Source organism: Streptomyces sp. NPDC079020, from assembly GCF_044542225.1.
In the GTDB taxonomy this organism is placed as follows: Bacteria; Actinomycetota; Actinomycetes; order Streptomycetales; family Streptomycetaceae; genus Streptomyces.
Genome location: NZ_JBITUB010000015.1, coordinates 1 through 115,343 on the forward strand (window position 1 = coordinate 1; position 115,343 = coordinate 115,343).

The following is a 115,343-nucleotide window of genomic DNA, read 5'->3' on the forward strand; positions in this document are numbered from 1 at the left end:
CACCACTGATCAGACGGCCGTCCACCTGGATTTCCGGTGGCCATCAGCCTGGACTCGGCTGGCCGCACACCTGGACTTTGCCACGGCCGCCGTCACACATTCTTCGACGAAGAGTCCGTATCCCAGGAAAGTGTGAGGAGTCTACTTTCCTCGGCGGTCGAAGTATGCCGGGAGTCGTTGCAGGGTGGTGGTATCCGGAGAGGCCTCGCTTCCGGTCCGTGGGATATCAGAGAAATTCATGTATCCGATCTCGATCTGATCGACAGGGGTGGAATGAGAGTCCCTGCGCTGGTGCAAGGGGGTACGGCCCATCAGCCTCAAGTCTTCCGTGCCAATCCCCATTCCCTCTGGGGCGCCATTCCGGCGGACACGGTTGGCAGGATGCGCGCTCAGGGGGGGGAAGTGATGACGAGGACGGGCAAACGCCGCGAGGTGGCGTAGCTGTCGTCGTGCGCCTGCCTGGGATCACGCGACATTCTTTAGCCGAGGGCGTCCACCCAACCGTCACCGTGCGGAGGAACGAAGAAGTACCCGCCGCCGATGGTCAGCAGGTACTTCGCCATGGATTCCCCTTCAAGTCGTTTCTGGGTTGCTTCGAACCCCTGGGCCAGGTCTCGCTGGAAACAGGAGAAGATGATTCCCGTGTCGCCGTCGCCCTGGTCGTAGCTGTAGCTGCGCCGCACGATCGGTGGTGAGTTGCGGCGGTCAGGAGCTGCGAGACGTACATGCGAATCAAGCGGCGTAAGCCTGCCCGTCGGATCGGCCGCGAAGTTCGGTTGCTCGTCGCCCGGTGTGCCGTCCAGCCATCCACCGTCGCGTCGACGCCCGATGATCCGCTCCTGTTCGCGCACCGAGTCCTTGTCCCACAGGTCGGTCGCGAACCGGATGATGCGCACAACCTGATAGCTGCCGCCGACAGCCCACAGAGGCTCGTTCTGATCGGCAGTGGTGAGAGCGCGGTCGAGGGATTCCCTCTCGGTGCCGGGATTGCCGAAGCCCTCGGTGAAGTGGAACGGGTTACGGGCCAGGCCTCTGCCGTCCTCGACCCGGTTGGCGGGGCGAGAGCCATCGATCTGCCACCGAATTGTCCAGTTCGGGGAGGCTGTGTTCCTGATGCGTTCGACGGTCTTCCGTATCGCCGTGGCCTTATTGCCCGCCACGTGCACGAGCATGTCTCCGTGCGACATGGCGGGATCGAGAAGGTCGCCCGCGAAGTGCGGCATCGCCCTGAGCTGGCGGGGAAGCGCATCCGCGGTCCCGAAAAGTGTCGCCCCAAGAGCGAACCCCACAGACGTACCCGGCTCGGTGGCCGCGTGAACCCGATTCACTGTTTCTCTCAGCCCACTACGAGGCCGTCCCATATCGAGTGCGATCAACGCCGCATATCGCTCCGGCAGGAGTCCATGCAATTGGACGGGGCCGGCAGTCAAGTCGTCAGAAGTATCCCCGGCCCCTGCGGCGCCCCTGCCCGCCAATCCGTAGGCAGCCGCACCTCCGCCTGCCAGAGCAACCGCCATGCCCGAAGCCATCAGGTTCCTACGCCGTACCACTCCGACCTCACTCACTCCGATGAGCCCGTTGTCTCATCATTTCTCACCCTGTCAACCGAGGCTCGCCCACAACAGTGTTTTTACGGACTTTCTCTTGGAGCACCAGTTGTTGTCGGCACCGTTCGGCAGGGCAGCTGGGATGACAAGAACCCGCTGAACGGCGCCAGTTCGTACTTCACCGTAGTGTCGCCGCAGTTCTCGGTGACCAAGCGCGGGAGAGAAGCCCGCCGGGCGATTGGGCACCCGCGTCACGAGTGCCTGCTGGAAGTCCTCACGGGCGCGGGGCGATGTGCGGGGGCTTGCGACACGCGGCAGCACGCACTTTCGCGGCGGGTGCGACCGTGCTGGAGGGGAACGCGCTCTCTCGCGCTGGGCGGAACCCGGCAAGCTTCGGACTGCACCCTGCCCTCACCACAGCGGCAGGTCGGGCGGGTGGTGGCGTGTGTGGGAAAGAGGGAGGGCCTTCGGATCACGGGCGGCAACATGCTGGAGCCGGCGGCGAGTTCTTCGGCCCGCCGGCCGCCGGACCACCGTCCAGTCGTCGGGTGTCGGGCCAGGTGGGCAGGTCCATTTGCGGCAGGGGCAGCTCCGGCCAGGGCGCATTCACCGAGAAGCGGCGGGAGGGCGAACGGCTGGTTCGCCGCACGGAGTCTGTCCGAGGAAGGGACGTCGCTGTGGAGAGACCCGTCACTGTGGTCCGGCCGGCGGCACGGTACCTCACTGGCAGCGACCTCGGCCTGAACGGCGCTCCACTCTGCGGATGTTGCAGGACTTCCTCATCCGGCCCTGGAACGGGGTGGCGTCCGGCTGGTTGCGCATCGGGGTGAGCAGCGACGAGACGATCACGGCCGGCCCGCCATCCTGCGCGCGCAGCCGCAGGTCCTTGGTCTCGCTACCGTGAGATCTGTGGGGCGTGTTGCGGGCCTGGGAGGCTTGTGGAGAGGGCTCGCTTTCCACGCAAGGCCCTGGAGAAGTCCCACAGCTACGGCCACACCCCTCCGAATCTGCATTTACGCAGGTCAGATAGGGTGTGGCGTAGTGGTCACTTGTGCATTCTCAGATGTCGCGGAAGATCTCGATCTGGGCGCCCACCGAGTTCAGCCGCTCGGCCAGCTCCTCGTAACCACGGTTGATGACATAGACGTTGCGCAGTACGGAGGTTCCCTCGGCAGCCATCATCGCCAGCAGCACCACCACCGCGGGCCGCAGCGCGGGCGGGCACATCATTTCGGCGGCGCGCCAGCGGGTCGGGCCTTCGACCAGGACCCGGTGCGGGTCGAGGAGTTGCAGTCGGCCGCCGAGCCGGTTGAGGTCGGTGAGGTAGATGGCCCGGTTGTCGTAGACCCAGTCGTGGATGAGGGTCTGGCCGTGCGCGGAGGCCGCGATGGCCGCGAAGAAGGGCACGTTGTCGATGTTGAGGCCGGGGAACGGCATCGGGTGGATCTTGTCGATCGGCGCCTCCAGTTTGGAGGGGCGCACGGTCAGGTCCACCAGTCGGGTCCGGCCGTTGTCCGCGGCGTACTCCGTCGTGCGGTCGCAGTCGACGCCCATTTCCTCCAGCACCGCGAGCTCGATCTCCAGGAACTCGATCGGAACCCGGCGAATCGTGAGCTCGGACTCCGTCACCACGGCGGCGGCCAGCAGGCTCATCGCCTCGACCGGGTCCTCGGAGGGGGAGTAGTCCACGTCGACGTCGATGTGCGGCACACCGTGCACGGTGAGCGTCGTCGTACCGACGCCGTCGACCCGTACGCCCAGAGCCTCCAGGAAGAAGCAGAGGTCCTGGACCATGTAGTTGGAGGACGCGTTGCGGATGACGGTCGTGCCGTCGTGCCGGGCGGCGGCCAGCAGGGCGTTCTCGGTGACCGTGTCGCCGCGTTCGGTCAGGACGATGGGCCGGTCGGGCGTGACCGAGTGGTCGATCTGCGCGTGGTAGAGCCCCTCGGTGGCGGCGATCTCCAGCCCGAACCGGCGCAACGCGATCATGTGCGGCTCGATGGTGCGCGTACCGAGGTCGCAGCCGCCCGCGTACGGCAGCTTGAACTGGTCCATACGGTGCAGCAGCGGGCCGAGGAACATGATGATGGAGCGGGTCCGGCGGGCGGCGTCGGCGTCGATCGCCTCCATGTCGAGCTGGGTGGGCGGGACGATCTCCAGGTCCATACCGTCGTTGATCCAACGGGTGCGGACGCCGATGGAGTTCAGCACCTCCAGCAGCCGGAAGACCTCCTCGATCCGGGCGACGCGGCGCAGGACGGTGCGGCCCTTGTTCAGCAGGGTCGCGCACAGCAGCGCGACGCACGCGTTCTTGCTGGTCTTCACGTCGATGGCGCCGGAGAGGCGACGGCCGCCGACCACCCGCAGGTGCATGGGACCGGCGTATCCGAGGGACACGATCTCGCTGTCGAGGGCTTCACCGATGCGGGCGATCATCTCAAGGCTGATGTTCTGGTTGCCGCGCTCGATGCGGTTGACGGCGCTCTGGCTGGTGGCGAGCGCCTCGGCCAGCTGTGTCTGTGTCCAGCCCCGGTGCTGACGGGCGTCACGGATGAGCTTGCCGATGCGTACGAGGTAATCGTCTGACATAGCGCCAGGCTATCTCAGATATGAGATGAAGATCGCGCGGGGGTGCGCGTTGGGGTGACGGCCGGGCGGGTGACGGCCGCTCACCCGCGTCGGCGGGCAGCCGTGCGCCCGCGTCCGGACGCGGTCCCCGCCCATCGTCCTGCCGCCGCCCCGGCCCGGCTCGTGGTGCGCGCCCGTTCGGGGTGCTCCGCGAACCCGGCGGCAGTCCGGCGGCAGTCCGACGGCAGTCCGGGGGCTGCCGGGCCGACCGCCGTCCGGGCCTGCCCGTACGGAGGGCTCCGCCCATGCCCGGAGAGGGCGGTTTGACCTTCAAGCTGCTTGAACGCCGACAATCGCGCTCATGGACGACATCGACGCGTTGATGAGCATCGGCGCCTTCGGGCGACGGGTGGGACTGGCGCCCAGCGCTCTGCGGTTCTACGACGACTGCGACGTACTGCGCCCCGCCCACGTGGACGTGGCGACGGGATACCGCTACTACGCCCCCGACCAGGTGGCCCGTGCGGTGCTGGCGCGGCGCCTGCGGGCTGCGGGCGTGCCGCTCGGCGAAGCCGCGGTGGTGCTCGACGGCACTGATGAGGAGGCCCGTGCCGTCCTTGAGGAGCACGCCGGGAAGGTACGGGAGACCGCGGCATCGGCACAGTCGGCGATCGCGGCGATCCTCCACGACCTGCCCGCCGGGACGCGGCGGGTGAAGGCGCGCGTCGGCGGGGCGGAACTGGCCGGCGCCGTACGGCAGGTCGCGCCGTCGGTGGGGTCAGGTGCCGCGCGGGAGGAGTTCCCGGCGCTCGGCTGTGTCCTGATCGAGCTCGGTGCCGAAGAGATACGTCTGGTGGCCACGGACCGCTACCGCCTGGCCGTTCGAGCCCTGCGGCCCGCTTTCATGAAAGGAGATGAGTGCCAAGTCCTCGTGGAAGTCGGGGAATTGAAAGACGTTGCAGCCTGGGCGGTACGCCTGCCGGAAGTGAGCGTCGAAGTGGACCGGAACGGTGCGTGGCTGCGTGGCGGGGGCGCTTCGCGGGCTCTGCCGACCGTCGACGAGACGTTTCCCGACTACCGGATGATCCTCGACGATCTGCCGGACGCCCGGCATCGGGTGATCACGGGCCGCGCAGCACTCGGCGCCGCACTCGACGCCGCCGGTGCGCCGGGCACCCCGGTCACCCTGCGCGCCGGCGAGCATCAACTCACGCTCACCGCAGGCGCATCGGCCGACACCGCACTCCCCGCGCTCTGCACGGGGCCGCCGCTGCGCATCGCCTTCGACGCGGAGCTGCTCCGTTCGGCGCTCGATGCCGCCGTGGGGCCCGACGTGCTGCTGGAGATCGTGTCGCCGGACCGGCCCGTGGTCGTCCGCTCCGCCGACCAGGGAAGCTTCACCACCCTGGTGATGCCGGTCCGCGACACCGCGGACGACGCGTAGCCCCGCCCGCCGGGGACGGCCCGCAGCGCCCCGCTCCTCGAACAGCCCCCGCTCCTCGAACAGCCCCCGCCCCGCGAACGGATGATGGATGAGAGTGACCGTGGACCCCGCCAATCCCGTCGTCAGCCTGTGTGCCCGGGGCATGCGGGCCGAGGCCGCGGGCCGTGACGCCGAGGCGCATGACCTCTTCCGGCTCGCGTGGGACACGGCCGCCGACGACTACGAGCGCTGCGTCGCCGCCCACTACGTCGCGCGGCACCAGCCGATGCCCCGGGAGACACTGCGCTGGAACCAGGAGTGCCTCGACCGCGCGGACCTGGTGGCCGACGACCGGGTCGAGGGCTTCCACTCCTCCCTTCACCTGAACATGGCCAAGGCGTACGGGGATCTCTGCGAACCCGGCGCGGCGCGCGAGCACTTCGAGCGGGCTGCCGTACACGTACGGGAGGCGCCCCCGGGGCCGTACGCGGACGCCATGCGGTTCGCGGTCGCCGAAGGGCTGCGCTCCGCGGGCGCCACCGGACCACGGCCCGCCGATGAACTCCTGACGTCCCTGTTCGCCGCGCTGTGCCGACGCGGTGATCTCAAGGCCCTGGGGCTCCTGCTGCCGGCGTATCTGGGGGATCTCGGTACGGACGACGACGGGATTCGGCTGGTCACGGCCCTGCACATGGTGCACGCCGGCCGCTGGCTGCCGGAGGACGAACAGCGCACTCTCAGCCGGGCGATCGGCTCGCTGACCGCTGCCCAGGACCAGGACCAGGACCCGGAACCGGACTCGGAGTCCGTCCCCGGGTCTGCCGGCCTGCACGCCAGGAACGGATCGTCAGGGTGAGGCGCAGGGCGAGCGTCACGGCACCGGCGGCCGCCGCGACGCACACGGCGACGAAGGTGTCGGGCACCCAGTTCATCAGCTGGTCGGGATCCATCAGGGCCGTTGCCCGGACCAGCGCGGCCACCGGGGCCGCGCCCGCCAGGCACCAGAGGGCGGTCGCTGCGGTGCGGCGGGTCCGGGCGTCGGCCGTGACCGGGCGGCGCAGGAGCCGGACCTGCCATCCGACCGCCAGAAGCAGGGTCACGGCGAGGGCGGTGGCGCCCCAGACGGCCGGGTAGTAGACACCGGCGGACGGGCTGCTCGTGGGAGTCTCACCGGTTCCCAGGATCCGGGCGGCGCCGAATCCGACCTCCATGAGCGCCTCGTCCTGGAGCAGGCCGTACAGGTTCTGCTCCAGCACGATGGCGGTGTTCAGCTTCGGCAGCAGGAACAGCATCGCCGCGTAGCCGGGCGTCGCGCCCGTGTGCCAGACGGCGTCGTCGAGCGGCGCGTCCAGGCCGCCGACCCGCCAGCCCAGCCCGTATCCGGTCCCGGCGCCGGTGGGCCGGAGCCTGCCCTCCTCGCGCATCAGCCGTACGGATTCGGGAGTGAGGACGCTCTTGCCCCCGGCGGTCCTGCCCGATCTGAGCTGGAACGAGGCAAAGGCGGCCAGGTCGTCGAGGTCTCCGCCCGTGTAGCCGTAGGCCGCGCCGTGGTCATCGACGCCGTCGACGGTCGCGGACGGCACTCCCCACAGGAGCCGGTGCCCCGGGGACAGGTTCCGCTTCCGGGCCGAGGCCCGGTCGGCGATGGCGCCGTCCATCCCCGCCGGGTCGAACACGCTCCGCCGGAGATGCTCGGCGAAGGGGAGCCCGGTGACGGACTCGACCAGGGAGGCGAGGACCAGATAGTTGGCGCTGGTGTAGGCGTACGTGGTCCCGGGCGGCCCGAGCGGGCGCACCCCGTCCAGTGCGCCGAGGCGTTCCGCCGGACGGGGGCAGTCGGCGGCGAGGCAGTCGGCGACCTCGAACGTGGCCGACTCGGGCAGTCCGCCGGTCTGGTCGAGGAGATGGCGGACCGTGACCCCGGACGCGTGCGCCGCGCCGCCGAACCGGAAGTCCGGCAGATGGTCCACGACCCGGTCGTCGAGACGGAGGCGCCCGTCCTGGACGAGGGTCATCACGCTGGTCGCCGTGATCGGTTTGGCGACCGACCCCCACAGGAACGGTGTCCCGGCCCGGACGCGCTCGCCCCGTCCGTCCCTGCCCCAGGACCGCTGATGGACCGGGCCGTCGGGACCGACCACGGCGTAGGAGATGCCGGGCGTGCGGGTGGCCCGCATCCGGTCGCGGACATAGGCGTCGATCGCGGCATAGCGGTCGGGCATGACATCGCCCGAGGCGGCAGTCTCGGCGCCGGAAGCGCCGGAAGTGCCGGAAGCGCCGGAGGCCTTAGGGGTGTAGGAGGCGGCAGGGGCCACCGGGGTGCAGAGAAAGAGACAGAGCAGGAGGACCACCGTGTTCGCGGCGGCACTCCGCAGGCGGTTGGGCATGGGGCTTCCTCACCGTTGTCGAAGGCGTCAGGACGGATAACCATATGGCGATACGGTTTTTACCGTACGCTGGTACGGTTATCAAGTGCCCAGGACCGCGGACCATGAAGAACGCCGACGCCAGATCGCCGTCGCCGTCTGTGAACTCATCTCTGAACACGGGCTCGACGCCGTGACGGTCGCCCGCACGGCGGCCACCGCCGGAATGTCGGTGGGGCTCGTGCAGCACTACTTCCGTACGAAGGACGAGATGCTGCTCCACGCGTTCAACGCGGTCACCGCGCGCATCAGGATCCGGGCCGACGAGCGGATCCGGGCCGGGATCGCGCACCGGCGGCCCATCTCCCGGGTTCTGGGCGAGGCGATGGCCGAGTGCATCCCCCTGGACGACGGGCGTCGCGCCGAGTTCCGGGTCACCAGGGCGTTCGCCGGCCGGGCCCTGGACGCGCCCGCCCTCGCCGACGTAGACATCGAGACCGCCCGGCGGCTGCGCGAGGACATCGCGCAGGCCGTTCGCAACGGCAAGGAGTGCGGCGAGGTCGAACCGGGTCTGGATCCCTGGCCCGCGGCCGTCCGGCTCACCGCCGTGACGGAAGGCCTCGCGATGCAGGTCTACCGGGATCCCGCCGGGGTCAACGGGGTGGCCGCGGGGGAGCTGGTGGCCTCGGTCATCGCCGACGAGCTCGCGGCGGTCTTCACCGGCGAGTGCGACCAGTACGCCGAGCGGTCCGGCGCCTGACCCGTACGCGGGGGCGTGGCGCGTCTGCGAGGGGAGCCGGCCCCGTACGCGGGAGGAGTCCGTTCCGGGGCTGCCTCGTACGCGGTGGAAGCGAAACGGGCCGGTCCGCCCGACGAATACCCCGAATGGGTGCGGGCGGTCGGGGGCTGTCCTGTCGTAGTGAAGGTTGAGCATTCCCGCTGAAGGTTGAGCGGCTGACGAACAGCGGGACCGAAATGCAGGGGCCCATTCCTGAGCCGAAGCGCGACAGCTGCCACCAACACAGGCGGCCTGTCACCAAGGCGGGCGGCCTGTCACCAGGACTTCCGGGCGGGGCCGCGCGGGGTCGGAAGCTGTGCCGGAACCCGTGACCTGTGACGTTCTGTGACAGCGGACGGGCCAGTAGAGCCGGTGTGGCTCACAGTGGTCACCTGGGGCTCATCAGTCTCTTGCTGGTGCAACAGTTTCTTGCTGGTGCAACCCATTTCGATGCCGGGCCGTCCAACTCCTTGACGGACGGCTGCCGATCACGCGGAGGGCGCATGGCGAAGAAGGACCGGACAACGGACGCGGCGAGGGACAAGGACCGCGAAAAGTGGATGGCTCGATTTCAGGTACGGCTGGCCATGCGGCCGGGCGTTGACCGGGCAGTGGTGCTCCAGGCGGTCAAGGAAGTCACGACGCACTGCGCGGATACGGGAGAGCACCCGCAGACCGCTTTCGGCGACCCGGACGCCTGTGCCGTGCAGGCCGCCGCGCGGCTGGTACCGGCGGACCGGGCGGCGCGCGCGAGGCGGCACGACGCCGCGGTGGACGCGCTCGGCTCCGTGCTGAAAAAGGCCCGGGACGTCGCCGGTCTGTGACCGGTCGACCCGACCTCCGTCACGGTCCGGCGCACGGGTTCCGGAACAGCTTCCATCCGTCGCGACTGCTGGGCGGCGCAGGCCGTCGGCGGCACGTCGGAGCCGATCGGGCCTTGAGCGCTGCTGATGACAGACGGCGTGCCGTCCCGGTGACAACCCTCGTACTTCCTTCGCCCGGTCGAAGCCGCAGGTCGGCCGACGCCGCCGGTGACACCTACCGTGCTTCGGCTCGATTCCAGGGCGATGTAGGCAGATCTCGGCATGTCCGCCGACGTCAATGGGATGACCGAGTACAGGCCGGGTGCTCGCCTGTGGGGCCCGGACGATGAGGACTCTGTGTGGAGGGTCGCCATCGGCCCGTTCCTGCTCAACCGCGGCAACGCCTACGAAACGAAGCAGTCAGGCGCGTGCCGCCGCCCCTCACCCTCCCCGCGCCAGTGCAGCCCGAACGGCTGGGAGGCGTTCCCCACCACGTCCGGGGCGAAGTCCAGCGGAATCGGACGGTCCCGCTCCGGCCACGACTCGTAGCCCCCATGGCCGCTGGTCGTCACGCGTAGTACCGGCCCGCGAAACTGCGGGCACCCTCGTTCCAGCGGAACCCGCGTACCGGCGCCACACCCTCCAACCGGACGCTCCACCCGGCACCCGGCACCCGACGCGACACGCCGCCACCGGCCGGCGGCGACGAAGTCCAGGTCGAAGGCGCTGAGTACGGATCGCCGTACGCGCGTAACGCTTCCCCGCCGTCTCCCCGGACAACCAGGCCTCAACGGCCGCTCAGCACTCGCTGGGAACACCGAGCCGCCACCGGCGTTCGCCGGGAACGCTCAACCTTCGCCGCGAGAGATCGGGGGCGCCCGGGCATGACCGGGAGGCGGCGATGTACTAGAGTTATCTCGACATCGAGATATCTGCCGAGGCGCACCGCAGCCGCCGCTCGGTAAGGGTTACCTAACTAAGCCTTACCTTAGCGGATGGTCGGGGCCGTAGGCGGCACCACGCGGCGCCGGCCGCCAATGAGGCGCGGCGCGGTAGTACGCGCACATTGAAGAAGGAGACTGTCGTGTCGGCGAACAGCTTCGACGCCCGCAGCACGCTGCGCGTGGGCGACGAGTCGTACGAGATCTTCAAGCTGGACAAGGTGGAGGGCTCCGCGCGCCTCCCTTACAGCCTGAAGGTGCTGCTGGAGAACCTGCTCCGCACCGAGGACGGCGCGAACATCACCGCCGACCACATCCGGGCGCTGGGCGGATGGGACTCGCAGGCCCAGCCCAGCCAGGAGATCCAGTTCACGCCGGCCCGCGTGATCATGCAGGACTTCACCGGCGTCCCCTGTGTCGTGGACCTCGCCACCATGCGTGAGGCCGTGAAGGAGCTCGGCGGCGACCCGGCGAAGATCAACCCGCTGGCCCCGGCCGAGCTGGTCATCGACCACTCCGTCATCGCCGACAAGTTCGGCACCAACGACGCGTTCGCCCAGAACGTCGAGCTGGAGTACGGCCGCAACAAGGAGCGCTACCAGTTCCTGCGCTGGGGCCAGACCGCCTTCGACGAGTTCAAGGTCGTCCCCCCGGGCACCGGCATCGTGCACCAGGTCAACATCGAGCACCTGGCCCGTACGGTCATGGTCCGTGGCGGCCAGGCGTACCCCGACACCCTCGTCGGCACCGACTCGCACACCACCATGGTCAACGGCCTCGGCGTGCTCGGCTGGGGCGTCGGCGGCATCGAGGCCGAGGCAGCGATGCTCGGCCAGCCGGTCTCCATGCTCATCCCGCGCGTCGTCGGCTTCAAGCTGACCGGTGAGCTGCCGGCGGGCACCACCGCCACCGACCTCGTGCTGACCATCACCGAGATGCTCCGCAAGCACGGCGTCGTCGGCAAGTTCGTCGAGTTCTACGGTGAGGGCGTCGCCGCCACCTCCCTCGCGAACCGCGCCACCATCGGCAACATGTCGCCGGAGTTCGGCTCCACCGCCGCGATCTTCCCGATCGACGACGAGACCCTGAAGTACCTGCGCCTGACCGGCCGCGACGAGCAGCAGGTCGCCCTCGTCGAGGCGTACGCCAAGGAGCAGGGCCTCTGGCTGGACCCGGCCGCCGAGCCCGACTTCTCCGAGAAGCTGGAGCTCGACCTCTCCACGGTCGTCCCCTCCATCGCCGGCCCGAAGCGCCCGCAGGACCGTATCGTCCTCGCCGACGCGAAGGCGCAGTTCGCGCAGGACGTGCGCAACTACGTCGCGGACGACGAGGAGTCGGGCAAGGAGTCCTTCCCGGCCTCCGACTCCCCGGCCGCCGCCAACGGTGTCCCGAGCCGTCCCACCACGGTCACGGCCCCCGACGGCTCGACGTACGAGATCGACCACGGCGCCGTCACCGTCGCCGCGATCACCTCCTGCACCAACACCTCGAACCCGTACGTCATGGTCGCCGCGGCGCTCGTGGCCAAGAAGGCTGTCGAGAAGGGCCTGTCCCGCAAGCCGTGGGTCAAGACCACGCTCGCCCCGGGCTCCAAGGTCGTCACCGACTACTTCGACAAGGCGGGCCTGACCCCGTACCTCGACAAGGTCGGCTTCAACCTCGTCGGCTACGGCTGCACCACCTGCATCGGCAACTCCGGCCCGCTGCCGGACGAGGTCTCCAAGGCCGTCAACGAGCACGACCTGGCCGTGACCTCGGTGCTCTCCGGCAACCGTAACTTCGAGGGCCGGATCAACCCCGACGTCAAGATGAACTACCTGGCGTCCCCGCCGCTGGTCGTCGCGTACGCCATCGCCGGTTCGATGAAGGTCGACATCACCAAGGACGCCCTGGGCACCGACCAGGACGGCAAGCCGGTCTACCTCGCGGACATCTGGCCCTCGGAGGCCGAGGTCAACGACGTCGTCGCCAACTCCATCGGCGAGGACATGTTCAACAAGTCCTACCAGGACGTCTTCGCGGGCGACGCCCAGTGGCAGGCGCTGTCGATCCCGACCGGCAACACCTTCGAGTGGGACTCCGAGTCCACCTACGTGCGCAAGCCCCCGTACTTCGAGGGCATGACGATGGAGACGACCCCGGTCGAGGACATCACCGGCGCCCGGGTGCTCGCCAAGCTGGGCGACTCGGTCACCACCGACCACATCTCCCCGGCCGGTGCGATCAAGGCCGACACCCCGGCCGGCAAGTACCTCACGGAGCACGGCATCGAGCGCCGTGACTTCAACTCCTACGGCTCGCGCCGCGGTAACCACGAGGTCATGATCCGCGGCACGTTCGCCAACATCCGTCTGCGCAACCAGATCGCGCCGGGCACGGAGGGCGGCTTCACCCGCGACTTCACCCAGGCCGACGGCCCCGTGTCGTTCATCTACGACGCCTCGCAGAACTACCAGGCCGCGGGCACCCCGCTCGTCATCCTGGCGGGCAAGGAGTACGGCTCCGGCTCGTCCCGCGACTGGGCGGCCAAGGGCACCGCGCTCCTCGGTGTCAAGGCCGTCATCGCCGAGTCCTACGAGCGCATCCACCGCTCGAACCTCATCGGCATGGGCGTCCTCCCGCTCCAGTTCCCCGAGGGCGCGACCGCCGAGTCGCTCGGCCTCACCGGCGAGGAGACCTTCTCCTTCACCGGCGTCACCGAGCTGAACGACGGCACCACGCCGCGCACGGTCAAGGTCACCACCGACACGGGTGTGGAGTTCGACGGTGTCGTCCGCATCGACACCCCCGGTGAGGCGGACTACTACCGCAACGGCGGCATCCTGCAGTACGTGCTCCGCAGCCTGATCCGCAAGTAGGCGGGCCCGCAGCATCAGGAGGGGCCGCATCCCGGTGACGGGGTGCGGCCCCTCCGCGTTGCGCGGCGGCGTGCGGCGTGCGGCGTGCGGCGTGCGCGTGCTGGGACGTTGTGTCTGTCCGCCCCGCGGTTCAGCCGTTCGACGGGGTCCGTTCGACCTCGGCGATACGGCACTTCGTACCGCGCGGCACCTCACCGAGGCCCTGCACCTTCGACTTGGCCGACTTACCGGGGGCCAGGCCGGTCACCGTGGTGACACCCTCGGAGACCTGGGTGCCGTCCTTGTCCACGAAATCGACGAACACGATGTAGTCCGCGGTGCTTCCGGACCCGTTGACGACCTTCACATCGGCCTCGGGCCACCCGATCACGGAATCCCTCGCGCACCGGGCGACCGAGATGTCGGCCCGCGGGGCCGTACCGGTCCCGGTCGGCTCCGCCAAGGGCTCCCCCTCCGCGGGTTCCTCCTCCGTCAGCGCCTCGGCGGACGGTGTCCCGCCCGGTGCGGGCGACGAGGAGGGCAGCCGCTTCAGCGACTCGGGGGCCGCTCGGTCCATCGCCGTGTAGACGAGTGCCGCCACGGCCGACATGGCCAGCAGCCCGCCGCTCAGCGACAGCGTGACGATCAGCCCGATGCGCTGCCTGCGCGGAGCCGGCGGAGGTGGCACGGACGAGGAGAAGGGCGACGGCGGCGGTGACAGCGACGGCGGTGGTGGAAAGCTGTCCGGCAAGAGGTCCCCCCACGGGAATCGATCAAGACATGTGTACGAGCCATACGGTACGTGGGTACGGACCATGACGGAGCGCCGGAAGGCGCGCACCCTCGGCGCGGAGAGCGGTAGGACCATGGGCGAGCTGATCCTGATCCGGCACGGCGAGACGGAGTGGTCCCGCTCCGGGCAGCACACGAGCTACACCGACATGCCGCTGACGGACATCGGTGAACGCCAGGCCCGCGCACTCTTCCCGCTCCTGGCCGGCCGGAACATCGCGCTCACCCTGGTCAGCCCGTCCGTACGGGCCCGCCGCACCGCCGAGCTGGCCGGGCTGGCCGCGCCCCGGGTCATCCCGGAGCTGCGCGAGTGGGACTACGGCGGCTACGAGGGCGTGACCACCGTGGAGATCCACCGCACCCGCCCCCTGTGGAACCTGTGGACCGACGGCGTCGACCCCGGCACCGACGAACACCCGGGGGAGAGTCCGCACGAGGTCGGCGCGCGGGCGGACCGGGTCCTCGCGGGGGTGCGGTCGGCCACCGAGCGGACCGGGGACGGGGACATCGTGCTCGTCGCGCACTCGCACTTCCTGCGGGTGCTCACCGCCCGCTATCTGGGGCTGACCCCGGCGGAGGGGCGGCTCTTCCAGCTGGCGACGGGCGCCCTCTCCCGGCTCGGTACGGAGCACGGGCAGCCGGTCGTCACCGCGCTGAACCTGGCACTTCCCGAAGGGCTGTCGGAGACCGGCGGCGGCGACGCCCGCTGAGCCGGACGGAGATGCCCACTGAGCCGGCCGGAGACGACGCGGCCGGCCCCTCGTGCGCGAGGCACCGGCCGCCACGCGTTCGGGCCGCCACGCGTCCGGGCCGCCACGCGTCCGGGCCGCCACGCGTCCGGGCCGCCACGCGTCCGGGCCGCCACGCGCCCGGGCCGTCACGCGCCCCGGCCGTCCTCCGTCCCGGCCGTCCATCCGGCCCGCGTGACGGCTCATGCCGTTTTGAGGCCGGTGAGATGGGCGAAGACGACCACGTTCGCCGAGTAGCCGCTCTTCTTGTCGAACCTTCCGCCGCACGTCAGCAGCCGCAGCTCCGGACGCGCGGTCGGGCCGTAGACCTTGTCGTCGGGGAAGTCTTCCTTCTTGTACGTCTTCACGTCGTCCACGGTGAAGACGGCAGTGCGGCGGTCGGCCCGCCGGACCTTGACGGTGTCCCCGCGGTGCAGCGCGTTCAGATTGAGGAAGATCGCGGGGCCGGTGCGGGTGTCCCGGTGGCCGACGATCAGGGCGGTTCCCGCCTCCCCGGGGGCCGGGCCGTCGCGGTACCACCCGACCTCCTTGGGCCTGCTCATGGGCGGAGCGTCCAGCCGGCCCTTCTTGTCCAGGCCCAGGCCGGTGACCGGGGCCTCGATCACGATGGCGGGGACGGCCAGTTCCACCGGCGCCGACGGCGGCAGCGGTGCGTGCGAGGCCGGGACGTCCTTCGCCGCCGGGACCGGTTCCCGCCGGACCGGGGCCCCGCCGCCGCCCACGGCGTCCGAGCCGTGGGCGGCGGCCGACGTGTCCTCGGACGAGCCGCTGCTCGCCCAGGCGACGCCGGCCACCAGGGAGAGCGTCACGCACACCGTCATGGTGAGACGGCATACGCGACTCGGGCCTCTTCGCTGCCGCTGTCGCCGGTGGGGGCCGTTACGCTGCGCCACTGGCGCGGCGGCGTGCCGACCTGCGGACCAGGATCAGCCCGGCCACTCCGGCCGCGCTCGCCGCCAGTGCCGTGCCCGTCCCGAAGCCGGATCCGCTCTCCGCGCTGACGGTCTCCATGGTCGGAACGCCACCGCCACCGGCGGGGACCGCGCCGGAGGGCCGGCTGCCCTTGTCCTCACCGGACCACGAGGAGCCCTCGCTGCCACTCTCGCTGCTCTGACCGTTCTGGCTGCCCTGACCACTCTGGCCGCTCTGGCTGCTCTGACCGCCCTGGCTGCTCTGGCCGTTCTGGCCGTTCTGACCACCCTGGCCGTTCTGGCCGTTCTGACCACCCTGGCCTTCCTGGCCGTTCTGGTTGCCCTGGCGTCCCTGGTTCCGGTCCTGGCGCTCGCAGTCGATGGTGAAGGTCTTCTGCTTCAGGCCGACCGGAACCACCCACTGGAGCTGGTACGTGCCGTCCGGCAGCAGGTACTCCTGGCTGATGGCCCTGCCCTGGGAGAGGGCGAGGGTGCCGACCAGGGTGTCCCCGGGGGGCACGGTCGGGGGCTGCGCGGTGATCGTGAACGGAACCGCCGGGAGAGTCTCGAAGTTGGCCGCGACCAGCTTGAACGCACAGACCGGGGCCCCGTCGCGGTTGTTGCCGCGCTGCTGGCCGGCCGATTGGACGCTCAGGTCGCCGCTGTCGCCCGGGGCCGCGTGTGCCGCGGGCGCTCCGGCCAGGGTGAGTCCGGCGACGGTGAGGGCCGCGGCCACCGCGGTACCGGTGCGGGTGCCGCGTGAGCGGACGGAAGCGGAGATGGGCATGGAAGCTCCTTCTAGCCGAGATGATTGTCGTACTGATCACCTGATCGCCCAAGAGATCCCACGAAATGCCCCAAAAGCTTATAAAGACACAAGCGAAATCACAGAAGTACCCTGACTAGCCGATACGCGGGATGGGTTGTCCGGATGACAGGCCCGCCTCCCGCGCCCACCGCAAGCGGCCCGTCCACCCGCGCCACCGCAGGCGGACGGGCCACCCGCCCACGCGGATGGCCCGTCCGTGTCCCGTCACCCGGTCGCGGCCGCGACCGGGTGACGGGGCCGGAAAGGGTGCCGGCCTCAGCCGAGCAGCTCCACCTCCGCCAGGGTCGCCGGGCGGTCGAGCACCAGCCGGTACTTGGCGTAGGCGCCCGGCCGGTCCACCGAGAACACCCGGGTCTGCTGGTCCCAGGCGAAGGTCTGCGCGGACCGCTTGTCGAGGTCCGTCCACGCCGTGCCGTCCGTGGACCCCTGCAGGACCCAGCCGCTCGGGGCTCCGTCCGCCCTGCCCGATGTCAGCGTGTACTGGAGAGCCTTTGTCGCCGTTCCCACCGGCAGGTCCACCGACCCGGCGGTCGCGGAGGTCGCCGAGGTGTTGTCGAAGAGGGCGCCCCCGCCCTTCAGCACATCACCGCGCGGCGACGGAACCTTGTCGTCCTCGGTGATGGACACCGGGGCCGCGTCCTTCCCCGTGCCCCAGGCGGACGGCCGGGAGCCCATGTCGAACTCCAGCGTGCCGCCCCTGGCCAGCAGATCGTGGGGGAGCGAAGTGGAGGTCCACTTCTTGCCGTTGACCTTCAAGCCTTGAACGTAGATGTTCTTCGAGCTGTTCTTCGGAGCGCTGACCACCAGCTTGCGGCCGTCCTCCAGGCGCACGGTCGTCCTCGTGAAGAGCGGCGAGCCGATCGCGTACTCACCACTGCCCATCACCAGCGGGTAGAAGCCGAGCGAGGAGAACAGGAACCAGGCCGACTGCTCGCCGTTGTCCTCGTCGCCGTGGTAGCCCTGCCCAATCTCGCTGCCCGTGTAGAGGCGGCCGAGGACCTCGCGCACCTTCTCCTGCGTTTTGTACGGCTGCGAGGCCGCGTTGTACATGTACGTGGCGTGGTGGGCGACCTGGTTGCTGTGGCCGTACTGGCCCATCCGCACATCACGCGCCTCCGTCATCTCGTGGATGACGCCCCCGTACGAGCCGACGAACTCCGGTCCCGCGGTCTCGGGCGTGGAGAAGTAGGTGTCCAGCTTCTTGCCCAGACCGGCCCGCCCGCCGTACAGGTTCGCCAGGCCCCGGCTGTCCTGCGGGGCGGTGAAGGCGTAGCCCCAGCCGTTGGTCTCCGTGTAGTCGTAGCCCCAGACGCGCGGGTCGTACTGGCCGGAGGGGAGGCGCCAGTCGCCCTTGGCGTCCCTGCCCTGGAAGAAACCGGCCTTGTCGTCGAAGAGCTTGACGTAGTTGCGGGCGCGGTTGAGGAAGTACGCGGACTCCTCCTTGTACCGCTCCTTCTTCGTCTTCCGGTAGAGCACCTGGCCCATCCGCGCGATGCCGTAGTCGTTGAGGTAGCCCTCCAGCGACCAGGACAGGCCCTCGTGCGTGGTGGTGTCGGCGTACCCGGTGAAGACCGAGGTCAGCATGCCCTTGCGGCCGACGCCGGAGGACGGCGGGGCCACCGTGGCGTTCTTGACCGCCGCGTCGTAGGCCGCCTCCGCGTCGAACTCCACGCCCTTGACGTACGCGTCGGCGAACGCCACGTCCGAACTGGTGCCGGTCATCAGGTCCGCGTAACCGGGCGAGGACCAGCGGGAGATCCAGCCGCCGTCCTTGTACTGCTGGACGAAACCGTCCACCATCTCGCCCGCCTTCTTCGGAGTGAGGAAGGAGTAGGCGGGCCATGTCGTGCGGTAGGTGTCCCAGAAGCCGTTGTTGACGTACACCTTGCCGTCGACGATCTTCGCGCCGGTGTGTGCCGGGGTGTCGGTGCCGGTCTTCGGGGAGAAGGGGCTGGCGTATCTGCTCTTCCCGTCGACCTGCTCGAAGCCCGAATTCGGGTACAGGTACAGCCGGTACAGGCTGGAGTAGAGCGTCGTCAGCTGGTCGGCGTTCGCGCCCTCGACCTCCACCTTGCCCAGGATGCCGTCCCACGCCTTCTGCGCCCGGCGCTCGACGCGGTCGAAGGAGGTGGACGCCGGGAGCTCCATGGCCAGGTTCTTCCTGGCCTGGTCGAGGCTGATCAACGAGGTGGCCAGCCGCAGGCCGACCGTACGGTCCCTGCCCGCGTCGAAGCGGAAGAAGCCGGTGACGTCGTCACCGCCACCGCCCTTGAGCCGTCCGCTGTCGGTGACCGGCGCGTCGAACGCCCCGTACATGAAGAGCCGGGTCGCCCCCGTCGAGCCGCCGCTCCTGACATCCGAATAGCCCGAGAAGGAAGCGGACTTCGCGTCGAGTGTCAGACCGCCATCGTTCGACACGTTGTCGAAGACGATGCTCGCGTCCTTGCCGGGGTACGTGAACCGCATCCGCGCCGCGTGGTCGGTCGGCGTCATCTCGGCCTTGAGACCGTTCTCGAACGTCACCCCGTAGTAGTGCGGCTTCGCCGTCTCCCTCTCGTGGCGGAAGGGCAGCGCGCGTGCCGTGCGAGAGGCGTCCGGGGTGCCCGCCTTCGCCGAGGGCATCAGCTGGAAGGTCTGGCGGTCGCCCATCCAGGGGCTCGGCTCGTGGCTGGCGCTGAAGGCCTGGAGCGTGGGCAGGTTGTCCTCGTTGTTGCCGCGCGCGTAGTCGTACAGCCAGCTCGTGGAGCCGGCGTTGGTGACCGGCGTCCAGAAGTTGAAGCCGTGCGGGACGGCGGTGGCCGGGATGTTGTTGCCGCGCGAGAAGCCGCCGCTGGAGTTGGTGCCGCGGGTCGTCAGCGCGTAGTCCGACAGATGCGCCCTGCGCTTCTCCGGAGCCTTCGGGGCGATCGTGATGTCGTCGATCCAGCCCTGGAACTTCGCGGGGCCCCCGGGGGAGTCGTACGCCACCAGGATCCGGTCGACGGTCCGGCCCGCCGCGACCGTTCCGATGCGCGAGGAGACCTTGTTCCACTGGTTGACGTAGAGCCGCTTGGCGTCGGCCTGGCCCCGGGGGGTCAGCGCACCGCCGTGGGAGTCGGTGGCCTTCAGCCCGCTCAGGTAGGTGCCGTCGGTGAAGGCGAGGTCCACCGCGACATGCGTCGCCGGGTAGGAGAGGTCGGTCTCGCCCATCTGCGGATACACCAGGTAGGAGAGCTGGGTGTCCTTGGTGACGGCGGTGTTCACGTCGAAGACCTTGTTGTACGAGTACGCCCGGCCGCCCGGCTTGTGCGTACCCGCGTAGCGAAGTGCCTTCCTCCCGGTGAATCCCGCGCCAGACTTGGCGGTGGGCGAGCCGGAGGGCCCCCGGTCGGCCTGGCTGCGCATGACGTCGGGGGCCGGGGCGGAGGTGTCGCCGTCGGAGAACTGGACGTCCGCGAGCTGGGTCGCGTCCGAGGCGCCGTTGTTCTTCGTGATCTCCAGCCGGAAGTGCTGGTACGCCGTGTCGGCGGTGAAGTCGTACGACGTGGTCTGGAACCGCTTCGCGAAGGTCTGCCCGGTCCGGGCGTCCAGGTCCGTCCAGGTCCGGCCGTCCGCGGAGCCCTTCAGGGTCCAGTCCCTCGGGTCCCGCTCGGCGTGGTCGTTGGCCGAGGTCAGCGCGTATGTCACGACCTTGACCGGTTCGGCCAGATCGAACTCGATCCAGCCGGACGGCTCGAACGCCAGCCACTTGGTGCCGGGTTCGCCGTCGATCAGATTCTCCTTGACCTCGCCGCCGCCGGTGTTCTCGCCGCCGGCCCGCAGATCCGTCACCTTGTCGGTGACATTGCCCGGTATCCCGGCGGCGAATCCGCCGTCGACGCCCGAGGCCCTCGGTCTGCCGTCCGGGCCCTCCTCCACGGTGTTGCGCCAGTCCGGCTGCTTCTCGTCCGCCTCGAACGAGGAACTGAACGTTTGCTCACCGGAGGGCTTCCGGGGTGTTCCGGCCGGTTGCGCGGCGGCGGCCGCGGAGGCCGTCAGCACCAGAGCGAGCGAGGCCGCGATGGTGGCGACTGTGTGGCTTTGTCTCTTTCGAGAGTTTTGATGGAGACCACGTGGTGGCTGCATGCCGAGCCATTCCTCCCCGGAAGCGTGCTGGACAACGTTGTCATAGCGCGATGCAAGGTCCAGTAGGGAGCCAAGTGGTCCGATGTGTCAAGGGTGTTGCAAGGGGTCGCTCAGGTGAATCGACCGTAATGCGGAAATAGGTGCCCCGCGATCGGGGCGCACGGTGCCGAGGTGTCCAAGAGGTCTCAACTCGGGAAAGACTCCAGCCCAAACCGGTATTCGATCTTGCTCAGTTGGCAACAAGTGGACTATACCTGTCGGCACCCGCGCAGCTGTTTCACACGGTTGCGCGGCGGGGGGACGGGGGATGTTCGCGGGGACGCCGAGGTGTTCGCGCTGTACGGTCATCTCCCGATACCCCGCGGCACGTCAATGCCGGTACATATCTGTTTGACCCAAGCGCAACTGACCGCGGTGGCGGGGCCCTTCGCCTGAGGCGAATCTTTACGGGTGACCGGCACACCGCCTGAGTCCTGGAGAAGGCGAGGACTTGAGCATGGGATCCACCTCCGCCCACAACAATGAGGGCCTTGGCCGTCGCGATCTGATCAAGCGGTCTGCCGCACTCGGCCTGATCGCTGTTCCGACGATGAGTTTCCTGTCCGCCTGCGCGAGCGGAGACAGCGGAAGCGACGACAAGGTCGAAAAGGGCACGAAGTCCGCCAAGAATCCGCTGGCGGTCAATGAGAGCGCCCCCCTCGAACTGGTCATCTTCGACGGTGGATACGGCACGAAGTACGCCGAGGACGCCCAGGCGTCCTACGAGAAGGCCTTCCCCAAGGCGAAGGTCACCTTCTCCAAGACGCAGAAGATCCAGTCCGTGCTGCAGCCGCGCTTCAACGGCGGCACGCCTCCGGACCTGATCGACAACTCCGGTGCCCAGCAGATGGACATGGGTGTCCTGGTCGGGAAGGGACAGCTCGCGGACCTCACCGCGCTGCTCGACGCGCCCTCCATCGACGACCCGGCCAAGAAGGTCCGCGACACGCTGCGCCCGGGCATCGTCGAGATGGGCCAGTTCGACGGCGACCCGTGCTGGATCCTCTACTACGCGTACACCGTCTACGGGGTCTGGTACTCCCAGACCGCGCTGGACAAGCTCGACGCCCAGTACCCGGAGAACTGGGACGACATGCTCGCGCTGTGTGCGAAGGCCAAGAAGCAGGGGATCGCGGGCTGGACCTACCCCGGCAAGCACCCCTACTACCTGCCCTTCTCGCTCTACCCGTTCATCGCCAAGATCGGCGGCGTCGAGGTCCTCGACGCGATCGACAACCTGGAGCCGAAGGCCTGGGAGCACCCCGCCGTCAAGGCGGCCTTCGACGCGTACTACGAGCTCTACGCCAAGGGCTACATCCTCAAGGGCACCCCGGGCCTGGACCACCGCGGTTCGCAGGGCGCCTGGGCCCGCGGCAAGGCGCTGTTCATCCCGAACGGCTCCTGGGTCGAGAACGAGGAAGCGGCGATCATCCCCAAGGACTTCAAGCTGTCCGTGGGCGCTCCCTCCAGCCTCGACTCCTCCGATGCGCTGCCCTTCGGCACCATGTGGGCATCCGGCGGCGAGCCCTTCATCGTCCCGGCGAAGGCGAAGAACCCCGAGGGCGGCATGGAGCAGCTGCGCATCATGCTCAGCGAGGCGTCCTCCAAGGTCTTCACCTCCAGCAGCAAGTCCCTGTCCGCCTTCAACGGCGGCACCGAGGGCATCGAGCTGTCGGACGGCCTGAAGGCGGGCGTCGCCGCGCTGGAGAAGGCCGGCACCAACGTGGTCAACCCGCGCCTGCAGGACTGGTACGTGAAGCTCCAGAAGGAGCAGATCGGTGTCGCCGCGCTCGGCGAGATGATGGCCGGCCGCGCCAACCCGGCGGAGACCATCAAGAAGATCCAGGCCTTCGCGGACGCGGCGGCCAAGGACCAGTCCATCAAGCACTACAAGCACCAGTGACAATGCGTCACCAGCGGCGGCAGCGCAGGAAGGTCGGAGTCGGTAACGATGCAACACGGTAAATACCGGTTCATAGTCGGGTTCTTGGTGGTGCCGATGGCGCTGTACGTCATCTTCGTCATCTGGCCGTTCATCCAGTCCATCTACTACTCGTTCACGGACTGGACGGGTCTGAGCCCCGACTTCAAGATGGTCGGCTTCGACAACTACACCAAGATGTTCGATGACGACGTCTTCTGGAAATCCCTGCAGCACAGTGTGCTGCTGGCGGTGCTGCTGCCGCTGGTGACGCTCGGCCTGGCGCTCTTCTTCGCCTTCATGCTCAATGTGGGCGGGCGGCGGCGCAGGGGCGCCGCCATCGCGGGTGTGCGCGGCTCGGGCTTCTACAAGATCGCCTACTTCTTCCCCCAGGTGCTCTCGATCGCGATCGTGGCCATCCTGTTCCAGTTCGCCTTCGACCCGGCCCAGGGCATGATCAACGGCACGCTCAAGGCCTTCGGCTTCGAGGACGTGCCGGACTGGCTGGGCGATCCCCAGCTGGCCCTGTGGTGCATCGCCGCGGTCCTCGTCTGGTGCACGGTCGGCTTCTTCGTGGTGCTGTTCTCCGCGGGCATGGCCTCCATCCCCAAGGACTTCTACGAGGCGGCGCTGCTGGACGGCGCGAGCCGCTTCACGACCTTCTTCCGGATCACGCTGCCGCTGCTGTGGGACACGGTCCAGTCCGGCTGGGTCTACATGGGCATCCTGGCGCTCGGCGCCGAGGGCTTCGCCGTCGTCCACATCATGAGTGTCGGCCCCGGCGGACCGGACTACTCGACGACCGTCCTGCCGCTGTACGTGTACCAGGCGGCGTTCCGTGACGGACAGGCGGGCTATGCGACCACGATCGGTGTCGCCCTGCTCCTCGTGACGCTGGCGTTCGCCGCCATCGTGATGCGGCTGGGCCGGCGCGAGCGGCTGGAGTTCTGATGAAGACCACTGAAACCCCTCCCACCGGCCCGTCGGGCCACCCGGGTCCCGCCGGCTCCACCGCACCCGGTGGGCCGGCCGTACCGGAGCAGCGCACCGGCGGGGCCCGCGAGGGCGGCTCCGCCCCGAGGAAGAGCGGCGAGGGCCACGTCCTCAACGTCTTCTCGCACGGGATGCTGATCCTCTGGGCCATCATGGTCGTCATGCCGCTGTTCTGGGCGGTGATGTCCTCGTTCAAGAGCGACACGGACATCTTCAACTCCCCCTGGTCGCTGCCCGGCTCGCTGGACTTCTCCAGCTGGGGCAGGGCCTGGAACCAGGCCAACATGAGCGAGTACTTCCTCAACACCATCCTGGTGGTGGGAGGGTCGCTCGTCGGCACCCTGGTCCTGGGGTCGATGGCGGCCTATGTGCTCTCGCGCTTCGAGTTCCCCGGCAACCGGTTCATTTACTTCTTGTTCGTCGGCGGGATGAGCTTCCCGGTCATGCTGGCGCTGGTCCCGCTGTTCTACGTCCTGGACAATCTGGGGCTGCTGAACACGATCCACGGCCTGATCCTCGTGTACATCGCGTACTCGCTGCCGTTCACCGTGTTCTTCCTGACCTCGTTCTTCCGTACGCTGCCGACCTCGATCGCGGAAGCCGCGATCATCGACGGTGCCTCCCACACCCGTACGTTCTTCCAGGTCATGCTGCCGATGGCCAAGCCCGGTCTGATCAGCGTCGGCATCTTCAATTTCCTGGGCCAGTGGAACCAGTACATGCTGCCCACGGTGCTGAACACCGACCCGGACAAGAGGGTGCTCGCGCAGGGGCTGGTCGAGCTGGCGGCCAGCCAGGGATACAAGAGCGACTATTCCGGTCTCTTCGCCGGTCTGGTGATCGCGATGCTTCCCGTTCTGGGGGCGTACATCATTTTCCAGCGGCAGGTCGTTTCGGGTATGACGGCGGGCGCTCTGAAGTAATTCCGTCCGCTCGGTCTCCGCGTTCGCGCATTCCGTGCGAACGGTGAATGCCCCGGCAGGTACATCCGCCGGGGCATTTCCGCGTCCACCTGGCGTTTCCGCCGGATCCGGCGGCGGACGGCGCGCCGCGCCGGCCGTCCCGCCAGGCCCTGCGCGCTCAGGTCTTGACGGGAGGTGCCCCAGAACGTTCAGCTTGGAGTTCACATGTTGGAGAAAAGTCGGGGCCCCATTTGGTGCGGCCCCGACCGGGACGGCCTTCCGCGCCGTCCGCCAAGGGCAGGAGTGGATGAGTCGATGGAGACTCCCGGGTCGCAGACGTCTCTGCATCGGGCCAACCTTGAGCGGGTCGTACGAGCCGTACGGATGGCCGGGTCGCTCACCCAGGCGGAGATCGCCAGGAGCACCGGCCTCTCCGCAGCCACCGTCTCCAATATCGTCCGCGAGTTGAAGGACGGCGGAACGGTCGAGGTGACCCCCACCTCGGCGGGCGGCCGCCGGGCCCGCAGCGTCTCGCTGAGCGGGGACGCGGGCATCGTCGTGGGGGTCGACTTCGGCCACACGCATCTGCGGGTGGCCGTCGGCAATCTGGCCCACCAGGTGCTGGCGGAGGAGTCCGAGCCGCTGGACGTCGACGCCTCGTCCGCGCAGGGCTTCGGACGGGCGGAGACGCTGGTCAGGCGTCTGATCGAGAACACCGGGATCAGCCCGGAGAAGGTGATCGGCGTCGGTCTCGGTGTCCCCGGCCCCATCGACGTCGAGTCCGGCACCCTGGGCTCCACCTCGATCCTGCCGGGCTGGACGGGGATCAATCCGAGCCAGGAGCTCGCCGGGCGGCTCGGTGTTCCGGTGTACGTCGACAACGACGCCAACCTCGGGGCGCTGGGCGAGCTGGTCTGGGGGAGCGGACGGGGGGTGCGCGATCTGGCGTACATCAAGGTCGCGAGCGGTGTCGGCGCCGGTCTGGTGATCGACGGGACCATCTACCGGGGCCCCGGCGGCACGGCCGGCGAGATCGGGCACATCACGCTCGACGAGTCGGGACCGGTGTGCCGCTGCGGGAACCGGGGCTGCCTGGAGACCTTCACGGCCGCCCGGTACGTCCTGCCCCTGCTCCAGCCCAGCCACGGTTCCGATCTCACCATGGAGCGGGTGGTCCAGCTGGCCCGCGAGGGTGACCCGGGCTGCCGCCGGGTGGTCGGTGACGTGGGGCGGCACATCGGCAGCGGGGTGGCCAATCTGTGCAACCTGCTCAACCCCAGCCGGGTGGTGCTCGGCGGTTCCCTGGCGGAGGCCGGTGAGCTGGTGCTCGGGCCGATCCGCGACTCGGTGTCCCGGTACGCCATCCCCAGCGCGGCGCGGCAGCTCTCGGTGCTGCCCGGGGCGCTCGGCGGACGGGCGGAGGTGCTGGGCGCGCTGGCCCTGGTACTCAGCGAGATGGGGGATTCAACCCTTTTGGAGAACACTTTCCCCGCAGGCACTCCTGCCTTCACTTAGATAACGAATGGCACCGTTGTCATCTCGTTAAGAATTTACTCCTTGACGCTGACGTTGCGGCCGAGTTGACTTCCGTCCACCTCGGCCGCGACGTTGCGGCCACGTCAGGGAGGCAAACCCCCATGATCGCAATGACGCGACGCATCGTCATCGGTACGGCGGCCATTTCCATGGCCGTCTCCCTCGCCGCCTGCGGCAAGGCCGGCGACGACGCGGAGTCCGACGGCGGAGGCGACAGCAAGACCATCGGCCTGCTGCTGCCGGAGAACAAGACGACGCGTTACGAAACGTTCGACCGCCCCATCATGGAGGCGAAGATCAAGGAACTGTGCGACGACTGCGAGGTCAAGTACAACAACGCCGCACAGGACACCGAGACGCAGAAGAAGCAGTTCGACGCGCTGGTCACGCAGGGTGTGAAGGTCATCATCCTGGACTCGGTCGACTACAAGGCCACCAAGTCCTGGGTGCAGCAGGCGGAGAAGAAGGGCGTCAAGGTCGTCGCGTACGACCGGCTCGCCGAGGGCCCGATCTCGGCGTACGTCTCGTACGACAACGAGAAGATCGGCCGCCTCCAGGGTGAGGGTCTGGTGAAGGCGCTGGGCGCCAAGGCCAAGGAAAGCAACGTTGTCATGATCAACGGTTCGCCGACCGACCCGAACGCGCCGCTCTTCAAGAAGGGCGCCCACAGCGTCCTGGACACCCAGGTCAAGAAGGTCGTCTACGAGCAGGACATCCCGGACTGGTCGTCGGACGAGGCGAACAAGAAGATGGGTGCCGCCATCGACTCGCTGGGCAAGTCGGGCTTCCAGGGCGTCTACTCGGCCAACGACGGCATGGCGGGCGGCATCATCACCGCGCTGGCCAAGCAGGGTGTGAAGGTCCCCGTCGGCGGCCAGGACGCCGAACTGGCGGGCCTGCAGCGGATACTGAAGGGTGATCAGTCCTTCACGATCTACAAGCAGATCAAGCCGGAGGCCGAGACCACCGCCGAGGTCGCCGTGCGGCTCCTGAAGGGCGAGAAGATCGACGACCTGACCCCGGTCAAGGTCGACAGCCTCACGGGCGAGTTCAAGGGCATCCCGGCCAAGCTGTACGACGCGCAGGTCGTGACGAAGGAGAACATCGCCTCCACGATCATCGCGGACGAGGTCTACAAGTCCACGGACATCTGCACGGCCGAGTACAAGGCGGCCTGCGAGGCAGCCGGCATCAAGTAGGGCCGCGGTACGGCCCCGAGCCCGCGCTACGGGCCCGGAGAACCCGCGGTACGGCCCCGGAGCCCGCGGGATCGCGTGGCGGCCCCCGCGGACACGTGTCTCCGGACACCCCAGCCGGTCCGGCACCCGCCCCCTTCAACGCCCCGCAGGCAGGGGCGGGCGCCGGGCTCCCCTCGCACACCCCCCTGCTCAGCAGCACCATCCCCGCCGGTCAGGCGGCGAAGGAGATGATTCACGTGTCCGCTACGCCCGTGCTGGCGTTGCGCGGAATCTCCAAGCGGTTCGGCGCCGTCCAGGCGCTCACCGACGTGGACCTGGAGATTCACCCCGGCGAGGTGGTCGCCCTGGTCGGCGACAACGGCGCCGGCAAGTCGACGCTCGTCAAGACCATTTCGGGCGTCCACCCGATCGACGAAGGCGCCATCGAGTGGGAAGGGCGGACGGTCCGGATCAACCGGCCCAACGACGCCCAGGAACTCGGAGTCGCCACCGTCTACCAGGACTTGGCCCTCTGCGACAACCTCGACGTCGTCGCCAACCTCTTCCTCGGCAGCGAACTGCGCGCGTTCTCCGTCCTCGACGAGATCGCCATGGAGAAGCGCGCCAAGGAGCTCCTGGACACGCTCTCCATCCGGATTCCGAGCGTCCGGATCCCGGTCGCCTCGCTGTCCGGCGGTCAGCGCCAGGTCGTCGCCATCGCGCGTGCCCTGATCGGCGACCCCAAGGTCGTCATCCTGGACGAGCCGACAGCGGCCCTCGGCGTCGAGCAGACCGCCCAGGTCCTCGATCTCGTCGAGCGGCTGCGCGAGCGCGGCCACGGCGTCATCCTCATCAGCCACAACATGGCCGACGTCCGCGCCGTCGCGGACAGGGTCGCGGTGCTCCGCCTGGGGCGCAACAACGGGGTCTTCGACGTGGCGAGCACCTCGCACGAAGAGATCATCGCCGCGATCACCGGCGCCACGGACAATGCCGTCACGCGTCGCCAGGCACGCACGGCCACGATCACGGCCACGACGGCCACGAAGGAGGACGCGAAGTGAGCGACCTCGCCAAGACCCCCGGAACGTCCACGGAGAAGCCGGCTCCCCCCGGGGCGCCGGCCGCCACCGGGAAGACCGCGACGGCCCCGGCCGCCGAGCCGACCGCGGCCCCGATACCCGCCGTCGACCCCCGCCTGCTCATCCGCGAGGAGGGCATCAAGGGCTACTGGTCGGAGTTCAGCCGCAAGGTACGCGGCGGTGAACTCGGATCGCTGCCGGTCTTCGTCGGCCTGATCGTCATCGCGGTCGTCTTCCAGTTCCAGAACAGCAACTTCCTCTCCGCCAGCTCCGTCGCCAACATCGCCGTCTACAGCTCCGGCATCGGCATCATGGCCGTCGGCATCGTGTTCGTGCTGCTGCTCGGCGAGATCGACCTCTCGGTCGGATCCGTCGCGGGCGTCGGCGCGGCCGTCTGGGCCGTGCTCAACGTCAACAACGGCTGGAACGACTGGACGGCGATCCTGGTCGCCGTGCTCTCCGGCACGGCCCTCGGCGCGCTGCACGGCTTCTTCTTCGCCAAGATCGGCGTACCGGCCTTCGTGGTCACCCTGGCGGGCTTCCTCGGCTGGAGCGGTCTCCAGGACTGGATGATGGGCGGGGAGGGCTCGATCAACACGCCGTCCGGCAGTGTCGTCGAGAACCTCACCAACTACTTCTTCGCGGACAAGGCGGCGGGCTACGGCCTGGCGCTGGTCGCCGTCGTCGCGTACGCCGCCTCGCTCCTGGTGGACAGCGGGCGCCGCAGGGCCGCCGGCCTGCCCTCCCGCCCCACCGCCGAAATCGTGCTGCGCACCGGTGTCGTCGCGGTCCTGTGCTTCGTCGTCGCGTACGTCCTCAACGAGCCGTCCGGCGCCCGCGGCCTGCCGCTCGCCCTGGTGCTCTTCCTCGCCGTCCTGGTGATCGCGGACTTCGTCGCCCGCCGTACGGCCTTCGGGCGCCAGGTCTTCGCGGTCGGCGGCAACCCCGAGGCGGCGCGCCGCGCCGGTATCAACGTCGACCGGATCCGGATCACGGTCTTCGCCGTGTCCGGAACCCTGGGCGCCTTCGGCGGACTCTTCATCGCCAGCCTCTCCGGCGGCGCCACCAAGAACGTCGGCGCGGGCAACACCCTGATGCTGGTCATCGCCGCCGCCGTCATCGGCGGCACCAGCCTCTTCGGCGGCCGGGGCAAGGTCTGGTCCGCGCTGCTCGGCATGATCGTCATCCAGTCGATCCAGCAGGGCCTGAACATGATCGGCATGGCCAACGCCGTGCAGTACATGATCACCGGAGCGGTCCTGCTGGCCGCCGTGGTGATCGACTCGGTGTCCCGCCGCACCCAGAAGACCGCGGGCCGCGCCTGAAGGCTGTCCGGCCCGTCCCGCCCGGCCATAACCCTCCCGGCCTGCACCGGACCGTGCCCGGCGCCCCCGACAGGGCGCCGGGCACGGTCGTGCATCCGCCGCTGGTGTGACAGCACACCCCCGCCCGATGCCCGCGTCGGCGGGCGGAACATTAGACTCATCGGATCGGCACGCTCGACCAGCTCAACGCAAGGAGGCACGGGTGGACCTGCTGACCCGCATCGAGGGACCGCGTGATTTGGACCGGCTCAGCCTCGAACAGCTGGAGCAGCTCGCCGGGGAGATCCGTACCTTCCTCGTCGACGCAGTGTCCAAGACCGGCGGCCACCTCGGGCCCAACCTGGGTGTGGTCGAGCTGACCATCGCCCTGCACCGGGTCTTCGAGTCGCCCCGGGACAAGGTTCTGTTCGACACCGGCCACCAGAGCTATGTGCACAAGCTGCTCACCGGCCGCCAGGACTTCTCGCGGCTCAAGAGCAAGGGGGGGCTGTCCGGCTACCCCTCCCGCGCCGAGTCCGAGCACGACATCATCGAGAACTCGCACGCCTCGACGGTGCTGGGCTGGGCCGACGGCCTCGCCAAGGCCAACGAGGTGCTGGCCAAGGACGACCATGTCGTCGCGGTCATCGGTGACGGCGCGCTCACCGGCGGTATGGCCTGGGAGGCGCTGAACAACATCGCCGCCGCCAAGGACCGCCCGCTCGTCATCGTGGTCAACGACAACGAGCGCTCCTACGCTCCGACCATCGGCGGCCTCGCGAACCACCTGGCCACCCTGCGTACCACCGACGGTTACGAGCGGTTCCTGGCGCGCGGCAAGGACCTCCTGGAGCGCACGCCCGTCCTCGGCCGGCCGCTGTACGAGACCCTGCACGGCGCCAAGAAGGGCCTCAAGGACTTCATCGCCCCGCAGGGCATGTTCGAGGACCTCGGCCTGAAGTACGTCGGCCCCATCGACGGACACGACATCGAGGCCCTGGAGTCCGCGCTCCAGCGTGCCAAGCGCTTCGGCGGACCGGTCATCGTGCACTGCCTCACCGAGAAGGGCCGTGGCTACACCCCGGCGCTCCAGGACGAGGCCGACCGCTTCCATGCCGTCGGCAAGATCCACCCGGACACCGGTCTGCCGATCTCCACCTCCGGCCTGGACTGGACCTCGGTCTTCGGCGAGGAGATGGTCAAGCTCGGCAAGGAGCGCAAGGACATCGTCGCGATCACCGCGGCCATGCTCCAGCCCGTCGGCCTCGGCAAGTTCGAGGAGGCCTTCCCGGACCGGATCTACGACGTCGGGATCGCCGAGCAGCACGGCGCGGTCTCCGCGGCGGGCCTCGCCACCGGCGGACTGCACCCCGTCTTCGCGGTCTACGCCACCTTCCTGAACCGCGCCTTCGACCAGGTCCTGATGGACGTCGCGCTGCACAAGTGCGGCGTCACCTTCGTCCTGGACCGGGCCGGGGTCACCGGCACGGACGGCGCCTCGCACAACGGCATGTGGGACATGTCGATCCTCCAGTGCGTCCCCACGCTCCGGATCGCCGCCCCGCGCGACGCCGACCAGGTCCGCGCGCAGCTGCGCGAGGCCGTGGACGTCGACGACGCGCCGACCGTGGTCCGCTTCTCCAAGGGCGCGGTCGGCCCGGCCGTCAAGGCCGTCGGCAGGGTCGGCGGCATGGACATCCTGCGCGAGCCAGGCACCTCCCGGCCGGACGTCCTGCTGGTCTCCGTCGGGGCGCTCGCCCCGATGTGCCTGGACATCGCCGATCTGCTGGCCGCCCAGGGCATCACCACCACCGTGGTCGACCCCCGCTGGGTCAAGCCCGTCGACGAGGCGATGGCCCCGCTCGCCGAGCGGCACCGGGTCGTCGTCACCGTCGAGGACAACAGCCGGGCCGGCGGCGTCGGCTCCGCCGTCGCCCAGGCGCTGCGCGACGCCGGGGTCGACGTACCCCTGCGGGACTTCGGCATTCCGCCGGTCTTCCTCGACCACGCCTCCCGCAAGGAGGTCATGGCCGAGATCGGGCTGACCGCTCCGGACATCGCCCGCCAGGTCACCGGCCTGGTCGCCAAGCTCGACGGCGGCTACACGAGCCACGCCGCGGAGCCCGCCCGCGACTGACCCGTACGGCCGATGGGCCGGTCGGACCACCCTGTACGAGTGGTCCGACCGGCCCATTCGCGTGAAAGCGGGCCGGTGCCGCGCTGGGCGGCCGGTGGTGTCCCAATCATGGCGTTCACGACGAACGCGTGGAGGTACGCCGGTGAGCGCGCAGCAGGACACACCACCCAGCGGGAACAGGCTGTTCCGGACCAAGACGGTCGAACAGTCCATCCGTGACACCGAAGAACCGGAGCACGCGCTCAGGAAGTCCCTCTCCGCCCTCGACCTCACGGTCTTCGGAGTGGGCGTCATCATCGGCACCGGCATCTTCGTGCTGACCGGCAAGGTGGCCAAGGAGACGGCGGGGCCCGCCACCGCCATCGCCTTCGTGGTCGCGGGCGTCGTGTGCGCCCTCGCCGCGCTCTGCTACGCCGAGTTCGCCTCCACCGTCCCGGTGGCCGGCTCCGCGTACACCTTCTCGTACGCCTCCCTGGGCGAACTGGTGGCCTGGATCATCGGCTGGGACCTGGTGCTGGAATTCGCGCTGGGCACGGCGGTGGTCGCGGTCGGCTGGTCCGGCTATGTGCGCTCACTGCTGGACAACGTCCACTGGGCGCTCCCCGACGTGCTCTCGGGGACCGATGTGGCCGCGGGGTTCGGCTTCGACATCCTGGCCTTCGGCCTCGTACTGCTGCTGACCGTCATCCTGGTGCTCGGCATGAAGCTGTCGGCCCGGGTCACCACGGTCGTGGTCGCGGTCAAGGTGGCCGTGGTCCTGATCGTGATCGTGGCCGGTCTCTTCTTCATCGAGGCCGACAACTACACGCCCTTCATCCCGAAGGCCGAACCGCAGCCCGCCGGTTCCGGCCTGAACGCCCCGCTGGTCCAGCTGATGTTCGGCTACGCACCCACGAACTTCGGCGTCATGGGCATCTTCACCGCCGCCTCCGTCGTCTTCTTCGCCTTCATCGGCTTCGACGTGGTGGCCACCGCGGCGGAGGAGACCAAGCTCCCGCAGCGGGACATGCCGCGCGGCATCCTCGGCTCGCTCATCATCTGCACGGTGCTCTATGTCTCCGTGTCCGTCGTGGTGACCGGCATGCAGCCCTATTCCGAGCTCTCGGTGAGTGCCCCGCTCGCGGACGCCTTCAAGGCGGTCGGGCACCCCTTCTACGCCGGGGTGATCAGCTTCGGTGCCGCGGTCGGCCTCACCACGGTCTGCATGATCCTGCTGCTCGGCCAGACCCGGGTGTTCTTCGCGATGAGCCGCGACGGACTGCTCCCGAGGTTCTTCTCCAAGACGCACCCGCGCTTTCGCACCCCGTACCGTCCCACGATCCTGCTCGGCGTGATCATCGCGGTGATCGCCGGGTTCACGAGCATCAACGAACTGGCCACCCTGGTGAACATCGGCACGCTCTTCGCGTTCGTCGTCGTGGCCCTCGGGGTGGTCGTCCTGCGCCACACCCGCCCCGACCTGCCCCGCGCCTTCCGCGCCCCGTGGGTGCCGCTGCTCCCGATCGCGTCGGTGGCCGCCTCGGTCTGGCTGATGCTCAACCTGCCCGCGGAGACCTGGCTGCGGTTCGGGGCCTGGATGGTGCTCGGTGCGATCTTCTACTTCGCGTACGGGCGCGGCCACAGCCGGATGACGGCCGGCCGCTGAGGGCTGTCACGGCCGCTCCCGGCGCTCGGGGCGCCGGGGCAGCGGCCGTACCGTGCGCGGGCCCACGCACCGCGCACCGTACGCCTCGACCCGCTGCCGCAGCCCCCGGTCGGCGGTCACGACGACGCAGGGGCGCTCGCCCCGGGAGGCGGCCAGCTCGGCGATCCGGTCGTCCCCGCTGCCGTCCGCCGCCTCGACCCGCACCCCCGGCACCGGCCCGACCCCCCGGGCCGCGCCCTCGACGACCAGCACGAGTTCGACGGGGCCGGGGAGTCCGGGCAGGCCGTCCGCGGCGTACGGGACCAGGGAGTCCCGCAGCCGCTCCGCCGCCCCGCGCCGGTCCCGCCACCAGCCGTCGGGGACGGAACCGACCACGTTCGCGGCGTCGACGATCACCAGTACCGGTTCGCTCAGCATTCCGGCAGCGTGTCACGCGCCGGGGCGCAGGGCCCGCTCAGCCGCCGGTGGCGGGCGACTTCTTCGCCGACTCCGGGACGGTGCTGTCCGAATGGATGGCCTTCCACAGCTCACCGGCCTGCGGCTCGGCCGCCACGACCCGGTTGGGGTCCTTCTTGTCGTACGCCACCGGCAGCATGATGGTCTCCATGGTGGCCGGGTCGACACCGTTCATCGAACGGGCGAAGTCCCCGAGCGACTTCAGCGAGGCCAGACCGGAGTCGGTGGTCAGGGACTTGGTGGCCGAGTCGGCGATCTTGTACGACTTCGTGGGACTGCCCAGCAGGTCCTGGGACTTGACCTCGCTCAGCAGTGCCAGCAGGAACTGCTGCTGGAGGCCGATGCGGCCGAGGTCGCTGCCGTCGCCCACGCCGTGCCGGGTGCGTACGTAGGCGAGGGACTGGGTGCCGTCGAGCTTGTGCGGACCGGCGGTGAGCTTGAGGCCGGAGGACTTGTCGTCGATGTCCTGCGGGACGTCGACGGTGACACCGCCGATGGCGTCGACCAGATCCTTGAACCCGGCGAAGTTGATCTCCAGGTAGTGGTCGATCCGGACACCGGACATCTTCTCGACGGTCTTGACCACACACGCCGGACCGAGCTGGGAGTAGACGGAGTTGAACATCACGCGCTTCTCGGACGGCTGCTGCGAGCCGTCGGCCTTGGCGCACTCGGGCCGGGTCACCAGCGTGTCACGCGGGATGGACACCGCGACGGCCTTGGTCCTGCCCTCGGGGATGTGGACCACCATCGCCGTGTCCGAGCGGGCGCCGCTGACGTCGCCCCCGCCGCCCAGCTCCTTGTTCTCCGCCCCGGCACGCGAGTCGGATCCGAGGACCAGCAGGTTCTGGCCGGTGGTGGGCAGCTTCTCCGGGCGGTCGTCGCCGAGCGCCTCGTCGATGTCGACGCCCTTGATGTTCCCGTCGAGTTGGCTGTACAGCCAGTAGACGGTGCCGCCCCCCGCGAGCAGGAGGACGAGCAGGACACCGAGCGTGATCTTGAGGCCGCGGCGGCGCTTGCGCGGAGCGCGTCTCGACCGGCTTTCCCCGGATATGCGTGATCCGGTGCCGGAGGTCTGGTCTGTCATGGGCTCGTCTGGATCTTCCGTCGGGACACGCCTCGAAGCGCGTGCGGGAGGAGAGGAATTGAAGGCGGGCGGGTCCATGCGTGCCGAAGTCGCTCCGTGGGGTACCGCGCTTCTGCTCGGGCATGATGAGTGCCTCAAAGTCACATACTGCGACAGGAATCACCCGGAAATCGACCCCTGTCGAGTATTATTGTGACACCGGTTGTTGCTGTTATGGCGAAACCGGTCACTCAAACAGAGACACATGGGACTCCGCCCAACGCCGTTCGGCACCGGAGAAAGAATTCAGTGGAGAACGGTCGGGGAACGATGAGTTTGCGTACTGGGCGTAGGCGTGCCGCGGCTCCTTCCGGGAGGACCCCTGCCGGACCGGCCCAGGAGACCGGAGCGGTCCCCGGGCCCCTGGCGGCGGCACCGGTGCGGACGGACTGGCTGATACCCGCGCCGGACGGACGCCTCAGCGCGTTCGCCCCGGCCAGGACCGGCGGCGTCGTCCGCTGGACGGAGCGGCCGGCCGGCCGCGGCGGCTGGAACGGTCCCGAACTCCTGCTCGCGGACGCCCGGATACTGCCGTATCTCTGCGCCGCGCACGGTCCGGCCGGCTTCGTCGACCTGTTCGGCCTCCGGCGTACGGGCGACAGCCCCCGGGGACCGGTCGAGATCGTGTACGCCTCCCAGTACCAGGCAGGCCGCCCGATGACCGGCTGGCACTCGATCGGCAACCCGCACGGCAAGGACGCCGCCAAGGCGCCGGCCATCGGCGCACCGGTCGCCGTCGTGGACGGCGCCGACGCCCTCCATGTGTTCGTCCGCAACGCGGACGGGGGCGTGTCCACGCGCAGGCGTGCCGCCGACGGCGTCTGGGGCAAGTGGACGGCCATGCCGTGCAAGCGGGTACGCGAGGGGCTCTCCGCCGTCGTCACCCGCTCCGGCCGCGTCGAGCTCTTCATGCCCGCCGACAAGGGTGTGTACGTCTGGCGCCAGGAAACGCCGGGGGGCCCGCTGGACCGCGCCCCCAACCTGGTCTTCATCGCCCTGCCCCGGACGGCCTCCGGCACCGAGTCCTACGAGGGCCGGATCACCCACTACTGGCGCGACGAGACCTCCGGCGAGGTCGTCGCCCACCGGCTTCCGGCGGCGGACGCCCCCGACACCGTGCCCGTCTCGCTGGACGGCCGCTCGGGGCACGGCCCGCTCGCCCTCACCCGGTGCCTCGTCGACGGCTACGACTGCACCGTTCTGGCCCAGGCGGAGCAGTCGGGGACCCTCGCCCTCACCGCCTACCCGACCGAGCTGGAATCCGCCGGTGCCTGGTGGGCGGACACCCGTGAACCCTGCGAGGGCGCACCCGCGGTCGCCCTGGACCGGGAGGGGCGCCTCGTCGTCGCCGCGATCGGCCCGGACGGCCGTCTGAAGGTCACCAGGCAGCGTGCCGACCAGCAGGGCATGGCGCTGGAGGGCTGGCTCCGGCTGTGAGCCGGTGACGGCCCCCCGCGCCGGGCGCTCCCGTACGTCCGTTGTCCCGGTCATCTCCACGCTCCGCCGCTACTCGGCCTTCTCGGACACCCGGACCGACAGCTCGGTCCCGGCCGTGTAGTACGGCTTCACCATGACCGGCTGCCCCTCGCCGGTGGGCACCACGATGTTGGGGTAGGCGAACACGCCCTTCACGTCCACCACGTCCGTCAGGAAACGGCCCAGCCGCGCCACGACCGGGTCGTGGCGCCGGCCCACCCACAGGTCCCACAGCTCGTGCCGGCCCACCAGTTGCTCGGCCAGGTCCGACGCGGGCAGCGAGAAGGAGAAGTCGGCGCCGCCCGAGGAGAGGCCGGGCAGCCAGAACCCCGGCTCCTCCACACCACGCCTGCGCATCAGCAACAGCGGCTCCGCCCCGCCGAAGTCGGAGCCGTAGAGCAGCCCGCGCAGATGCATGACTCCCTGGTCGACCCAGACCTCGGTCGCCTCGGCATGCCGGTCGCGGGTCCAGGTCCGCAGCACCAGATGGCCGCTCTCGGACGCGTAGGGCAGCTGCACCACGGTGTACGCGGGCCCGGTGGCCACCGGGCCGAAGCCGCGCAGGTCCAGGGAGCCCGGCCGCACCTTGGCGGGCCTGCCCTCCCCGGTGTCCAGATGCACGTCCCAGCGGCCCTCCGCCAGCACCTCCGGGTCCGGGGGGACGAACGCCTCGTACAGATGCGGTCCGAGCCCCTCGGCGGGCAGCAGCGGCAGCCTGACGGGCTGTTCGCCGCGCGCCGCCTTCCGCTTGCGCAGGACCAGTTCGAGGTCCTTGCGGCCCTCCCGTACACCGGCCAGACGCAGGACGACCGTCCCGTTCCGCGCCACCTCGCACGAGACGGTGACCTCGGCGGCGGGGCGCCCCTCCCGGCGGTGGCGGCGGGCCGCGCGGATGACGCCCTCGAACCGTCCCGCCGAGACCTCCGGGCCGAAGGCGCGGGCGTCCTCGCGGGCCTGACGCCCCATCGCGAGGCGTGCCGGTTCGTCCTCGACCAGGCGCAGCAGCGCGGCGGCGAAGGCGTCGACGTCGTCCACCGGTGTGAGCAGGCCGTTGATCCCGTCCCGGACGATCTCCGGCGGTCCGCCCGGACAGGCGGTGGCGACGACGGGCAGCCCGCACCGCATGGCCTCGGCCAGCGACAGCCCGAAGGACTCCCGGTCCGAGGTCCCGGCGGCGATGGCGGCGGCGGCCCACCGGGCCTCCAGCCGGGGCTCCTCCATCATCAGGAACACATGGTTGTACAGGTCCAGTTCGGCGACCAGTGCGCGGAGCTGACCGTACTCCGGACCGGTCCCGAAGATCCGCAGCTGCCAGTCCGGGTGGTGTTCCACGACCCGTGCGAACGCCTGGACGAGCACGTCGTAGCGCTTCTCCGGAACGAGCCGCCCGGCCGCCATCACCACCCGGGAGCGCCCGTCGGCGGGCCGCACCCGGGGTTCGGGCACACAGTCGGGATGGGCGTGGACCGCGACCTCGCCCGGCAGTCCCGCCCGGGTGACCTCCCGGGCCTCGGCGGCACTCGGCACCACGACCGCGTCGAGCCGCCCCAGCCCCGCCCACGCGCGGCTCTGCTCCTGCGGGGACAGCACGGTGCTCAACTGGTGCAGCTGGCCCAGGCGGAGCGCCCGGGGACGTGCCCAGCGCGAGACGTAGGCGGCCAGTTCGAGGCTGGTGCCGACCACCACCTGGGCCTGGCTCGCCCGCAGGTACTCCTCGGCCTTGTCGTCCGTCAGCCCGCTGTAGCGCCAGGACATCTCCTGGGTACGCGGAATGACCCGGGACGGCGTGAGCCGGCGGACATCCTGCTTGTCCGGACGACGGCCCTCGCGCAGATCGAGCAGCGAGACGATCCGTACCCCGTGGGCGGGTGCGATGGCCGGCCGGTCGAGCCAGCGGAACACCGAGACGACCCGGACCTCGTGGGTGTCGGCGAGCGCCCCCGCGAGATTGAGGACGGCGCGGGTGGCCCCGTCCGCGGCATACGCGTTCTGAACCAGGAATTCGATCTTCATCGCGGGGCCGCGGACTTCTCGTACGGACTCGGAAGCGGAAAGTACGCCTCGAAGAAGGGATGGATCAGCGCTTCCTGATCGGCCACGTCGTCCTCGGTGGTGAAGGAGTCGTTCACACAGAAGACCGCCGCGTCACGCCGTTTGAGCAGCCGGTCCAGTTTCTTGGAGAGCTGCACCATCGAGAGATGGAGATAGGCGTACGGAATGGTGTCGGGCACGCCGCGCCCCGTGAAGTAGGAGTAGTACGGATACATACAGGTGCCGACGTCGATATCGGTCCGGCTGCGGAAACGCGCGGCCGCGGTCGCCCGGAAGACCTCGGCGAACTCGCGCTCCATCTCCTCCAGCACACTGCGCCGCAGCGGCACGGGGGTGTGCTTCATGGCGTCGATGATGGTGCGGCCGAAGCGGTCCTCCAGCAGGGCCCGGACGTTCTTGCGGGCCACCTCGTGCGGCAGGTCCTCCGGCTGGACCGGGCCCATGGGGATGCGGACGCTGTCCGGGTAGTACTTCGAGGCCCCGTTCGGCAGGAAGAACTCGTGCGGGGTGATCGGCCTGCCGACGAACACATCGTCGTTGAAGTGGATGAAGTGCTCCGACAGCCCCGGGACCCGGTGCAACTGGGCGCTGATGGCATGGGAGTTGAAGACCGGCAGCCGGCTGGTCTCGCGGAAGATCTCCCGGTGCGAGACCACCGTGATGCCCTCGGCGTCCGCATCGAGCCAGTGCGGGACCTGGTCGTCGGTGACCAGGAAGATGTGCCGCACCCAGGGCGCGTACATGTGCAGCGAGCGCATCGAGTAGAGCAGCTCGTCACGGTTGATGTAGCGCCCGGCGCTCGCGGACTCCTCGTGGAACACGTCGCCGGAGGCCTCGGCGCGGCGGCGCTGCCAGGCGGGGTCGTCGCTGTCCACCCAGGTGTAGACGACATCGATGGGGAACGTGATCTCGTCGGCGCCGGTGCAGACGAACTCCTGGCGGGTCGGCAGCCCGGCCCGCTCCGGCTTCCGGCCCCAGCGGCGCTGCTTCTGCGGGAGCTCCGGCTCCGGCGGCGCCAGCCGGGAGAAGCGGTGCGGCGAGACGAGTGTCATGTCACCCTGCACCGGGAGGAAGCTCGCGCCCCGGTTGATCCGCGGCGGCAGCAGCCGCCCCTCCTCCTCCCGCCAGAACTCGATGTCGCAGCCGTACTCGGTGCCGTACACGAGGTCGCCCGACGGATCGGCCTGGAACCAGATGGCGCGCAGGACGTCGACGGTCTCCAGCCCCTGCCAGGACGCCTCGCGGGCACCGAGGTGGAGCAGTTCGCTGGTGCGCTGGACGGGCACCTTGCGCTGGATGTACCCGGGGCTCCGGCCGAACAGCGAACGCAGCGTCTGGGCGACACGGCCCCGGTGGACGTCCCGGACACCGATCGCGGACGAGGTGTCCTCGGTCCCGGGCACCACGAAGTGCTCGACGCCGGCCTGGGTCAGCGCCGTGGACACCAGCGACAGATGCTGCGCGCGCACCGCCAGCGGCGTGAGACCGGGCTGCACGTGCGCCAGCCGGCGGTGCATGCCCACGGGAACCTCGTGCAGGCCCGGCGGCAGCGGACGCCGCTGACGGTCGACCGTGGCATTGATCGGGTGGATCACCGAATACTCCAGTACATCAGTGCGTCCTCAAGACGCCGGAACGACTCCGTCGGGCCCGGGGCCCCTGCCGGGCGGGGCCCCGGACACCGGACGGGTCAGACGGAGGCCAGTGGCAGGCCGGACGTCAGGTCGATCGCGGTCCGGCTCGCGGCGGCCGCGAGCACGGCCTCGGCCACCGCGACGGTTCCGGTGGCCTGCTCCAGCGTCACGATGTCGGCCTCCTTGCCGAGCACCGCGTCGCGGAAGGTCTCGTGCTCGACGAGCAGCGGCTCGCGCTTGACGATCGCGTACCGCGTCACATCGCCCTCGGAGACGCCCCGGAACTGCCGCAGCCCCTCCCACTCGGTGGGCTGCGAGCCGTTCGCGTAGAACCACAGGTCGGCGGTGAGGGTGTCGGCCACGAAGCAGCCGTGCTCACCCGTCACGATGGTGACCCGCTCCTTGAGCGGGGACAGCCAGTTGACGAGGTGGCTGGTGACGGCCCCGCCCGACAGATGCCCGACGAAGGCCACCATGTCCTCGTGCGGCCGGCCGCTGCGCGACACGGTCGCCGCACTCACCGACTCGTAACGGCTGCTGGTGAGCCAGGCGGTCAGGTCGATGTCGTGCGTGGCCAGGTCGTACACCACGCCGACATCGGCGATCCGGGCCGGGAAGGGGCCCTGACGGCGCGTCACCACCTGGTGGACATCGCCGAGTTCACCGAGGTCCAGCCGGGTGCGCAATTCGCGCAGCGCGGGGTTGAAACGCTCGATGTGACCGACACCGGCCACCAGCCCGCGCTCACCGAAGGCACGGGTGATCCGCTCGGCGGACTCCACCGAAGGGGCGATCGGCTTCTCGATGAGGGCGTGGATGCCCCGTTCGGCCAGGTCGAGCGCGACCTCCTCGTGCAGGGCCGTGGGGCAGGCGACGACCGCGTAGTCGATGCCCTCGGCCGCCAGCTCGGCGACCGACCGCACCACGGGCACGCCCGCGGGGGCGCTGTCCGGGCCGGCCACCGGGTCCGCCGCGGCGACGAGGTCGACGCCGTCCAGGCCGTGCAGGACGCGGGCGTGGTTGCGGCCCATCGAGCCGAGGCCGATCAGTCCGGCCCGCAGCGGCTTCGGGGTGCTCATACGCGGGCCTCCATGACCTCGTTGACGGTGGCGGCCAGGCGGTCCAGCTCCTGCGGCGTGAGCATCGGGTGCACCGGGATCGACAGCGCCTCCGCGGCGGCCCGCTCGGTCTCGGGCAGCTCGCCGACGGCGTAGCCGAGCACCTTATCGCCCGTCCGGAACGGTGTCAGGCGGTGCACCGGAGTGGGGTAGTACACGGCATTGCCGACGCCCCGCTCCAGCAGCTCGCGGGAGACCGTGTCGCGGTCCTTGCCGCTCCGGTCGCCGATCCGGACCGTGTACTGGTGGTAGACGTGCTCCGCGCCCGGTGCCACCGGCGGGGTGACGACCCCGCGCAGCCCGGCGTCGAGCGCTGCCGCGTTCGCGCGGCGCTGCCGGGTCCAGGTGTCCAGACTGCGCAGCTGTACGCGGCCGATCGCGGCGGCGACATCGGTCATCCGGACGTTGAAGCCGACGATCTCGTTGGCGTACCGCTGCTCCATGCCCTGGTTGCGCAGCAGGCGCAGGGTCCGCGCCACCGCCGCGTCGCCCGTGGTGATCATGCCGCCCTCAAGGCTGTGCATGTTCTTGGTCGGGTAGAAGCTGAAGCAGGCGGCCGCGCCGAACGCGCCCACCGGCGTGCCGTCCAGGGAGGCGGCGTGGGCCTGTGCCGCGTCCTCGACGATCGCGAGACCGTGCCGCTCGGCCAGCGCGGTGAGCGGGCCCATCGCGGCCGGGTGCCCGTAGAGGTGCACGGGCATGATCGCCGCGGTGCGCGGGGTGATCGCGGCCTCGGCGGCCTGCGGGGAGAGGCAGAAGCTGTCGCGCTCGATGTCCGCGAAGACCGGGGTCGCGCCGACGAGGCGGACCGCGTTGGCGGTGGCCGCGAAGGTGAAGGAAGGAACGATCACTTCGTCGCCGGGACCGATGCCGAGCGCCATCAGCGACAGGTGCAGCGCACTGGTACCGGAGTTGACGGCGACGCAGTGCCGGCCGTCGACGAACTTCGAGAACTCCTCCTCGAAGGCGGCGACCTCGGGGCCCTGCGCGACCATACCGCCGCGCAGTACGCGCACGGCGGCCTCGATCTCGTCCTCTCCGATCACCGGAGCTGCTGCGCGGATCATGCGCTGGTCATTCGTCATCGTTCCACTTCACAAAGGTCGGGGTGCTGGGTGCTGCTCGGACCGCTGCGCCGTCTGCCGGTTCGCGGGAGGCGGCGGGGAGTCCGGTCCGGATCTCTCGTAGGGGCTGGGTACGGGGAAGTAGCTCTCCAGGAACGTCTTGAGCATCGACGTGCGGGCTTCCGCCGTATCGGGGTCGTCGACCGTGTCGTTGATGCAGAAGGTGTGGTAATCGCGCTGGGCGAGCAGCCGGTTGAGATGCCGCCCGGTGTTGGGCGCGGCCAGGTCCAGATAGGTGTAGCGGATCTTGCCGGTCACCGAACGGCTCGTCTGCTGCCCGTAGTAGTGGTGCAGCGAGGAGGTGATCGAGAGGTCGCCGGGGCTGCGGAACTGCGAGTGCTGCGTCAGCAGATGCTCGGCCGCGTAGCGCTCCTCGATCTCCTGGAGGATGTCGCGGCGCAGCGAGTGCGGCACGTGCTTCATCTTCCTGGTGAGGACCCGGTCGAAGGTCCCGGCGATGACGACGCGATTGTTCTTCGCGGCGACCTCGGAGGGCGGGTCCTGCGGCGAGGACGGGGTCATCGGGACCAGCGCGTTCGAGGGGAAGTACTTCGAGAGCCCGTTGGCGTGGAAGAACTCGCCCGGCGTGACGCTGCGGCCGAGGAAGACGTCGTCGTTGAAGTACAGGAAGTGGTCGGAGAGCCCGGGGATGTGGTGCAGCTGGCTCTCGATGGCGTGCGAGTTGAAGGTCGGCAGCGCCGAGGCTTCGGTGAAGATGTCGCGGTGGTGGACGACCTTGATGCCGGGGTGTTCGCGGTTCAGCCAGGCGGGTGTCTGCCCGTCCGTGACCAGGTAGATGGTGCGCAGCCAGGGCGCGAACTGGTGGAGCGAGCGCAAGGAGTAGCGCAGCTCGTCGCGGCTGGTGAAGCGGGCCGCGCTGATGGCCTGCTCGTGGTAGTCGGTCCGGCCCAGCGCGGTGGCCCGGCGGCGGATCCACTCGGGATCGGCCCCGTCGACCCAGGTGTAGACGGCGTCCACCGGGAAGGTGACCTCGTCCGGCAGGGAGAGCGTGAACTCCGAGCGGGTGGTCACCTGCGGCGGGGCGTCCACCGCGCCGCTGACCGGGCCGGTGAAGTGACTGACCGGGACCTGTACGGGACTCTCGGCGGCGACCACGGCGGTGGCGGTGAGGTTGGGGACGGGGGCGATCAGCAGCCCGTCCTCCTCGGCCCAGAACTCGATCGCACAGGCGTGGTTGGGGCCCAGCGTCCACCGCCCGTGGGAGTCGGTGAGCAGCCACCAAATGCGCAGAACCGTTTCTGCGTCGAGCTGCGACCAGGAGCCCCGTTGGTCCGCGCGCAGCGGCCGGCCGCCCTCCGGGCCGCCCGCGAGCAGGGCGCCCTCGGCGAGCGCGCTCACCCGCAGGGCCCGTTCGGTCCGGCCGCGCTCGCTCGCGGGGACCGCGACGGCGGTCATCGTGACGGAGTTGCCCCGCACGCAGAAGTGCGGGATGCCGTGCCGCTCCAGTACGTCGCAGACGCGCAGGAGGTTGGTGGCGCGGGCGACGGAGGGGGTGAGGCCTTCGGTGATCCCGGCGGCGCGGACCTTGCGTCCGGACCAGACGAGCCGCACCCCGGGCCGCCGCGCTTCCCGGCGCAGGCGCCTGCTGAACCGCAGGCCCAGCTGCTTGCGCAGACCGCGCCAGGCGCTGCCCAGACCCGCGAGACCGTGCTGGAGGAGCAGCCGGCCGTTCGCGGGGAAGATCCTGACGAGCCGTTGTCTCAGCGCGTGGGGGAGGACTCGCCGGTAGAGGCGTACGAGGGTGGACGTCTCGGGATTGCCCATCGCTCGACTACCTCGTGCTTCCCCCCGCTCGGCCTCTCGGCGAGCAACCAGTACCTGTGACGGCGACGCGCGGGTTTGCCCGGTCCGGCGGATCGTGGGGGTGGGGCGTCCACCGTTCGGTACGGCCGAGTGAAGCAAACGTGTCGCAGGGGTGAAGATTAACAAAAAAATAAGGTTGAGACTGCAAGGAAAAGGTTCCGATCCGGCTACGTTTCGGACTTTTCGTCAATGAAAGCGGGCCGTACGAGTGACTCGTACGGCCCGCTGGGGTCATGCGTGTGTGCCTTTGGTGAAGGTGTGCCGCGTGTTACGCGGGAACGCTCGCCACACCCTGCGGCAGGAACTTCCTGCCGTTCACCCGCTCCGAGACACCCGCCCGGTCCAGGTACGGCGTGATGCCGCCCAGGTGGAAGGGCCAGCCCGCGCCGGTGATCAGGCACAGGTCGATGTCCTGGGCCTCGGCGACGACGCCCTCGTCCAGCATCAGGCCGATCTCCTGCGCCACCGCGTCCAGGACACGGTCACGGGTCTGCTCCTCGGACAGGACCACATCGCCCTGCTTCAGGAGCGTGGCGACCTCCGGGTCCAGCTCCGGCTTGCCGGAGTCGTACACGTAGAAGCCCCGCTTGCCCGCCTTGACCACGGCCGCCAGGTTCCCGGAGACGGTGAAGCGGTCCGGGAAGGCGCGGTTCAGGGTCTCGGAGACATGCAGGCCGATGGCCGGGCCGACCAGCTCCAGGAGCACCAGCGGGGACATCGGCAGACCGAGCGGCTCGACGGCCTTCTCGGCGACCTCGACCGGGGTGCCCTCGTCGATGACGTTCTGGATCTCGCCCATGAAGCGGGTGAGGATGCGGTTGACGACGAACGCCGGGGCGTCCTTCACCAGCACCGCGGTCTTCTTCAGCTTGCGGGCCACACCGAACGCCGTGGCCAGCGCGGCGTCGTCCGTCCGCTCACCGCGGACGATCTCCAGCAGCGGGAGGATCGCGACCGGGTTGAAGAAGTGGAAGCCGACGACCCGCTCGGGGTGCTTCAGCTTCGACGCCATCTCGGTCACCGACAGCGAGGAGGTGTTCGTGGCGAGGATCGCGTGCGCCGGGGCGACCGCCTCGACCTCCGCGAACACCTGCTGCTTGACGCCGATCTCCTCGAAGACGGCCTCGATGATGAAGTCGGCGTCGGCGAAGCCCTCGGCCTTGTCCAGCACACCGGAGACCAGGCCCTTGAGGCGGTTGGCCTTGTCCTGGTTGACACGGCCCTTGCCGAGCAGCTTGTCGATCTCGGCGTGGACATAGCCCACACCCTTGTCGACGCGCGCCTGGTCGATGTCCGTGAGGACGACCGGCACCTCCAGCCGGCGCAGGAACAGCAGGGCGAGCTGCGAGGCCATCAGCCCCGCGCCCACGACGCCGACCTTGGTGACCGGGCGGGCCAGCGACTTGTCCGGGGCCCCGGCCGGGCGCTTGGCGCGCTTCTGGACCAGGTTGAAGGCGTAGATCCCGGAGCGCAGCTCGCCGCCCATGATCAGGTCCGCGAGGGCCCGGTCCTCGGCGTCGAAGCCCGCGCCCAGGTCGCCGTCCTTGGCCGCGGCGATGATCTCCAGCGCGCGGTACGCGGCCGGGGCCGCACCGTGCACCTTGGAGTCGGCGATCGCCTTGCCGCGGGCCACGGCCTGGTCCCAGGCCTCCCCGCGGTCGACGTCGGGGCGCTCCACCGTGACCGTGCCGTTGAGCACGTCCGCGGTCCAGATCAGCGACTGCTCCAGGAAGTCCGCGCCCTCGAAGAGCGCGTCGGCGATCCCGAGCTCGAAGACCTGCTTGCCCTTGAGCTGACGGTTCTGGTTCAGCGAGTTCTCGATGATCACCGAGACCGCGCGGTCGGCGCCGATCAGGTTCGGCAGCAGTGCGCAGCCGCCCCAGCCGGGCACCAGCCCGAGGAAGACCTCGGGCAGCGAGAAGGCCGGGAGCGCCTTGGAGACGGTGCGGTACGAGCAGTGCAGACCGACCTCGACACCGCCGCCCATCGCAGCGCCGTTGTAGTACGCGAACGTCGGGACCGCGAGCGAGGAGAGGCGGCGGAAGACGTCGTGACCGCCCTTGCCGATGGCCAGCGCGTCCTCGTGGCGGCCGAGCAGCTCGACACCCTTGAGGTCGGCGCCGACGGCGAAGATGAACGGCTTGCCGGTGATGCCGACACCGGTGACCGCGCCCTCGGCGGCCTCCTTCTCGACCTGGTCGATGGCGGTGTTCAGGTTCGCCAGCGACTGCGGTCCGAAGGTGGTCGGCTTGGTGTGGTCCAGGCCGTTGTCCAGCGTGATCAGCGCGAACCTGCCCGCGCCCGCGGGAAGGTCGAAGTGGCGTACGTGCGCCTGCGTGACGACCTCACCGGGGAACAGCTCGGCCGCACCCTTCAGAAGCTCGGTGGTGGAGCTCACTTGCTGCCTCCGGCTGCGTTCTCGAAGTTCGGGTTCTCCCAGACGACCGTGGCGCCCATGCCGAAGCCGACGCACATGGTGGTCAGGCCGTAGCGGACCTCCGGCTGCTCCTCGAACTGGCGGGCCAGCTGCGTCATCAGACGCACACCCGAGGAGGCCAGCGGGTGACCGTAGGCGATGGCGCCGCCGTACTGGTTGACCCGCGCGTCGTCGTCGGCGATGCCGTAGTGCTCCAGGAAGGCGAGCACCTGCACGGCGAACGCCTCGTTGATCTCGAACAGACCGATGTCGTCGATCGACAGACCGGCCTTGGCCAGCGCCTTCTCGGTCGCCGGGATCGGGCCGTAGCCCATGACCTCCGGCTCCACGCCCACGAAGGCGTAGGACACGAGGCGCATCTTGACCGGGAGGCCCAGCTCACGGGCGACGTCCTCGGCGGCGATCAGCGAGGCGGTGGCGCCGTCGTTGAGCCCGGCGGCGTTACCGGCCGTCACCCGGCCATGGGCGCGGAACGGGGTCTTCAGACCGGCCAGCGACTCCATCGAGGTGCCCGGACGCATCGGCTCGTCGGCGGTGACCAGGCCCCAGCCCGTCTCTCCGGCCTCGGCGTTGGTGCGGCGCACGGAGACCGGCACCAGGTCCTGCTGGATCTTGCCGTTGGCGTACGCCTTGGCGGCCTTCTCCTGCGAACGCACCGCGTACTCGTCGGCGCGCTGCTTGGTGATCGTGGGGTACCGGTCGTGCAGGTTCTCCGCGGTCATGCCCATGAACAGGGCGGACTCGTCGACCAGCTTCTCCGATACGAAGCGCGGGTTCGGGTCCACGCCCTCACCCATCGGGTGGCGGCCCATGTGCTCGACACCACCGGCGACGACGACGTCGTACGCGCCGAAGGCGATGGAGCCGGCCGTCGAGGTGACGGCGGTCAGGGCGCCCGCGCACATGCGGTCGATCGAGTAGCCGGGGACCGACTGCGGCAGACCGGCCAGGATTCCGGCGGTCCGGCCCAGCGTCAGGCCCTGGTCGCCGATCTGCGTGGTCGCGGCGATGGCGACCTCGTCGATCCTGGCGGGGTCCAGATCCGGGTTGCGGCGCAGCAGCTCCCGGATGGCCTTCACGACGAGATCGTCGGCGCGGGTCTCGTGGTAGATGCCCTTCGGGCCCGCTTTGCCGAACGGGGTGCGGACGCCGTCGACGAAGACGACGTCCCGGATGGTACGAGGCACGATGGCTCTCCTCCAGGGTGCGGGATGGCACTGCTGCGGGGCGCGCCCACGGGCGCGCCGCCTGCCATCATGCTACTTGTGGGTAACCAGACTGCCCACCCCTCGTGGCCGGAGCGTCGAAGGTCACACCGGCGCGCGGGCGGCCACGGGGATCCGGGGGCGTCCACGAAGGCCCGGCCGGGCCCGCGCGAGGGGGTCACGGGCGCGCTTCGGGCTCTCGCGGCAGGGTGGCGCAACCTGGCGTGATTTCGCCCCTCCTCGACGGGCATTCGGAGCGCGGATCCGTGCTCAGGGGCATCGGCGGCGTCCGCTCCGGTGACCGGACCGGCTCCGTTCGCGTTCCGGGCGACCTGGAATCGCCGTACGGAAAGCGCCCCCCGGCCGGGGCCGGGGGGCGCATTGACGCGTGCGGTGGACGGTCAGCCGGTGGCGTCGAGCGCCCGGAGCAGGACCGGGCCGACCTGTTCGATCTGCCAGTGCCGTGCCCCGTACCCGGCGAGCGCGTCCTCGACGGCGCCCGGGGTGTGAATCTTGGGAGGCTCCCAGCACACCCGGCGCACGGTGTCCGGGGTGATCAGATTCTCCTGGGGCATGTGCAGCCGCTCGGCCAGCTCCGACACCGCCGCGCGGGCCGCCGAGAGCCGGGCCGCGGCCGCCGGGTCCTTGTCCGCCCAGGAACGCGGCGGCGGCGGTCCGGCGAGCTGCTGGCCGGGCTGCGGGAGCTCGGCGTCCGGCAGCGCCTTCGCCCGGTCCACGGCCGCCTGCCACTGCTCCAGCTGGCGCCGGCCCATGCGGTGGCCGAATCCGGGCAGTGCGGTGAGTGCCTGCACATTGACGGGCAGCGCGAGGGCCGCCTCCACGATCGCACCGTCGCCGAGCACCTTGCCGGGCGAGATGTCACGGCGCTGTGCGACCTGGTCACGGGCGTTCCACAGCTCCCGCACCACCGCCATCTGGCGGCGGCGGCGGACCTTGTGCATGCCCGAAGTACGGCGCCAGGGGTCCTTGCGCGGGGGAGCGGGCGGCGCCGAGGCGATCGCGTCGAACTCCTCCCGGGCCCACTCCAGCTTGCCCTGCCGGTCCAGCTCCTCCTCCAGGGCGTCGCGCAGATCGATCAGCAGCTCGACGTCGAGCGCGGCGTAGCGCAGCCAGGGGTCGGGCAGCGGACGGGTGGACCAGTCGACCGCGGAGTGGCCCTTCTCCAGTGCGTAGCCCAGCACGTTCTCGACCATGGCGCCCAGCCCCACACGGGGGAAGCCCGCGAGGCGTCCGGCGAGCTCGGTGTCGAAGAGCCCGGTGGGGATCATGCCTATTTCGCGCAGGCAGGGCAGGTCCTGGGTGGCGGCGTGCAGGATCCACTCGCTGTCGGTGAGGGCTTCGCCCAGGCCCGACAGGTCCGGGCAGCCGACCGGGTCGATCAGCGCACTGCCCGCGCCGGCCCGGCGGAGCTGCACGAGGTAGGCGCGCTGGCCGTAGCGGTAGCCGGAGGCGCGCTCGGCGTCGACGGCCACGGGGCCGGTGCCCGCGGCGAAGGCCGCGACCACCTCCGCGAGGTCGTCGTCGGACGCCACCACCGGGGGAATGCCCTCGCGCGGTTCGAGCAAGGGGATCGGCGCCGGGGCGACGTCGTCCGGGGGGGCGCCCCCGGTGGTTCGCAGTGAAGTGTCTGCTGCGGTCTCTTGGGCGTCGGTCACCTGTCAAGGGTATCCGTGCAAGCACGGCACCCGTCGACGGAACCTTCCGTCGACGGGTGCCGATGCACGTATTCCAGCCGGGGGCGCATCCGCGCACGTCCCGGCGCGGGCGGGTCAGTGGATGATGCCCGTTCGCAGGGCGACGGCGACCATTCCCGCGCGGTCTCCGGTGCCGAGCTTGCGGGCGATGCGGGCGAGGTGGGACTTGACGGTGAGGGCGGAGAGGCCCATCGAGACGCCGATGGCCTTGTTGGACTGGCCTTCGGCGACCAGGCGGAGCACCTCCACCTCACGGCCGGACAGTTCGCGGTAGCCGCCCGGGTGGCTCGGGGAACCGGGGGGCCGGCGGTGCATACGCGCGGCATTGGCGCCGATCGGGGCGACGCCGGGGCGGGTGGGGTGGCCGATGTTGGTCCGCGTCCCGGTGACGACGTAGCCCTTCACGCCGCCCGCGAGGGCGTTGCGAACGGCACCGATGTCATCGGCGGCGGAGAGGGCGAGACCGTTGGGCCAGCCTGCGGCCCGGGTCTCGGAGAGCAGGGTCAGCCCGGAACCGTCGGGCAGGTGGACGTCGGCAATGCAGATGTCGCGCGGGTTGCCGACGCGGGGGCGTGCCTCCGCGATGGACGACGCCTCGATGACGTCACGAACTCCGAGTGCCCACAGATGGCGGGTGACGGTGGAACGGACGCGCGGGTCGGCCACGACGACCATGGCCGTCGGCTTGGTCGGGCGGTAGGCGACCAGGCTTGCGGGCTGCTCTAGGAGAACGGACACCAGGCCTCCTGGGGAGTGGCGGGACGGGCCGGCTCGGGGATGAAGCCGGGGCGAACCGTGCTTGAAGGGTCATTGACCTCTTCGGCAGCAGACCCGTCCTCCTTTAGAGGAAGATCACGATTTGGTGAGTAACAATTCGGGCAAATAGGACATGCGATCGATTGTACGAAAAGAGAGCCGGTGCATGTGCGAGCCGAGTGACGGAGCGTCACGGAACCTGGGGTCCGCGCCGCTGTGGCAGCGTCACCACCGAGGCGTCCGCCGGACCCGAGGGCGGCAGGCCCGCGATCTGGCAGAGCAGATCACCCCACGCCATCAGGTGCGCCGCAGCGTCCGGCACCCCGCCGCGGCCCTCGCGCGGGGTCCACGAGGCGCGGATCTCGATCTGCGTCGCGGGGCGGCGCGTGGACAGCGCGCCGAAGTAGTGCGAGCCGGCGCGCGTCACGGTCCCCCCTGCCTCCCCGTACGAAAGACCCCGCGCGTCGAGCGCACCCGTCAGCCAGGACCAGCACACCTCGGGCAGCAGCGGATCGGCCGCCATCTCCGGTTCCAGCTCCGCGCGCACGAGCGTCACCAGGCGGAACGTGCCCTGCCAGGCGTCGTGCCCCGCCGGATCGTGCAGCAGTACGAGGCGGCCGTCGGCCAGATCGTCCTCGCCGTCGACGACCGCCGCCTCCAGCGCGTACGCGTGCGGGGCCAGCCGCTGGGGCGGCCGGGTCGGCTCCACCTCCAGTTCTGGGCGCAGCCGCGCGGCGCGCAGCCCGTCCACGGCCGACCGGAACGCGGGCGGCACGGAACTCCCCTCCGCACCGTCCTTGCTGTCAGCGCCATCGGAATGATCGGAAAATTGTCCCTGAGCCGGAGCCATGCGGGGAAGAGTAGGCGGAACCGGAGCCCGGCGCAGGGAGGGACACCCGTGCGAGGCCCGGCTCCTTCTGCGTGCGTGCGAAGATTCTGTGTGTGAGTGCCAACGACCGCCCTACGGGCCAGCAGACGACGACCTCCGCCACCCACGGGTCGGCGTTCCTCAAGGCGTGCCGGCGCGAGCCCGTGCCGCACACCCCGGTCTGGTTCATGCGCCAGGCGGGACGCTCGCTGCCGGAGTACCTGAAGGTCCGTGAGGGCATCGCGATGCTCGACTCCTGCATGATGCCGGAGCTGGTCACCGAGATCACGCTGCAGCCGGTGCGCCGTCACAAGGTCGACGCCGCGATCTACTTCAGCGACATCGTCGTACCGCTCAAGGCCATCGGGATCGACCTCGACATCAAGCCCGGCGTCGGCCCGGTCATCGCCGAACCGATCCGCACCCGCGCCGACCTCGCCCGGCTGCGCGACCTGACCCCCGAGGACGTCCCGTACGTCACCGAGGCCATCGGGATGCTCACCGCCGAGCTGGGCGGCACCCCGCTCATCGGCTTCGCCGGGGCACCGTTCACGCTCGCCAGCTACCTCGTGGAGGGCGGCCCGTCCCGCAACCACGAGCGCACCAAGGCCATGATGTACGGCGACCCGCAGCTCTGGGCCGACCTGCTGGACCGCCTCGCGGAGATCACCGGCGCCTTCCTGGACGTCCAGATCCGGGCCGGTGCCTCCGCCGTCCAGCTCTTCGACTCCTGGGTGGGCGCCCTGGCCCCCGCCGACTACCGCCGCTCGGTGCTGCCCGCCTCCGCGAAGGTGTTCGACGCCGTCGCCGGGCACGGGGTCCCGCGCATCCACTTCGGCGTCGGCACCGGCGAACTGCTCGGGCTGATGGGCGAGGCGGGCGCGGACGTCGTCGGCGTCGACTGGCGCGTCCCGCTGGACGAGGCCGCCCGCCGCGTCGGTCCCGGCAAGGCGCTCCAGGGCAACCTCGACCCGGCGGTGCTGTTCGCGCCGACCGCCGCGGTCGAGGAGAAGACCCAGGAGGTGCTGGACGCGGCCGCCGGGCTGGAGGGACACATCTTCAACCTGGGCCACGGTGTGATGCCGACGATGGACCCGGACGCGCTGACCCGGCTCGTGGAGTACGTGCACACCCGGACCGCCCGGTAGGCGTACCGGAGCACGCGAGGCCGGGACCCCTCAGGCGGTCCCGGCCCTGCGGACCGCCGCGCTCGCCTTGCGGGCCGCCACCAGGACCGGGTCCCAGACCGGGGAGAACGGCGGCGCGTACCCCAGGTCGAGCGTGATCATCTGATCGACCGTCATCCCGGCCGTCAGGGCCACCGCCGCGATGTCCACCCGCTTCGCCGCCCCGTCCCGGCCCACGATCTGCACGCCGAGCAGCCGGCCCGTGCGGTACTCCGCGAGCATCTTCACGGTCATCGGCCTGGCCCCCGGGTAGTAGCCCGCCCGGCCCGTGGACTCGATCGTCGCCGTGACGTACCGCAGCCCCACCGCCCGCGCGTCCTTCTCGCGCAGCCCGGTCCTGGCGATCTCCAGGTCGCAGACCTTGCTCACCGCCGTACCGACCACGCCCGGGAAGGTGCCGTATCCGCCGCCGGCGTTGGACCCGATGATCTGGCCGTGCTTGTTGGCGTGGGTGCCCAGCGCGATGTGCCGGGTGCGGCCCGCCACCAGGTCCAGGACCTCCACACAGTCGCCGCCCGCCCAGATGTCGTCGTGGCCCACGACGCGCATCGACAGATCCGTCAGCAGCCCGCCGTGCGGACCGAGCGGCAGGCCCGCCGCCCCGGCCAGCGTGGTCTCCGGCTCGACGCCGATGCCGAGCACCACCACATCCGCCGGGTAGGTCCGCGCGCCCGCCACCACCGCGTTCACCCGGCCGTCCGGGCCCGTGCGGATCCCGGTGACCGCCGCGCCGTTGACCGTCGTGATGCCCATGCCGTCCATCGCCTCATGAACGAGGGCGCCCATGTCCGGGTCGAGTGTCGCCATCGGCTGCTCGCCGCGGTTGAGCACCGTCACCTCGAAGCCCCGGTTCAGCATCGCCTCCGCCATCTCGACGCCGATGTACCCCGCGCCGACGACGACCGCGCGCCGCCCGGTGGCCCGGTCCAGGGAGTCCAGGAGCGCCTGGCCGTCGTCCAGGGTCTGCACCCCGTGCACCCCGGCCGCGTCCATGCCGGGCAGCGCCGGGCGCACCGGACGGGCCCCGGTGGCGATCACCAGTTTGTCGTAGCCCCTCCAGTACGTCTCGCCGCTCTCCCGGTCCAGCGCGCGCACCCGCCGCCCGGCCGCATCGATCTCCGTCACCTCGGTGCGCGTCCGCAGATCGATGCCGCGCTCCCGGTGCTCCTGGGGGGTGCGGGCGATCAGGTCGTCGCGCCGCTCGACGTCGCCGCCGACCCAGTAGGGGATGCCGCAGGCGGAGTACGAGGAGAAGTGGCCGCGCTCGAAGGCGACGATGTCCAGTTCGTCCGGACCCTTGAGCCTGCGGGCCTGCGACGCGGCGGACATGCCCGCCGCGTCGCCGCCGATGACCGCCAGTCGCTCCGCTGCCATGCCGGGTCCCTTTCGCCGTGTCCGGGACCCCACGCTACGGCGCTCAGGGGGCCGGTGCGGACTCCGTCTCCGGCGCCGCGGCCGGTACGGGCCGCGCCGGGCCCGCCGACGCCGCCCGGCGGGCCCGCAGGGCGCGCACCCGACGCCACACCAGCAGCAGCACCGCGGCGACGGCCAGGAACGGGGCCGCCGCACCGATCGCCATCGCGATCCACCGGAGCATCGTCACGAACGCGTCCCAGCCGCCGCCCAGCGCGTCCAGGAATCCGGGCCCGTCGTCCTCCGTCCTCCCGGCCGTACCCTCCGGCTCGCTGAGGTCCAGGGTGATCGTCGCCAGCGAGGTGCGGTCCTTGAGACCGGCCTGCTGGGCCAGCAGCGACTCCAGCGCGGCCTGACGCGAGCTCAGTTCGCCCTCCAGCGTGACCACGTCGCTCAGCTTCCCGGCCCGGTCCATCAGCTTCCGCACCCGCGCCACACTTGCCCGCTGCGTGGCGATCCGGCTCTCCACGTCGACCACCTGGTCGGTGACGTCCTTCGCGTTCGACGTGCGGGACAGCAGCTTCCCGGACCCGGCGAGTTCCTTCAGGACCGCCTGGTACCGGTCCTGCGGGACGCGCAGCACGAGGTGTGACATCTCGTGCGTGTCGTCCACCCGCTCGGTGGTCTCGTTCGCCACCAGACCGCCGCTGTCCTCCGTGGCGGCGCGGGCGGCGGCCACGGCCTTCGGCACGCTCCTGACCTCGATGGACAAGGTCGTCGTACGGATCACATGGGTGGCCGAGGCCTTCGCCGTCGGAGCTGCGGCGGGACCGTTGTCGGACTTCGCGCCGTCCGCCGCCCCACCGGCCCCGGCCCGCTCCCCGGCGGGCTTGTTGTCCCCGGCAGCTGCGTTCAGCCCCGCCGCGCTGCTGTCGGAGGAGCTGTCGCCCGCGCCGCAGCCCCCGACGGCGAGGAGGGCGAGCAGCGCCCCGGCGGCGAGGGTCGCACGGGAGGCGCGGGCGCGTGGACGGGCGGTGCTGTTCGTGTTGTTCATGACGGGTCCCCCCAAGGACGTTGGCCAGTGGTGCCGGTTCGACGTACGGGACCCATGAGCGGGTTGCCCCACAGCGGTTTCGAAGTGGTCACGGTCACGACTCGGAACGGGTTTGAGAGAGTGGACCCATGCAGCGTTCTCATCAGCGCGTGAACACGCGTACGGGTCACGTCGTCGTCATCGGTGGTGGCATCGCCGGTCTGTCCGCCGCCCACCGGCTGGTCCGGGCCGGTCTGCGGGTCACGCTCCTGGAGGCCACGGAGCGGCTCGGCGGCAAGCTCATGACCGGGGAGATCGCGGGCACCCGGGTCGATCTCGGCGCGGAGTCGATGCTCGCGCGGCGCCCCGAGGCGGTCGGCCTGGCCCGCTCCGTCGGCCTCGGCGACCGGCTCCAGCCGCCCGCCACCGCCGCCGCCTCGGTATGGACGCGCGAGGCCCTGCGGCCGATGCCCAAGAACCATGTCATGGGCGTGCCCGGCGATCCGGCCGCCCTCAGCGGGGTGCTCTCCCCGGAAGGCCTCGCCAGGATCGCCCAGGAACGCGACCTGACGCCCACCGCCGTCGGCGACGATGTCGCGGTCGGCAGTTACGTCGCCGACCGGCTCGGCCGCGAGGTCGTGGACCGGCTCGTGGAACCGCTGCTCGGCGGGGTGTACGCGGGTGACGCCTACCGCATCTCGATGCGGGCCGCCGTTCCCCAGCTCTTCGACGTGGTGAAGGAGGGCGGTTCCCTCCTCGACGGGGTCCGGCGCATCCAGGAGCGGGCCGCCGCCCGGCAGCAGACCGGGCCGGTCTTCCAGGGCATCGACGGCGGCATCGGCACCCTGCCGGACGCCGTCGCCACCGCCGTACGCGACGGTGGCGGCGAGATCCTCACCGCCACCCCCGTTCTCGGGCTGACCCGTACCGACGCCGGCTGGAACGTCCGTACCGACACCCGGGTGATCACCGCCGACGGCATCGTCCTGGCCGCCCCCGCCTGGTCCGCCTCCACACTCCTGGCCGCCGAGTCCCCGGCGGCCTCCGCCGAGCTGGCGGGGGTCGAGTACGCCTCGATGGCCCTGGTCACCATGGCGTTCCGGCGCTCCGGAACCGACGCGACGAGCACCCTGCACGGACGCTCCGGCTTCCTCGTCCCGCCGGTCGACGGCCGCACGATCAAGGCCTCCACCTTCTCCACCAACAAGTGGCAGTGGGTGGCCGACGCCGCGCCCGGTCTCTTCGTCCTGCGCACCTCCGTCGGCCGCTACGGCGAGGAGGACCATCTGCACCGTGAGGACGCCGAACTGGTCGATGTGTCCCTGCGCGACCTCGCCGAAGCGACCGGGCTCACCGCCCGGCCCGTCGACACCGAGGTGACCCGGTGGATCGGCGGACTTCCGCAGTACCCGGTCGGCCACCTCGGCCGGGTCGCCCGCATCCGCGACGAGGTCGCGAAGCTGCCGGCGCTGCGGGTCTGCGGAGCGGTGTACGACGGGGTCGGCATCCCGGCCTGCATCGCGAGCGCGCACCGGGCCGCGGACGAGATCGTCCACGACCTGACGGGCGCGGGAGCGGCCGCGGACCGGGTCGCGGGGGACCGCGAGGGCGGTCACGGGGGAGACCGGGACCACGAGGACCGGGAGAGAGATCATCGCCACTCCGACCCTGGTTCGGGGCACTCGGAGCGAGGCGGGACAATAGCCGTATGAGTGCTCCCGAGACTGTGACATCAAGCAAGGGTCCGAACGCCGGCAAGAAGGCCAAGGACCTCAACGAGGTCATCCGCTACACGCTCTGGTCCGTCTTCAAGCTGCGCGACGTGCTGCCACTGGACCGCGCCGGTTACGCCGACGAGGTCCAGGAGCTGTTCGACCAGCTCGCCGCCAAGGACATCACCGTGCGGGGCACGTACGACGTGTCCGGGCTGCGGGCCGACGCCGACCTCATGATCTGGTGGCACGCCGAGACCGCCGACGAGCTCCAGGAGGCGTACAACCTCTTCCGGCGCACCAAGCTGGGCCGCGCCCTGGAGCCGGTCTGGTCGAACATGGCGCTGCACCGCCCCGCCGAGTTCAACAAGTCGCACATCCCGGCGTTCCTGGCCGACGAGACGCCGCGCAACTACATCAGCGTCTATCCCTTCGTGCGCTCCTACGACTGGTACCTGCTGCCGGACGAGGACCGCCGCCGTATGCTCGCGGACCACGGCAAGATGGCCCGCGGCTACCCCGACGTCCGCGCCAACACCGTCGCCAGCTTCTCGCTCGGCGACTACGAGTGGGTCCTCGCCTTCGAGGCGGACGAGCTGTACCGCATCGTCGACCTGATGCGTCATCTGCGGGCCTCCGAGGCGCGGCTGCACGTCCGCGAAGAGGTGCCGTTCTACACGGGGCGCAGGAAGTCCCTCGCAGACCTGGTGGCCGGGCTCGCATAGCCAGCGTTCCCCAGCCATCCAACCCGGAAGATCAGACGACGGGCACCGGCACCGTGTGTGCCGCCCGCCGTCCAGCGACACCGGGTTCGGCTCCGGGTTCGCCGCAGGCTCCGGCCTGCGGCGTTCCCGGGACCGGCGAAAGCCACCGGTAGCCCCGGGCGCGGCTCGGACGTCCGTACGACGGCCCGTCAGGGCGGCCCGCAGCGCCGGGTCCGGCACCGCGCGGACTCCCAGCACCGCCACCGCCGCCAGCAGTTCGCGATCCGGCCCCCGCACCGGTGCGGGCAGCGAGTCCAGCCACCGCTGACCGGCGGGAGAGGCCCACGGGCTGTACGGGCGGTTCTCGATCCGGGCGATGGCGAGACAGCCCAGGGTCAGCACGAGCGGCAGCCCGAACCAGGCCGGCACGGGGCCCCGTACTCCGGTTCCCGGCCCGGGACCAGTACGGCGGCCGTACCCATCACCACCACGAGCACCGCCGAACCGCGCACCGCCCGCACCGCCGACGCGATGCCCGTCCTCGTCCCGTGCGGCACGGCCAGGCCCCCACGACCAGCCGGGTCGGCCAGCGCGCGTACGGCGTCGGCAGCCGCCGCGGCGGCCCGTATCGGCGCTATCGGGGACTGCCCCTCCGGGCCGATGGCACGGATCACGGTCCGTTCGACCTCGTCGCGGCCCTCCGGATCGACGACCGTCGCCCAGCCGGTGTGGGCCGGCAGCAGCCGCCGCAGATGCATGGAGACCAGCGCCAGATCGGCGACCCGGTGCGGCCCCCCGGCCAGGAAAGCCGTCTCGTACAGGTTCAGTTCATGGTGTACGGGTTCCGGCGCGGAGCCGGTGGGCGGCTGCGCCGCCTCGACGGAGGCGAGACAGAGCCGGACACAGGTGATCGCCGCCGCGCCCCACGCGACCAGCAGAAACATGACCCAGAGCATGGCGGATTCCTACGCGAGGCGGACGGGGAGCGCCATGCCCTGTTCAGCATGCGGACGGTCCGGCGGCCGGCTCAGGAACTGCTGCCGCAGCTGGAACCGCTGGAGCTGCCGCAGCTCGACCCGCCCGAACCGCCACCGCAGCTGGACCCGGAACTGGAACTGCAGCTGGACCCCGAACTGCAGCTGGACCCCGAACTGCAGCTGGAACCGGAGCCCCCGCCCCCGCCGCCCCCGGACGAGCCCCCGCAGCTGGCACCGCCGGGGCTCGCCCCCGCACACCACACCGTCGCGGCGTACGCGTCCGCCGTGGCGGAGGACGAGGAGTACGGGGCCGCGGACGAAGTGGAACGGAACCCCCTCGACCGGCGGTTCCCCGTACGGAACCGCGACGCCGCCGTCAACTGCCCCTGGAGTACGGGGTCGGGCAGCGCGCCCAGCCCCAGTGTGGCCACCAGCTGGGCCGGAGCCATCGCGTAGGCGTGGGCGGCCCGGTACTCCTGGACCGCCTGCCGCCCCTCCTTCGTGATCCGGTTGCCGGTGGCCGTCATGACGATCAGGCCGGTCAGGCCGCCGATCACGATCGCGGGCAGCATCTTGGCGATGAACGGGAACGGCATGTCCGCGTATCCCTCGTGCAGCGCGTACTGGACGAAGGTCAGGACCAGCGAGAGGGGGAAGGCCGCGAGGCAGAACAGCCCCTGGACCATCGCCCACCGGCGGCGCGGCCGGGTCTCCCCCGGGGAGACCAGCAGCCCGCGGGCGGCGAGCCCGTCGCCGATCTCCTGTACCGCCGGATGCCGCATCACGGTTTCCCGCAGGGTGTGCAGCGCCCCGTTCGGGGCGGCGGCCAGCGTCTGGAGCACGGCCCGTTCCACCGGGTCGTGCGCCTCCGGCCGCTGTACGGCGACGATGCCGGGGCCGCCGATGATCAGGCGCCCGTCCGCGTGGAGGGCGGTCAGCGCGGTGTCCACCACCCTGGCCGGGCCGCCGTTCAGGAAGGCCGCCTCATAGAGGTCGTGAACGAGCGGGCGCGTCCGCGCGGTCCGCCTGCCGGCGCGGGCGGCGCCGACCTCGATGATCAGCAGCACCGAGGAGAGGACCACCGCGAACGTCAGCAGCAGTGCGAGAACATTCAACACGGGTCACTTCCCCACGAGGACGGCACGGGCCGCCCGGACGAGACGGGTCGCACGACGCGGGGGCCGCGGGGCCGCCCGGTCCTGCCACCAGTGGGTGAGCCGCCTCCTGGCGGCCGCGTCCCCCGGCAGCCCCGCGATCAGCAGGTGCTCGGCGAAGTCGAGTGCGTCACGGCGGTATCCGGCGGACAGCGGCCGGGTCATGGCGTACGCGAGGTAGGCGCTCCGGTAGCCGTCCCCGAGGATCTCCGGCAGCTCCGGCGCCACCTCGGCGACCACTCCGGCACGCTTGGCGGCCAGCGCCCGGCTCTGCACATCCAGGCGCCGGTGGTCGAAGCCCTCGGGGGCCTCGGTGCCCGCGACGAGAGCGGAGAGCAGCGCGGTCTGGGCGGCGGCGAGGCGTTCCCGGGCGTCGGCCCGTACCGCGGGGGCCGCAGGGGCTGCCGGGGTTTCCCGGACTGCCGGGGACTCCGGGTCCCTTGCGGACGTGGGGGCCGCGGCGTCCAGCGTGGCGCGGATCGTGGTCAGTTCGCCCGCCAGCTCCGCCGTCGGCGGGAAGTCGTCATCACGCTCCAGCAGCACACCGGGCGGGTCGACCCGCGAGCGCAGCTCGGCCAGCACGTCCAGGACAGGCCGGGTCACGGGATGGGCGTGCGTGTCGTGCCAGACGCCGTCCCGCTCGATGCCACCGGCCACATGCACGTACGCGATGGCCTCCACCGGCAGTTCGTCGAGGGCCTTCGCGGGGTCCTCGCCGAGGTTGACGTGGTTGGTGTGCAGATTGGCCACGTCGATCAGCAGCCGCACCCCGGTGCGCTCGACCAGCTCCGCCAGGAACTGTCCCTCGGTCAGTTCCTCGCCGGGCCAGGAGACCAGTGCCGCGATGTTCTCCAGGGCCAGCGGCACGGGCAGCGAGTCCTGGGCGATCCGCACGTTCTCGCACAGCACCTCCAGCGCGTCCCAGGTCCGCGGCACCGGCAGCAGATGGCCTGCCTCCAGCCGGGGCGACGCGGTGAGCGGCCCTCCGGCGCGTACGAACGCGATGTGCTCCGTCACCAGCGGCGCGGCGAGCAGTTCCGCCCGTGCGGCCAGGTCCGCGAGCCTGCCCGCGTCCGGGCGGTCGGCGCCGCCCAGGCCCAGCGACACACCGTGCGGTACGACGGTGACGCCACGCGCCCGGAGCCGTACCAGCGAGTCCGGCAGATGGCCGGCGCAGAGGTTCTCCGCGACGGCCTCGACCCAGTCGATCCCCGGCAGCGCCTCCACGGCGTCGGCGATCTCCGGCCGCCAGCCGATCCCTATTCCCAGCTTCATGGTGTCCCCCCTCGTCCACTCCGTGCGGGGGTCATGGCCCCGGCAGGCGGTGGTGAATCCGAACAGGGGGACGTTCAGAGCAGGATTTGAGGTTCCACCGACCCCAGGACCGTCCGTGGCCGTTGCAGCCGCCGGTGCCCGGCAGCTTCGTCCCCCCGCCGGGCGGCATTGCGGTCAGCGGCGCAGCGCAGGGTGGTCGGCGACCACCGTGCAGGACCCCGGGGCGATCTCCGTGAACCCGGCGTCGCGCACCACCGGCAGGCCGCTCACGGTCAGGCCGCGCCAGCGGTCGGGGTCCGCGGTGGCCACGGCGAGCGGGAATCCGGCCTCGCGCCACGCCTTGCGCTCCGGCTCCGACAGCTCCCACCAGGCGAGCTGCGCCCCGTGCCCGGCCTGTGCCATGGTCTTGCCCGCCGACATGTCCAGTTCCGGGTTGAGCCACAGCACCGGACCGGCCGGGTCGGGCGCGGCCGGGGGCCGCGGGTCGTCCAGGTCGGTCCCCGAGACCTGGAGCTTGGCCAGTTCCTTGGGCCAGCCGTCCAGGGGCACCGGCGGGAACACCCGTACCTCGGCGCTCTCGCCCGTCACCGTGATCCCGGGCAGCGCGGAGGCCTTGCGCCACTCAGCGCCGCGCGCCCGGCGCACGACCTTGCGGATACGGGCGTCCTGCCAGTCCCGCATCACCCGCGCCCACTCGCCCTCGTCCAGGGAACGTTCGTCGGACAGCATCGTGAGCACCGCGCGGGCGGCGGTCCGCAGGGCGTCGGTACGGGCCGGGGGGTCCGTCTTCTCCAGGTGCAGCACGAGCGGCAGCACGAACTGCGGTGCCTCGTCGCGGTCGGTCGGCTCCGTCCCGAACGGGCTGTCCGGGGCGGGCCCGGCGGGTCCGGCCGCGGCGGACGGGGGTGCGGCGGGCCGGGGTGCGGCGGGCCGGTTCGCTGGGGTGTCGTCGCTGCTCACCCGTCCAGTCTGCCAGGCCCCGGACGGCGGCTGTCCGGCCCCCGGCGGCGGCCGTCCCGGGCCCCGGGGGAGAGTGGCCGGCCTTTGCCGACGGCCGTCCGGCTTCTATCGACGGCCGTCCGGCTTCTGTCGACGGCCGTCCGAGGTGCGGCCGTCGGACCGGTGAGCAGGACGTCCGCCGTGACCGGGTCGCCGGGCGGCTGGGGCGGCAGGGCTCGGGCCGTGGCGCGGGCGGCGCCACGGCCCCGGGTGGTCCTCCGCCGGACGCTGACCCATACGCGTAACCCGACCCGTACGCGTGCCCCCTGCCAGAACCTGCTTCCGTCTCCGTCGTTGGCCGTGTCGAGGAACGCTCCCTCTCCAAGGACGCCCATGCGCCGACGCATCACCAGGTCCCGTGCCGGAATCCTCTGCGCCGTGCTCGTCATGGCCACGTTCGTCTGGTTCCAACTGACTTCACCGGCCGGGCGGGATTCCCCCGATTCCAAGAACTACCTCTCCTACGCCCTCCGGCTGAGCGGCGAGACCCGCGCCTCGGCCACCGCCCGCGCGATCGACCACACCTGCGCCGACGAGACCGACCCACACCTGGCACGGGCATGTGTGCGGAAGCTGACGGCATCGACCGCGTACTGGAGGCGGCACGGCAATACCTCCGGCATGACCGGGCCGTTCCTCAACTCCCGCTTCATGGCGATCTACGAAGCGCGCCCGGGATATCCCCTGCTGCTCGTGCCGTTCATCGCCGCCTTCGGTCTCGCCCCGGGCGTCTGGCTGGCCGGGGTGACCGTCACCCTGGCGGGCAGCGTCCTCGTCCTGGCCACGCTGCGCGCCGCCGGTGCCAACCGGCCCGCGGCACTGTGCGGACAGATCCTCTATCTGACGCTGCCCACCGGCACCATCGCGATGTTCCCCATGGCGGACGGACTCACCCTGGCCTGCACGGCGGCGGTGACACTCGGCTGCACGCTGACCTTGAACGGAGAGCGCCGGACAGCCGGGACCGTCCTCGTCACCGGCGGCCTCCTCGTGGCCTTCCTGGCGCGCTACTCCCAGGCTCTCCTGCTGGCCGGCGCCCTCGCCGCGGCCTTTGCCGGACTCGCCCGGTACCGCAGGCGCCGCCACCGCTCACCCCGGTCCGCGCTGAGCCTCTGCGTGCTCTGCGGCGGCATGGCCGCGGCCATGCAGCTGACCACGTACGCACTGGGCTGGCCATCCGGCTACGACAGCGCCCAGGACCTGCTGACCCACCACTACCAGCGCCCGGACGTGCCCGACCCCTGGCCCCGTTTCCTCGCCGCGGAAGGAACGTTCTGGTCCGCGTGGGCGGAACACCAGCTGAAGGACCCCCTGCTCCTGATCACCCTGGCCCTGGCCGCCTGTGCCACGCTGCGCCGCCCCACGTATCTCGGTCTGCTCGCCGCCGCGACGGCCGCGGGCGGAGTGCTCAACCAGGCCGGACACCCCAACCTCGACATGCTGGCCGGTCAGCGCCTCGTCGTCCTGATCTGGTTCCTGCCGGTCCTCACGATTCCCCTGCTCCTCACGGCACGGCCCGGGGCCGCCCCCGGGGCCGGCCGGCGGACCGCACGCGAAACGGCCCCGGCCCCCGGAACTGTCACAACGGCAGGCCTTCACGGTCTGCGTCGTGACGACTGAGCACGGAAACCGCGGCCGGGAGACGTGATGCCCCCGGGTGCTGACGGATGCGCCCGGGGTCGCGCTCCGCACGGGCCGTGGACGCTTCTTGGCGGAATGGCATGCTCCGGGCGAGGATGCTGCGTATGAAGAGCGACCTCTTTTCCAGCGAGCACATGGCCCAGCAGGCCACCGCCCCCGGGATGACCCTGCAGAACGCCAAGTCCATCAAGTACGCCGTCAACGGGGAGATGCACGCGCGTCAGGGATCGATGATCGCCTTCCGCGGCAACCTTCAGTTCGAGCGCAAGGGCCAGGGCCTGGGCGGCATGCTCAAGCGTGCGGTCACCGGCGAGGGACTGCCGCTCATGGCGGTCCGCGGCCAGGGAGAGGCCTGGTTCGCCCACGAGGCGGCCAACTGCTTCATCGTGGACATGGAACAGGGCGACGTCCTGACCGTCAACGGCCGCAACGTCCTGTGCTTCGACCCCACCCTGACGTACGAGATCAGGACCGTGAAGGGCGCCGGGATGACCGGTGGCGGACTCTTCAACAGCGTCTTCAGCGGCTACGGCAAGCTGGGCCTGATGTGCGAGGGCCACCCCATAGTCATCCCCGTCACCGGGCAGCAGCCGGTGTACGTGGACACGGACGCGGTCGTCGGCTGGAGCGAGCAGCTCTCCACCTCGCTGCACCGCTCGCAGAGCTTCGGCTCCATGGTGCGCGGCGGCTCCGGCGAGGCCGTCCAGCTGATGCTGCAGGGTGAGGGATTCGTGATCGTGCGGCCCAGCGAGCTCAAGCCCGAGAAGACGGCCAACTGAAGCCGGCGGGCGTCGGCGGCCGGCTCGCCGTACGGCGTGGGTGAGTACGCTCGTACGCATGGACGATACGTACTGCGGGACTCCCGCCCAGGCATCCGTCCCGGCCTCCGGCCCGGCTCTCGCGGGGCCGCCGTACGCGGAGTGCGTGCTGTGCCGCGAGCCGACGGAGTACCCGGAGTCGACCCGGGGCAGCACCCTGTGCCCGGTCTGCGAGTGGCAGGAGGCGGGCCGCACGGCCTGCTCCGGCTGACCGGCGGCCGGGCGCGGCGGTGCGGCTCCCGCATCGCTCGTGCCTCACTCCCGCATCAGGTCGGAGACCTTCACGAAGCGGTAGCCGCGCCTGCGCAGCTCCGGCACGACCTGCCGTACCGCTTCCTCGGTGACCGGTGCGGCGCTGCTCGTGCAGTGCATCACCACCAGTGAGCCCGGCCGCACCCCGTCCAGCACCTGGGCGGCCACCGCGTCGGCGTCCGTGGCGAAGGCGTCACCGCTGACGACGTCCCACTGCACCGCCGTCACCTTCGCCGGTGCCAGGGCGCGCAGCGACGTGTCGTCGTAACAGCCGCCCGGGAAACGGAAGTACGGCACCACATTGCGTGCCCCCGCCTTCCGGAAGGCGGCGAACGCCCGTTCCACATCGCCGCGCATCCCGGCCCTGTCCACCTCCGGCAGGCCGTAACAGGGCGTCGTGAAGGCGTAGTGGCTGTACGAGTGGTTGGCGATCTCGAACAGCGGATCCGTACCGATGGACCGCGCCTGGGCCGGGTACTCCTCCGCCCAGCGCCCGGTCATGAAGACCGTCGAGGGGACCTTCAGCCGGCGCAGCAGCGCGATCAGCCGGGGGTTGTCGAAGTGCTCGCCCGCCGCCGCCCGTTCTCCCTGATCGGCCGTCATGTCGGCGTCGAAGGTGAGCGCCACCACCTTGCCGCCGGACCCGCCGGCCGCCGCCCGGGTGAAGACCGGAGTGCGTCCGGCCGGCCCCGGCGCCATCGTCGGCGGCTTCCTCGCGGCCGGACCGCCCTGCTGGGAGAGGGAGGCGGAGGGGACGGCCGAGGGGGCGGAGGACGGGGCGCGCGACGGGACAGGCTCCGTGAGGGTGCCTCCAGGGGATCCGCACCCGGCGAGCACCCCCAAGAGGGTCAGAGCGGTCAAATGTGGAGCTTTCCGTGCAGATAGGGTCACTGACGGAAAGTAACCGATATGAAGATCGGAAAATGCCTACGGCACTCCGGATGCCCCGTTCGGCCGACCCCGCCCGCTCCGGGGGTGGTGCGGGCCATCCCGCACCACCCCCGGAGCGGTTCAGCGGATCAGCGCCACGGGCCGGTCACGGCGAACGTCGTCCCCGGCGTATAGCAGTTGAGGAACATCGTGCCGCCGTCCGGCGAGAAGGTGACCCCCGCGAACTCGCCCCACTCGGGCTCCTCGGGCGTCCCGATGTTCTGCCGGCCGCGCGCCATGGCGTACACCTCGCCGCGCCGCGTCACACCGAGCACATGCTGCGCGCCGCCGCCGTCCTCACACACCATCAGCCCTCCGTCCGCGGCCAGACAGATGTTGTCCGGGGACTCGCCGGGCAGTTGGACATCGGTGTCGGGACCGAAGACCACGACCAGCGTGAGCCGGCGCTTCTTCGGCTCGTAGCGCCACACCTGGCCGAAGTGGTCGGCCGCCGAGCCCTCCGAGCTGTGGGCGAAGCTGGAGACGAAGTAGACGGACGAGCCGCCCCAGTAACAGCCCTCCAGCTTCTGGGCGTGCGTGATGCCCTTCGGCCCGAAGTCCTGGAGCCTGATCGGCGTCCCGGCGGCCAGCGGATCGGGTACGGGAACCCACTCGACCCGGTCGAAGCTCGCACCGGTCTCCTGCACGGCGGAGAGGTCGGGCAGGCCCGGCACCCGCATCGCCTCCAGCGCGCCGCCGGCCCGCAGTGAGCCGGTGCCGCCGAGCGGCTTCTCCGGCAGGAAGCGGTAGAAGAGCCCGAACGGTTTCTCGAACGCGTCCTCCGTCTCGTACACGATCCCGTTCTTCGGATCGACCGCGACGGCCTCGTGCTGGAAGCGGCCCATCGCGGTCAGCGGGACGGCGCCGGTGCGGCGCGGATCGGCGCCGTCCACCTCGAAGATGAAGCCGTGGTCCTTGGTGTAGCCGTTGGTCCCGGCCTTGTCCTCGGTCTCCTCGCAGGTCAGCCAGGTGCGCCAGGGGGTGGGCCCGCCCGCGCAGTTCACCGCCGTACCGGCGATGGCCACGCGTTCACCGAGCACTCTGCCGCGGCCGTCCAGTTCGAGGGCCGTACAGCCGCCCTTGCCCATCGGGTCGTACGTGAGCCCTTCCACGGTCGGTACGCCGATCCTGCCGGTGACCCGGTTCTCGTGGTTGCGGACGAGATGGACGCGGCCGTGCCGGCCCGCGAAGGCGGCCATCCCGTCGTGGTTGCTGGGTACCGGGCCCTCGCCGGAGCGCAGCGGTTCGCCCTCCCGGGACAGCACCCGATAGCGGAATCCTCCGGGGAGGTCGAGCAGGCCGTCCGGGTCGGTGACGAGGGGGCCGTAGCCGCTGTGGCCACGGGCGGCGGCGGTGCCCGCGAAGAGCTCGGTGAAGGCCCCGGCGAAGGCGATCGAGGCAGCGGTCGCGCCGCTGCCGGCCAGGACCTGTCGTCGTGTTGCGAGTCGTCGTGGTGCTGAGGACATGAGGCAACTCCCTGTTGGCGGACAGGTGAAGTGACCCGCATGTGTGTACCACGGGTGGTGCCGCACGGGAACCACGCGGGCCACTGTGGCCTGTGGTGTCGCGGGGCGCCGACGTGCCCGACGGTGCCGGCGTGATGCGTGGCGGCGAGGGGAGGTGTGTGGCGTTGAGGGGAGGTGCGTGGCGGTGAGCGTGGTGCGGGAGGTGAGCGTGGTGCCCCCGGCCCCGTGCCGCCGTCGGAAGGCCTCCCGGCCCCGGCCTCCCGGCCCCGGCCTCCCGGCCCCGGCCTGCCGGGCCCGGGAGGCCCCGGAGTCAGGCCAGGGAGGCCGTGAGGGTGATCGTCGTACCCGTCAGCGCCTGGCTGACCGGGCAGTTCGCCTTGGCGTCCTCGGCCGCCTTCACGAAGCCCTCCTCGCCGAGACCGGGCACCTCGCCCTCGACGGTGAGGTGGATGCCGGTGATGCCGGTACCGGGCTGGAAGGTGACCTCGGCCTTGGTGTTCAGCCGGGTCGGCGGGGTGCCGGCCTTGGCCAGACCGTTGGACAGTGCCATCGAGAAGCAGCTGGAGTGCGCGGCCGCGATCAGCTCCTCGGGGCTCGTCCTGCCGTTCGCCTTCTCCGCGCGCGACGGCCAGGAGACCTCGTACTCGCCGATGCCGGAGGAGTCGAAGGTGACGACGCCCTTGCCCTCGATCAGGTTGCCTTCCCAGACCGTGTGCGCCTGACGCGTGGTAGCCATGCTGGATCCCTTCAAACGGTGTGCGCGGTTGTACGGGGTGTACGAGGCACGCCCTCGTGCCTCACGGTTGTTACGCCGTTACGCTCCCCGAACCTACTGCGCCACCAGACCCTTCGCGTCACGTGCCAGCGCCGTCAGCCGGGAGATGGCTCGGAAGTACTTCTTCCGGTACCCGCCGTTCAGCATTTCTTCGCTGAACAGCCGGTCGAACGGCAGTCCGGAGGCGAGCACCGGAACCTCCCGGTCGTAGAGCCGGTCCGCGAGCACCACCAGGCGCAGCGCCGTCGACTGGTCGGGCACCGGCTGCACATCGGTGAGGCAGACCGCGGAGATTCCGTCGGTCAGCGCGCCGTACCGGCTCGGATGGACCCGGGCCAGATGGTCGAGGAGCCCGGGGAAGTCGTCGAGGGAGGCGCCCGGCGCGGCGTACGCGGCCGCGGTGACCTGCTCGTCGGAGTACGGCGGCGGGGCCTCGGGCAGCCCCCGGTGCCGGTAGTCCTCGCCGTCGATGCGCAGCGGGCGGAAGTGCGAGGACAGACCCTGGATCTCGCGCAGGAAGTCGGCGGCGGCGAACCGGCCCTCGCCGAGCTTGCCCGGCAGCGTGTTGGAGGTCGCGGCCAGTGCGACTCCCGCCTCGACCAGCCTGCTGAGCAGCGACGACACCAGCACCGTGTCGCCCGGGTCGTCCAGCTCGAACTCGTCGATGCACAGCAGCCGGTGTCCGCTGAGCGTCCGTACGGTCTGCTGGAAGCCCAGCGCGCCGACCAGGTTCGTCAGCTCGACGAACGTACCGAAGGCCTTGAGCGACGGGGCTGCGGGCGTGGCGTGCCACAGGGAGGCCAGCAGATGGGTCTTGCCGACGCCGTAGCCGCCGTCGAGATACACCCCGCGTGGCCCGGTCGGCGCAACGGGCTTCTTGCTGAACCACTTGCGCTTCCCCGCGCCCGTGGCGTGCGCCCCGCCGAGCCCGGCGGCGAACTCGGCGAGCACCGTGACCGCCTCGGTCTGACTCGGCTGGTTCGGGTCGGGTACGTACGTTTCGAAGCGCACCGAGTCGAAGCGCGGCGGCGGCACCATCTCGGCGACCAGCCGGTCGGCGGGGACGTGCGGCTCGCGGACGCACAGGGACAGCGGGGCCGTTTCAGCTATGGGGCTCTGCCCCGGAACGGCGGTGGAGGACGACACAACTCTCCACCTTAAGCGCCATGCCAGACTGCACGGTATGCGAAGCCTGTTCCCTGTGACGGACCTGACAACCAGCGACAACGCCGGGACCGGCCCCCGGCCCGAGGGCGAGTGGAGCCTGGACGAGCTGGCCGACGCCTACGCCTATCCCGAGGGGGACGGCCCCTGGCTGCGCGCCAACATGGTCTCCACGCTCGACGGGGCCGCCCAGCACGACGGCCGCTCGCAGGGCATCTCCTGCGCCTCCGACATGCGGATCTTCGGCACCCTGCGGGGGCTCGCCGACGTGGTGATCGCGGGTGCGGAGACCGTACGGCTGGAGGGCTACCGGCCCGCCCGCGCCCGGGAGGCCTTCGCGGCGCGCCGGGCGGCCGCCGGGCAGGGGCCCGCGCCCGCGATCGCCGTGGTGAGCGGAAGTCTGGACCTGGACTTCTCGCTGCCGCTCTTCACCGAGCCGCTGGTGCCGACCCTGCTGCTGACCGGTGCGGGGGCGCCGCCGGCCAGGGTCGACGCGGCCCGCGGGGCGGGTGCCGAGGTGGTGATCGCGGGGGAGGGGACCCGGGTGGATCCCGCCAGGGCCGTACGCGAGCTCGCGGACCGCGGCCTGACCCGGCTGCTGACGGAGGGCGGGCCCCGGCTGCTGGGGCAGTTCGTGGCGGCGGGCGTGCTGGACGAGCTGTGTCTGACGGTCTCCCCGATGCTGACCGCGGGGGATGCCCAGCGGATCGCGGGCGGCCCCTCGGTAGCGGTGCCGGAACGATTCGCCTTGGCGTCCGTGCTGGAGGAGGCCGGGTTCCTCTTCACTCGATACCGTCGGATCTGATACTTAACGGAATTTCCCGTTCCGGTTAGCTTCGGATGGGCACACTTAATCCAGCAGACCCCGTGCGAACGCGGGGAAGGACGGTTTCAGCAGCGGCCGGCGACGGTCGATGAGATGGAGCGGAAGGGCGCCTGACGTGTTCACCAGCGTTTTGATGATCGAGAAGCCCCTCACCCCCGAGGACGTGGACTTCGTCACCACCCTGCACGGCGACGAGCAGATCTCGTTCGTGGTCCTGATGCAGCCGCGCGGCGACCAGGCCGACGTACTGCTGCGTGCGATCGACGACGTCGCGATGGGGGAGCTGAAGGACGCGGCCCGTGAGGGCGAGGAACCGGAAGGCAAGGACGCCCTGGAACCCGCCGGACTGGCGCTCGAATTCTCGCTCCGGGCCCTGCGCGAGGCCGGATCCGAAGCGGTCGGGCAGGTGGTCGAGGACCACCCCCTGAACAAGCTGAAGTCCGCGGTGGAGGACGCGAGCGCGGACGAGGTCATCGTGCTGACCGCCCCGCACTACGTGGAGGAGTTCTTCCACCGGGACTGGGCCTCCCGGGCCCGTCACAAGGTCGGCGTACCGGTGCTCAAGCTCTTCGCGCACAGCGAATAGGCTGGGGGACCGTCACTCGGCCGGGTTCGCACCGAACCGGCGCCGACTCGTACCGACCCTGGGAGACACGCGCATGGCACCCGGTATTCCTGCCGCCATGGAACGGCCGCACTTCATCGGCATCGGCGGCGCCGGAATGTCGGGCATCGCGAAGATCCTGGCCCAGCGGGGAGCCGCGGTGGCGGGCAGCGACGCCAAGGAGTCCCCCACCGCCGAGGCGCTGCGCGCGCTGGGAGCGACCGTCCACATCGGGCACGCCGCCGCCCACCTGGCGGACGACGCGTCCTGCGTGGTCGTCTCCAGCGCCATCCGCGCCGACAACCCCGAGCTGGTCCGCGCGGCCGGGCTGGACATCCCGGTGGTACACCGCTCCGACGCCCTGGCCGCCCTGATGACCGGCCTCCGGGCCATCGCGGTGGCGGGCACCCACGGCAAGACGACCACCACGTCGATGCTCGCCGTCGCCCTGTCGGAGCTGTCCCTCGACCCCTCGTACGCCATCGGCGGCGACCTGGAGGGCCCCGGTACCAACGCCACCCACGGCAGCGGCAACATCTTCGTCGCCGAGGCGGACGAGAGCGACCGCAGCTTCCAGAAGTACGACCCCGAGGTCGCCATCGTCCTCAACGTCGAGCTGGACCACCACGCGAACTACGCCTCGATGGACGAGATCTACGAGTCCTTCGAGACCTTCGTCGGCAAGGTCGTCCCCGGCGGCACCCTGGTGATCGCCGCCGACCAGCCCGGCGCCGTCGAGCTCACCCGGCGGGTCCGCGACCACTCCTCGCTGAACGTCGTCACCTACGGGGAGTCCGAGACCGCCGACGTACGCGTCCACAAGGTCACCCCGCGCGGGCTGACCAGCGAGGTCACGGTCGTCCTGAACGGGAAGTTCCTCACGTTCACCGTCTCCGTACCCGGCCGCCACTACGCCCACAACGCCGTCGCCGCGCTGGCCGCCGGTGTCGCGCTGGGCATCCCCGCCCACAACCTCGCATCGGCGCTCGGCAAGTACACCGGGGTCAAGCGCCGCCTCCAGCTCAAGGGCGAGGCCGCGGGCGTCCAGGTCATCGACAGCTACGCGCACCACCCCACCGAGATGACCGCCGACCTGGAAGCCATGCGCGGCGCCGCGGCGGACGCCCGCCTCCTGGTCGTCTTCCAGCCCCACCTCTTCTCCCGCACCCAGGAGCTGGGCACGGAGATGGGCCGGGCCCTGGCGCTGGCCGACGCCTCCGTCGTCCTGGACATCTACCCGGCCCGCGAGGACCCGATCCCCGGTATCACCAGCACCCTGATCATCGACGCCGCCAGGGCGGCGGGCGCCGATGTCGCCGCCGCCCACGACAAGGCCACGATCCCCGAGGTCATCGCGGGAATGGCCAAGCCCGGTGATCTCGTTCTCACCATGGGGGCGGGCGATGTCACGGACCTCGGCCCGCAGATTCTGGACCACCTGTCGAGCTGAGGAGCCAGACGTGTCGTACGACGTCGAGAAGCCGGACGAGCAGTGGCGGGCGGAACTCTCGCCCTCCGAGTACGCGGTGCTGCGCCAGGCCGGCACCGAGCCCGCCTTCGTGGGTGAGTACACCGACACCAGGACGGCGGGGGTCTACTCCTGCCGGGCCTGCGGCGCGGAGCTGTTCCGCTCCGACACCAAATTCGAGTCGCACTGCGGCTGGCCGTCCTTCTACGACCCGAAGGACACGGACGCGGTCGAGCTGATCCAGGACCGCGGCCACGGCATGGTCCGCACCGAGGTGCGCTGCGCCCGCTGCGGCTCCCACCTGGGACACGTCTTCGAGGGCGAGGGCTACCCCACTCCCACGGACCAGCGCTACTGCATCAACTCGATCTCGCTCACGCTGGCGCCGGACGAGAGCTGACGCCGGACGAGAGCCGGCGCCTCCGGGCAGCCGGAACCGCCGAGGCCGGGTCATTCCTCCTCGGCGGTTTCCGCCGTCTCGGAACGCAGCAGCGGGTGGATGACGCCGGGGAACACCCGCGCCCGCACGACCTCCTGCGCCGACCCGCCCTGCACCACCGTCTCGGCCACGCCCCACGGGCGGCCCGCCAGGTGCACGGTCAGGGTGTACGAGGACGAGCAGCCGGTGCACTCGTACCGGTCCGCCCAGGTCTCCACGTCCGTGACACTGCCCGGGTACCGCTTCACATGCAGATGCCAGGCATGGCAGTGACCGCACTTCTCGCCCGGCTCACAGGTCCCGCCGCACGGACACGGCACGTCCAGGGACTCCGCCGGACGCCAGCGCTGCACGAGCACCGCTTCACGGGTGGCGCCCATGTCCTTCATGGCCTTGAGATTGCGGGCGGCGACGTTGTACGACTCGCCGGTGGCGGCCATCCGGTCCCGGATCACGTCCTTGCGTCCGCGGTTGGTCGTCATGCTGCTCCTCCTGGGGTTCACGCAGCCCGCCAGGAGGCCCACGAGATCGGTACTCCTAAAGGTACCCGCACCAGCCGCGGGGCCTGTCCGGGCCGAGGCCCTGTCCCTCCGGGACGGGGCCTCAGGGGGGCTCACATCCGGGCACACCGAGCCCCGGCACACGCGTCTGCGGACCTTTCTGTTCTCACAGCCGCCGCACGCGCAGCACGGCGGTCCGCATCGGGAGGTCGAACTCGCCGTCGGCGGTCTCCGGTCTGCCCGCGAGGAACGCGCGGATCCGGCCGAGCGCGGCCTCACGTTCCCCTTCCGGCATGACCAGCATCCCCGCACGCGTCGCGAGGGTCGCGACGAGGGAGTCGGCGGTACGACGCTGCCCGTGCGGGAACTCGGCCTGCTCCGGCGAGCCGAACCGGGCGGCCCCACCGGTCTTCGGCAGGTGCATGTCCGCCGTCTGCGCGCGCCAGGCGGCAGGCGTGTCACGCGGGCCGATGGCAGCGCTCCCACTGATCCGCGCGAGCCCGGCAACCCAGTCGACCTGGTCGTCCATGACGTTCCACAGCCCGGCCAGGGTGCCACCGGGCGCGAGAACCCTGGCGATCTCGGGCCCGGCGACGGCCATGTCGAACCAGTGCATGGCATTGCCGGCCAGCACGGCATCGACGGACGCGTCCGGCAGCGGAATCGCCTCGGCGCTCCCCGACAGGGCACGGACGGCAGGCAGCGCGCGGCGCAGCTCGGTCAGCATCGCCGCGTCGGGCTCGACCGCGACGACCTCGGCGCCCAGCGCGGCCGGCGTGGCGGTCAGCTTGCCCGTTCCGGCGCCGAGGTCGAGCACCCGCCGGCCCGGCGCGGACTCAAGCGCCCAGCGCACCGCTGCCTGCGCGTAGTCCGGGCGGTGTTCGGCGTAGGCGGCCGCGGCCGCGCCGAACGAAGAGCTGTGAAGTAACCGTTCGTTGTTTTCCACCCGGACACCTTAGAGGTCGCGCAGATCGGCGCGGTGGTGGTACCCAGGTAGCAGAGCAGGCAACAGGTCCTGTCGATCATGGAGTTGCGCCGCTCTGTGATCACCGGGAGATCTGTGCCTGTCCTGCCGTCATGGCTGACCGAACCACTCCGGGGCCAATTCGTGGCCCTGCTGCCCTGCCTTTGGACGAGATCGCATCCGATGAGGTCGCTAGTGACCAGCGGCGGCAGGTGGCATTCAGTCTTCCGGCCTGGCTGTAGAAGTTCGAAGCCCCACACATGGGTGAACATTGCGGTGAGGTATGCGGAGGCTCGCGGTCTGTTGCACCGAGTAGCTGGTCAGCAAGGCAGACGGGTACCAGGTGGGAGCATGCACCCTTACTCTGGGTGACCACTCGACCGAGGGTCGGTGTCGCTGGAGGCGTCGGGCGGCGCCTCGCTCAGGGCGCTGTTGAGCGTTTTCAGCGCGGCGATCACCACGTCGACCTCTGCGTCGGCGAGTGCGGGGAGCATCTGTCGCAGAGTTGGTTCCGCATCCCGGTTCCTGGCTTCCCGGGCCTGGGCGCGGGCATGATCGGCGATCTTGGCGACAGTGCGGCGCCGGTCGGCGGGGTCGGCTCCCAGCTCGACCAGGCCCCGCTTGTGCAGCGCCGCCACCACGGTGGATACCCGGCTTTGGGCGAAGCCGGTGCGCTGGGCAATGGCCCCCACCGGCTGCGGACCGGCGGTGTAGAGGTGCTCCAGCACCAGAAGCTCGGTCGGCCCCAGGTCGGAGGCGTCTTTCATTGCCGAGACCGCGGCAGCGGTGAGCCGCCTGGCGAGATGGTGCAGCTCAGCGAGATCTAGGGAACTGGTCGGCAACGCCACGTACATCCTCCTCAGGAGCATCTCCCATGATACATCCGTCATAATGCATCACATGAGATGTATCTTGCTAGGTGCGTTTACCCCGGGAGGCGTGACGTCCCCGACCCGTCCCCAGGAGGAGACATGACCCGACCGATAGCCCGAGTGCTGCTGTTCCCGCTCGCCATGGCCGCACTGCTGGTCGGCATCTACACCGCCGCCATGCATGCTCCGACCCCGCACCACCTGAAGATCACGGTCGCCGGACCATCTGCGCAGACGGAGCCACTGGCCGCTTCCCTGCGCGGGGCTCTGGGCGATGCGTATGACGTCAGTACCGTCACCTCCACCGAACAGGCCCGGCAGCTGGTAGCGCACCGGGCCGTGGCCGCCGCCTACGTCCCCACGCCGACGCCCGGTGACCGCAGCGCCGGTACGGCGGGCACCGCCTTCGCCCAACCCCAGCAGCCAGACGGCCCCGTGCTCTACATCGCCTCAGCCGCCGGTGCCGCCCAGGTCAACCTGGCCGCCCTGCCGTTCCAGAACGCCGCCGTCCAGCAGCACCAGTTCCTCCAGGTCCGCGACCTGGCCCCGCTCAGCGCCCACGACACCAGCGACACCAGCACCATGTACGCCGCGATCGGCCTGACCCTCGCGGGTTACCTGTCAGCCGTCATGCTCACCACCGTGTTCGGCACCGCCCTCACCCTCAAGCGCACGGTGGCCACGCTCGCCGCCTTCGGCGCCGTCGCCGCAGCCGCCGTCTGGCTCATCAGCGGCCCCCTCCTGGGCGCCGTGCACGGCTTCGCCCCCGCCATCCTCGTCACCGGCTGGCTCACCGTCATGGCCGTCGGCATGGCCACCTTGCTCCTGTCCCGCTTCTGCGGCCGCATGACCGCGTTGCCCGCCGTCGGGATCTTCATGTTCCTCGGCATGCCCGCCTCCGGAGCCGCCCTGCCCATCGAGACCATGCCCGCACCCATCCGCGCCCTGCACGACCTGCTGCCGATGACCTCAACATCCGGCAGCCTGCGCCAGATCATGTACTTCGCCGGCGACGGCATCGGCCGCTACTGGCTCGCCCTCACCCTGTGGGCCGTCACCTGCCTCGCCCTGACGCTCACCTACGACGCCATCAAGGCCCGCCACACCGCCCACCGCAACAACACAGACACCCTGCCCCGGCAGACCGCCGAACCCACCCCCTCCCGCTGACCGCACCCCCAGCACACATCCACCGCCACACCCCAGAACGAGGCCAAACCCGTGACCGAAACACCATCGCCGTTCAACGACCACAACACCGACACCGCCCGGCCGCCAGGTGACCCACTGACCCTGCTCGCCACCGAAACCGAACTGACCGGTCTCGACTTCACCGGCCTGGACCTGCGCCCAGCCCTGCGCCGCGATTCGCACCCCCGGACATTCACGCGCTGCACCTTCACCGAAGCCAACCTGCGCGGCGCCCAACTCGCCGAGGCCGTCTTCACCGACTGCACCGCCGTGACAGCCGACTTCACCGGCGCCCTACTCGATCAGGCCCACTGGAAGGGCGGCAGCGCCGCCGGCGCCAACTTCACCGACGCCGACTGCGGCGACCTCATCTGCGACAGCGTCGACCTGGCCAACACCAAATGGGGCGGCGCCATGCTCACCGACGCCACCTTCACCGGATGCCGCATGATCGGCGCCCGCCTCACCGGCCACCGCGGACTCGGCCTCAACCTCACCCGCTGCAACCTGGCCGTCGCCAACCTCAACGGCCTGAGCCTGCGCGGCACCCACCTCGTCGGCATCCGCTTCACCGACGCCGACCTCGGCGGCGCCGACTTCCGCGACTCCACCCTCGAAGACTGCCGACTTGCCGATGCCAACCTACGGGCAGCCACCTTCACCGACGCCGACCTACGCGGCGCCGACCTCGGCGAACTCACCCTCGCCACCGCCGCCCAGTTCCGCGGCGCGGCCATCTCCCCAGACCAGGCCGCCCAAATCTGCGCCGCCCTCGGCCTGAACGTCATCGGCTGATCCCCCATGGCAAGACAGAAAACTGGCCTCCCACACCTCTCCCATTCCGCCGCGTCCCAGCGGGCGCACCGGACGGTAGCGGTCAGCAAGTATCAGATCCCGGTCGTCCACAACCCCAAATTCCCCGGCGGTAAGCGGTTTTCACTCGGCAGCGTTGATCGTGGACCGGTCGGCCCGCGCCTGTGCCCGCCATGTTTCGGCGAGAACGAGAACCCCACCGGGCCGGCGCGCCCGAGACGCATGCCCGGAATCCCTGACTACGCTGCCGGGTTCACGGGGCTCGCACCGCGGGTTCGGTCCGAGGGCCGGGTCAGGCGCACTTGAGTTCTTTCTGGGCGGATGCCGTGAACTTCTTCAGGAGCTTCGGCAGCGCCTGGCGCTCGTTCTTGTCGCTGGATGCACGTACGTCGATACGCAGTTCCAGGTACTTCCCAGGGGAAGGGCCTGAATTGGCAGTGGGTTTGCACGCGAAGTAGGTAGCTGCTCCATTGTCCCAGACAATGCCCTTCTTTCCGATGTCGATGGGGTCGGGTTTCGCAGGGTCCCATGAACTCCACTCGATGAGCGTCTCATCCTCATGGAGTTCTGCGTAGGCGCTGAAACCCTGGTTGCCGTCGATGTACAAGTTGCAGCTCACCTGACGTGCACGATCGGTGAAGTAGAAGATATCGGATGTCTGGGTGGCCGTCTCTCCGGTGGGGAGGAGCGGTGACAATTCTTGAGGAGTCAGAAATCCCCAGCAGAACTCTTTCGGGAGTTGGGGGACGGACTTAGTCTCGTCTTCGGAGCATCCTGCTGTCACCGTAGCCAGGATCAGGGAAGCAGTGACAGCTGCTGCGGTCTTTATGAACTCACGCATGAATGGCTTGTCTTTTTCGAGAGGTCGTGGATATCAGGTCGCAACCGATAGAATCCGGGATGGGTCGGTTCCGCTGCTTCTTCATTTGGGGGCGTCGTCACTGGCACCCAAGTTTTGGCCCCGCGAACGCCACCAGCTTGCGCAGCAGTTCTGGCAGGATGCGGCGAATCTCCTTCTCCGGATTTTCCGTACTGAATGTGGTGAGGCGAAACTCGATGAACGAGCCGCGCCCGGAAGAGTCCTTGGGGGGTTCGCAGACGAAGTACGTGGCAGCTCCGTTGGGCCAGATGAGGCCCTTCTTGCCCACGTCGATCCTGTCGGGATTTTTCCCGGCGATGGAATCCCACTTGACCCACTTCTCATAGCTTCTATTCCAGGCCAGCACCTGGAATGAAGGCAGGCCATCGATGCGGATGGTGCACAGCGCTGTGGACCCTGGGGGCATGGGATTCGGGAGAGCAGTCGATTTCGTCAGCTCCAGAGCTTTCTTTCCGGCAGGGAGGAGGGGCGCCACGTCCTGTGATTCGAGGGCGCCCCAGCAGATATTCTTGGGTAGTTCCGGAACGGAACTTTTCTCGCCGGAGGAGCAGCTGGTCAGGGCTGTTGCCGCGATGATGGTGGTCGCGATTGCTGCGACGAAGTTGTTGATTCTGAGCACTATTGATCCCCTAGGTCAGAGAGTCGGCCACCAGTCATTCCCGCGCGACCTGTATGGGTGTGGGACGAGAACATTTCTTTCGTGAACGCCGCGAATTTTTCCAGAAGTTTCGACAAGCTGCCACGCTTGGTTTCTTCGCGGGACATTCTTCGGCGGCCGCCGTGATTCTTTGGGTCGGTGAATGGATCGCGCGTTGCTAAGGATGGGTCGAGGCCGCCAGGTCGCGTCCGACGGCGTGGGCGTTCGCGGTCTCGGTGGAGGCGGAGCCTTTGTATTCGTTGTACTGCTCGGGTGTCAGACCCGCTGCCTTCCCGCCTGTGACAACAGCGTTTGCTGCTGCCGCCTTGGCCGACCCTTCACCTGTTGCGTATTCAGCGCCTGATTCGAGGCCGGCCTCTTCCAACGAATCCAGTTCTGCGCTCTCCACCACGGAGTCGGCGACGTCTTCCTGGATCCAGGTCACCACGTCGCCGGCCACAGGAACCATCTCGAGATACTTGGCTCCTACAATGTCAATGACGCGATTTGTCCACTTGGCGTTGTCTTCGACGCCCTTGCTGTACTCCGACTGCTCGTGCGTCTTCAGCTCGTGAATCGCATGTGTCCTCGCCTCGGTCATCATTCCCGCGATCTCACCACCCGGATGCACCGCATTCCTCACCGCTTCTCCCATGTCGGCATGCCTCTCGGGATGCTGGAACGCGTCGCTCACCAGTGCCGTCGTGTACGCCTGCTGGGCGTGTGAGATCGCGCCGTACGCCTGGGGGTCCTGGCCGACCGATCCGAGGAAGCGGGCCATCAGGGCCTTGTCGAAGTCGGCCGGGACTCCGAACGGCTTGATCTGGCCCGCCGCGTTCTCGGCGGTGGCCTGGAGGTCGGGCATGTATTCCGCGGCCATGGCGCCGAATCGCGGGGCGAGGACGCTCAGGGGGCCGGGTGGGTCGCCCGCCTTGGCCGAGACCAGTTCTGGGTTGGTGCCGATCTTCTCGACGACCTTTTCCATCACCTGGCTCATGTCCTTGGTGTGCCGCACCGACGGTGCGTCGTCGTCGCCGGGTACGCGGCCCGTGACGGCCGCTTCCAGGGCGTTGCCCATGGCCGTCTGGCCGGGGGTGTGCTCGCCGTCGAGCGTCGTGTCGTACCAATCCGCCGTGGGCTTCTTGTCGAGCAGGTAGTCGACCACGCTCTGTGCCTTCTTGCCCTCGGTCTCCTTGTCCGAGAGGGTGACGATGCCGTCCTTGTCGGTGTCGTCGCGCAGGTTCTCGTTGAAGAGCTCCGCCGATGCCCCGGGGTTGTTGCTCAGGGCTTCCATGAGGCTGGTGATCGGATTGAACCCTCTGCCGCCCTCGCTGCCGAGGTTGAGGGACATCTTCTGGTCGTACGGCAGGCTTTCGGACCAGATCTGCGGGTTCTTCCTGTCCATGGCGATCATGTCGCGGCCGACCGAGGTCAGGAACTGCTTGTCGTACGTGCCCTCCCGCAGCAGCGATCCCAAGGCCTGGTAGCCGTACACCTTGGCGTTGCCCGCGAAGCTCGAAACGTCGATCTCCTTGCGGCCCGCCTTCATGAGCTGGGTGGTCCAGGTGGCGTCCAGATGGTTCGGGACCGATGGTGTGGTGGCGAGGCCGAGCATCGATCCCATGTCGCTCTGGATGTTGCGGACCATCGCTGCCCGGTCCTGGCCGGCGGGGCCGAGGGACGTGGAGTCCAGCGACATCCGTGTGTACGCCTCAAGGGTCCCTTCCGCGCCCAGCTTCCGGTAGAAGCCGGTGGCGAACTCCGGGTCGTCGCGGTTGTCGTCGATGACCTCTTCGAGCTTCCGCAGCGCTTCGACGTTGCGGGCGGTGCCGCCTTCCCCTGTCGCCTGCTTCAGCAGCGCGGCGGCGCGGTCGACCTGCTCCGCGTCGAGGCTGGTGTACTTCGGCGAGCTGAAGTTGTGTTCGTCCTTCACGTTGGCCTCAAGGGCCAGCTTCAGGGACTCGTCCGGGTCGGAGCAGTCCTCGACGATGCGGTCGATCTTCTTCTGCAGGGTCGTGACAGCGGTCTTCTGCTTGCGCAGGGCCTCCGGATAGTCCGGATCGTGGCGCGCCGCCGTGTCGGTCTCCAGGTCGTGCCGGGGTGACACCTTGCCCGCCGCGCTCACGACGACACCCGTGGCGGGAGCCTCGTCGTCCCTGAGCCGGACCAGCTCGTCCTTGGCGAACTTGAACGATGTGTGTGCGTCCGCAAGGACTAACTTGATGCCCCGGGCCTGGGCCGCCGCGTCCTCGAACTCCGTGGCGGTCCTGGTGATGAAGGACTTGGTGACGCCCGCGTTGACGCCCTCCCGCTCCGCCTTGTCCGCCTTGGCTTTCATTCTGTTTCGGGCGTCTTCGGCGAGCTTTTCCAGCTTGGAAAGCATTTCCGCCCAGTCATCGACAGCCGCCTTGAGCTTTTCGACCGGCGCGTTGACGACGTCGTCGTATTGCAGCACGTATCCCCCCGGCGGCCTGCTTGAAGGTCAATGGGTGCGTGGCCGCCACGCGTCAGACTAGCGACGCGTGGTGCCTGGAATACGCAATTGCAATGTCACAGCCACCGTTCCGGCGATTCCGGCTGGAATCAGCCCCTGCGGACGCGCCCCGCGATGCGACGGCCGAGCCGGCCGAGGGTGCTGGACCGGTTCCAGTCGCGGAACGCGTCGGCCCGGCCGCTGCTGCCCGCGCGCCCGACGGCCGCCTCGATCTCCGATACTCCGGCCGTGGACAGCGCACGAACCGCAGGGCGCAGCACCTCGTCCAGAAGGGCCTTCGCGGTCGTGGTCCAGGCGCGGCCCGCGTGCGGATGGGAGGTCCAGACGTTGAAGCAGTCGGCCGCGTACGCGGGGTCGGCCCTCAGGCGTGCCCCGACGGCTGCCGCTCGGGCGGCCCGGTCGTAGGCGGCGATGAGGTCTCCGTCGTCGCTGTGGACGAAGGCGTACAGCTCCGCCTCGGGCCGGTCCGAGGCCAGGAGACGGTGTACCAGGGCTCCGAACGCGTTCTCCCGGACGGCGGGTTCCACCGGTTCCGCGAGCGTGCAGAGCGAACGCGCCCGCTCGGCCCAGCCGGGATCGGCGATGCCGGAGCGCACCTCGCGCGCGAAGTCCAGGAGAAGGAGCGCACCGCGCACCCGGCCCTGGATCTCCTGGGGGAAGGCGCGCAACAGGTCATGGGCGAACGCGGCGGCGTCCTCCTCGTCGGCGGGCGCCCCCAGCACCGCGTCGACCAGGCACGACCACGTACCGGCCGCACGGTGGGAGTCCGAGGTGGCCGCGTCCAGCAACAGCCGGGCCTCACCGATCGTCGGCGCCCGGTCCCCCCACACCAGCCCTGCGGCGGTCCGCAGCACCAACGGCTCGGCGAACGGTGACATACCGGCCGCCCGCAGCACCCGGTGCCACACGGCCGCCCGGTCCCCGCCGAGGGTCGCCCGGGCCCCGCCCGCCTCGGCGCACATCCTCAGGTGCGGCAACGCCTGCGACCCCGTGAACGGCAGCGCCACCCGCTCCAGCAGCCGTTCCACCGCCCCCGGGTCGTCCGGCGCGATCCGGTCCAGGGCGCCGAGCAACGCCGTACGGACGTCGAACTGCTCGTCCAGCAGCTCCAGCAGGGTGGGCGCGAACTCCTGGGACCGCTCATCGGCCAGCAACGCGGGAGCCAGCCTGCGTACGACGGTCGGCAGCAGCTCCGCACAGTCCACGTCGAGCAGCCGGGCGACCCGCAGCAACTGCACGGTCCGTGTCACATCGCCGTCGGCACCCGTACCGGCAGCGGACAGTTCGGCCAGGATCTCCGGACCGAGCACGGTGGCGATGGCCTCGCCCTCCGGCCCGGAGAAGGCGGCCCGGCGGGGAAGCTCCAGCGAGCCGTTGCCGCCGCGCACCGCCTCGGTGACCAGCATCGCGGCCAGGGGAGCGGTCGTGGTGACCGGGGCACGGCCGTCGAGTGCGCCGAACAGTCTTCCCGCAGCGTCGAATTCGGGTCCGGTCCGGTCATCGATCCCGGGCGAGGTCAGGGCGTCCACGAGCTGCCGGGTACGTTTGGCGTCCAGCGCGTAGGGCCTCTCGGCGGCCCAGTCGGCGGCGGCCGCCCGCTCGTTCGAGCCGAGCGCTATGCCCGCGCACAGAGCGATCACGGCGGGCGGACCGGCGGCGAAGGGCTCCCCGGGCAGCTCGCTCGCCTCCCGGAACAGCTCCGGCGCCCGGCTCCGCCAGATCCGGGCGGCGGTCTCCGCCCAGGCATCGTCCGTGACCACCGGCGGGCGCGACCCGAAGCACGTGTGGACACGCAATCCGCCGTCCGCCAACTCCCGTGCGTCCTCGGGCAGTACGCCCATGACGTGATGCGGGGAGGTACCCGGACGTCTGGTGTACGTGGTGTACGTCAGCCGCTCCGCGCTCCCGCCCGGCAGTACGGCCCCGGCCAGCGCGACCCACCGCGCGACATCGGCACTCTGCCGCTCCACGAGGACGACCGGCGGCGATCCCGGCCCCTCCTCGCTCACCCGGCGCAGATCGGCGAAGACGGCGGCCAGCCAGGGACTGCGGGAGACGGCGAAGTCGTCCAGCCCCTCGCGCACCGGGCCGGGGCCGGGCGGCAGAGCACTGAGCGGGTCGGGTATCGCGCCGCCGGGCGTCACGGACACCCAGCGCGGGGATCGCCACGCCTCGATCGGCAGCCGGTCGCCCGGCAGCCGCGCCCCGGCGGGCAGATGCACCGCGTGCGCGTGGAACCGTACAGGAACGGAGCCCGTACCCCGTACCGCCACCGTCCGGCAGACCAGCCGGCCTCCGTCGGACAGCGGGGTGCAGCTGAAGGCCTGGGGGAGCGAGCGAAGTTCGTCATCGGTCGGCAGGTAGGGGGCCTCGCCCGGAAGCTCGTACCCGAGGTACGGCTCGATCTCCGTGAGCAGCGCCGCCGGAATGCCGGACCCCACGGAGGTGAACCGGCCGCTCGCCCCCTCGTCCCCCGGCGCGGCGGAGGTGTAGTGCAACTGTTCAAGGCTCATCTGTCGGCCCTCATCGTCCCTGCCGCGACCGGTCCCCGTACCCACCCATCCCGCGACCGGGTCGGGGGGAAGTCCGCAGCCGCGTGGGGGCGACGCTATCAAGGACATCGGTGCTCCCGGACCCTCCGGCGATTGGGTACCTCGCGCATACCGAGCAGGGATATCACCACGGTCAGGAAGGAGAGGGCTCACTGATGAGTGACTCCCGGCCGATCCTTGTCCCGTTTTCGTAGATCGTCACAGTGTCGCCCTTGATCCGGTAGAGGTATGGATCGTTGCGCGCTTCGTAGCCGTCCGGGATCTCCTCTGCGGGCATCGCGATACCGGGTTCACGCTGATCGCTGAATTCGCCGTAGTAGTAGAGATCTTCACTGCTCGTACGGCAGATCGTGATCTGTTTGTTCTTGGTGCGGAACGCCTCGACCAGTTCTGCTCCCTGGCCGGAAGGGATGGCCTCGGAGATCCTCTCCGGGCAGGTCCCGGCGGTGGGTGACGCCTGAGTGCGGGAGTCGGGACTGTCCGCGTCGAATGGCGAGGAGCCGTCACAGCTGCTGGCCGCCAGGGGAAGCAGGAAGAAGACGGCGATCGCTCCGAGACAGCCGAGACCGCAGCCCTTGCCCTTGCTCGTCTTCTTCGGCGTCCGGTAGAAGGGTCTTCCCGGCGGAACGTAAGGCGGGACGTACGGGGGAACATATGCCGGGGCGGTCGGCGGCGGGGCGGCGGCGGGGGTGGCCGGTGGAGGGGCGTACCCAGCGGTTGCCGAGGGGTAGAAGACTTCGGCCGGTGGTGGCTTGGGCCGTGTGGCCCCACGGAGCGTTGCTTTGCCGTCGGACGGCGAACCCGGTCCGGCAGAGGTTCGCTTGGTGGCGGTCGCCTTCGGCGTCGCAGTGGTCTTCTTGGCGGCGCCGGTGGCGGTGGTCTTCTTGGCTGTGGTGGACTTCGCCGCAGGCTTCTTGGCCGCTGGTTTGCGGGCCGGTGGCTTCTTCGGGGCGGCCTTCTTGGTGGCCGCCTTCCAGCCGGTGCCACACGCCAGGCAGTTCAGATCCTCACGCAGATTGTTCACGTCGCACTTGAGACACGTCCAGTCGCCCGGTGGCCGGGCGGACGGGGGCTTGCGGGCGGCGGGCGTGCTGCGCGCCGTATCGCATGCCTGGCATGCCTTTGCGGCACCTCCGTTGAACTCTTCGCACGCCGTGCAACGCCAGTTGGCCCCGGCCACCGGACGACCCCCTTCTCTCTCGGTTTCCCCTCAGGAAGCCGTGTCCGTCATGATCCGGTCGAGGATCTCCGCGTGCAGGTTCTCGGAGTCCGTGTTCACCGGGGAAGCGATCCAGCGACTGCTGTCACGCGGGACGCGCCGCACCGTGTCTTCCTGGTCCGCATCCTCGGTATCCACCACGATGCGGAACTGGTTGCGCAGCTGGTCCATGAGTATGGCGGCCGAGGACACGTAAGGTTCAGGAACGTCCAGCCGCACCATGAACATCCCGGATGCACGGGCGTTCACCCGCAGGTCCGCCCGCATGTCCGTCGAACTCACTCCCGCCGCCTCGCTCAATTCCCGCCGAAAGTGGAACAGGAACTGCAATGAGCCGTCCTCGCGGTGGGCCAGGGTGCGCAGCGACGTCAGGCAGTCGGCGGAGACATCCAATGTGCCGTAGCCGTACAGGTTGAAGTGGAACTGCCGGTCGGTCACTCGCATTTCGAGGTCCGGAAGTTGCAACGTCATGGACCGTGGACGGGCGTCACCACGCACGGCCGGCTGCTGGTGATCGTTTCGATGCATCACAGGCTGTTGGCGATCGTTTCAATGATCTCGTCCATTTCGAACTCCTCCAGCCCCTGACCAGCCTTGGACTCGAAGTGCAGGGTCAGATCCCACTCCTCGGCGATGGGGTCCTGCCACGGCGCTCCTTCCGGGGCGAACAGCACCAGTCGCTTGGCGGACTGCTCCATCACCGCCGACTGACTGCGCGCGTACCCCCACTGCTCAAAGAGCTCGTCCATGCTGCGAGGGATGCTCGACGGATAGCTCTGGGAGCTCGCGCCCACCGTGCCGAGGGGGTGCGCGGGTGCGTCGGTGAACATGACCACGACGTGCCGACGGCGGTCGAGGCCCTTCTCCCACGGGGAGTTGATCGCCAGGGCGAGTGCTTCGAGCCCCGACTCGGGGATGTCTCCGCCGCCTCCCGCGTCGATGCCCCGTACAAATGTCTCGAAGTCCCTCGACTGGTCGGGCAGTACCAGGAAGTCGGTCTGCTCGATGGCGTCGTCGGGGTTGTCCCCGAAGTCGCGGAAGGCGATGACCTTCAGGCGCAGCTGGCTGATGGCCTTGCCCTTCTTCGCCATTACATCGTTGAGCCGGTCGTGGAACTGGAGGGCGCTGGTCTTTACGGTGTCCAGGACCGGGAACATGCTGCCGGTCGCGTCGATGCACAGCACGATGTCGACGGCGTACTGCAAGTTGCCCTGGTACTGGTCACTGTTGGCATTCACGGTGGGTTCTCCTGGGAGCTGCTTCGGTGCGTGGGTTGCGGTCTGTCTGTCTGTTCGCCGGCTGTTCGGATCAGGGCTTGCGGCGGTCGCCGAGATTGATGCGTACTCGCGACCTCTTCGCGGATGTGGATGCGGATGTGGAAGCGGATGTAGGTGTGGATGTGGAGGCGGAGCCTTCGCCGTCACGCCTCGATTCCTCGGCGCCGGGCGGCGCCGGAGCGGGAACATGAGGCGAAGCGGGAGGAGGAACCGGTTCGGTGACCGGTTTCGCGGCAGCGGATGCGGAGCGACCCCAATTGGCCCGGATACGGCTGACGCGTGCGGCGGAGCCGTCAGCGGGAGTCGGACCCGCGCTCGCCGCCCCGGTGCCGGGCGTCCCGGCCGGGGTCGGCGTCTTGGGCTTCGTACCGGCTGACGTACCCGGGCGCCGGTGTACCAGGGCGCACACTTCCGGATCCTTGAGCGCCCTGAGATACGTGGCCATGCGAGGGCGGTTCCTCGGATCGAGCGAGGTCATCGCCCTGATCAGCCCCTGCATCGAGTCCGAGAGGCGCGCGTCGAGCGTCAGTGATTCACCCGCGTTGACCGCGTCGGCGGGGGATCCGAACCTCGTGCTGTGTCCGGGGAGACTACCGGTCAGGTAGTAGTGGGTCATCAGCCCCAGGGCGAAGACGTCGACTGCTGTCGTCAAGTGCTCCGGCGACACCGACTCGTCCTCCTGGACGTACCGGCGCCACTCGGGTGCCCCGTACAGCGAGTCGCCGGCGACGTCCTGACGTCCGGGCGGACGCCCCGAGAGGTAGGAGTCGTCGAAGTCGATGAGCTTGGCGGAGTAGAAGGCGGCCGCTTCGCGCTTCTGGATCAGCACATTGAGCGGCTTCAGGTCGCCGTGCACCACATCGATGTCGTGGAGGAGTTGGAGACTCAGCGCCAGAGTCTTCAGCAGCACCGCCTTCTGACGGGGCTCCAGGGACTGCGGTTTCTCCAGGCTGGAGGTGTCGATCCGGTCGGTGACTTTGTAGTACGTGCTGCCTTCATGGAAGAAGTCCGTGGCCAGCACCAGATTTCCGCCGCCCCGGGCCCCAGGACGGAGCCGCTTCATGAGGCCTCGGTGCCGGTCCTCGAACTCCTGGCAGACCTCCAGCCGGATACGTTGGCTGGCGGCACTCGCGGTGGAACCTTCGCGGGGCCGCTTGGGTTCAAGGAATCGTTTGAGAAAGAACTGACCGCCGCCCTTCTCGGCGAACGCCCACATGCATTTGCCGCCGTTGGCGTTGGTCGGTTCGCTGACGATGCGGTACCCCGCGATCTCGTCGCCCAGCTTCATGCCTGCTCCTCCTGCGCCGTCGGCAGGTATGCCGCGTAGTCCGTGCGGTAGTCGTGCCAGGTGCGGTCCTGCCAGGTCCGCACGGTCGTGGCCTGGTCGGCCCGCGTGGGACGGTCCTTCGCGCAGAACGTGGAGATGTGCCCGGCGCGTTCCTCGAAAGCGGTCCGCAGTGCCGTGAAGTCGGCGTGCCCCACGGCGACAAGGGCCAGAGAGGCGTCGTCCGCCGTGTAGGCCTGAACCTCCCGGCGGATCAGGTCGGCCCACTCCGTCGCGTTGTTCGCCCGCAGCAGCGTGGACAGCAAGGTGTCCTCGAAGTCGGCGGGAGTGTGAACGTATCCGAAGAACCCGTCCGTCGCGGCCAGCAGCACGCTCGGCATAGGGAAGTCGAGATCTTGCTCCTGGATGAAGAACTCCCGGTCCGCGCAGATGGTGTTCGTCATCGGTGGGTCCGACCGCAGCAGTTCCAGCGCGTCGCTCTCCTCGGTGTGGTCGCGGGTCAGTACCTGGAGTCCCACGTCCGGGCTCAGCAGATAGGCGCGTGAGTCACCGGCCCACAGCGCCTTGCCCTCAAGCTGCATGTCCGGCCCGAGCCGGTACTTGACCGCCGCCAGCGTCGTGGGCAGCTGCCTCCTCATCCGGCCGACGATCTTGCTGCGCCGTTGTGGTGCCCGCTCGTGGAAGAAGTCGAGGAAATCCTTGAGGTGGTCGGCTTCGGCAGGTTCGTCGGCCGAGGTGATCTCCTGGAACCAGCAGTCCGTGGCCAGGTGCGCGACGCGCGCTCCCACCCAGGCACCCGTCCGCTGGTCACCGTCCGGCGCCTGCCAGGCTGGTGAGGAACCCGAACCCCCCGATCCGTCGAAGACGCCGATCAGCCCCCGTCGCGTGTCGACGTGGTACACGTTCAGCGGTTCGGCGTCCTCACCACGACCCGGTACACGCTCCGTCCATACGGCCAGGACGTGCAGCCCGGTCCTGTCCTCGCCCCAGATCATCCTCGGCACCCGCGCGGGTGCCGCCGCAGCCGGTGGCGGATGTCCCGAAGAGGCCCGGTCCTGCGGTGCCGGCGTGGAGGCGGAAGCGGCTGTCGCTGTGGCTGGTGCGGCTGTAGGGACACCGCGTCCCTGGCGCGCGCCGGTACCCGCAGATGCTCCGGCTCCCCCGTACGAACCGGGAGGCAGTGAACGACGCGCGGTGACGTCGCCACGCGAGATGTCGCCGCGAGCGGTGGGCTGTTCGCGAGAGTGGCGGGCGCCGGACCAGGCATCGGGCCTGTTGTGGTGCGGGTTGGTCATGAAGGTGTACCGCCGTCCCTGTTCTGCCGCTTGGCGGTGCCTCGCACCCGGCTGACACGCGCCGGCTGTTCCGGGGCCGGTGCACTCGACGGAGCCGCTGGCGAGCTCGATGGAGCCCCGGTCTCCCGCGAATCCTGAGGCCTTGAAGTCCGTGAGGTTCCGGAGATACGTGACGGCCGGGAGGCTGCCGCGCCGCGCTCCGGAGCAGGGCCCGTCGCCCGTGGCTCCGGGCGGACCGGCGGCGGCGTCGTCGGGGAATCCGGCCGGATTGCCCCCGCGCTCGGCGGCACGGGTTCGTCCTCCGGAGGAGTGACCACTGGCATCACCACCTCGCCCCGTAGCGGTGGCCTCGCACGGCCTCGCCTCGGCCCTGCCCCGCTTCCCCGGGTCTCCGCCGCGCGTTCTGCGGAGGCCGGGGCCGATGAGGGATGCTCGTCCTCCGCCTCGCGCCCCGCGGAGAGTACGCCGCGCAGCCGGCCGCGCCGCACTCCACCGGACGGCCGGTCCCCGCCCCCGAGGATGCCGTCGATCACGGCACGTTCGAGTTCGGTCTGCTCAAAGGGCTCCCGGTCGCCGTCTCCCCGCTCCAGCACCATGCGTAGAGTCTGGAGGTTCGCCTCCCGCTGCTCGGCCTCGCCCTTCTCGATCCACTCGAGTGCCGCACGCGGCCCCTCCCGCTCCATGATCCCGGCGATGATGCCCTCCACCCCCTCATCACGCATCAGGTCCAGGTGGCGCCGTCGGCGCATGCCGTCCAGTCGGGTCTCGCGCTCGACATCACGGAACGCGCGCCCACTGGTGGCGATCTCGTCCTCGTCGACCAGGAGCTCGACCTGGACGCTGCGCAGCCGTACGGCAGAGTCCCCCTCGAAGCTGCGCAGTGACGCGTTCAATGCCCGCTCGGCGTCGTGGAACTCAGCGATGTCGTACTCACGGGAGACACCGCGGAGCATCTTGCGCAGCGCTCCGTGCAGAGCCCCGCTCATATCGCGGATCCCGCGCCGGACGACCTCCGCTGGATCACCGACCCGGCACACCAGATCGACTCGACCGCGGAACGAGAACGAAGGGTCCCTGCTCAACAGGGGAATGTCGAGGACCAGCCGGTGCTCGGTCATATCGACGGTGTACACGCTCTGATACGAGCCGAAGCGCGCGGCCGGAATCTCCTCGCCCGGCAGGATGGTCAGCGCTCGCCCTTCGTCCGGCACCAGCACCAGCGCCCGGCCGGGCACCGGAGGACGCAGCGGATTCATCAGCCGCCAGCGCGGCACCGGCTGGCTGTCCAGTACGGGGTTGTACGTCAGTTCCTCCACCGTTCTCCTCTCACATGCTCCACTCACACCGGATCGCTCAGCGACGTACCTCCGACCGCTCGAATTCAGCGATCGAGCACGCGGGCCAGTTCGGCCGCGTGGGCGGAGGGGGACTCCTTGTCGGAGGCCCACTTCGACAGCCACCAGAAGAGTCGCTCCCGGTGCTTTCCCGGGGCTCCCGCGATGTCGAGCACCAAGGTGCGAAGAGCTGCGCGGCCGCCCGGGGACGCGTCCGCATGGGTGTCGATCCACACCCGCAGTGCCTCAAGTGCTGTTTTCTGTACGGGTTTGCGGGCCAGTGCGCGCGCCCAGAGCTCCGCGAGTGCGACCCGGTGGCGGGGGAAGGAGCTGAGCAGCACCGGCACCCCGTCCACGGCGTCGGCCGGTCCCAATCCGTCCGGCGACACCGACGCGTACGGAGTCGAGACGGCGAACACGAACGACGACAGGGTCTTGAGAACCAGGGGAGAGGTGTCCTGCGGCCGCGACCAGTCCAGGTAGGCGGCGAGCACCTCGGCGGTACGTCCCTGGTGGATGAGATGTACTCCGCTCCAGGCCACCGGCGTGAGCGTTCCCCAGTCGTCGCCCCGGTCCAGGGCGCTGCGCAGCAACTCCAGTGCCCGGACCGGCGCGTTCCGGCCGAACAGGCCACCCACCGTGTTGGCGGCAGTGCTTGCCAGGCGCCGCTCGTACGCGGAGTGACCGCCGCGCGCCCATTGGTGCAGCAGTTCCCAGACAGGTTCCTCGGTGGCGGGCGTCGAACCGGTGACTCCGAGAGCGGTCGCGGCGGCCTGTCGCACGGGCCAGGACGGGCTTCCCGCCCAGGACTTGAGGAACCGGTGGATCGCGTAGTGGTAGTCGGCGCGCGCCAGTACTCCCGCCGAGACAGCGGCTTGGGCCCTCACCTCAAGGTCGGCGTGCCGGAGCAGCCGCCGCAGCCACTGGAGCACCGCTTCCCGGCGGCCGTCGAGGGTGGTCCACGCGTAGGTGAGCACCGCCTGCCGTACGAGGGCGCTCCGGAATCGCACTCTCGGCGATCCGGGCGGTTCCCCCGGTCCCGGGAACACCAGCTCGATCCAGGGCTGGTCATGTGCCAACCGGTCCCGGAAGCGGACGTCGGGCGGGGCGATATCCACCGGCGACAGGTCCTTGCGGAGACCGACCGCGGCGTCGGCGACGGTGAGGTAGCCGCTTCCTTCCAGGACGGCGACGGCCATGGCGAACGCGACCGCTTCCGGCTCATGATGGGTACGGAACCACGTGTACACCTGCTCGCTGGGGTCGCGCAGCGCGGCAACCGCCGCCGCAAGGTCACCGCCTGCGGTGATCACCGAGGCGAGCCGCGCCGCCTGGGCGGCCTGAGGCCGCTCGCGCAGGGCGGTCACGGCGCCGGAGGTCCTGAGCAGGGCGGACAACTCGGCCTTTCGGTCGGGATCACCGCTGTGACCCAGCACCCGCCGCTCAAGGAGAGCGACCGGGTCGACCGGGTCGAGGCCGTGCCGTGCGATGTCCTCACCGCCGTGCCCGTACACGGCGGCATCCAGTCCGGGCCCGCCGACGAGTACGAGATGGGCCTCCGCCGCCCGCAGTTTCGAGGCCGCACCGGTCAGTGCCCGCGCCATCGTCTCGGGCAGCCCGTCGTCCAGCACGGCGAGGCAACCGCTGTGATCCGCCGGGGGCTCCCAGTCCGGCGCGGCGATGGACAAGGGGTCGAGGATCAGGTGGCAGCCGCCGTCCTCCGCGCCGTTCAGGGTCAGCGCCTCAGCGAGCAGATTGACTGCGGCGGCGGTGCGTCCGCTGCCCGGCGGGCCCGACAGCAGAAGGAGGTGGCGGGTGCGCAGGGACTCCAGGGCATCGTCGTAGCACTCCGGGTGCACATACAGTTCGGTGTGCGCCGCGATCTCGTCCTCGGTCAACCGCACCGCTGTGCCGTTTCTCGTACCCGGACCCCCGGCGGAGGCAGACCCGCCGCGACCGCCCAGGTTGAAGGCACCGCCGAAGCTCACCGAGTCGTTGAAGAGCGCTAGGGTGCCGATGGTCGTGCCCGCACCGTCGGCATTCAGCCGCTCGGCGATCCGGTCGGCGATGGCTCCGGCACGCAGCGCCTCGGCCCGTTCTGCTTCGCCTTCGCCCCCGCTGGTGAGTGAACGCAGGGCGTCCGACTCACTGACCGGCCCGTCCTCGTCCGCCGCGCCACCGGCTGTTGACTCGGGCGTCTCCCCAGGGGTGGCCGGTTCGGGCCTGCCCGACGTGCGCACCGCTTCGTCCGGCGGTGTTTCCTCGCTCATGGAGTCTTCAGCCCGTCAGGAGATGTTCCAGTCGCCCTTGATCTCCACCTTCTCGTTGAAGACCTGGGCATTCTTGATCACTGCGGCATTGACCTGGGCCTGGCCGCCCTGCGCGGCGACGGCCTCGTCGACGGACCTGCGGATATCGGCCTCGAAGTCCCGGTCGCGGAGCATGTGGGCGAGCACCATGCGCTGCAGCTCGTCCTGGGCGGCCGTATCGCCGGGGCTCTGCTGCACCCGGTCGAGAGCCCCTTCAGCCTCGGTATCCCCGCGGAATCTGGCCCGCATCCGCTCGATGAGCCGGGCGCTCCCGCTCCACCCCGAGCGGCCCGCTTCCTGGCCGGCGGATTCCAGCGCGCCTTTGACGATCAGCGCGACTCCGGCTACGGCGGCAGCCGTGATCGGATCCATGTGCTTTCCTGCTTCCCCGTTTTCAGCAGACAGGGTGCCGACCCTAGAGGGTGCGAAGCAGGGTGGCGAGTGCTTTCGCCACCCTGGTCCGGAAGTCGCTCTTGGTGATGGCCAGGACTCGCTGTAACGGGCTGCCCGATCCGGCGGACCGACGGTCCGGTACCGACGAAAGCGGGCCGTGGATCCGCGTGGATCAGCCCTGCGTGGCGTACGCGAGGAAGGTCGTCCAGGTGGGGGAGGAGAGGGCGAGCTGCGGGCCCTCGGTGACCTTCGAGTCCCGGACGTGCACGGTGCCGGGGCAGGTGGCGACCTCGACGCAGGAGTCACCGGAACTGCCGCTGTGGCTGGACTTGTGCCAGTCGGCGGCGACCTCGACGCAGTCGTCGCCGGAACTGCCGCTGTAGCTGGATTTGTGCCAGGAGAGGGCGACCTCGACGCAGCTGTCGCCGTCGCTGCCGCTGTAACTGCTCTTGAACCAGGCCAGGTCTGTGGTGTTCATAGCGCTCCTCGCATCTGCCGCAACAGGCTCAGGGAGTACTCCAGGGAGTGAGCCTGTGACCGCATCCTGGCATATCGCATCAGGTAGGTGCTGACCACTTGGGGATCGGACATGAGTTGCCCGCTCTTCTGTCCCTCGGAATAGCCGAACCAGCGGTGGTCCGGACTCTCGCAGAGCTGCAACGGACCGTCCATCCCGGCGTGGTCATGTCGTACCAGTGGCATCAGCTGGATCTCGACGTTGCGCAGTTCGGCGAGCTCGATGATGTGGTCGATGAGGTCACGAGTGACCTCGGGCCCGCCCATCTGCCGCAGGAACAGATGCTCCTCGACGATGAAGCTGTAGGCGGTGTTGGGCCGCTCGTGCAGCAGGCGCTGCCGTTGCGACCGGGTCGCCATCTGCGCCCCGATCTGTTCGTCGTCCAGCGGAGGGAGCCGGTTGACGAACAGCGTCCGGGTGTACGCATCCGTCTGCAACAGTCCCGGAATCAAGCGGCATTCATACGTGTTGAGGCTGAGCGCCTCCGCTTCCAGTCGCGCCCACACCCGGAACCAGCTGGCCAGCCCCGGACGCCGTGAGAGGTGCTTCGCCGCTGCCCTGATCACGCCGAACGCGTTCAGTACATCTTCCGCCCGGTCCACGAACGCGGGCGGTGGGAAGCGGCGGCCCTGTTCGATGGAGGCGATGGTCGGCACCGAGTACCGCACCAGCGGCGCGAACTGTTTCTGTGTCAGCCCGGCTCGCTTCCGGAAGGCCTTGACGACCTCACCGAACGCCTTGAGGCTGTCGGTGGCCTCCGGCTCGCCGCTTCCTCCCGTGGCTCCGCCGGTCATTCCACCCGTACCGCCCGCGATGTCCGTCATACCCGTTCACCTCTCGCGCCTGTCCCCAACCGCACCCAACTCGTTTGATCCATCGTCACGTTGTGTGACCCGTACTGTCCACCGTGTGCACCCGTACGCTGACGGAGCGTACGGGTTCCAGAGCTGGGCAGAGCGCGTGACGGGATGTCATGGTCACGGGATTCTGGTCAGGACGCGCAGGTGTCCGACAAGGGCGTGGACGTCCCGCGCGGCGATGGCCTCGGCGGCCGGATCGGGGGCGGGCCCGGGGGCGCTCTCCGGGCCGCCGGAGGGGGCGGGGCGGCAGGCGCGGCAGAGGCCGTCGGGGAGGGCTTCGGGGCGGCCGGGCGCTCCGCACTCGGTGCACTCGACCATGGTCCGGCGTACCGCTTCCAGCGCCGGTGCCGGGGAGGCGGGGGAGGTGGTGGCGGCCATGGCGGTCGCGGGCAGGCGGGGCGGCATCTTGTCGTGCAGGCGGCGGCGCACGAAGCCTCGCGGGACATTGACCACGTCGGGGAGCCCGGAGGTGAGGGCGTGGATGAGGTGATCCGTACTCACGCCTCGCGCCAGCCAGGCGGCGGCCAGTTCCTCCAGCGCCGCGCAGTCGGCGGCGGAGAGAGCGAGCCGGGGTTCGGTCCGGCCGAGCAGGGCGAGGGCGACGTACGCGGGCGAGGGGGATTCCGGGGCGGGGAAGTCGGAGTGGGAAGGGGAGAGGGGGAGGGAGGGGGAGGAGGAGCTGGAGGTCGGGGAGTTGGCGGCCGGGGCTTCGGCTGCGGGTGGGGCCTCCCGTGTGGGCGGGGCTTCCCGCGCGGGAGGGTGGGGCGGCGGCGCCTCGTCGGCCCGTGTTTCCTCGCCCCGTGCTTCCCCGCCCGGCGGCTCCTCGGCCTGTGTTTCCTCGCCCGGCGGCTCCTCGGCCTGTGTTTCCTCGACCGGCACCCAATGCGGTGGGGGAGCGGCTTCGGGAGCTGCTTCAGGAACCGCCTCGGGGGTGCACTCGGTGGAGAGGTACGCGGTCCACCACTCGTTGTCGCGGGCGGTGCGGGACCAGAAGGTGCGGAAGACCCAGCGGACCTGCTCGCCCTCACCCACCGGACGCCGGACCCTGCGCAGGTGGCCCGCGACCGAGAGCGCCGTGAGTGCGGTGCTGACGGCCTGCTGGCCGTAGAAGGGGAGCTGTTTGGCGAGGCTCTTGACGTTCATCGCGGCGCCGTCCGGCAGCCGGTCGACGAAGGCGGCGATGTAGCGCTCCCGCTCCGGCAGTAACAGGAAGTCATCGGCGCGGCGGGGCGCCTGGCCGGGGGTGGATCGCTTGCCGTAACCGGGCTTGGCCATCGGGTTCGAGGGCGAGGACGCGGGGTTCGGCGGCGAGGATGCGGGCGCGGGCAGCGCGGCGCTAAAGTTCTCTGAAGCCACGAGATCGGTTCCTGATCTTGGGGTGAGACCCCGGCCCGGTGCGCTAACACCGTGTCGGGGTTGTTTGGTTGTGTCGGCACCGTAAGCAGTCGCGATGAGGCTCCGCAAGTTGGTCCCGATTAGTCGTACTTGCTCGCCGTGACGGGTGGGGAGGGAGGGTGGTATCTCCCCAACCCCCTTTCTCTTACCTTCGGTTGAAGAAGGGTCTCGAATCCCGAACCCCGAGTCCCGGCGCCCGGAACCCGGGTCTCAAGCTTCGGGGAAGCGCTGGGATTCGTGCACACGAAAGAGTGAGGGCGTTGTCATGAGTTCCGTGGCCGAGTCTCGTGGTCCGAGTCTCGTGTCCCGAGCCTCGGAACTTGAGCCGCGAGCCCCGAGCCCCGAGCTTCGGGCCGGTACCCGGCGGGCCACGACGCAACCACCGTATGGTTACGGTCTGTTGCGCCTACTGCTCACCCTGCGTACTCGTACGCAGATCTCGCGTACGCCCTGCCGATCTGGTGAGGCGGTACGCACCGGCGCCACGCTCGTCGTATGGAAGCAACCTCCACCACCCCCCACCCGGTGACCGCCCGTGAGTTCACCCAGCGGTTCAGCTCCACTCCGCGAGGCGCCCGCCTGGCCCGGCGCCTGGCGCTCCAGGCGCTGGACAGCTGGGGCATCCCGTACGCCGGTGATGTGTCCGACACGGCGGCACTGCTGGTCGCCGAGCTGGCTGCCAATGCCGCGACGCACGGCCGCGTGCCCGGCCGTGACTTCGGAGTGACGCTGACCCTCACCCCGTCCGGGCCCGCCCGCAGTACCCTGCGGATCGAGGTCTCCGACACCCGGGGCGAACAGCGTCCACCCGGCCCCGGACACCTCGCGCCGCCTTCGGCCGACGCGGCCTCGGGCCGAGGGCTGATCCTGGTCGAGGCGCTGGCCGACCGGTGGGAGGTGATCGACCGCCTGCCTCCCGGCAAGACGGTCCGCGCGGAACTGGACCTGCTGTACTGACGCCCTGTGTACGCGGAGCCCCCGAAGGAGGTTGCTGCGGATCTCGGGTCAATCCTGAGACGCCGCGCAACTGGCTCCGGGCAGCTGGCGTCCGGCGTCCGGGCTCCCATTCCGGGCCCCGATGGCCGCCGCGGAGAGGCCGGCGGTGACGCCGCTGGGGGCCTCTCCGCGGCGGCGTTGTCCGCGGAGCTCCCGAGGGAATGCCCGTGCCGGTTGACCGGGGCGACCGCGTCGGCTTGGCGCACCGCGTGCCCGGCGGGGAGCTGACGCTTGGGGCGGTGCTGGCGCGACTGTGGGTGGATGCGGAGCTTCCTCTTCTGTCAAGTGATGTATGCCACACCGAGAGTGATGTTCAGGTAACGGGATCTTGCACCCCACGTGATGATCTGGTGAACCGGGCGGCACATGAGCCGCACAGGTCACTTCAATAGGGGGAGGGAACAACTATGCGCAGAATCAAGGCGATTGCCGCGATATCCCTGGTCATCGGGATCGGGGTGCCCACCAGCACCGCGATGGCGCTCGACGCCAAGGGGGGTGGTGTCACCGCGACCAGCCCGTGGAACAACGACAGCGGCCTCATCTCCGTCTACGACGGCAGTGACGACGGCGACTCGGGCAAGGCCGAGTACTACCGCCAGGACAGTCCCGGTACTCTGCGCACGCTGTGGAACCAGAGCGGCTACAAGACCCGCGTGATCTCGGGCGACGGCTCGAAGGTCATCAAGTTCAAGGCGTGCGACGACAACGATTGGGACAGCGACGACTGCTCCGGGTGGAAGGCTCCGTAACCGGAGTTACCGCTTGAATGCCCGTCGGGCAAACCGTGCCACGGTTTGCCCGACGGTCCCTTTTCGCCTCTGCTCGCCTCCTTCCAGATATGGATGTGCTGTGACCCGCACCCCTCCACCGGGCGGTGGTCTCCAGATCGAGGGCCTGACTTATCAGGTCGGAGACCGCGTACTCCTCAACGACGTCAGCCTCACGGTGGATCCGGGGAAGTCGGTGGCCGTCACCGGACCCAGCGGATCGGGCAAATCAACACTGTTGATGTGCGTGCTCGGCCTGATCAAACCGGCCTCTGGCACGATCACGGCAGGAGGGCACCGCCTTACAGGACTTCTGCCCGGCGCATTGACCAAAGCCCGCCGCAAACACCTCGGTATGGTCTTCCAGTTCGGTGAGTTGCTGCCCGAGCTGACACCAGTGGAGAACGTGGCTTTGCCCATGCTTCTCGATGGAGCTGACCATCATCGCGCCTACGAGTCCGCCACCCGTCTTCTGGAAGAACTCGAAGTGCCCCACGGCAGTACCCCTACGGGCATGCTCTCGGGAGGAGAACGCCAGCGCACGGCAGTGGCCCGTGCTCTCATCGCGGAGCCGGCGGTGCTTCTTGCCGATGAACCCACCGGTGCCTTGGACCCCAAGGCGCGCGAGAACGTGGCCGAGCAACTGTTCGCGATCTGCCGCGAGCGGAGTTGCGCGTTACTGGTCGTCACCCACGATCCCGCGGTCGCCGATCGCGCGACGGAGGAGCTCCAACTCCAGGAGAGCGCGCTCATCTCGGTCGAGCGGGGGGTGCGCGCGTGACGGACCGGCACACCCCTCTCCGTCGTCCCGGACAGCTTTGGATTCAGCTTCTGCGGATCGGGCGGGCCTCGGCACGCACCACGCCGGGAACGAGGCTGCGCATGTGGGCCCTCATGGCGGCCTCTGGAGCTCTTGCACTGACGGCCTTGGCCATGATCACTACCAGTGCGACCTTTGACGGCCGCACCCAGCGCGATGCTGCTCGAGGCCCCCTTCTGGCCAGCAGCGCACAACAGGCCACAGCTCTGTGGAAGGAGGCCATCGATGCATTCGGCGAGTCACCGCACAGCATCATTTACATCGAGCCCCTCGCGGCTGACACGCCTCCGCCACCGGGTCTCGCTCGCTGGCCACAGCCAGGCGAGGTTTTCCTGTCTCCAGAACTTGCCCGGGCGGCAAGGGACAACAACAGCATCGACCGATACGGCAGTTACGCCGGGGTGATCGGCAAGGAGGGGCTAAGGTCCCCCTCTGAACGAATTTCCTACGCTCGCCCCACTCATCCGCCAGCCAACCCCACGGCAGCATCCTGGCAGTACATCACGGGCTTCGGTCAGCTCTTCCCTATGAACCAGGACATCTACCCCCACACCAAAGGGGAGACCATCGGAGTCATCGGGGTCCTGATGGTCGTGCCGGCCTTGGCTTTGCTGGTCGTGGCCACTCGGGTCGGATCAGCAACCCGGGACCGCCGAAGTCGCCTCGTCAACGCGCTGGGGGCTTCCTGGGCACACCGGGCGGTGATCAACGTGGGGGAAGCCTTTACCCCGGCTGCCATAGGGGCACTGTTGTCCCTCATCCCTGCCGCCGTACTGCTGACCACCGACGTGCGACTGCCCTTCACCGGCTACGTCGTCAACGCTGCTGACCTGCGCCACGCGTGGCCGCAGCTGATTACCTCACTTATTGCCTCGCTGGTTCTGACGCTGCTACTGGTCGTGATCCTCCACCGGGTCCAACGAACGAAGACGGCCACGCGACCCAGCACTTCATCCTCGCACCTGCCGAAGTGGCGCCTGGCCTTGTGTGTAACCGGCATTCTGGCAATCGCGTTCAGTCAATACGCCCCAAAGGGGCCGGATGTCGTGGTCTTCCTGTCCGGAACCGTCCTGATGTGGGCGATGCTGCCGTCAGCGATCACCATGCTGAGCGTCGCCAATGGAAAACGAATCGCCGCAAGTGGATACCACAAGGGGAACGCGGGACGCCTCATTGCCGGTCGCTGGACCGCAGCCCACCCCGGGGTACTTGTCAGGCTCTCCGTAGTCTTCATCATCGGCATCGGTCTCATCAGTCACCTCCAGGTCTGGAACAGCCGGCTGGGAGACAGCGCTGCCGCCGCCAAGCAGTTGACTCAACGTGTGGGGGACACCCTTTTCACCGTCTCAAGCAGCAACCTCACGCCTCGCGTTACCGAACAGCTCTCGCAGGCCCTTCCTGGCGGGACACATCTGCTGGCAATCACCGCCCACCCCGAAGGTGACCACCCCCGCATCGACTTGGCCGGCACCTGCCCCGACCTCAAAGCGCTGCGCTTGCCCTGCCTGACAACTGCCCAGCCGGTTACCACGAAGGACCCACGGCTGGAAGAACTGGCCAGCCCCTACAACGGGAACCTCACCGTCCAGGCCGTCAAGGGTGCATTGCCCGCCGGGCGTGCCAATCAATCGCTGATAGTGACCGCCGACGAGCCTGGGCATCAGGCAGAAATCGAGAAATCCGCCTATTCTGTACTCCCTGGCATCAACGTCGAAACGCCCGGCGAATCCTGGGTAATCGGCTCCGAACAGAAAAACCGACTCAATAACTGGCTCTATCTTTTCGGCGGGGCGGGTTTGGCTCTGCTACTGGTGACAGGGCTGATCAGCGCTTCCGCTGAGTTCGTACGCATCAGGACAGGGCTAGCGCCCCTCAGCGTCCTCGCCGGAAACAACCGCGTCTTCCGCACCATTGCTTTGTGGTACCTGACGGTGCCATTGCTCATCTCTACAGGCATCGCAACATTCATCACCAACTGGCATTCTTTGTTCTTTGTCATCTCTTTGCGAGAAGGCAAGTTCTCCTGGCCCGTTTTGATCACTGCAGCCACTGGCTTCGCACTGGCTGCAGTGGCCATCGGCCTCCTCGCGGCACACTCGGCGCGCCGTGCTGCACCGTCCTGGCGCCCTGAATCCGACTGACCTCGCCGTTTCAGTCGTCGCCGCAGGCCTACGTTGGAGCCATGACCGAAGTTCAGCTTTCCGCGGGCGTGGTGGAGTACGAGGACACGGGCGGCGACGGCCCGGTGGTGGTCCTTCTGCACGGTGTCGCCATGGACGGTTCGCTGTGGCGCAATGTCACCGGTGAACTCCGCTCGTCCGGCCTCCGGTGTGTCGTGCCGACCCTGCCCCTCGGCGGACATCGTCGGCCCATGCGCCCCGATGCCGACCTGTCGGTGCTCGGGGTGGCCCGGATCGTCGCGGAGTTCCTCGACGCACTCGAACTCCAGGACGTCACCCTGGTCATGAGCGACTGGGGCGGGGCGCAGGCCCTCGTCGCGGACGGGCGGGACCGGCGGATCGGCAAGCTGGTGATCACGTCCTGCGAGGCGTTCGGCAACTTTCCGCCCGGGCTGCCCGGCGGCAATCTGTACGCCGCGGCCAAGGTGCCCGGGGGCCTGAAGGCCGCCTTCGCACTGCTGAAACTCAAGCCGATGCGGCGGCTGCCCGTCACCTGGGGATGGATGAGCAAGCGGCCCGTACCGCATGAGGTGATGGATGCCTGGTTCCAGCCGCTGTGGTCGTCGCGCGAGATCCGGCGCGACCTGCGCTCCTATGTCCTCGGCGTCCCGGCCAAGGCTGAACTCCTGCGATGGGCCGAGCAGTTGCGTACCTTCGACCGGCCCGCGCTCGTCGTATGGGCGACCGAGGACAAGGTCATGCCGCCGGAGCACGGGCGGCGGCTGGCGGACCTTCTTCCGCAGGGAAGACTGGTGGAGGTGCCTGACAGCTACACGCTCATTCCGGAGGATCAGCCGCTCGTGCTCGCCGCACACATCCTGGCGTTCCTGAAGGGCGATGGCGGCACGTAAGCCCTGTCCCGCCCCCCGGAAATGTCATGTTCCCGCAACGTCCGCGTAACCGGGTTCTGATGCTGCAACAGTTCGGTACCGCCCGCCCCACGACGCCATCCCGATCGTATGATCGCCCCGGTGTCGATGACGTGAGGGCGGTAACTCGTGGCATTTCGCGGGTCGTTGAACAGATTCCGGTACGGGGCCCCACTGCTCCTTCTGCCACTCCTGCTGACAGGGTGTTCCGACGGCGGCGCGGCGGGGGACGCGCAGGGGAAGGGGTCACCGGTCAGCGGTGCCCCCGGCACAAAAGCCCCGGCCTCACCCGGCACACCCGCATCCGCCTCCTCATCCGCATCCACGCCCCCGCTTCTCGACGCCGATCCGGCTCGCCTGCCGAAGACCCGGAGCACCGCGCTCGCCTTCATCGGCAAGGTCATCGCCGATCCTGACAGCTTCGGCCCCGGGGTGGTGAAGCGGAGTCCGTACGAGAGCGGCCCGGACGCCTGGCCCGTCCTGGGTGCCGACTGCGTCTGGGAACAGCGCAAGCCCGCCGGCAGTGTTCTGGCCACCCTCACCCGCTCCTTCGAGGTGCCCGCCGCCAAGGGCAAGGGGCCGGTACGGCTGGCGGCCGTCGTCACCGTGCACCGGACCCGCGAGGACGCGCGGTGGGAGATGGCCGAGTCGCTGGAGGAGACGATGCGCTGTCCCACGCAGCAGTTGCGGGAAGGAGAGCTCATCGGCTCGATGATCTCCGGCGCGCTGCTCCAGGGTGAGAGCACGCAGGAGAACTCCGAGGACGCGCTGACCGAGTTCGGACAGTTCCAGAGCGCGGAGCTCGGTGGCCCGCACCACTACGCCTGGCAGCAGGCGCAGACCCTCCAGTTCACCGTGGCGGTGACCGGCAAGGGCGCGAAGGGGCGCACCGAGAAGGAGATCGACAGCCTGGCCACCGAGGCCCTGGCCACCATGCTGGTCCGGCTCGAATCCGCCGTCGAGAAGCAGAGCTGAGGCATATCTGATGGACGAACTGAGGCCGTCGGACCCGTCATGGATCGGCGGGCACCGGCTCCTGGGCCGCCTCGGGGCAGGCGGCATGGGCGTCGTCTACCTGGGGCGCACCGACGCGGGGGCGCTCGCCGCCATCAAGGTGATCCTGCCCGAGTACGCGCAGGACGACGACTTCCGGACCCGGTTCCGCCGCGAGGTCGAGGCCGCCCGCAGCGTGCACAGCCCCTGGGCCGTCCCGGTCACCGGAGCGGAGACCGACGGCGAACGCCCGTGGCTGGCAACGGCGTTCGTGCCCGGCCCCGCGCTCTCCGACGCGGTGGCGCGGCGTGGCCCGCTGCCCGCCCGCAGCGTCATGGTGCTCGGCCGGCTGTTGTCCCGCGCCCTGACCGCCGTACACACGGCGGGACTCGTCCACCGTGACGTCAAGCCGGGCAACGTCCTGCTCACCACGGACGGCCCCCGCCTCATCGACTTCGGGATCGCCCGCGCCACCGACGCCACCGCGCTGACCAGCACCGATCTCATCGTCGGCAGCCCCGGCTTCCTCTCGCCCGAGCAGGCTTCCGGCGGCGGCACGGCAGCCGGGCCCGCGAGCGACATCTTCTCGCTGGGCTGCCTCCTCGCCTACGCCGCCACCGGACGGCCCCCGTTCGGCAGCGGGGCCGTCCAGGCGCTGCTCTACCGCACCGTGCACGACGAACCGGACCTCGACGGGGTCGATGACGCCGGACTGCGCGCGCTGCTGGCCGCCTGCCTGGCCAAGGACCCGGGGGAGCGGCCGACGGCCGCCGAGATCGACGGGCGCATCACCGAGGACGTACCGGGCAGGCCGGTGGAGTGGCTGCCCGAGGACGTCGTACGGCTGATCGCCGACCGGTCCGCCGCGATGCTGGCGCTGCCGGACATCGACGTCACCGTGGCCGAGGAGTCCGCCACGCCCCCGGAGCCGGCGCTGTCCGACGCTCCTACGGAGCCCGGTGAGTCCGGCGCCCCGGCGGCCCATTCCGGCAGACGGCGTTTCCTTCTCCTTGCCGCCGGTGGGGCGGTGGCCGTCGCCGGAGGCGCCTTCGCCGCCGTGCGGCTGGCGGGCGAGGACGCCGACAGCGGCGGAAAGGGGGGCGCCTCCGGCGGGCGGCGCTGGATCATCGGCGTGCACGCCGATCTGAGCGGGCCTCGCAAGGCGTTGGGGAAGGCGCAGGAGAGGGGCGTCCGGCTCGCGGTCGAACGGTTCAACTCCCGTAAGGACAAGCCCTTCACGCTCACGGTGAAAGCCCTCGACGACCGGGGGCGGCCCGACCGCTCCGTACAGGTGGCCGAGCGGTTCGCCCGTGACCGCGATGTCCTCGCCGTCATCGGCCCGACGGACGACGCCACGACCGGCGCGTCGCTGCCCGCGTACGACGAGGCGATGCTCGCGGTGCTCACGCTGTCGTCACTGGCGATGGCCTACGCGCCCCTGTCCAAGAAGTCCTTCTTCCAGGCCTCCCCCTCGTGGGGCGCCCTCTCCATGCCGATCGTCAACCGCCTGCTCCTGCGCCCCGACGTCGAACGCCTCGGCGTGCTCATGGACCGGGCCGGTGGGCAGTCCGCCTACCAGGTGGGTTACGCGACCAACATGATGACGCCCTCGCTGACCACCGGGACCACCTATCCGCGCGTGGTGCCGGCCGGAGTCGCGGACCTGGGACCGGTGATCACCGACATGCTCACCCACAAGAGCGATGCCTTCTTCTACGCGGGGGACGCGGCCGGAGCCGCGCGTGCGGCCCTCGCCCTCGCCGGCACCCCGTTCAAGGGGCCGCGCATCGGCCAGCACACCGTCATGGGAAAGGAATTCCTCGCGAAGGCCGGGGACGCCGCCACGGGCTGGGAGTTCATCACCCCGTACACGGACGCGACCGCGCCCGCCGCCAAGGAGTTCGCCGCCGCGCACCGCGAACGGTTCGGCACCGCGCCCGCCGCCTGGGCCGCCGAGGCGTACGACGTGGCCGGGCTCGTCGCCGAGGCACTGGTCGCCCTCGTGAAGGGGCAACGGGACGACGTCACGGGGAAGCCGGGGAAGCCCGGGGAATCGGGGAAGCCGGGGGAATCGGAGGGATCGGCGAGGCAGGGAGACAGCGAGGGGAAGAACGGGGCGGCGCCACCGGAGAGCAGCGCGTCACCGGAGAACAGCACGTCACCAGGAGCCGCACCCTCCCAGGACACCGGGAGCGTCTGGCCCACCGCGCGCTCCGGACGCGTCGTGCGGCCCGGCCGGGCCGCGATCGTCGCCGAGATCGCCGCCTCGACGTACGAGGGGATCTCCCGCACCTACGCCTTCGACGAGAAGCAGTCGCTGGTGGGCCGGGACGCCCACCTCTACCGTGTCGAGAACGGCCGCTACCGCTATCTCGGCCCGGCCCCGAAACCCGCCTCCTGACATGCGGCCGCTCACCTCCGAGGACCCTCGCACCATCGGTGACTACCGCACCCTGGTCCGGCTCGGCGCGGGCGGGATGGGCGTGGTGTACCTGGCGCGGTCCCCGGGCGGGGCACTGGCCGCCGTGAAGGTGATCCGTGCCGAGCACGCCGCCGACCCCGGCTTCCGGGCCCGCTTCCGCCGCGAGGCCGAGGCCGCCGCGCGGATCACCGGTCCGTGGGTGGTCCCGGTCGTCGGCGCCGACACGGAAGCCCGGGAACCGTGGCTGGCCACCGGATTCGTGCCCGGCCCCTCGCTCGCCGAGGTGATCGCGGTACAGGGGACCCTGCCCGCCGTCACCGTGCGGGCGCTCGGTGCCCGGCTCGCGGCGGCCCTCGTAGCGGTGCACGGGGCGGGGCTGATCCACCGGGACGTCAAACCCGGCAACGTTCTCCTCGCCCTGGACGGGCCCCGGCTCATCGACTTCGGCATCGCGCGGCAGGAAGGCGCCACCGCGCTCACCGCCACCGACGCGGTCATCGGTACGCCCGGCTACCTCGCGCCCGAGCAGGCGTCCGCCGGGCCCGTCGGACCCGCGTGTGACGTCTTCTCGCTGGGCTGCGTGCTCGTGTACGCGGCGACCGGGCGGCGCCCGTTCGGGGACGGCGCCGGGCCGGGCGTGCTGTTCCGTACGGTGCACGAGGAGCCGGACCTGGAGGGGCTGCCGCCCGGACTGCGGGCCCTGACCGCCGCGTGTCTGGCCAAGGACCCGGCGGCGCGGCCGACCGCCGAGCAGGTGTACCGGGCGCTGGCCGACGAGGCGCACACCGACCCGGCGGCCGACCCGGACCGGTGGATGCCCGCCGGACTCCCCGCGCTGATCGCCGAACGGTCGGCCGCGGCCCTCGCGCTGCCCGACCCCGAAACGCCGTTCGGTCCGGGGACCCCGGCCGGTCCCGGGACACGACAGCACGGGCCGGAATCGGCCGCGGGCCCCGGGACGGACCCCGGATCCCGGCAGGCCGGGCGCCCCGGCCCCTCCCGGCGGCGCCTGCTGACCGCCTCGGCGGCCGGGGGCGTACTCCTCGCGGGCGGCGGCACCGCGGCGTGGCTCGCCGGGCGGCGCGGCAGCGGGAACGGGAGCGGGAACGGCTCCTCGGCGGGCGGCGGGAGCCGCCCCACGTACACGCTCGGGCTGCACGCCGACCTCACCGGACCCGGCCGCGCCACCGGGCTCGCCCACCGGCGGGGCGTCCAGCTCGCCGTCACCGACCACAACTTCCGTACCGACGCGCCCTTCCGCCTCGCCCTGCGCACCGAGGACGACGCCGGGGACGCGGCCGGCGCGCGGCGGGCCGCCGGCCGGCTGACCGCCGACCCCCGTGTCCTGGCCGTCATCGGGCCCACCGGCGACGTGATCGCCGAGGACATCGTCGTCCGGTACGGGAAGGCCGGGATGGCCGTGGTCATCGTCGCGGCGGGTTCCACCGCGGCCGATTTCGTCGATCACCAGGTCCTGTGCGTCACCCGGGCCCTGGACGACAACCTCAGTGTGGGACTCATCAGTTACCTGGTCCACACGCGGCCCTCGGAGCGGATCCATCTCATCGCGGACGACGCCGATCCGCAGCGCAGCTGGGCCATCCTCAACGACTTCACCGAAGCACGGTTCGACGGAGCCACCATCACCTCCCACACCGTCGCCGCCGGGAAGGGCTTCGGCCCGGTGGCGCGGGCGGTCGTCGGCGCGCGGGCGGACGCCGTGGTGTACGCGGGCGGTTCGCCCTCCCGGGGTGCGCGCTGCGCCACCGCCCTCGCCGCCGCCGGGTTCACCGGCGCCCGCGTCAGCGCCGGCCCCGTTCTCTCACCCGGCTTCCTGAAGGAGGCGGGGAAGGCCGCCGAAGGATGGGTCTTCGCCGAGGCGTACGCCGATCCGCTGTCCCTGACCTCCGCGAAGAAGTTCACCGCCGCGCACCGCGCGCGTTTCGGGGCGCCGCCCGCCACCTGGTCCGCCGAGGCGTACGACGCGGTCGGGCTGATCGCCGCGGCGGCCGAGACCACCAGCGCCGCCGGAGCGGACCGCGGCGGGATCGCCCAGCGGCTGTTCCGCACCCGCTACCGGGGCATCGTGCGGGACCTCTCCTTCTACGACACCCGGCTGGTGCGGTTCGACAACGGGGTCTTCCTCTACCGCACCGAGGACGGGAAGCCCGGGTTCCTGGGCCCCTACGGCGAGGTGTGAAGCGGAGCTGCGGCCGCGCTTAAGAAATCCTCGATGGACCTGGGACCGCCTGGTGCGGCAGATTTCTCCGTGACGGCAGCAGGCCGGCGCACGCCCTTCACCTGGGGTTTTCCACCACCGTGCCGCTCCGCCGTCCCCTTCGACGTCCCCGGGCCGCAGGCTTCCTGAAGGCTGCCCCGGCCCGGGGCATCCACCACCCGCGTACATGTGCAGGGAGCCGCAGCCGTGAAGGCACTCGTGAAGCAGAAGGCCGAGCCGGGCCTGTGGCTGATGGACGTCCCCGAGCCGGAGATCGGCCCCACCGACGTACTCATCAAGGTCCTGCGTACCGGAATCTGCGGCACCGACCTGCACATCCGGGCCTACGACGGCTGGGCACAGCAGGCGGTGCGCACCCCGCTCATCCTCGGCCACGAGTTCGTCGGTGAGGTCGCGGAGCTCGGCGCCGATGTCGTCGACATCAAGGTCGGCGACCTGGTCAGCGGCGAGGGCCACCTGGTCTGCGGGAAGTGCCGCAACTGCCTCGCCGGACGCCGTCACCTCTGCCGCTCCACCCTGGGCCTCGGCGTCGGCCGCGACGGGGCCTTCGCCGAGTACGTCGCCCTGCCCGCCTCCAACGTCTGGGTGCACCGGGTCCCCGTCGACCTGGACGTCGCCGCGATCTTCGACCCCTTCGGTAACGCCGTGCACACCGCGCTGTCCTTCCCGCTGGTCGGCGAGGACGTCCTGATCACCGGCGCGGGCCCGATCGGGATCATGGCGGCGGCCGTCGCCCGGCACGCGGGCGCCCGCAACGTCGTCATCACCGATGTCAGCGAGGCCCGCCTGGAGCTGGCCCGCAAGGTCGGCGTCAGCCTGGCCCTCAACGTCGGCGAGGAGACCATCGCCGACGGGCAGCGGCACCTGGGACTGCGGGAGGGCTTCGACATCGGTCTGGAGATGTCCGGCCGGCCCGAGGCGATGCGCGACATGATCGCGAACATGACGCACGGCGGCCGGATCGCGATGCTCGGCCTGCCGTCCGAGGAGTTCGCCGTCGACTGGGCCCGCGTCGTCACCTCGATGATCACGATCAAGGGCATCTACGGCCGCGAGATGTACGAGACCTGGTACGCCATGTCCGTACTGCTGGAGGGCGGCCTCGACCTCGCGCCCGTCATCACCGGACGGTACGGCCACCGCGACTTCGAAGCGGCCTTCGACGACGCGGCGAGCGGCCGCGGCGGCAAGGTCATCCTCGACTGGACCTCCTGAACCCTAAGGACTGACGCATGTTCGACTCCGTACGCGACGACCTGCGCACCACGCTCGAAGAGATCGAGGCCGCCGGGCTGCACAAGCCCGAGCGCGTGATCGGCACCCCGCAGTCCGCCACCGTGTCCGTCACCTCCGGCGGCCGCCCCGGCGAGGTGCTCAACTTCTGCGCCAACAACTACCTGGGCCTCGCCGACCACCCCGAGGTCGTCGCCGCCGCCCACGAGGCGCTGGACCGCTGGGGCTACGGGCTCGCCTCCGTCCGCTTCATCTGCGGCACCCAGGAGGTCCACAAGGAGCTCGAAGCGCGGCTGTCGTCGTTCCTCGGACAGGAGGACACGATCCTCTACTCCTCATGCTTCGACGCCAACGGCGGCGTGTTCGAGACCCTGCTCGGCCCCGAGGACGCGGTCATCTCCGACGCCCTCAACCACGCCTCGATCATCGACGGCATCCGCCTCTCCAAGGCCAAGCGCTTCCGCTACGCCAACCGCGACATGGCCGACCTGGAGCAGCAGCTCAAGGAGGCCTCCGGGTCCCGGCGCCGGCTCGTCGTCACCGACGGCGTGTTCTCCATGGACGGCTACGTCGCCCCGCTGCGCGAGATCTGCGACCTGGCCGACCGCTACGACGCGATGGTCATGGTCGACGACTCGCACGCCGTCGGCTTCGTCGGCGCCGGCGGACGCGGCACCCCCGAGCTGCACGGCGTCATGGACCGGGTCGACATCATCACCGGCACCCTCGGCAAGGCACTCGGCGGTGCCTCCGGCGGCTATGTCGCGGCCCGCGCCGAGATCGTCGCACTGCTGCGCCAGCGCTCGCGCCCGTACCTCTTCTCCAACTCCCTCGCCCCGGTCATCGCCGCCGCCTCCCTCAAGGTCATCGACCTGCTGGAGTCCGCCGGAGACCTGCGTGAGCGGCTGAACGCCAACACCGCGCTCTTCCGTACCCGGATGACCGAGGAGGGCTTCGACATCCTGCCCGGTGACCACGCCATCGCCCCCGTCATGATCGGGGACGCGGCGAAGGCAGGCAGGATGGCGGAACTGCTCCTGGAGCGCGGTGTGTACGTGATCGGGTTCTCGTACCCCGTGGTGCCGCAGGGCGCGGCCCGCATCCGCGTCCAGCTCTCCGCCGCCCACTCCACGGACGATGTGAACCGTGCCGTGGACGCGTTCGTCGACGCGCGGGCCGAGCTCGGCTCGTAGGGACGGCCCGGCCCACCGGTACCGCTCGGCTCGCAGGTACCGACCGGCCCACCGGGGCCCACCCGGCCGGGGGTTCCCCCGACGCACTTCCGCGGCGTCGGGGGAACCCCCGCGAGCTGGGACAATAGGCACATGATCGATGCACGGCGGCTGCGAATCCTGCGTGCGGTGGCGGACCACCGGACGGTGACCGCGGCCGCCGCCGCGTTGTACCTGACGCCCTCCGCCGTCTCCCAGCAGCTTGCCGCGCTGGAACAGGAGACGGGCCACCGCCTCGTCGAGCGCGGAGCGCGCGGCGCACGGCTGACGGCGGCGGGGGAGATCCTGCTGACCCACACCAATGTGGTGCTGGCCCAGCTGGAGCGGGCCGAGGCGGAGCTCGCCGAGTACAGCGCGGGCATCGCCGGTACGGTCACGGTCGCCGCGTTCGCCACCGGCATCGGCCTGGTCCTGGCCCCCGCGCTCCGCGAACTGTCCCGCACCGCCCCCGGCATCCGGATCCGCGTCCAGGACGCCGAGGGCGACGCGAGCGTGCCGATGGTGCTGGACCGGCAGGTCGATGTGGCGGTCGCCGTCGAGTACCGGGGCGCGCCCGCCGAGGACGACCGGCGGCTGACACGGGTACCGCTCTACTCGGAGCCGTTCGACGCGGTGCTCCCGGTCGGGCACCGGCTGGCCGATGAGGAACAGGTGGCGGTCGCCGACCTCGCGAAGGACCCGTGGATCGGCCCGTACCCCGGCAACCCCTGCCACGATGTGGTGGTCCTGGCCTGCGAACTCGCCGGGTTCGAGCCGATGCTCGAACACTCCTCGGACGACTTCCGCGCCGTGATCGCGCTGGCCGGGGCGGGTGCCGGGGTGGCGCTCGTACCGAGGTCGGCGCTGCGCGGGACGGAGCTGAGCGGGGTGGTCGTCCGCCCGGTGGAGGGCAGCGCCCCGACACGTCGCGTCTTCGCCGCGGTGCGGCAGGGGGCCGAGGGGCATCCGCTGATCCGGCCGGTGCTGGACGCGCTGGGGGCGGTGGCGGTGCGGGACGCGTAACCGCGCCCCGAATCCCGCCACCGCCCCTTGCTTCGCGCGCCCCGCACACGGCGGGCCTCCTGCGCCCGTAGTCCCGCGCGCGCAGTCCTGCGCCCGTAGTTCTGCGCCCCCGCGCCCGCAGCCCTGCGCCCCCGCGCCCGCGTGCTTCGTGCGCCGCGCGCCCGCGCGCTTGGTGCGCTCCGGCTCAGCCCTTGCGCCGCTTGAGGACGAAGCGGCCGCCGGAGGCTCCCGGCAGCACCGTCGCCGCCAGCGCGGACACGGTCACCGCCGCCGCCAGCACCCCGTACTGCGCCGGTGGCATGTAGGGCGCCATGCCCGTCGCCGACACCGCGAACGCGGTGAGCGGGACCGCCGCGACCACCGTGCCGATCACCAGCCCCGCGACCGTCACCAGACCGGTCTCCAGCACCAGCATCCGCCGCAGCTGCCCGCGCCCCGTGCCGACCATCCGGAGCAGCCGGAACTCACCGCGCCGGCCGGTCGTGATCAGCGCGAGCGTGCTGATCACGGACAGCAGCGCGAAGCCGCCGATCACTCCCACCCCGATGATGATCATCGCGTTGTCCTCGTCCGACACGGACGGAGCGATCCGTATGTCGTCGGCCGTCGCGGGCCGGACCTGTACCCCGCCGTAGGGGGCCAGTGCCCTTTGCACGTCAGCCGCCGAAGCGGCCCCGGACCGGGATTCCCTCCCGGCACCCTGTGCGGTCCCGATCAGGACGCTCTGATCACGGGCCGTCGTGACATGCGGTGCCAGGGCCTCGCGCGGGAGCAGGAACTCCCCGATACCCAGGGCCCGTTCGTACAACGCGACCACCTTCAGCTTCACCTGCGTACCGTCACCCAGCCGCAGCTCCACCGTGTCACCGGTGCCGACGCCCAGGTCGTCCGCACGGTCCGTGCCGACCGCGACCGTTCCCCGGCCCGTGAGCCGGTCCAGGGAGCCCGCCGTCACCTGCGGGTCGAGCGTGCCGGACAGCTGGGAGGCCGTCACCCCCAGCACCGGGAAGCGGTCCAGCTTCGGCTCGCCGACCTCGCGGTGGGTCAGGACGACGCCGGAGCGCAGGACGCCCGTCGCCGCCGTGACGCCAGGTACCCCGCGCACCGCCTCCGCGGCCCCGGCCGGCAGCCCGGTGCCCGGGGCCGTCGCCACCAGGTCCGCCCGCAGCGCGGCCGACGCCTGCCGGTCCGAGGCCCGCTCCATCGTCGAACCGGCCGCCAGCTGCACGCAGACGAACGCGACCACCAGCACGATCGGCGTGAGCGCGGCACCGAGCCGCCGGGTGTGCGCGGAGGCGGTCCGCGCGGCCAGGAATCCGGAGACCCGGCCCAGCCGGCGTACCGGAGCGCCGAGCACCCGCATCGCGATCCGCGCGATCCACGGCCCCAGCAGCGCCACCGCGATCACCAGCGAGGTCGCCGCGCCCGACGCCGCGGCGGCAGCCGCCGGGCCGCCCTGCGACGTGGCGACACCGGCCGAACCGAGGCCCGCGAAGACGAGGACCAGCCCGGCCACGGTACGGAAGCGGCCCGGCTCGCTCGGCTCGGGAGCGTTCGCCGCCCCCAGGGCCGCGGCGGGCCGCAGCTGGGTGATGCCCCGCGCCGACAGCATCGCCACCGGACGTACGAGCAGGGTGATGAGCAGCGCGGCAGCCCCGCCCGCCGCGAACGGCAGCCACAGGGGAACGGGCAGCGGCAGCTCGTCCGTCGTCAGCAGCGAACGCATCGCCAGCCCCAGCGGTACGGCCCCGATGCCGCCCAGCACCGCCGCCGCGGCGGACACCCGGCCCGCCTCACGGCCGATCGCGGACCGGAGCTGGCGGGGGGTCGCCCCGACCGCCCGCAGCAGGGCCAGTTCCCCGGACCGCTGGTGGACGGCCTGGGACAGCGTGGAGCCGATGACCAGGAGCGCCACCATCAGCACGCTGCCGCCGATCGATCCCAGCAGGGCCAGCTGGTCGCCCCGCCCGCCGAGCGCGTCCGGCCGCTCGGCCTCGCCCCGCTCCGCACCGGTCAGCACCCGCACCCCGCGGTCCGACCCGGCCGTGGCGCGCTCGGGCAGCACCTCGGCCACCGAGTCCCGCAGCGCGTCGGCGGAGACGCCCTCCCGTGCCACGATCCCGATCGCGTCCACGGTGTCCGGATGCCCGGCCAGGCCGGTCAGCCGCTGCTCGGTGAAGAACACGGCCGGGGCGCCGTCGCCCCGGTGCCCGGTGTCCGCGATGCCGGTGAGGGTGTAGGACCTGGTGGTGCCGTCGACCTGGACCGCGACCCGGTCGCCCGGCCCGCTCCCGGCGGGCGCCAGTGCCGTGTCCAGGACGACCTCGCCGCCGGACTCCGGGGCCCGCCCCTCGGTCAGCTCGTACCGGGTCAGCACGGCGGACGGCCAGGAGCGGCCGACCGCGGGTGCCGCACCGCCGCCCACGGTCACCGGCACGGAGTCGTCCGCGACGGCCCGCGCGACACCTTCGGCACCGGCGGCCCTCGCCAGCACGGAACGGTCCAGCCGGACCCGTTCCGGCAGGTAGGCCGACACGGTCCGCGGCTCGCTGCCCCAGGGCTTCGCGGTGTACGACACCTTCTGGTCGGCCGCCACCACCGCGTCGGCGCCCGCGTACCGTTCGACCGGCGGCTGGGCCACCAGCAGCGAACCGAGCACGAACGCGAACGCGCCGATCAGCGCCGCCGCGGCGGCCGTCGCCGCGATCACCGCGGCCCAGGCCCGTCGATGGGCGGGCAGCGAGCGCCGGGCGAGGAACGCGGACGCCCGCCGCGAACCGTGCCGTACGGACGCGGGCTCGCGTGTGTCCTTCTTCGCGCCGCGCCGCCCGGCGGCGGGCCCCTGCGGGTCCGGGCCGTCGGCGTGCCCGGCCCCGGACCCGTGCGGGTCCTCCGCCGCCGCGCCGGGGTGCCCGGCCGAGGACGGGTGCGGGCCCGTCCGGCCCGTGCCGTCGTGGACGGCCCTCTTCCTTCTCGTGTCGCGCACGGCCCTCTTCACCGCAGCCGCCCGCCGTCCATCGTCAGGACGTTGTCCGCCCAGCTCGCCGCGACCGGGTCATGGGTGACCATGACGACCGTACGGCCGTCGATCCGCACCGCGTCCCGCAGGAGCCCCAGCACCAGCGTGGCCGACTCCGGGTCCAGCGACGCCGTGGGCTCGTCCGCGAAGATCACATCCGGCTCGGTCACCAACGCGCGGGCCACCGCCACCCGTTGCTGCTGCCCGCCGGAGAGCGTCGAGGGACCGTCGCCGCCGCGCCCCGCCAGTCCGACCCGGGCCAGCAGGTTCCGGCCACGGGCCAGGACCTCCGCACCTGCCGGGTCGGCGCCCGCCAGTACCAGCGGCAGCACCACGTTCTCCTCGATGGAGAGCGACGGCACCAGGTTGAGCGCGTGCGCCTGGAACACGAAGCCGATCCGGTCCCGGCGCAGCCGGGTCAGCGCGGCCTCGGAGAGCGAGCCGAGATCGGTGCCGCCGATCCGTACCGTTCCCGAGGTCGGCCGGTCCAGGCCCGCCGCGCACTGGAGGAACGTGCTCTTGCCCGATCCGGAGGGACCCACCACAGCGGTGAAGCTCCCGGCCGGGACCGCGCAGCTGACCATGTCCAGAGCTGTCGCCTCATTGCCGCCGCCACGTCGCCCGTAGCGCCGGCTCACCGACTCCAGACTGAGCGCGGCCGCCTGTGCCGTCATGACCGTGTTCACCGTTGCCCTCACCGAACCTTTCCTTACCTCGTACCGTTGACCTGCGAAAATGCTACGAGGAGGAAGATTCTCGGGCGAGGGTGCGCGCTCCCGGCCGGGGGTACAGCCTGCTACACCCCGGGCCGGGGGGAGCGCACCAGTCCGGTGGTGGACGGACCCCCGTAATGTGACATGTCATGAGCCCCGATCCCGGCCCGTTGACGGCCGCCATCCGTCGCGCGTGGGAAGCGTCGCAGTACCTCTTCCTCGGCATCTCCGTAGCCCTGCTCACCTATCTGAGCGGGTTCCTGGTGGTGGCCGTCATGATGTTCGCGGTCGTCATCATCGGGCTGCCCGCGCTGCCGGAGGCCGCCAAACTGCTGCGCGCGTTCGCGGAGTTCGAGCGCCGCAGGGCATCCGCCCGGCTCGGGGTCCCGTTCCGGCCGACGCGGTATCTGCCACTGGACAGCGGGGAACTGTCCGAGCGGGTCAGACGCGTCCTCACCGACTCCACGACCTGGCGCGACGTGCTGTGGCTGCCGTTGCAGACCCTCTTCGGCATGGGGCTGGGCTACCTCACCATGGTGCTGTGGCCGATCGGCCTCCTCGTGGACGGGGCCGCGCTGCCGCTCGTACGTCTCCTGGACCGGCGTACCGCCGACGAGTACGGCACGCCGCTGCCCGAAAGGCGCGGCTGGGTGCTCCGCTGGATCCCCGTGTTCGCCGATCTGTCGGCGAACTGGACCCTGTCCCTGCTCTCCTCCCGGCCGTCCGCCGCGCTCGCCGAGCGGATCGAGCAGCTCACCGAGAGCCGGGCCGGGGCGGTCGCGGCGCACGGTGCCGAACTGCGCCGTATCGAACGGGATCTGCACGACGGCGCACAGGCCAGGATCGTCGCCCTGTCGATGCGGATCGGCCTCGCCAAGCAGCTCATCGACCGCGATCCCGAGGCCGCGCGGGCCCGCCTGGGCGAGGCGCAGGACGGCGCGGACGAGGCGCTCGCCGAGCTCCGGCACGTGGTGCGCGGCATCCACCCGCCCATCCTGACGGACCGCGGACTGGCCGGTGCGGTACGGGCGCTGGCCGCCGATGTGGCGGTACCCGTGACGGCCGACCTGGACAGCGTCGAGGACGGCCGGCGGCTGCCCGCCGCGATCGAGGCGGCCGCGTACTTCGTGGTCGCCGAGGCGTTCACCAACATCAGCAAGCACAGCGGTGCCACCTCGGCGCGGGTCCGGATCGACCGGGGTCCCGACACCCTGCGGGTGGTGATCGGCGACGATGGGCACGGCGGCGCGGACGAACGCGCCGGCAGCGGGCTGGTGGGGATCCGGCGGCGGGTCGCCGCGCTGGACGGCACCACCCGGATCAGCAGCCCCACCGGGGGGCCGACGGACATCGAAGTGGAGCTGCCGTGCGGATCGTGATCGCCGAGGACAACGCCCTGTTGAGAGAGGGCCTGATCCTGCTCCTCACCAGTTCGGGCCATGATGTGGTGGCCGATGCCGCCGCCGGCCCGGAAGTGCTGCCCGCACTGCTCGAACACCGGCCGGACGTGGCGGTGCTCGACGTACGGCTGCCGCCCACCTTCCGCGACGAGGGCCTGCGCGCCGCCCTCGCCGCCCGCGCCGAACTGCCGGAGCTGCCGATCCTGGTCCTCTCGCAGTACGTCGAGGAGACCTACGCCGCCGAGCTGCTCGCCCAGGGAGCCCAGGGCATCGGCTATCTGCTCAAGGACCGGGTGGGACGCGTCGACCAGTTCCTCGAAGCCCTGGAACGGGTGGCCGCCGGTGGCACGGCCCTCGACCCGGAAGTGGTCTCCCAGCTGCTCACCCGGAAGTCCGCGGCGGGCCCTCTCCAGAGCCTCACGGCGCGCGAGCGCGAAGTTCTGGAGCACATGGCCCAGGGCCAGGCCAACGCCACCATCGCCGCCGAACTGGTCGTCTCCGAGCGTGCGGTGAGCAAGCACATCGGCTCGATCTTCGCCAAGCTCGGCCTGGAACCCGATGACGGCTCGGTGCACCGCCGGGTGCTGGCGGTGCTGGCGTACCTGGAGAGCAAGGGGGCGAACTGACGGGGCGGGGTGACGGCGGGGGCGAGTGACGGAGGGGCGGGGTGACGGCACGGGCGGAGTGACGGCGGCGGCGCACCGGGCGGCGGGGG

90 protein-coding genes and 1 pseudogene are annotated in these 115,343 nt (G+C 70.4%); 42 read left to right on the top strand and 49 right to left on the bottom strand.

Features of this window, described 5'->3' with window-relative positions; translation table 11 throughout:
- Positions 1-479: 479 nt before the first annotated feature.
- Together ACIGJO_RS27375 and ACIGJO_RS27380 are read right to left on the bottom strand one after the other, a co-directional pair.
- Positions 480-1,361 (bottom strand): Dyp-type peroxidase, encoded by an 882-nt coding sequence (locus ACIGJO_RS27375; RefSeq protein ID WP_399962801.1) that lies wholly within the window; start codon positions 1,359-1,361, stop codon positions 480-482.
- A gap of 1,245 nt (positions 1,362-2,606) precedes the next feature.
- Positions 2,607-4,136: a helix-turn-helix domain-containing protein gene (locus tag ACIGJO_RS27380; protein WP_399962478.1), complete on the bottom strand. Its 1,530-nt coding sequence runs from the start codon at positions 4,134-4,136 to the stop codon at positions 2,607-2,609.
- Positions 4,137-4,476: 340 nt separating this feature from the next.
- Here ACIGJO_RS27380 and ACIGJO_RS27385 point away from each other — a divergent pair, with 340 nt between their 5' ends.
- Both ACIGJO_RS27385 and ACIGJO_RS27390 read left to right on the top strand, forming a co-directional pair.
- Entirely contained in the window at positions 4,477-5,559 is a 1,083-nt protein-coding gene (locus ACIGJO_RS27385) for a MerR family transcriptional regulator (RefSeq protein WP_399962480.1), read from the top strand.
- An 88-nt stretch (positions 5,560-5,647) separates the two neighbouring features.
- Complete coding sequence (locus ACIGJO_RS27390) at positions 5,648-6,394, top strand: hypothetical protein (RefSeq protein WP_399962482.1); 747 nt, start codon at positions 5,648-5,650, stop codon at positions 6,392-6,394.
- Here ACIGJO_RS27390 and ACIGJO_RS27395 read toward each other — a convergent pair.
- Complete coding sequence (locus tag ACIGJO_RS27395) at positions 6,276-7,925, bottom strand: serine hydrolase domain-containing protein (RefSeq protein ID WP_399962484.1); 1,650 nt, start codon at positions 7,923-7,925, stop codon at positions 6,276-6,278. The genes ACIGJO_RS27390 and ACIGJO_RS27395 overlap by 119 nt on opposite strands.
- 85 nt (positions 7,926-8,010) lie before the next feature.
- On the opposite strand from ACIGJO_RS27395, the gene ACIGJO_RS27400 reads away from it, so the two are divergent.
- The 4 genes from ACIGJO_RS27400 to acnA all read left to right on the top strand — a co-directional run bounded on the left by ACIGJO_RS27400 (position 8,011) and on the right by acnA (position 13,284).
- Positions 8,011-8,664, top strand: coding sequence for a TetR/AcrR family transcriptional regulator (locus ACIGJO_RS27400; protein ID WP_399962486.1), 654 nt, complete (start codon positions 8,011-8,013; stop codon positions 8,662-8,664).
- A 521-nt stretch (positions 8,665-9,185) separates the two neighbouring features.
- Complete coding sequence (locus tag ACIGJO_RS27405; RefSeq protein WP_399962488.1) at positions 9,186-9,506, top strand: hypothetical protein; 321 nt, start codon at positions 9,186-9,188, stop codon at positions 9,504-9,506.
- Between the two features lie 336 nt (positions 9,507-9,842).
- Positions 9,843-10,034 carry a hypothetical protein gene (locus tag ACIGJO_RS27410; RefSeq protein WP_399962490.1) on the top strand — a complete coding sequence of 64 codons (192 nt, stop codon included), beginning with the start codon at positions 9,843-9,845 and terminating at the stop codon, positions 10,032-10,034.
- Positions 10,035-10,569: 535 nt separating this feature from the next.
- Complete coding sequence (gene acnA, locus ACIGJO_RS27415) at positions 10,570-13,284, top strand: aconitate hydratase AcnA (protein ID WP_399962492.1); 2,715 nt, start codon at positions 10,570-10,572, stop codon at positions 13,282-13,284.
- 130 nt (positions 13,285-13,414) lie between these two features.
- On the opposite strand, the gene ACIGJO_RS27420 is transcribed toward acnA, so the two are convergent.
- The gene (locus tag ACIGJO_RS27420; protein WP_399962494.1) at positions 13,415-13,951 is read right to left on the bottom strand and encodes a hypothetical protein; all 537 of its coding nucleotides are present in this window, start codon (positions 13,949-13,951) and stop codon (positions 13,415-13,417) included.
- Positions 13,952-14,129: 178 nt separating this feature from the next.
- On the opposite strand from ACIGJO_RS27420, the gene ACIGJO_RS27425 reads away from it, so the two are divergent.
- A complete protein-coding gene (locus ACIGJO_RS27425; RefSeq protein ID WP_399962803.1) occupies positions 14,130-14,765 on the top strand; it encodes a histidine phosphatase family protein in 636 nt (211 codons plus the stop codon).
- A 221-nt stretch (positions 14,766-14,986) separates the two neighbouring features.
- Here the strand turns inward: ACIGJO_RS27425 and ACIGJO_RS27430 are convergent, their stop codons facing one another.
- The 3 genes from ACIGJO_RS27430 to ACIGJO_RS27440 form a co-directional block, all read right to left on the bottom strand.
- Positions 14,987-15,625 carry a class F sortase gene (locus tag ACIGJO_RS27430; protein WP_399962496.1) on the bottom strand — a complete coding sequence of 213 codons (639 nt, stop codon included), beginning with the start codon at positions 15,623-15,625 and terminating at the stop codon, positions 14,987-14,989.
- A 58-nt stretch (positions 15,626-15,683) separates the two neighbouring features.
- Positions 15,684-16,502 carry a hypothetical protein gene (locus ACIGJO_RS27435; RefSeq protein WP_399962498.1) on the bottom strand — a complete coding sequence of 273 codons (819 nt, stop codon included), beginning with the start codon at positions 16,500-16,502 and terminating at the stop codon, positions 15,684-15,686.
- Positions 16,503-16,799: 297 nt separating this feature from the next.
- Positions 16,800-20,648: a GH92 family glycosyl hydrolase gene (locus ACIGJO_RS27440; protein WP_399962500.1), complete on the bottom strand. Its 3,849-nt coding sequence runs from the start codon at positions 20,646-20,648 to the stop codon at positions 16,800-16,802.
- Positions 20,649-21,144: 496 nt separating this feature from the next.
- Here ACIGJO_RS27440 and ngcE point away from each other — a divergent pair, with 496 nt between their 5' ends.
- From ngcE to ACIGJO_RS27485, 9 genes are all read left to right on the top strand, one after another.
- Complete coding sequence (ngcE, locus tag ACIGJO_RS27445; RefSeq protein ID WP_399962503.1) at positions 21,145-22,590, top strand: N-acetylglucosamine/diacetylchitobiose ABC transporter substrate-binding protein; 1,446 nt, start codon at positions 21,145-21,147, stop codon at positions 22,588-22,590.
- A 48-nt stretch (positions 22,591-22,638) separates the two neighbouring features.
- Entirely contained in the window at positions 22,639-23,559 is a 921-nt protein-coding gene (locus ACIGJO_RS27450) for a carbohydrate ABC transporter permease (protein ID WP_399962505.1), read from the top strand.
- Entirely contained in the window at positions 23,559-24,524 is a 966-nt protein-coding gene (locus tag ACIGJO_RS27455; protein WP_399962507.1) for a carbohydrate ABC transporter permease, read from the top strand. The genes ACIGJO_RS27450 and ACIGJO_RS27455 overlap by 1 nt, the downstream gene beginning before the upstream one ends.
- Positions 24,525-24,818: 294 nt before the next feature.
- Positions 24,819-26,018, top strand: a complete 1,200-nt coding sequence (locus tag ACIGJO_RS27460) for an ROK family protein (RefSeq protein ID WP_399962509.1) — start codon at positions 24,819-24,821, stop codon at positions 26,016-26,018.
- Positions 26,019-26,140: 122 nt separating this feature from the next.
- Positions 26,141-27,238, top strand: coding sequence for a substrate-binding domain-containing protein (locus ACIGJO_RS27465; RefSeq protein WP_399962511.1), 1,098 nt, complete (start codon positions 26,141-26,143; stop codon positions 27,236-27,238).
- A 227-nt stretch (positions 27,239-27,465) separates the two neighbouring features.
- Positions 27,466-28,281: an ATP-binding cassette domain-containing protein gene (locus ACIGJO_RS27470; RefSeq protein ID WP_399962805.1), complete on the top strand. Its 816-nt coding sequence runs from the start codon at positions 27,466-27,468 to the stop codon at positions 28,279-28,281.
- Positions 28,278-29,624, top strand: a complete 1,347-nt coding sequence (locus tag ACIGJO_RS27475; protein ID WP_399962513.1) for a sugar ABC transporter permease — start codon at positions 28,278-28,280, stop codon at positions 29,622-29,624. The genes ACIGJO_RS27470 and ACIGJO_RS27475 overlap by 4 nt, the downstream gene beginning before the upstream one ends.
- A 202-nt stretch (positions 29,625-29,826) precedes the next feature.
- On the top strand, positions 29,827-31,740 hold the full coding sequence (gene dxs, locus ACIGJO_RS27480; protein WP_399962515.1) for a 1-deoxy-D-xylulose-5-phosphate synthase: 1,914 nt from the start codon (positions 29,827-29,829) through the stop codon (positions 31,738-31,740).
- Positions 31,741-31,882: 142 nt separating this feature from the next.
- Complete coding sequence (locus ACIGJO_RS27485) at positions 31,883-33,385, top strand: amino acid permease (RefSeq protein ID WP_399962517.1); 1,503 nt, start codon at positions 31,883-31,885, stop codon at positions 33,383-33,385.
- Positions 33,386-33,391: 6 nt separating this feature from the next.
- On the opposite strand, the gene ACIGJO_RS27490 is transcribed toward ACIGJO_RS27485, so the two are convergent.
- Both ACIGJO_RS27490 and ACIGJO_RS27495 read right to left on the bottom strand, forming a co-directional pair.
- Positions 33,392-33,802, bottom strand: a complete 411-nt coding sequence (locus tag ACIGJO_RS27490) for an NTP pyrophosphohydrolase (RefSeq protein WP_399962519.1) — start codon at positions 33,800-33,802, stop codon at positions 33,392-33,394.
- A gap of 37 nt (positions 33,803-33,839) precedes the next feature.
- A complete protein-coding gene (locus ACIGJO_RS27495) occupies positions 33,840-34,928 on the bottom strand; it encodes an LCP family protein (RefSeq protein ID WP_399962521.1) in 1,089 nt (362 codons plus the stop codon).
- A 309-nt stretch (positions 34,929-35,237) separates the two neighbouring features.
- On the opposite strand from ACIGJO_RS27495, the gene ACIGJO_RS27500 reads away from it, so the two are divergent.
- Positions 35,238-36,404, top strand: coding sequence for a hypothetical protein (locus ACIGJO_RS27500; RefSeq protein ID WP_399962523.1), 1,167 nt, complete (start codon positions 35,238-35,240; stop codon positions 36,402-36,404).
- Positions 36,405-36,473: 69 nt separating this feature from the next.
- Here ACIGJO_RS27500 and ACIGJO_RS27505 read toward each other — a convergent pair whose 3' ends face one another.
- From ACIGJO_RS27505 to ACIGJO_RS27550, 10 genes are all read right to left on the bottom strand, one after another.
- Entirely contained in the window at positions 36,474-38,456 is a 1,983-nt protein-coding gene (locus ACIGJO_RS27505) for a glycosyltransferase (protein ID WP_399962525.1), read from the bottom strand.
- Entirely contained in the window at positions 38,453-40,090 is a 1,638-nt protein-coding gene (locus tag ACIGJO_RS27510; protein ID WP_399962527.1) for a stealth family protein, read from the bottom strand. Before ACIGJO_RS27510 ends, ACIGJO_RS27505 begins: the two co-directional genes overlap by 4 nt.
- 95 nt (positions 40,091-40,185) lie before the next feature.
- On the bottom strand, positions 40,186-41,208 hold the full coding sequence (locus tag ACIGJO_RS27515) for a Gfo/Idh/MocA family oxidoreductase (protein WP_399962529.1): 1,023 nt from the start codon (positions 41,206-41,208) through the stop codon (positions 40,186-40,188).
- Positions 41,205-42,314 (bottom strand): DegT/DnrJ/EryC1/StrS family aminotransferase, encoded by a 1,110-nt coding sequence (locus ACIGJO_RS27520; RefSeq protein WP_399962531.1) that lies wholly within the window; start codon positions 42,312-42,314, stop codon positions 41,205-41,207. The genes ACIGJO_RS27515 and ACIGJO_RS27520 overlap by 4 nt, the downstream gene beginning before the upstream one ends.
- A 27-nt stretch (positions 42,315-42,341) precedes the next feature.
- Positions 42,342-44,156: a stealth family protein gene (locus ACIGJO_RS27525; RefSeq protein WP_399962534.1), complete on the bottom strand. Its 1,815-nt coding sequence runs from the start codon at positions 44,154-44,156 to the stop codon at positions 42,342-42,344.
- Between the two features lie 307 nt (positions 44,157-44,463).
- On the bottom strand, positions 44,464-46,593 hold the full coding sequence (locus tag ACIGJO_RS27530) for a 3-hydroxyacyl-CoA dehydrogenase NAD-binding domain-containing protein (protein ID WP_399962536.1): 2,130 nt from the start codon (positions 46,591-46,593) through the stop codon (positions 44,464-44,466).
- Positions 46,590-47,819 carry a thiolase family protein gene (locus tag ACIGJO_RS27535; RefSeq protein WP_399962538.1) on the bottom strand — a complete coding sequence of 410 codons (1,230 nt, stop codon included), beginning with the start codon at positions 47,817-47,819 and terminating at the stop codon, positions 46,590-46,592. The genes ACIGJO_RS27530 and ACIGJO_RS27535 overlap by 4 nt, the downstream gene beginning before the upstream one ends.
- Positions 47,820-48,238: 419 nt before the next feature.
- The gene (locus ACIGJO_RS27540; RefSeq protein ID WP_399962540.1) at positions 48,239-49,513 is read right to left on the bottom strand and encodes an HRDC domain-containing protein; all 1,275 of its coding nucleotides are present in this window, start codon (positions 49,511-49,513) and stop codon (positions 48,239-48,241) included.
- 114 nt (positions 49,514-49,627) lie between these two features.
- Positions 49,628-50,290, bottom strand: a complete 663-nt coding sequence (locus ACIGJO_RS27545) for a response regulator transcription factor (RefSeq protein ID WP_266924933.1) — start codon at positions 50,288-50,290, stop codon at positions 49,628-49,630.
- Positions 50,291-50,498: 208 nt separating this feature from the next.
- Complete coding sequence (locus ACIGJO_RS27550; protein ID WP_399962542.1) at positions 50,499-51,158, bottom strand: DUF3000 domain-containing protein; 660 nt, start codon at positions 51,156-51,158, stop codon at positions 50,499-50,501.
- A gap of 92 nt (positions 51,159-51,250) precedes the next feature.
- Between ACIGJO_RS27550 and hemE the strand changes: the two genes are divergently transcribed.
- Positions 51,251-52,324, top strand: coding sequence for a uroporphyrinogen decarboxylase (gene hemE / locus ACIGJO_RS27555; protein ID WP_399962544.1), 1,074 nt, complete (start codon positions 51,251-51,253; stop codon positions 52,322-52,324).
- A 30-nt stretch (positions 52,325-52,354) separates the two neighbouring features.
- On the opposite strand, the gene ACIGJO_RS27560 is transcribed toward hemE, so the two are convergent.
- A complete protein-coding gene (locus ACIGJO_RS27560; RefSeq protein ID WP_399962546.1) occupies positions 52,355-53,737 on the bottom strand; it encodes an FAD-dependent oxidoreductase in 1,383 nt (460 codons plus the stop codon).
- Between the two features lie 43 nt (positions 53,738-53,780).
- Positions 53,781-54,770, bottom strand: a complete 990-nt coding sequence (locus ACIGJO_RS27565; RefSeq protein ID WP_399962547.1) for a DUF4349 domain-containing protein — start codon at positions 54,768-54,770, stop codon at positions 53,781-53,783.
- Between the two features lie 128 nt (positions 54,771-54,898).
- Between ACIGJO_RS27565 and hemG the strand changes: the two genes are divergently transcribed.
- Together hemG and hemQ are read left to right on the top strand one after the other, a co-directional pair.
- Positions 54,899-56,461: a protoporphyrinogen oxidase gene (gene hemG, locus ACIGJO_RS27570; protein ID WP_399962549.1), complete on the top strand. Its 1,563-nt coding sequence runs from the start codon at positions 54,899-54,901 to the stop codon at positions 56,459-56,461.
- Positions 56,458-57,186 carry a hydrogen peroxide-dependent heme synthase gene (gene hemQ / locus ACIGJO_RS27575; RefSeq protein WP_266924940.1) on the top strand — a complete coding sequence of 243 codons (729 nt, stop codon included), beginning with the start codon at positions 56,458-56,460 and terminating at the stop codon, positions 57,184-57,186. The genes hemG and hemQ overlap by 4 nt, the downstream gene beginning before the upstream one ends.
- 168 nt (positions 57,187-57,354) lie before the next feature.
- On the opposite strand, the pseudogene ACIGJO_RS27580 reads toward hemQ, so the two are convergent.
- From ACIGJO_RS27580 to ACIGJO_RS27595, 4 genes and pseudogenes are all read right to left on the bottom strand, one after another.
- Positions 57,355-58,121, bottom strand: a pseudogene (locus ACIGJO_RS27580) (TIGR04222 domain-containing membrane protein); the annotation flags it as partial.
- Between the two features lie 71 nt (positions 58,122-58,192).
- Entirely contained in the window at positions 58,193-59,257 is a 1,065-nt protein-coding gene (locus ACIGJO_RS27585) for a TIGR04222 domain-containing membrane protein (RefSeq protein WP_399962807.1), read from the bottom strand.
- A gap of 6 nt (positions 59,258-59,263) precedes the next feature.
- On the bottom strand, positions 59,264-60,571 hold the full coding sequence (locus ACIGJO_RS27590; protein ID WP_399962552.1) for a DUF692 domain-containing protein: 1,308 nt from the start codon (positions 60,569-60,571) through the stop codon (positions 59,264-59,266).
- A 174-nt stretch (positions 60,572-60,745) separates the two neighbouring features.
- Positions 60,746-61,531, bottom strand: a complete 786-nt coding sequence (locus tag ACIGJO_RS27595; protein ID WP_399962554.1) for a peptidyl-tRNA hydrolase — start codon at positions 61,529-61,531, stop codon at positions 60,746-60,748.
- Between the two features lie 372 nt (positions 61,532-61,903).
- Between ACIGJO_RS27595 and ACIGJO_RS27600 the strand changes: the two genes are divergently transcribed.
- The 3 genes from ACIGJO_RS27600 (at position 61,904) to ACIGJO_RS27610 (ending at position 64,240) form a co-directional block, all read left to right on the top strand.
- Positions 61,904-63,190, top strand: coding sequence for a hypothetical protein (locus ACIGJO_RS27600; protein WP_399962556.1), 1,287 nt, complete (start codon positions 61,904-61,906; stop codon positions 63,188-63,190).
- A gap of 125 nt (positions 63,191-63,315) precedes the next feature.
- Positions 63,316-63,990 (top strand): AIM24 family protein, encoded by a 675-nt coding sequence (locus ACIGJO_RS27605; RefSeq protein WP_399962558.1) that lies wholly within the window; start codon positions 63,316-63,318, stop codon positions 63,988-63,990.
- A 58-nt stretch (positions 63,991-64,048) separates the two neighbouring features.
- Positions 64,049-64,240, top strand: a complete 192-nt coding sequence (locus ACIGJO_RS27610) for a hypothetical protein (protein ID WP_399962560.1) — start codon at positions 64,049-64,051, stop codon at positions 64,238-64,240.
- 44 nt (positions 64,241-64,284) lie between these two features.
- Here ACIGJO_RS27610 and ACIGJO_RS27615 read toward each other — a convergent pair whose 3' ends face one another.
- The 4 genes from ACIGJO_RS27615 to zapE all read right to left on the bottom strand — a co-directional run bounded on the left by ACIGJO_RS27615 (position 64,285) and on the right by zapE (position 68,598).
- The gene (locus tag ACIGJO_RS27615; RefSeq protein WP_399962562.1) at positions 64,285-65,142 is read right to left on the bottom strand and encodes a polysaccharide deacetylase family protein; all 858 of its coding nucleotides are present in this window, start codon (positions 65,140-65,142) and stop codon (positions 64,285-64,287) included.
- Between the two features lie 158 nt (positions 65,143-65,300).
- Entirely contained in the window at positions 65,301-66,677 is a 1,377-nt protein-coding gene (locus tag ACIGJO_RS27620; protein ID WP_399962564.1) for an alkaline phosphatase PhoX, read from the bottom strand.
- Between the two features lie 310 nt (positions 66,678-66,987).
- Complete coding sequence (locus ACIGJO_RS27625) at positions 66,988-67,413, bottom strand: OsmC family protein (protein WP_399962566.1); 426 nt, start codon at positions 67,411-67,413, stop codon at positions 66,988-66,990.
- Positions 67,414-67,506: 93 nt separating this feature from the next.
- The gene (gene zapE, locus ACIGJO_RS27630) at positions 67,507-68,598 is read right to left on the bottom strand and encodes a cell division protein ZapE (RefSeq protein WP_399962569.1); all 1,092 of its coding nucleotides are present in this window, start codon (positions 68,596-68,598) and stop codon (positions 67,507-67,509) included.
- Between the two features lie 37 nt (positions 68,599-68,635).
- Between zapE and ACIGJO_RS27635 the strand changes: the two genes are divergently transcribed.
- The 4 genes from ACIGJO_RS27635 (at position 68,636) to msrB (ending at position 71,914) form a co-directional block, all read left to right on the top strand.
- Positions 68,636-69,421, top strand: a complete 786-nt coding sequence (locus ACIGJO_RS27635) for a pyrimidine reductase family protein (RefSeq protein WP_399962571.1) — start codon at positions 68,636-68,638, stop codon at positions 69,419-69,421.
- Between the two features lie 154 nt (positions 69,422-69,575).
- Complete coding sequence (locus ACIGJO_RS27640) at positions 69,576-70,028, top strand: indole-3-glycerol phosphate synthase (RefSeq protein ID WP_399962573.1); 453 nt, start codon at positions 69,576-69,578, stop codon at positions 70,026-70,028.
- 73 nt (positions 70,029-70,101) lie between these two features.
- Entirely contained in the window at positions 70,102-71,496 is a 1,395-nt protein-coding gene (murC, locus tag ACIGJO_RS27645) for a UDP-N-acetylmuramate--L-alanine ligase (RefSeq protein WP_399962575.1), read from the top strand.
- Positions 71,497-71,506: 10 nt separating this feature from the next.
- On the top strand, positions 71,507-71,914 hold the full coding sequence (msrB, locus tag ACIGJO_RS27650) for a peptide-methionine (R)-S-oxide reductase MsrB (RefSeq protein WP_399962577.1): 408 nt from the start codon (positions 71,507-71,509) through the stop codon (positions 71,912-71,914).
- A 50-nt stretch (positions 71,915-71,964) separates the two neighbouring features.
- Here the strand turns inward: msrB and ACIGJO_RS27655 are convergent, their stop codons facing one another.
- The 3 genes from ACIGJO_RS27655 to ACIGJO_RS27665 all read right to left on the bottom strand — a co-directional run bounded on the left by ACIGJO_RS27655 (position 71,965) and on the right by ACIGJO_RS27665 (position 74,265).
- A complete protein-coding gene (locus ACIGJO_RS27655) occupies positions 71,965-72,435 on the bottom strand; it encodes a hypothetical protein (protein ID WP_266924960.1) in 471 nt (156 codons plus the stop codon).
- Between the two features lie 184 nt (positions 72,436-72,619).
- On the bottom strand, positions 72,620-73,399 hold the full coding sequence (locus tag ACIGJO_RS27660; RefSeq protein WP_399962579.1) for a class I SAM-dependent methyltransferase: 780 nt from the start codon (positions 73,397-73,399) through the stop codon (positions 72,620-72,622).
- A gap of 377 nt (positions 73,400-73,776) precedes the next feature.
- Positions 73,777-74,265: a MarR family winged helix-turn-helix transcriptional regulator gene (locus ACIGJO_RS27665; RefSeq protein ID WP_399962581.1), complete on the bottom strand. Its 489-nt coding sequence runs from the start codon at positions 74,263-74,265 to the stop codon at positions 73,777-73,779.
- 123 nt (positions 74,266-74,388) lie between these two features.
- Here ACIGJO_RS27665 and ACIGJO_RS27670 point away from each other — a divergent pair, with 123 nt between their 5' ends.
- Together ACIGJO_RS27670 and ACIGJO_RS27675 are read left to right on the top strand one after the other, a co-directional pair.
- Complete coding sequence (locus ACIGJO_RS27670; RefSeq protein ID WP_399962583.1) at positions 74,389-75,459, top strand: ABC transporter permease; 1,071 nt, start codon at positions 74,389-74,391, stop codon at positions 75,457-75,459.
- A gap of 51 nt (positions 75,460-75,510) precedes the next feature.
- Entirely contained in the window at positions 75,511-76,275 is a 765-nt protein-coding gene (locus ACIGJO_RS27675) for a pentapeptide repeat-containing protein (RefSeq protein ID WP_399962585.1), read from the top strand.
- A gap of 310 nt (positions 76,276-76,585) precedes the next feature.
- Here ACIGJO_RS27675 and ACIGJO_RS27680 read toward each other — a convergent pair whose 3' ends face one another.
- The 15 genes from ACIGJO_RS27680 to ACIGJO_RS27750 all read right to left on the bottom strand — a co-directional run bounded on the left by ACIGJO_RS27680 (position 76,586) and on the right by ACIGJO_RS27750 (position 94,701).
- On the bottom strand, positions 76,586-77,134 hold the full coding sequence (locus ACIGJO_RS27680) for a hypothetical protein (protein WP_399962587.1): 549 nt from the start codon (positions 77,132-77,134) through the stop codon (positions 76,586-76,588).
- Between the two features lie 97 nt (positions 77,135-77,231).
- Entirely contained in the window at positions 77,232-77,792 is a 561-nt protein-coding gene (locus ACIGJO_RS27685) for a hypothetical protein (protein WP_399962589.1), read from the bottom strand.
- 196 nt (positions 77,793-77,988) lie between these two features.
- The gene (locus ACIGJO_RS27690; protein ID WP_399962591.1) at positions 77,989-80,265 is read right to left on the bottom strand and encodes a hypothetical protein; all 2,277 of its coding nucleotides are present in this window, start codon (positions 80,263-80,265) and stop codon (positions 77,989-77,991) included.
- Positions 80,266-80,393: 128 nt separating this feature from the next.
- Positions 80,394-82,817, bottom strand: a complete 2,424-nt coding sequence (locus ACIGJO_RS27695) for a GTPase-associated protein 1-related protein (protein ID WP_399962593.1) — start codon at positions 82,815-82,817, stop codon at positions 80,394-80,396.
- A gap of 172 nt (positions 82,818-82,989) precedes the next feature.
- Complete coding sequence (locus tag ACIGJO_RS27700; protein WP_399962595.1) at positions 82,990-83,880, bottom strand: hypothetical protein; 891 nt, start codon at positions 83,878-83,880, stop codon at positions 82,990-82,992.
- A gap of 186 nt (positions 83,881-84,066) precedes the next feature.
- On the bottom strand, positions 84,067-84,513 hold the full coding sequence (locus ACIGJO_RS27705) for a hypothetical protein (RefSeq protein ID WP_399962597.1): 447 nt from the start codon (positions 84,511-84,513) through the stop codon (positions 84,067-84,069).
- Between the two features lie 89 nt (positions 84,514-84,602).
- Complete coding sequence (locus ACIGJO_RS27710; protein WP_399962599.1) at positions 84,603-85,313, bottom strand: vWA domain-containing protein; 711 nt, start codon at positions 85,311-85,313, stop codon at positions 84,603-84,605.
- A gap of 70 nt (positions 85,314-85,383) precedes the next feature.
- On the bottom strand, positions 85,384-86,640 hold the full coding sequence (locus ACIGJO_RS27715) for a protein kinase (protein WP_399962601.1): 1,257 nt from the start codon (positions 86,638-86,640) through the stop codon (positions 85,384-85,386).
- Positions 86,637-87,632, bottom strand: a complete 996-nt coding sequence (locus ACIGJO_RS27720) for a serine/threonine protein phosphatase (RefSeq protein WP_399962603.1) — start codon at positions 87,630-87,632, stop codon at positions 86,637-86,639. The genes ACIGJO_RS27715 and ACIGJO_RS27720 overlap by 4 nt, the downstream gene beginning before the upstream one ends.
- Before the next feature lie 296 nt (positions 87,633-87,928).
- Positions 87,929-89,248 carry a hypothetical protein gene (locus ACIGJO_RS27725; RefSeq protein ID WP_399962606.1) on the bottom strand — a complete coding sequence of 440 codons (1,320 nt, stop codon included), beginning with the start codon at positions 89,246-89,248 and terminating at the stop codon, positions 87,929-87,931.
- A gap of 65 nt (positions 89,249-89,313) precedes the next feature.
- Positions 89,314-91,536, bottom strand: coding sequence for a hypothetical protein (locus tag ACIGJO_RS27730; RefSeq protein WP_399962608.1), 2,223 nt, complete (start codon positions 91,534-91,536; stop codon positions 89,314-89,316).
- Between the two features lie 15 nt (positions 91,537-91,551).
- Positions 91,552-91,947, bottom strand: a complete 396-nt coding sequence (locus tag ACIGJO_RS27735) for a hypothetical protein (RefSeq protein WP_399962610.1) — start codon at positions 91,945-91,947, stop codon at positions 91,552-91,554.
- Between the two features lie 193 nt (positions 91,948-92,140).
- The gene (locus ACIGJO_RS27740; RefSeq protein ID WP_399962612.1) at positions 92,141-92,446 is read right to left on the bottom strand and encodes a DUF397 domain-containing protein; all 306 of its coding nucleotides are present in this window, start codon (positions 92,444-92,446) and stop codon (positions 92,141-92,143) included.
- On the bottom strand, positions 92,443-93,309 hold the full coding sequence (locus tag ACIGJO_RS27745) for a helix-turn-helix transcriptional regulator (RefSeq protein ID WP_399962614.1): 867 nt from the start codon (positions 93,307-93,309) through the stop codon (positions 92,443-92,445). The genes ACIGJO_RS27740 and ACIGJO_RS27745 overlap by 4 nt, the downstream gene beginning before the upstream one ends.
- A gap of 153 nt (positions 93,310-93,462) precedes the next feature.
- Entirely contained in the window at positions 93,463-94,701 is a 1,239-nt protein-coding gene (locus tag ACIGJO_RS27750; RefSeq protein WP_399962616.1) for a MarR family transcriptional regulator, read from the bottom strand.
- 534 nt (positions 94,702-95,235) lie between these two features.
- Here ACIGJO_RS27750 and ACIGJO_RS27755 point away from each other — a divergent pair.
- The 11 genes from ACIGJO_RS27755 to ACIGJO_RS27805 all read left to right on the top strand — a co-directional run bounded on the left by ACIGJO_RS27755 (position 95,236) and on the right by ACIGJO_RS27805 (position 109,496).
- Complete coding sequence (locus ACIGJO_RS27755) at positions 95,236-95,697, top strand: ATP-binding protein (protein ID WP_399962618.1); 462 nt, start codon at positions 95,236-95,238, stop codon at positions 95,695-95,697.
- A 446-nt stretch (positions 95,698-96,143) separates the two neighbouring features.
- Positions 96,144-96,488 (top strand): hypothetical protein, encoded by a 345-nt coding sequence (locus ACIGJO_RS27760; protein WP_399962620.1) that lies wholly within the window; start codon positions 96,144-96,146, stop codon positions 96,486-96,488.
- Between the two features lie 100 nt (positions 96,489-96,588).
- On the top strand, positions 96,589-97,287 hold the full coding sequence (locus tag ACIGJO_RS27765; protein WP_399962622.1) for an ABC transporter ATP-binding protein: 699 nt from the start codon (positions 96,589-96,591) through the stop codon (positions 97,285-97,287).
- Between the two features lie 152 nt (positions 97,288-97,439).
- The gene (locus ACIGJO_RS27770; protein WP_399962809.1) at positions 97,440-99,467 is read left to right on the top strand and encodes a permease; all 2,028 of its coding nucleotides are present in this window, start codon (positions 97,440-97,442) and stop codon (positions 99,465-99,467) included.
- A 41-nt stretch (positions 99,468-99,508) separates the two neighbouring features.
- Positions 99,509-100,357, top strand: a complete 849-nt coding sequence (locus ACIGJO_RS27775) for an alpha/beta fold hydrolase (RefSeq protein ID WP_399962624.1) — start codon at positions 99,509-99,511, stop codon at positions 100,355-100,357.
- 165 nt (positions 100,358-100,522) lie between these two features.
- Entirely contained in the window at positions 100,523-101,350 is an 828-nt protein-coding gene (locus ACIGJO_RS27780; protein ID WP_399962626.1) for a hypothetical protein, read from the top strand.
- 10 nt (positions 101,351-101,360) lie between these two features.
- Positions 101,361-103,769 carry an ABC transporter substrate-binding protein gene (locus ACIGJO_RS27785; RefSeq protein WP_399962628.1) on the top strand — a complete coding sequence of 803 codons (2,409 nt, stop codon included), beginning with the start codon at positions 101,361-101,363 and terminating at the stop codon, positions 103,767-103,769.
- A 1-nt stretch (position 103,770) separates the two neighbouring features.
- On the top strand, positions 103,771-105,990 hold the full coding sequence (locus tag ACIGJO_RS27790; RefSeq protein ID WP_399962630.1) for a bifunctional serine/threonine-protein kinase/ABC transporter substrate-binding protein: 2,220 nt from the start codon (positions 103,771-103,773) through the stop codon (positions 105,988-105,990).
- Positions 105,991-106,215: 225 nt separating this feature from the next.
- Positions 106,216-107,244: an L-threonine 3-dehydrogenase gene (tdh, locus tag ACIGJO_RS27795; RefSeq protein ID WP_266924992.1), complete on the top strand. Its 1,029-nt coding sequence runs from the start codon at positions 106,216-106,218 to the stop codon at positions 107,242-107,244.
- A 17-nt stretch (positions 107,245-107,261) separates the two neighbouring features.
- Positions 107,262-108,455, top strand: coding sequence for a glycine C-acetyltransferase (locus ACIGJO_RS27800; RefSeq protein WP_399962633.1), 1,194 nt, complete (start codon positions 107,262-107,264; stop codon positions 108,453-108,455).
- A 132-nt stretch (positions 108,456-108,587) separates the two neighbouring features.
- A complete protein-coding gene (locus tag ACIGJO_RS27805; RefSeq protein WP_399962635.1) occupies positions 108,588-109,496 on the top strand; it encodes a LysR family transcriptional regulator in 909 nt (302 codons plus the stop codon).
- A gap of 184 nt (positions 109,497-109,680) precedes the next feature.
- Here ACIGJO_RS27805 and ACIGJO_RS27810 read toward each other — a convergent pair whose 3' ends face one another.
- Both ACIGJO_RS27810 and ACIGJO_RS27815 read right to left on the bottom strand, forming a co-directional pair.
- A complete protein-coding gene (locus ACIGJO_RS27810; protein WP_399962637.1) occupies positions 109,681-112,482 on the bottom strand; it encodes an ABC transporter permease in 2,802 nt (933 codons plus the stop codon).
- A gap of 8 nt (positions 112,483-112,490) precedes the next feature.
- Entirely contained in the window at positions 112,491-113,189 is a 699-nt protein-coding gene (locus ACIGJO_RS27815; RefSeq protein WP_399962811.1) for an ABC transporter ATP-binding protein, read from the bottom strand.
- A gap of 188 nt (positions 113,190-113,377) precedes the next feature.
- Here ACIGJO_RS27815 and ACIGJO_RS27820 point away from each other — a divergent pair, with 188 nt between their 5' ends.
- On the top strand, positions 113,378-114,607 hold the full coding sequence (locus tag ACIGJO_RS27820) for a sensor histidine kinase (protein ID WP_399962639.1): 1,230 nt from the start codon (positions 113,378-113,380) through the stop codon (positions 114,605-114,607).
- Positions 114,595-115,254 carry a LuxR C-terminal-related transcriptional regulator gene (locus ACIGJO_RS27825; protein WP_399962641.1) on the top strand — a complete coding sequence of 220 codons (660 nt, stop codon included), beginning with the start codon at positions 114,595-114,597 and terminating at the stop codon, positions 115,252-115,254. The genes ACIGJO_RS27820 and ACIGJO_RS27825 overlap by 13 nt, the downstream gene beginning before the upstream one ends.
- The last annotated feature ends 89 nt before the right edge of the window (positions 115,255-115,343 follow it).

Excerpts from the sequence above, each read along its gene's own strand:
- ACIGJO_RS27375 (WP_399962801.1), bottom strand. The coding sequence starts at position 1,361 with ATGGGACGGCCTCGTAGTGGGCTGAGAGAAACAGTGAATCGGGTTCAC.
- ACIGJO_RS27380 (WP_399962478.1), bottom strand. The coding sequence starts at position 4,136 with ATGTCAGACGATTACCTCGTACGCATCGGCAAGCTCATCCGTGACGCC.
- ACIGJO_RS27385 (WP_399962480.1), top strand. The coding sequence starts at position 4,477 with ATGGACGACATCGACGCGTTGATGAGCATCGGCGCCTTCGGGCGACGG.
- ACIGJO_RS27390 (WP_399962482.1), top strand. The coding sequence starts at position 5,648 with ATGAGAGTGACCGTGGACCCCGCCAATCCCGTCGTCAGCCTGTGTGCC.
- ACIGJO_RS27395 (WP_399962484.1), bottom strand. The coding sequence starts at position 7,925 with ATGCCCAACCGCCTGCGGAGTGCCGCCGCGAACACGGTGGTCCTCCTG.
- ACIGJO_RS27405 (WP_399962488.1), top strand. The coding sequence starts at position 9,186 with ATGGCGAAGAAGGACCGGACAACGGACGCGGCGAGGGACAAGGACCGC.
- ACIGJO_RS27425 (WP_399962803.1), top strand. The coding sequence starts at position 14,130 with ATGGGCGAGCTGATCCTGATCCGGCACGGCGAGACGGAGTGGTCCCGC.
- ACIGJO_RS27430 (WP_399962496.1), bottom strand. The coding sequence starts at position 15,625 with ATGACGGTGTGCGTGACGCTCTCCCTGGTGGCCGGCGTCGCCTGGGCG.
- ACIGJO_RS27435 (WP_399962498.1), bottom strand. The coding sequence starts at position 16,502 with ATGCCCATCTCCGCTTCCGTCCGCTCACGCGGCACCCGCACCGGTACC.
- ACIGJO_RS27440 (WP_399962500.1), bottom strand. The coding sequence starts at position 20,648 with ATGCAGCCACCACGTGGTCTCCATCAAAACTCTCGAAAGAGACAAAGC.
- ngcE (WP_399962503.1), top strand. The coding sequence starts at position 21,145 with ATGGGATCCACCTCCGCCCACAACAATGAGGGCCTTGGCCGTCGCGAT.
- ACIGJO_RS27450 (WP_399962505.1), top strand. The coding sequence starts at position 22,639 with ATGCAACACGGTAAATACCGGTTCATAGTCGGGTTCTTGGTGGTGCCG.
- ACIGJO_RS27455 (WP_399962507.1), top strand. The coding sequence starts at position 23,559 with ATGAAGACCACTGAAACCCCTCCCACCGGCCCGTCGGGCCACCCGGGT.
- ACIGJO_RS27460 (WP_399962509.1), top strand. The coding sequence starts at position 24,819 with ATGGAGACTCCCGGGTCGCAGACGTCTCTGCATCGGGCCAACCTTGAG.
- ACIGJO_RS27465 (WP_399962511.1), top strand. The coding sequence starts at position 26,141 with ATGATCGCAATGACGCGACGCATCGTCATCGGTACGGCGGCCATTTCC.
- ACIGJO_RS27470 (WP_399962805.1), top strand. The coding sequence starts at position 27,466 with ATGATTCACGTGTCCGCTACGCCCGTGCTGGCGTTGCGCGGAATCTCC.
- ACIGJO_RS27490 (WP_399962519.1), bottom strand. The coding sequence starts at position 33,802 with ATGCTGAGCGAACCGGTACTGGTGATCGTCGACGCCGCGAACGTGGTC.
- ACIGJO_RS27495 (WP_399962521.1), bottom strand. The coding sequence starts at position 34,928 with ATGACAGACCAGACCTCCGGCACCGGATCACGCATATCCGGGGAAAGC.
- ACIGJO_RS27500 (WP_399962523.1), top strand. The coding sequence starts at position 35,238 with ATGAGTTTGCGTACTGGGCGTAGGCGTGCCGCGGCTCCTTCCGGGAGG.
- ACIGJO_RS27505 (WP_399962525.1), bottom strand. The coding sequence starts at position 38,456 with ATGAAGATCGAATTCCTGGTTCAGAACGCGTATGCCGCGGACGGGGCC.
- ACIGJO_RS27515 (WP_399962529.1), bottom strand. The coding sequence starts at position 41,208 with ATGAGCACCCCGAAGCCGCTGCGGGCCGGACTGATCGGCCTCGGCTCG.
- ACIGJO_RS27520 (WP_399962531.1), bottom strand. The coding sequence starts at position 42,314 with ATGATCCGCGCAGCAGCTCCGGTGATCGGAGAGGACGAGATCGAGGCC.
- ACIGJO_RS27525 (WP_399962534.1), bottom strand. The coding sequence starts at position 44,156 with ATGGGCAATCCCGAGACGTCCACCCTCGTACGCCTCTACCGGCGAGTC.
- ACIGJO_RS27550 (WP_399962542.1), bottom strand. The coding sequence starts at position 51,158 with ATGGCTCCGGCTCAGGGACAATTTTCCGATCATTCCGATGGCGCTGAC.
- ACIGJO_RS27560 (WP_399962546.1), bottom strand. The coding sequence starts at position 53,737 with ATGGCAGCGGAGCGACTGGCGGTCATCGGCGGCGACGCGGCGGGCATG.
- ACIGJO_RS27565 (WP_399962547.1), bottom strand. The coding sequence starts at position 54,770 with ATGAACAACACGAACAGCACCGCCCGTCCACGCGCCCGCGCCTCCCGT.
- hemG (WP_399962549.1), top strand. The coding sequence starts at position 54,899 with ATGCAGCGTTCTCATCAGCGCGTGAACACGCGTACGGGTCACGTCGTC.
- hemQ (WP_266924940.1), top strand. The coding sequence starts at position 56,458 with ATGAGTGCTCCCGAGACTGTGACATCAAGCAAGGGTCCGAACGCCGGC.
- ACIGJO_RS27590 (WP_399962552.1), bottom strand. The coding sequence starts at position 60,571 with ATGAAGCTGGGAATAGGGATCGGCTGGCGGCCGGAGATCGCCGACGCC.
- ACIGJO_RS27600 (WP_399962556.1), top strand. The coding sequence starts at position 61,904 with ATGCGCCGACGCATCACCAGGTCCCGTGCCGGAATCCTCTGCGCCGTG.
- ACIGJO_RS27605 (WP_399962558.1), top strand. The coding sequence starts at position 63,316 with ATGAAGAGCGACCTCTTTTCCAGCGAGCACATGGCCCAGCAGGCCACC.
- ACIGJO_RS27610 (WP_399962560.1), top strand. The coding sequence starts at position 64,049 with ATGGACGATACGTACTGCGGGACTCCCGCCCAGGCATCCGTCCCGGCC.
- ACIGJO_RS27620 (WP_399962564.1), bottom strand. The coding sequence starts at position 66,677 with ATGTCCTCAGCACCACGACGACTCGCAACACGACGACAGGTCCTGGCC.
- ACIGJO_RS27625 (WP_399962566.1), bottom strand. The coding sequence starts at position 67,413 with ATGGCTACCACGCGTCAGGCGCACACGGTCTGGGAAGGCAACCTGATC.
- ACIGJO_RS27635 (WP_399962571.1), top strand. The coding sequence starts at position 68,636 with ATGCGAAGCCTGTTCCCTGTGACGGACCTGACAACCAGCGACAACGCC.
- ACIGJO_RS27640 (WP_399962573.1), top strand. The coding sequence starts at position 69,576 with ATGATCGAGAAGCCCCTCACCCCCGAGGACGTGGACTTCGTCACCACC.
- murC (WP_399962575.1), top strand. The coding sequence starts at position 70,102 with ATGGCACCCGGTATTCCTGCCGCCATGGAACGGCCGCACTTCATCGGC.
- ACIGJO_RS27655 (WP_266924960.1), bottom strand. The coding sequence starts at position 72,435 with ATGACGACCAACCGCGGACGCAAGGACGTGATCCGGGACCGGATGGCC.
- ACIGJO_RS27670 (WP_399962583.1), top strand. The coding sequence starts at position 74,389 with ATGACCCGACCGATAGCCCGAGTGCTGCTGTTCCCGCTCGCCATGGCC.
- ACIGJO_RS27680 (WP_399962587.1), bottom strand. The coding sequence starts at position 77,134 with ATGCGTGAGTTCATAAAGACCGCAGCAGCTGTCACTGCTTCCCTGATC.
- ACIGJO_RS27695 (WP_399962593.1), bottom strand. The coding sequence starts at position 82,817 with ATGAGCCTTGAACAGTTGCACTACACCTCCGCCGCGCCGGGGGACGAG.
- ACIGJO_RS27715 (WP_399962601.1), bottom strand. The coding sequence starts at position 86,640 with ATGAAGCTGGGCGACGAGATCGCGGGGTACCGCATCGTCAGCGAACCG.
- ACIGJO_RS27720 (WP_399962603.1), bottom strand. The coding sequence starts at position 87,632 with ATGATCTGGGGCGAGGACAGGACCGGGCTGCACGTCCTGGCCGTATGG.
- ACIGJO_RS27730 (WP_399962608.1), bottom strand. The coding sequence starts at position 91,536 with ATGAGCGAGGAAACACCGCCGGACGAAGCGGTGCGCACGTCGGGCAGG.
- ACIGJO_RS27735 (WP_399962610.1), bottom strand. The coding sequence starts at position 91,947 with ATGGATCCGATCACGGCTGCCGCCGTAGCCGGAGTCGCGCTGATCGTC.
- ACIGJO_RS27740 (WP_399962612.1), bottom strand. The coding sequence starts at position 92,446 with ATGAACACCACAGACCTGGCCTGGTTCAAGAGCAGTTACAGCGGCAGC.
- ACIGJO_RS27745 (WP_399962614.1), bottom strand. The coding sequence starts at position 93,309 with ATGACGGACATCGCGGGCGGTACGGGTGGAATGACCGGCGGAGCCACG.
- ACIGJO_RS27755 (WP_399962618.1), top strand. The coding sequence starts at position 95,236 with ATGGAAGCAACCTCCACCACCCCCCACCCGGTGACCGCCCGTGAGTTC.
- ACIGJO_RS27760 (WP_399962620.1), top strand. The coding sequence starts at position 96,144 with ATGCGCAGAATCAAGGCGATTGCCGCGATATCCCTGGTCATCGGGATC.
- ACIGJO_RS27770 (WP_399962809.1), top strand. The coding sequence starts at position 97,440 with ATGATCACTACCAGTGCGACCTTTGACGGCCGCACCCAGCGCGATGCT.
- ACIGJO_RS27775 (WP_399962624.1), top strand. The coding sequence starts at position 99,509 with ATGACCGAAGTTCAGCTTTCCGCGGGCGTGGTGGAGTACGAGGACACG.
- ACIGJO_RS27785 (WP_399962628.1), top strand. The coding sequence starts at position 101,361 with ATGGACGAACTGAGGCCGTCGGACCCGTCATGGATCGGCGGGCACCGG.
- ACIGJO_RS27790 (WP_399962630.1), top strand. The coding sequence starts at position 103,771 with ATGCGGCCGCTCACCTCCGAGGACCCTCGCACCATCGGTGACTACCGC.
- ACIGJO_RS27800 (WP_399962633.1), top strand. The coding sequence starts at position 107,262 with ATGTTCGACTCCGTACGCGACGACCTGCGCACCACGCTCGAAGAGATC.
- ACIGJO_RS27805 (WP_399962635.1), top strand. The coding sequence starts at position 108,588 with ATGATCGATGCACGGCGGCTGCGAATCCTGCGTGCGGTGGCGGACCAC.
- ACIGJO_RS27815 (WP_399962811.1), bottom strand. The coding sequence starts at position 113,189 with ATGACGGCACAGGCGGCCGCGCTCAGTCTGGAGTCGGTGAGCCGGCGC.
- ACIGJO_RS27820 (WP_399962639.1), top strand. The coding sequence starts at position 113,378 with ATGAGCCCCGATCCCGGCCCGTTGACGGCCGCCATCCGTCGCGCGTGG.